Source organism: Streptomyces sp. NPDC002926 (genome assembly GCF_053591755.1).
Map to the genome: position 1 here is coordinate 590945 of NZ_JBSFUK010000001.1, position 115343 is coordinate 706287.

A 115343-nucleotide genomic window follows, 5' to 3' on the forward strand; every position below is an offset into this window, starting at 1 on the left:
TGCGCGGCGCCCACCAGGTGGAGTCGCTGGTCGCCAATCTGATCTCGGTGAACCGCCGCTACAAGGCACACGCGGGTCTGCGCGTCACCGACGTGTAGGCGTCGCCGGACACGGCGGGGCATGGGGGACACTGGTCGGGACGCACAGCATCCCGACAGGAGCCGTACCCCATGCCCCGCCTCGCTCTGTACTCCCTCATCGTCTGCACCCTCGCCGTGGTCGCGGCCGTGGTGTCCTTCGTGCGGGGCAGCTCGCTCGGGATCGTGTGGGTGCTCGTCGCCGGGCTCGCCTCGAACATGGCCTGGTACTACCTGCGCCGGGCGAGGGCCGGGCGCGCGGCCACCGACTAGCGCGCCGGCGGACCGGGCCGCAGGCCGACGGGCCTACTGGCTGACGATCGAGGCGCAGACCGGGTTCCGCTCGCTCCAGAAGCGGTAGAAGTCCTGACCGCAGTACGTCTCCGCCTGGCCGACACCCAGCCCCCGCAGGATCGCGTCGATCGCGTCGAAGAACGCGTGATTCACCTCGGGGATGAACAGGATGCCGAAGACGGCGAGCAGCCCGAAGGGCGCGTACGGCTCGACCTGGCGACGGATCTTGTACGAGAGCCAAGGCTCGATCACGCCGTAGCCGTCGAGGCCCGGCACCGGCAGGAAGTTCAGGATCGCGGCGGTGACCTGCAGCAGCGCGAGGAACGCGAGCGCGAAGCGGAAGACCAGCGGCACCCCGTCCAGTGCGCCCAGCCAGAACGGCGCGGTGCAGACGACCGCGAACAGCGCGTTCGTCAGGGGGCCGGCCGCCGAGATCGCACTGTGCTTCCAACGCCCCTTGATCCGGCCACGCTCGATGAAGACCGCGCCGCCCGGGAGGCCGATACCACCCATAATCACGAACAGTACGGGCAGCACGATGCTCAGCAACGCGTGCGTGTATTTGAGCGGGTTGAGGGTCAGGTAGCCCTTCGCGCCGATGGTGATGTCACCGCCGTGCAGCGCGGTGCGGGCGTGTGCGTACTCGTGCAGACAGAGCGAGACGACCCACGCCGAGGTGACGAAGAGGAAGACGGCCAGACCGGGGCTCGACGCGAAGTCCGTCCACACCGCCCAGCCCGTCACCGCCATCACGGCGACGATCCCGAGGAAGACGGGACTGATCCGCCGGTCGCTGTGGCGGGAGGTGGCGGTGGTCATGGGCGCGGCTCCTGGGGATGTGGCGGGCATGCGGACCGACCGTACCGGTGGCCTGGGGAGAACGACCCACGCATGCATCCGGGTTCCTGCTGCGCGGACATTGCTGCGCAGCGGTGACAATGGGCGGGTGCATTATCGGGTTCTCGGTACCACTCAGGCACTTCACGACGACGGCACGCCCGTCGCGCTCGGTGGCGCGCGGCTGCGTGCGCTGCTGGCCGTGCTGGCGTTGCGGCCCGGGCGTACAGTCCCGGTCGGCCTCCTGGTCGACGAGGTGTGGGACGGCGACCCGCCGGCCGACGCGGTGGGCGCGGTGCAGGCGCTCGTCGGGCGGCTGCGGCGGGCGCTGGGGCACGCGGCGGTGGCTTCGGCGGAGGGCGGCGGCTACCGGCTGTGCGCGCACGGCGAGGACGTGGACCTGCACCGTTTCGACCGGCTCGCGGGGGAGGGGGCGCGGGCGCTGGAGGAGGGCGACGCGGTGAAGGCGGCGACGCTGCTCGACGACGCGCTCGCTCTCTGGCAGGGGCCGGTCCTCGCCGACCTGCCGGACCGCTCGGCGCAGGCGGCGCGTTGGGAGGCCCGTCGGCTGGACGCCCGCCGCTCGCGGCTGGCGGCCGCGCTCGCACTGGGCAGGGCGGAGGAGGCGCTGCCCGAGCTGGTCGCGCTGTGCGAGGCCCGTCCGATGGACGAGCCGCTGCAGGCGCTGCGGATCCGGGCACTGCGGGACGCCGGCCGCGCCGCCGAGGCGCTCGCGGCGTACGAGGGGGTGCGCGCGGATCTCGCGGACAGCCTCGGCGCGGACCCGGGCAATGAACTGCGGGCGCTGCACGCGGAGTTGCTGCGACCGGATCTTTCCGCAGCCGCGGCAGGGACGTCCTCGGGGCGCGGTCCCTCCCCGGCGCCGCCCCTTCCGGGAACCGGAGCCGCGACCGCCCCGCTCCGGACGCGTCCCGGGACCCCGCCGCTCGGCGAGGACGCGTCCTCCGGCACGGCGGTCGAGCGGGGGCGGACCCGTCCCGGCAATCTGCGTGCCCGGCTCACCTCGTTCGTCGGGCGCGAGGCCGATATCGACACCATCCACGGAGACCTCGGCCGCGCCCGCCTCGTCACCCTGCTCGGGCCCGGCGGTGCCGGGAAGACCCGGCTCTCGCAGGAGGCCGCCGAACGGGTCGCGGCCGATGCGCAGAGCCCGTGGCCGGACGGGGTCTGGCTCGCCGAACTCGCGCCCGTGGACGACCCGGAGAACGTCCCCGAGGCCGTCCTCACCGCGCTCGGCGCTCGCGAGACCGTGCTGCGTGGCGCCGGCGCGGAGGAGATGCGGGCCGCCGAGAGATACGCCGACGACGCCCTCGTACGGCTGGCAGAGCACTGCTCTCGTCGCCGCATGCTGCTGCTCCTCGACAACTGCGAGCACGTCGTCGGAGCCGCCGCCACCCTGGCCGAGCGGCTGCTGGAGACCTGCCCCGGTCTCACCGTCCTGGCCACCAGCCGGGAACCACTGGGCGTACCGGGCGAGTTGGTGCGACCGGTGGACCCGCTGCCCGACCCGATGGCGCTGCGGCTGCTTGCCGAGCGGGGCGCGGCCGCCAGGCCCGGTTTCCGTATCGACGCCGACGACGCCACCGCCGCCGCGGCCGCCGAGATCTGCCGCCGCCTCGACGGACTCCCGCTCGCGATCGAACTCGCCGCCGCCCGGCTGCGGATGCTCACCCCGCGCCAGATCGCCGACCGCCTGGACGACCGCTTCCGTCTGCTGACCAGCGGCAGCCGCACCGTACTGCCGCGTCAGCAGACACTCCGTGCCGTCGTCGACTGGTCCTGGGACCTCCTGGAGGACCCCGAACGCGCCGTCCTGCGGCGGCTGTCGGTCTTCGCGGGCGGCAGCGACCTCCCGGCCGCCGAGGCCGTGTGCGCGGACCCGGGCGGGCTCGACGTCGCCGACGCCCTCGGCTCACTCATCGACAAGTCCCTCGTCGTCGCCGCCCCCGCCCCCGACGGCGAGATGCGCTACCGGCTTCTGGAGACCGTCGGCGAGTACGCCGCCGAACGCCTCGACGAGGTCGGCGAGCGCCCCGCCGTCGAGCGGCAACACCTCGTTCACTACCGGGAGTTCGCCCGCAGAACCGACCCCCTCCTGCGCGGCCACGGGCAGCGCGCCGCCGTCGACCGCTTCCAGCTCGAGTACGAGAACCTGCGCTCCGCGCTCCGCCGCGCCGTCGCCGCCCGCGACGAGCACGAGGCGCTCTGCCTCACCCTCTGCCTGTCCTGGTACTGGCAGATGCGGGACCTGCGCACCGAGGGCCGGCACTGGGCCACGGCCGCGGGCGAGCTCGGCCCCGACCCCTTCGAGCAGCCCGTCGAGCCCGCCCCGCCGATCACCGAACGGTTCACGGACGCGCCACCGCCCATGTCGTCCGAGCTGCTTCAGGAGGCCCGGCGCGGCGCGGCGATGATCCGGATGATCTTCATGGACTACGACATGGACGAATGGACCTCGCCCCAGAAGCTGGACCGGCTGCGCGCGGTCACCCAGGTCTACCGGCCGGGGCTGCCGCAGACCTGCCGGCCTCCGGGCTCGCTCTGGTTCTTCGCCGTTCTGCTGACCGGGGACGGAGATCAGCTCAAAGCCATGCTCGAGGAGACCATCGAGGCCTGCCGCGGGTACGGATACGAGTGGGAGCTCGCCGCAACCCTCCAGGCACGGGCCAATGTCCTCGCCAACCGGAGCGACTTGGCGGCCGAGGCGTCCCGCGACGCGGAAGAGGCCCTGGAGATCTTCATCCGGCTCGGCGATCTCTGGGGCGCGGCAGAGGCCCTGTCCGCGCGTGGTGAGGCGCGGGAGCGCATCGGCGCCTACCCGCTCGCGGCAGAGGACTTCACGGCCGCCATCGGGTACGCGGAGCAGATCGGGGCGCAGGCCCAGACGGCGGTGCTGCGCTCCCGCCTCGCCGGCGTCCTGATGGAAATGGGGGAGGGCGAGCGGGGCGAGGCACTCGTCCGCGAGGTGCTGGCCGACCACGGGGCCGCGAACAACGAGTCGTCGGCCGTGGCCCGGATGTTCCTCGCCCTGTGGCTGGGCCGCAACGGTCGCGTCCAGGAGGCCCGCGCGGAGATCGAGCTGCTGATGGTGCAGTTCCGTTCCAGAACCCTCGCGATCTTCGAGGGTATGGTGACCGGTTTCCTCGGCTGGCTGGACCTGCTCGACTGCGAGTACGAGCTGGCGCTGGAGAGGGCGCGCTTCGCGCTGGCCAGGGCGCAGGACCCGCTGACCCTGATGGTCGCTCCGCAGATGCGCTCGATTCATATGGTGACAGTGGCCCAGGCACTGGCCCTGGGCCGGCCGGAGCGCGCGCGTGACGCGGCCCGGATCATCGGGGCGTCCGACGCCCTGGTGCCGCCCGGCCATTTCGCGCCCCGGCACGAGCGGGAGACCCGGGCCGACGCCGAGGCGGCCGTGCGCGCCGTCCTCGGGGACGCGGCGTACGAGTCCGCCTATGCCGAAGGCGGCCGCCTCACCGTCGATGAGGCAGCCGCCCTCGTGTGACGCCATGTCGGGGTCAGGTCTTCTTGCGGAATTTGGCGACCGCGAGCGGCGCCGTGACCACGGTGATCAGCGCCGCCCAGCCGAGCGTCATCCACACGGAGTGGGCGACCGGACCGCCATTGATCAGGCTCCGGGCCGCGTCGGCGAGGTTGGACAGCGGGTTGTAGTCGGTGAAGCTCTGCAGCCAGCCGGGCATCGTGGTCGGCGGTGCGAAGATCGACGAGCCGAACTGCAGCGGCATCAGTACGAGCATGGCCACTCCTTGGACGGCCTGGGCCGTCTTCATGGTGAGACCGAGCAGAATGAAGATCCACATCAGCGAGGCGCCGAAGACCATGGACAGGCCGACCGCCGCGAGCAGTTCGAGGACCGAGGTGTGGATCTCCAGGCCGAGCAGGAAGCCCATGCCGAGCAGAATGGTCGTGGCCACCAGCATCCGGCCGACCTCGACCACGATCTTCGCGATGAGGACGGAGGAGCGGGCGATCGGCATGGACCGGAAACGGTCCATCACGCCCTTCTTGAAGTCGTCGTTGACGCCGGTGCCCACGGCCATGGCGATGTTCATGCCCTGCATCGCCATCAGGCCCGGGATCACGTAGTTGACGTACTCCTGCTGGTTGCCCTTGCCGGAGATCGCACCGCCGAAGACGTACACGAACAGCAGCGTGAAGACGATCGGCATCAGTACGGCGTCGAACATCGACTCCGGGTCCTGCTTGATCTGCAGTGCGTTGCGGCGCACCAGCGCGCCGATGTGCCGGAGATTGGCCCGCAGGCCGATCCTGCCCTCGCCGGCCGGCGCGCTCTTCACCGGGGCGGGCGCGGGCGACTGGGCGGTGGTGGTGGCAGTCGCCGTACTCATGCGGCGGCCTCCTCGGGAATCGTGTCGGAGCCCGCTGACATCGGGGCCTTCTCGCCGGTGATGGCCAGGAACACTTCGTCCAGGCTGGGCAGATGCGTGCCGATGTGCGCGATACCGAAGCCGCGCGTGCCCAGCAGTCCGACCACCGCGGTCAGTTGCTCATCGCTGAGGATCGGTACGTACAGCAGGCCGTCGTCGGGCACGACCGTCGCACCGGCGATCCCGTCGAGTCCCGACTCGCCCAGCGCACGGGCCATCGCGGGCAGCTGCGCCGGATCGCTCGGCCGGATCTGCAGGGTGCGGCCGCCGACCTTCGCCTTGAGCTCGTCCACCTTGCCGTTGGCGATGACCCGCCCGCGGTCGATGACGGTGAGCTCGCTCGCGAGCTGCTCGGCCTCTTCCATGTACTGGGTGGTGAGCAGCACGGTCGCCCCCTCCGCGACCATCCGCTGCACCTCGTCCCAGACCTCGTTACGGGTACGGGGGTCGAGGCCCGTCGTCGGCTCGTCCAGATAGAGCACGGCCGGCTGCCCGATCATCGAGGCGGCCAGGTCGAGCCGGCGGCGCATACCGCCGGAGTACTGCAGTGCCGGCCGCTTCGCGGCCTCGGTGAGCGAGAAGCGCTCCAGCATCTCGTCGGCGCGCCTGCGGGCGTCCTTGCGGGACAGATCGAGCAGCCGCCCGATCATGTAGAGGTTCTCCCAGCCGGAGAGCTTCTCGTCGACGGAGGCGTACTGGCCGGTGAGGCCGATGGTGCGGCGCAGCTGCCGCGGCTGCTTCACCACGTCGAAGCCGGCGACCGTGGCGTGGCCGGCGTCGGGGGCGACGAGCGTGGAGAGGCAGCGTACGAGAGTGGTCTTGCCGGCGCCGTTGGGGCCGAGGACACCGAGCACGGTGCCTTCGCGCACGTCCAGGTCCACGCCGTCCAGCGCTTTGGTCTCGCCGTAGTGCTTGACCAGCCCCCGCACCTCGACGGCGTTGCCCGTGCCGCCGTCTGGGTTCTTGTCGATTCGCGTCATGCCGTCAACGGTGCCCGGCCTCGCCGACAAGCCGCCGACAAGCCGCCGACGAGCGGCCGACGAGCCACCGACACATGGTCGACAAGCCCGCGATGCCTCAGAGGAGGCAGGCCGGAGCCGCGAGCCCGTACGGGGGCACTGGGGGACTCATGCCGACAGCCCGCCGACGGGGGATGATCGGCGGGCTGTCGTCTGTACCGGAGGTGGTCAGTGGAAGGTGTGCTCCTCCTGCGGGAACGCCCCGCCGACGACATCCTCGGCGAACTCGCGGGCGGCGTCGCCGAGCGTCCGGCGGAGGTCGGCGTACTGCTTGGTGAAGCGCGGCACCTTCCCGCCCGTAAGGCCCGCCATGTCGGTCCAGACGAGGACCTGAGCGTCCGTGTCGGGTCCCGCGCCGATGCCGATGGTCGGGATGTGCAGACTGCGGGTGACCTCGGCGGCCAGCTCGGCCGGTACGAGTTCCAGGACTACCGCGAAGGCGCCCGCGTCCTGTGCCGCCTTGGCGTCACGGAGCAGCCGGTGCGCGTCCTCGTCGGCGCGACCCTGCACCCGGTAGCCCATGGTGTTGACGGACTGCGGAGTCAGGCCGAGGTGCGACATGACCGGGATACCGGCCTGGACCAGCAGCTCGGTCTGGGCGAGTGAGCGTTCGCCGCCCTCGAGCTTGACCGCGCCGACGCCCGCGTCCTTGACCAGCCGGGTGGCGTTGCGCAGGGCCTGGACGGGCCCTTCCTGGTACGAACCGAACGGGAGGTCGCCGACGACGAGGGCGCGCTTGGTGCCCCGTACGACGGCGGCGGAGAGCAGGGTCATCTCGTCCATCGTGACGGGCACGGTGGTCTCGTAGCCGAGATGGCAGTTGCCCATGGAGTCGCCGACGAGCACGACCGGGATACCGGCCTCGTCGAAGACGGACGCGATCATCGCGTCGTAGGCGGTGAGCATGGGCCACTTCTCACCGCGCTCCTTGGCGGCGGCGATGTCGTGGACGGTGATACGGCGAGTGCCCTTGCCGCCGTACAGCGCCTTGCTGCTGTCGGAGGGCTTCGGGGCAGCCTGAAGCGTCATGGCTCAACGGCTCCTTCGTCATCTCGAGGCGCCCTGACGGCGTCCCCGGATCCCCTACATGGTGGCACCTCGTGCCGCTCCGGCGGAAGAGGACCCGTCCGTTCGGTACTGTGTTTCCTATACGAGACGGTCTCGTATCGGAATAGGTTCAGGCTGAGGTACATGTCGACAGCGTCCGCCGCACCTGCCGTACCCCGCATACCCGATGCCGTCCACCGCCGCCGCTGGGCGATCCTCACGGTCCTGATGTTCAGCCTGCTCATCGTCGTGCTGGACAACTCGATTCTGAATGTGGCCGTCAAGACGATCGCCGGTCCCGAGCCCACCGGCATCGGGGCCACCCAGAGCCAGCTGGAGTGGGCGATCAACTCCTACACGCTCGTCTTCGCCGGACTTCTCTTCACCGCGGGTCTCCTCGGGGACCGCATCGGCCGCAAGAAGGTGCTGCTCTTCGGCGTCGCCGTCTTCGGCATCGGCTCGGCCTTCGCGGCGTTCTCCGGCTCGCCCGACGAGCTCATCGCGTACCGCGCGGTGATGGGCTTCGGCGGGGCCTTCGTGATGCCGGCGACCCTCGCCGTAGTGATGGACGTGTTCGAGCGCCACGAGCAGCCCAGGGCCATCGGCATCTGGGCGGGCAGCGTCGGCGTCGGCATGGCCATCGGCCCGATCACCGGCGGGCTGCTCATCGAGCACTTCTGGTGGGGCTCGATCTTCCTGATCAACGTGCCGGTCGTGGTCGTCGCGCTGATCGCGATGGCGCTGCTCCTGCCGGACTCCCGAGACCCGAACCCCGGGCGTATGGACCCGCTCGGCGTAGTGCTGTCCGTCATCGGGCTGATCCTGCTGGTGTACGGAATCATCCGCGGCGGCGAGCTGGCGGACTTCTCGGCGCCGTCGGTGCTGCTGCCGATGCTGGGCGGTCTGGTGGTACTCGTCTGCTTCGTACTCCACGAGTGGCGCAGCGACCATCCGGCCATCGACATCACCTACTTCAAGAGGCCGGCCTTCGCGGCGGCGGTCACCGCGATCGCGCTGGTCTTCTTCGCGCTGACGGGCGTGACCTTCTTCTCCGCGTTCTATCTGCAGAGCGTGCGCGGCTACGGCCCGCTGGAAGCGGGCCTGCTCATTCTGCCGATGGCCGTGGCGCAGATGGTCGTAGCACTGCGCGCACGGCTGATCGTCGGCCGGTTCGGGGCGCGGAAGGTGTGCACGGTCGGCATGCTGCTGGTCGCCATGGTGCTGAGCGCTTTCGTGATGTTCGATGTCTCGACCCCGCTGTGGGGGATCGAAGTGGTCCTCCTGGTGCAGGGCACGGCGATGGCGCTCATCACGCCGCCGGTGACGGTCTCGGTGATGCAGTCGCTGCCCCGTGAGAAGGCGGGATCCGGCTCGGCGGTCAGCAACACCTTCCGCCAGGTCGGTGGGGCACTGGGTGTCGCGGTGCTCGGTTCGCTGCTGTCCACGCAGTACCGGGGGGCGATCGAGGGGCACCTCTCGGCAGTCCCGGGCAGCGCCCGCCATGCCGCGGCCGAATCGATCGAGGCGACGCTCGCGGCCGCGGAGAGACTCGGCCCGGCCGGAAAGGCGCTGATCATCCCGGCGAACGAGGCGTTCCTGCACGCGATGCATCTGACGGCGCTGGTCTCGACGGGTGTGGCGCTGATCGGCGCGCTGGTGGTGGCGGTCTTCCTGCCGGACGGAGAACCCGAGCCGGAACGGGAGAGCCCCGAAGGCGCTCCGGGGCGGGCGCTGCCCGTCAGCGGACGATGACGATGGCGATGGCGATGGCGATGGCGATGGCGATGGCGATGGCGAGACGGGCGATGACGATGACGAGACGGGCGATGACGATGACGATGACGAGGGCGGACCGGACGTGCCGGTGAGCGACCACCAGGACAACCGCGGCCGCACTGCCGGTCCCGCCGCCCGCCGCGAGAGCCCGACCCGCGGCGCGGGGCCCGCCGCAGCGGCACCGGCTTCCGGGGTGGCCCCGGTGCCGGGCGTCTCCGGCGGTGCGTCCGCCGCCGTGTCCGGGCCCGGGTCGGCCTCCTCCGCCGCGGGGCGGCGCGGACGGCCCCGCAGCGAGGCCGCCGAGCGCTCGATCGTCGAGGCGGTCGTGCACCTTCTCGAAGACGGCGTACCCCTCTCGGAACTCTCCATCGAGCGGATAGCCCGCACCGCCGGAGTCGGCAAGGCCACCATCTACCGCCGCTGGGAGGGCAAGGAGGCCCTCTTCGTCGATGTCGTCCGCTCGATGGAACCGGTGGACCCGCCGCTGCCCGGCGCCTCGGTCCGCGACGATCTCGTCGCGATGCTCGAGATGATGCGGCAGCGCGGGCTCGCCAAACGCTCCTCGGCCCTGCTGCACAACGTCTTCGCGCAGATGCAGAGTTATCCCAAACTGTGGGACATGTACCACCGCACTTCGGTACTCCCGCGTCGGCAGCGAATGGATGAAGTGCTGCGGCGCGGGATCGCGAACGGCGAAATCCGGGCCGACGTCGACTTCGATCTGCTCGGCGATCTCTTCGTCGGCCCGATGCTGGTAAGGACCGTGCTGCGGCCGGACGGAACCCCCGGCGAGGGGGCCGCGGAACGGATCGTCGACGCCGTGCTGGACGGTGTGCGCCCACCCCTCTGAACAGCCTTTCCGCGCTGCTTTTCCCGCGATGGGAAGTGTGCGTGTTCTGTCACAGCGTCCCTGCCCGGCCCGTAAGCCGGAACCCCGCGTGCCGCCTTGTCGTCATCGAGGCAGTACGGCCGTCCGGCGACGGCAGGAAAACGCCCGTCATCGCCTAGGGTCAACGGCGAGGGCGGCGTGACGGCAAGGCAGTGAGGACGGCTCCATGGCGCAGGCGGAAATGACGGAAACCGGGAACGGCGGCCCGGCGAACCGGCCTACCGGATCCCGGGTCCGGAGCCTGCTCGACCGCTGGCGCGGCGATCCCGGCATCTGGCGGCGCGGTATCGTCCTCGCGGCCGTTGCCGTACTGCTCGCCCTGCTGATGAGCCTGCACGCGCAGATCCCGAACCGGATCGGCAACCTGGGCAGCCTCACCGAGACGTTTCTCCCGTGGCTGGGGATCTTCATCCCCGTCATCCTCGTCGTGGCGCTGATGCGGCGCTCGGCCACCGCGCTGATCGCGCTGCTGGTGCCGGCCGTCATCTGGCTCAATCTCTTCGGCGGGCTGCACACCGACAAGTCGGGCGGCGGCGGCGATCTGACCGTCGCCACGCACAACGTCAACGCCGACAACCCGGACCCCCAGGGCACGGCCAAGGATGTCGCAGCCTCGGGCGCGGACGTACTCGCGCTGCAGGAGCTGCCGGCCGGTCAGGTCTCCACGTATGAAGAGGCCTTGGCCGGGACGTACAAGTACCACTCGGTGCAGGGCACGGTCGGGCTGTGGAGCAAGTACCCGATGAGCGACACCCAGCCCGTGAACATCCGGCTGGGCTGGACCCGCGCCATGCGCTCCACGGTGACGACGCCCGTAGGTGAGGTCGAGGTGTACGTGGCCCATATGCCGTCCGTACGCGTCAAGCTCAACTCCGGGTTCACCGCCAACCAGCGGGACAACAGCGCGGACGCGCTCGGTGAGGCGATCGCCCACGAGCAGCACAGCAGGGTCGTGCTGCTCGGTGACCTCAACGGCACGATGAACGACCGCTCGCTGAACGCCGTCACCTCGCAGATGCGCTCCACCCAGGGCGCGGCGGGCAATGGCTTCGGCTTCAGCTGGCCCGCGGCGTTCCCGATGGCGCGCATTGACCAGATCATGGTGAAGGGCATCGAGCCGGTCTCCTCCTGGACCCTGCCTCGAACCGACAGTGACCACTTGCCGATCGCAGCGCGCATCAAGATGTGACCGCCCCGAATTCCGGCCTCACCGGCTTTGCGGCGCGAGGGTCCGGGGGCGCGGCCCCCGGCTATGTGACGGCAACCACCTGTTCATCCGTGGGAACAATCGGCGTGCGAGTATTTGTTTCGAAGGAGAACTAACCCCGGAAGGGCACTCATGCCACTCGCGCTGCTCGCGCTCGCCGTATCCGCCTTCGGTATCGGCACCACCGAGTTCGTGATGATGGGCCTGCTGCCCAATGTCGCGGACGATCTCAACACCACCGTCCCCACGGCGGGTTACCTCGTTTCCGCGTACGCGATCGGCGTCGTGATCGGCGCACCGCTGCTCACCGCCCTCGGCTCCCGCATCCCGCGCAAGCGGATGCTCCTGCTGCTGATGGCGCTCTTCGTCGTCGGCAACCTCGCCTCGGCGCTCGCGCCCGGCTTCGGCTGGCTGATCGCCGGTCGCGTGCTCGCCGGGCTGCCGCACGGCGCGTTCTTCGGGGTCGGCGCGGTCGTCGCCGCGCGGCTCGTCGCGGACGGGCGGCAGGCGCGGGCCGTGGCAATGATGTTCCTCGGTCTCACGGTCGCCAATATCGTCGGCGTACCCGCGGCCACCCTGCTCGGCCAGCATCTCGGCTGGCGGGCCACCTTCCTGGTTGTCACCGTGATCGGCCTGGTCGCGATGGCCGCTCTCGCCCGCCTCGTTCCGTACGTACCCGTCGACGCGCACCAGAGCGTGGGCCGCGAGCTGCGCGCACTGGGCAACCGGCAGGTGCTGCTCGGACTGCTCACCGCGGTCTTCGGCTTCGCCGGCGTGTTCGCGGTGTACTCCTACCTCGCCTCGATGACGACCGAGGTGATGGGCTTCGGCGAGTCCTCGGTGACACTGGTGCTCGCTCTCTTCGGCATCGGTATGACGCTCGGCGCGCTGGCCGCGGGACCGCTGACCGACCGGGCGCTGCGTCCCACGCTGTACGGGTCGCTGACCGCCCTCGCGCTCGTGCTGGTCGCCTTCCGCTTCACCATGCACATCCAGTGGGCTGCCCTGGTCACGGTGGTGGTGCTGGGCGCGGTCGGCTTCATGACCACCACACCGCTGCAGATGCTGGTCATGAAGAAGGCGCAGGACGCGCCGACGCTCGCCTCCGCCTCGAACCACTCGGCGTTCAACCTCGCCAACGCGGGCGGCGCCTGGCTCGGCGGCGCGGCCATCGCGGCGGGCTGGGGCTGGACCTCACCGGCCGTCGTCGGCGCGGTACTCGCCGCCGCCGGTCTGGCGATCGCTGTGACAGCGGGCCTTCTCGACCGGGGCGGCCGTGGCGGCCGGGAGGGCCGGGCCACGACAGAGGGGGCCTCCCGCGTGATCGCCGCAGGAAGCCCCCGTACCGCGGAGCCGGAACTCAGCCGCTCGTCGTCTCCCGCCAGCGGTTCGTGATCGGCAGCCGCCGGTCCTTGCCGAAGCCCTTCGCCGAGATCTTGGTGCCCGGCGGGTACTGGCGCCGCTTGTACTCCGCCGTGTCCACCATCCGCAGCGTCTTCGCCACCAGCTCCTCGTCGAAGCCGGCCGCGACGATCGCGTCCTTGCCCTGGTCCCGGTCGACGTACAGCTCCAGGATCCGGTCCAGTACGTCGTAGTCCGGCAGCGAGTCGGTGTCGACCTGGCCGGGGCGCAGCTCCGCGCTCGGCGGCTTGGTGATGGAGGCCTCCGGGATCGGCGGGGTCTGGCCGCGCTCCTGCGCCGCCCGGTTCCGCCACTTCGCGAGCCGGAAGACCGTCGTCTTGTAGACGTCCTTGATCGGCCCGTACGCGCCGACCGAATCGCCGTACAGCGTCGAATAGCCGACCGCCAGCTCGGACTTGTTGCCCGGTGCGAGCACGATGTGGCCCTCCTGGTTGGAGACGGCCATCAGCATCGTGCCGCGCAGCCGCGACTGGAGGTTCTCCTCGGCGAGACCGGTCAGCTGGAGCGCGCCCATGTACGCGTCGAACATCGGCTCGATCGGTACGGTGCGGAAGTTGAGCCCGGTGCGGCGGGCCAGCTCGGCCGCGTCGCCCTTGGAGTGGTCGGACGAGTACTTCGAGGGCATGGAGATGCCGTAGACGTTCTGCGCGCCGAGCGCGTCGCAGGCGATCGCCGCGACCAGCGCCGAGTCGATACCGCCGGACAGCCCGATCAGTACCGACCGGAAGCCGTTCTTGGCCGTGTACGCCCGCAGGCCGACGACCAGCGCGGAGTACACCTCCTCGTCGTCGTCGAGCCGGTCGGCGTAACCGCCGGCGAGCTCCGCCTCGTACGCCGGCAGCGGCTCCTCGGAAAGCACGACGTGCTCGATCCGCAGCCCGTCGTCGACCACACCCGCGGGTATGGCACCCGCGGCCGGCAGCTCCAGATCGAGGACTACGCTGCCCTCCGCGAACTGCGGGGCGCGGGCGACGACTTCGCCGTCCGCGTCGACGACGATCGAGTCGCCGTCGAAGACCAGCTCGTCCTGCCCGCCGATCATGGCGAGATACGCGGTGGTGCAGCCGGCCTCCTGGGCGCGCTTGCGCACCAGCTCGAGCCGGGTGTCGTCCTTGTTCTGCTCGTACGGTGAGGCGTTGACGGAGATCAGCAGCCCGGCCCCGGCGGACCGGGTGGCCGGGACGCGGCCGCCGTCCTGCCAGAGGTCCTCGCAGATCGCGAGCGCCACATCGATGCCGTGCACGCGGATCACCGGCATGGTGTCGCCGGGCACGAAGTAGCGGAACTCGTCGAAGACGCCGTAGTTGGGCAGATGGTGTTTGGCGAAGCTGAGCACGACCTCACCGCGGTGCAGCACGGCGGCCGCGTTCTGCGGCGACCCGGCGGGCTGGCCGTAGCGGGGCTGGGCCCGCTCGGAACGGTCGAGGTAGCCGAGGATGACCGGCAGCTCACCGAAGCCTTCGTCGTCCAGGCGTGCGGCGAGCGCGCGAAGGGCGGCTCGGGACGCTTCGACGAAGGACGACCGCAGGGCCAGGTCCTCGACGGGATAGCCGGTCAGCACCATCTCGGGGAAGGCGACGAGATGCGCCCCCTGCTCGGCGGAGTGCCGGGTCCAGTGCACGACCGCCTCGGCATTGCCGGCGAGATCACCGACGGTCGAGTCGATCTGATTCAGAGCGAGGCGTAGTTGAGGCACGCGGACCAGTGTAATCGTCTCTCTGACGCGATGTCCTGTCGTGTGGTGAGTGCCACCCCGGGCCCCGCAGCGAGGGTGCCCGGGGGCCGATCCCCGGCGCGCCCGGCCCCCCGGGGAGGGGGTCGGGGACGGGCCCGGGGGAGGGCGCCCGGGGAAGGACCCGCCCCTCGCTCCAGGGCTACGCGCGGTAGGCGACGGTCGTCATCATCCCGGACTCCGAGTGGTAGATGTTGTGGCAGTGCAGCATCCACAGGCCCGGATTGTCGGCGTCGAAATCCACGGTCACCTTGCGGTGCGGCAGAACCGCTGCCGTGTCCTTGCGGGCGCCGGCACCGTTGATGCCCGCCAGGGCGAAGGTGTGGCCGTGCAGATGGATGGGATGCCACATGTCCGTGGCGTTGATGAACACCATGCGGACCCGCTCGCCGGATCGAACGGCATAGAGCCGGTCCGGGGAATAGGGCTTGTCGTCGAAGGCCCAGTCGTACTTCTCCATGCCTCCGGTCAGCTTGATCCGCATGATGCGGTCCGGCTTGCGCCGGGGCAGTGCCACCGACTCGTCGGGTTCGAGGTGGGCGGCCGACTTCAGCACCGCCCCGTCCAGCTCCGCCGGACGCACGGACGGCGCGGGGCGCGCCCCGCCGCCGGTGCGCAGGACGGCCATCGACGAGGCCTTCTTGCCCTCGGCGAGCGCGGTGAGCGGAAAGACCCCGTCCTTGGCGGTGACCATCACGTCGTACCGCTCGCCCATGCCCACCAGCAGGGCTTCGGTCCTGGTGGGCTGGACGGGGAAGCCGTCGGTGTGGGTGACCGTCAGCGTGTGGCCGCCGAGCGCCACCCGGAAGGCCGTCTCACCGCCGGCGTTGATGATGCGCAGCCGGATGCGGTCGCCGGGCTTGGCGGTGAACTGCGCTGGGTCGTCCGCCGTGCGCCCGTTGATCAGGTAGTGCGGGTAGGCGACATCGCCCGCCTCGCCGCCGAGCAGCCGGCTTGTGCCCTTCCTGACCCGCGACGGGCCTTGCGCCTTCCCGGTCGGGGACACCATGGACGGCATGTCCGCGCCCGAGTGCCCGGCCCTGCCGTGGTTCAGCTCCGCCAGGACCGCGTCCGGTGTGGAGCCGTCGACCCCGTCCACCCAGTCGTCCAGAAGGACGACCCACTCCTTGTCGTACGACAGCGGCTCCTTCGGGTCCTCCACGATCAGCGGAGCGTACATACCGCGGTCCAGCTGCACACCCGAGTGCGGATGGAACCAGTACGTGCCCGGGTGGGCGACCACGAAGCGGTACGTGAACTCCGCACCGGGGCGGATCGGCTGCTGTGTCACACCCGGCACCCCGTCCATGTCATTGCGCATCGAGATGCCGTGACAGTGCAGCGAGGTGTCCTGCGGCAGGTTGTTGGCGAGGGAGAGTGAGAGGGTCTCGCCGGCCGTGACACGCACCTCTTTGCCCGGCAGCCGGTCCCCGTACGCCCACGACCTGACCGTCCGGCCACCGCCCAGCTCCAGCCGGGTGGCCGTGGCGGTCAGCTTGAAGGTGCGGACGGTCCCGGAGCCTCGTTCCTTCTCCCGACTCAGGACCTCCGCGCCATTGGCGGTGACATAGCCCTCCGGGGCTTCGGGGGCGACGTAGCCCTGCCGCGTCGGCGTCGGAGCGCTGCCCCCGTGGTTCATCGGTCCGTGGCCGGTGCCCGACGAGTCGGAGCAGGCGGCCAGAACTCCCGCACCGGCGGCGGCGATTGCTGCGCCGAGCACGGCACGGCGAGTTTGGTGAGCGCGCATGACTGAGTGCACCTCGTGGTGTGTGGTGATGTGGCAGATGGTCGCGTCTGCTGCTTCTGGTACACCGCTCGGAGCGCGGAGGTTCCCAGGCAGCCGGGCGGACTTCTAGATCCGCAGCACCGACAGCCTGGCGAGGAGGGTCTTGCGGGGAGGCGGGTTGGGCCGCAGCGCACGCAGTATCCGGGCGTGCCACGCAGCGAGCAGAGCGACGCGGTCGGTCCGCAACAGCCCCGCGGTCAGCAGGACGAGGGTGAAGGTGTCCAGCACGGCGAGGCACAGGGTCATCAGATCCACACCTATGCCCGGGAATGCCGGTCCGGCATTCGGCAGGGCCACGGGGACGGCGGTCTGGTGGCGTCCGGCGGGCGTCACGCCCACCGCCGGGGACGAGGCGGTGTGCCCCACCGCCGAGGTGGCGACCGTGTGCTCCCGCGCACCACCGCCCTGCCCCGGCATCGGGCGCCCCACGGTGTGCATCGTGGCGATTCCGAACAGCAGCGCCACGAACAGCAGTAGCTGTCCGAACCGCCCACGTCGACCGATCGCCATGGCCGCACCCTACCCCCACCCGGTATACGTCAACATGCGACCCGCCCTCTCCCCCTCGACTATTAGCCCATAATGTCCGGAAATCGTCCGGTGGTTATGTCCATAAGTGTCCTGGTCGTCCTGGCGGGAGTGCTCGCCACCGTCCGGACCTTGCCGCCGTCGCCTCCCTCCATGGGGGCCACGGGGGTCTGGCCCACCGGGGCCTGGCAACGGCTCCACATGCCCTTCGTGGCAGGCTGGCCATCGGTGCCCGCGCTGTCCCCGGTGCGGGAGGGGGCGAAGGAGCGACCGTGACCTTTGTACGGGTGGGAGGCGTACCGCACCATGTGGTCGTCGAAGGCAGCGGCCCGGTCTGCGTACTGAGCGCGGGTCTCGCCATGAGCTGGTTCGACTGGGACCCGGTCGTGCCGCTGCTCGCACCGCACCGCACCGTCGTCCGATTCGACCGGCCCGGACACGGGCTTAGCGGCCCGGCCGCCGTGCCGCCGTCCGCCGCCGGTGAGGCTCATCGCATCGCGGGCATCCTTGACGCGCTCGTCCTGGACGGGCCCGGCCAGGACGGACCCGCCACCGTCGTGGGGCACTCGATCGCCGGGTTCCACGCCGAGGCTTTCGCCCGCCTCCACCCCGCCCGTACCGCAGCCGTTGTCCTCGTCGACTCCAGTGTCGAGGAGCACGCGCGCGTGCCGGCCGCGCCCGCGCTGCGTACCGCCGCAGCCCGCACGCTCGGCACCGTGCTCAGCGCCGCCGGAGTGCCCGCCGCCCTCGGACCGCTGACCCGCCGCGCCACGGTCCGCCTCTCCCGCACCGGCGGCGGCGACCCGGCCCCCGCCGCTCTCGTACGCCGCTGCTACGCCACCTCCCGGGTGCTGCACGGCGGCCTGCTGGAGAACACGCACTACCGGGCCGTGGCCGCCGAACTCCTCGCCCTTCGCGGGCGCCACGCCCTGCCGGACGTCCCGGTCACCGTCCTCGCCGCGACGGACAACGTGACAGCCGGTGGGGCGCGCTGGGTGGAGCGGCAGCGCGCACTGGCCCAGCAACTGGGCGCCCGCTTCGAGGCGGTCGGACCGGCGGGCCATCTGCTGATGCTGGACCGCCCGGACGCGGTGGCCCGGGCCGTACTGGACGGCTACGGTCCGCGTGTACGCGACCTCTGCAGGTCGAACGGGTGATAGGGGGGATGCTCAGGCATGGCACGGCCGGCCCCGCGTAGTGAGGGCCATGAGCGCCGGGCAGCGCCTGCGGCGTATGACGCCACACCCACGTGGGCACACAGCGCGGCCGGGATCCCGACCGGTTGGTTCCGCCGGCGCGGCCGAGGCGGTCCTCGAGATCCCCGTCGAGACCGTCACAGCGCCCGATGCCGTCCGTCCGCCCCGGATCGCCCGGCGGCTGCCCGGGACGGACGGCTGAGCACGGCCTGCCGAGCGCGGGCCGGGCCCCAAGTCTCGGCCCCGGCCCCAAGTCTCGGCCCGAGACCCTCAGGTACGGACTTCGGCACCCCTCTTGTGCAGCAGATCGACCATCAGTCCGACCTCCGAGCGCTGGGCGTCCACCATGCCCTGGGCGAGATTCCGCTCCGTATCCACGGTGCAGAGCTTCACACAGCCCTCGGCCATCGAGATGCCGCCGTTGTGGTGGATGATCATCAGCTGGAGATATTCGATCTCGGCCTGCTTGCCGCCGGCCTTGCCGAGCCGCCCCAGGTCCGTGTTGGTCGCCATGCCCGGCATCAGCGAGCCGTCCTTGGCCTGATGCCCGGAGTGCGCCGCGTGAGCGCCCTTCATGTCCGGCATCATCCACGCCATCGGCTCGCTGTCCGTGAAGACCTTCGGCAGTCCCCACAGATCCAGCCAGCCCAGCATCATCCCGCGCTGGTTGGCCTGGGTGTTGGCGATGTCGTACGCGAGGCGGCGCACCTCGTCGTCCTTCGTACGGTCCCGGACGATGAAGGACATCTCCACCGCCTGCTGATGATGGACCGACATATCGCGCGCGAATCCGGCGTCCGCTGAAGTGGCCGCCGGAGTACGGGAGTTGGCACCGTCATTGCCGCTGCCGCCCGCGGAGGCCACCGTGGCGGCCCCCGCGAAGAGCAGCGCGAGCACGACCGCCGTGACGGCCGCCCAGTGCGTACGGGTCATACGGGTCACTTGGCGCCCAGACCGTTGGTGCATGCCGCGCCCGGCTCGGGCGTCTGCGCGCCCTGGACGTACTTGGTGAAGAACTTGTTCACGCGCGGGTCGTCGGCGCTGTCCACGGTGACCTGCTTGCCCCAGGCGCTGAGCATGATCGCACCGGACTGGTCCTTGACCGGGCTCATCAGCGTGTAAGGGGTCTTCTTGACCTTCTCGCCGAGCTTGGTCACATCGGCCGCGGGAGCCTTGTCGTTGTACGTCACCCAGACCGCGCCGTGCTCCAGCGAGTGCACGGCGTTCATGTCCGGGATCGCCTCCTTGTAGACGTCACCGTTGCAGTTCATCCACACCTGGTTGTGGTCGCCGCCGACCGGCGGCTTCATCGGGTAGGTGACCGTCTTGGTGACATGGGTGCGGCCGAGCTTCTTCGCGTCCCAGGACTTCTCACCGGTGATCGGAGACTTGGCCTCGGCGACCTTCTGCTCCTTCTTGTCCGACTCCTTGTTGAGCGCGAAGACGCCGAAGCCGACGAGACCGGCGACGACGACAGCGCTGACGCTGATCGTGATGATGCGGTTGCGGCGCTCGCGGGCCTGCTCGGCGCGGCGCATCTCTTCTATCCGGGTCCGTCGGTCGCTGTTGCGGGAAGCCATGGTGGTGTCGTCCTTCGTGAAGTCTGCGGTGATCAAGGGGCTGGGGGCGGGCGGGGCTGTTACGTCCGCAGCACTTGAAGGACGTGAAGGTCCGGGGCGCGCGGGAGCGCCCCGGACCGGGGCAGCCGGCCGGTGGGAGCCGGCAGGTCGAGATGCGGGGGCTGTGCGCCGGCCTCCAGCGGGGCGGCCGGCGGCGGCGCGGTGAGCACGGCCGGGCCGGCCAGCGGCAGCAGACCGCAGGCGCCGTCGTCGTACGGGCAGGTGTACGCGGTCGGGACGTCCGGCAGGGCAGTGTGGTGGGGGGCCGACGGGCTCAGACAGATGAAGAGCGCGCTGAGGAGCGTCGTCACGGCACTCAGCAGTGCCATGGGACGCGCGGTGCGCGCGATGTGGTTGAGCCGTGAACCCCCCATGGCCGCAGATGGTAGTGGGCAGCGGCGCTCCGCACCTCATACGGGGCTGGTAAACAGCCATCCCCACCCGCCGGGAAGGAGCGAAGGGAGTCTCGGGGTCGTCCGGGGCCACGTCCTGACCCACAATGGGCTCGGACCCACAATGGGGCTGAGCCGATACAGCGGACATCGGCGCGCGGCCAGTGGACGGGTCCGCAACGCGCCTGAAACTCTTCGATGGCATGCTCGTGCGGAGCAGGCGGCTTGACCAGCAAGGATGGGTGAAAATGGATAAGCAGCAGGAATTCGTGCTCCGTACGCTCGAGGAGCGCGACATCCGCTTCGTGCGCCTGTGGTTCACCGATGTGCTCGGCTTCCTGAAGTCGGTCGCGGTGGCTCCCGCCGAGCTCGAGCAGGCCTTTGACGAGGGCATCGGCTTCGACGGCTCCGCGATCGAGGGTTTCGCGCGGGTCTACGAGTCCGACATGATCGCCAAGCCGGATCCGAGCACCTTCCAGATCCTGCCGTGGCGCGCCGAGGCCCCCGGCACGGCGCGGATGTTCTGCGACATCCTGATGCCGGACGGTTCCCCGTCCTTCGCCGACCCCCGCTACGTACTGAAGCGCATCCTCGCCAAGACCTCCGACCTGGGCTTCACCTTCTACACCCACCCGGAGATCGAGTTCTTCCTGCTGAAGAACAAGCCGCTGGACGGCAGCCGCCCCACCCCCGCCGACAACTCCGGCTACTTCGACCACACCCCGCAGAACGTGGGCATGGACTTCCGCCGGCAGGCGATCACCATGCTCGAGTCCATGGGCATCTCGGTGGAGTTCAGCCACCACGAGGGCGCGCCGGGCCAGCAGGAGATCGACCTGCGGTACGCGGACGCGCTGTCCACCGCGGACAACATCATGACCTTCCGCCTGGTCATGAAGCAGGTCGCGCTGGAGCAGGGCGTGCAGGCGACCTTCATGCCGAAGCCGTTCAGCGAGTACCCGGGCTCGGGCATGCACACCCACCTCTCTCTCTTCGAGGGCGACCGGAACGCCTTCTACGAGTCCGGCTCGGAGTACCAGCTCTCCAAGGTCGGCCGCTCCTTCATCGCGGGCCTGCTCAGGCACGCGGCGGAGATCTCGGCCGTGACCAACCAGTGGGTGAATTCCTACAAGCGCATCTGGGGCGGCTCGGCCCGCAGCGCGGGCGCGGGCGGCGAGGCTCCGTCGTACATCTGCTGGGGCCACAACAACCGCTCGGCGCTGATCCGCGTCCCGATGTACAAGCCGGGCAAGACCGGCTCGGCCCGGGTGGAGGTCCGCTCGATCGACTCGGGCGCGAACCCGTATCTGACGTACGCGGTCCTGCTGGCTGCGGGCCTCAAGGGCATCGAGGAGGGCTACGAACTCCCGGCCGGCGCGGACGACGACGTGTGGGCGCTCTCCGACGCGGAGCGCCGGGCGATGGGCATCGAGCCGCTGCCGCAGAACCTCGGCGAGGCGATCACGCTGATGGAGCGCAGCGAGCTGGTCGCCGAGACGCTGGGCGAGCATGTTTTCGACTTCTTCCTGCGCAACAAGAAGCAGGAGTGGGAGGAGTACCGCTCCGAGGTCACGGCCTTCGAGCTGCGCAAGAACCTGCCGGTGCTGTAGCCGCAGGTCAGCGGCGCTCAGCCGACAGCTCAACGATCCGGGCCGGAGGCGTACTGCCGCCGGCCCGGAGCCGTCTCATTCGCTCTGGCCGTCGGTGGGCCGTACGACGTGTGAGATGCACGGCCCATCTCCCTGGCGCGGGGGGCCGCGGCCCTCTCCTGTGTCGGGGACGCAGGGCGCCGGGTGCCGGTGGCTCGAGGGGGCTCCCCATCGAGGTCCGCCGGACACGTTCCTAGCCCCGGGTCGCGCGGAACGCGCCGAGAGCGGCGAGCGTGAAGCCGTCCCGCAGCTCTCCCGCGCGGATCGCCTTCGCGATGTCGTCCGGGCTCCACCACCGCGCGTCGGCGACCTCGCCGCCGCCGGCCGAGTCGGGGCGCAGCGGGGCGTCGGCCGGAACAGTGACCTCGACGACGGCAACCTCGCTCTCCAGCATGCCGGAGTCGACGTCCAGGTACGCCACTACAGCCGCTGCGGACCCCGCCAGTCCCGCTTCCTCAACCAGTTCGCGCAGCGCGTCCGAGACGGGATCGGTCTCGCCGAAGCCGCGCGGCAGTTCCCAGGCCCACCGGCTGACGGTGGGTCGCCACTGGCGGACCATCAGTATGTCGTCACCTCGTCGGGCCAGCACCACGACTCCGGGACGGCTGCCGCCGACGCGGATGCGGTGCCGGACGGCCTCGGCGCCGGACGGCAGGCGGTAGGTGTCGAGGTACACCTCGCACCACCGCCCGCCGTCAGCGTCGGTGTAGGCCTTGCGGGTGTGCGTGCGCGGTGCCCGGGTGTCCATCAGAGAGTCCTTGCCGGCGCCTCGGGGAGCTCCATCACGTCATACCGCCCCCGGTAGTCGGTCAGGCGGGGCAGCCCGGCGGCCACGGCCGCGACGACGACCGGCGCCAGTGCCCCGCCCGCGCCGGCCGCGAGTGCCGCAGGCGCCCCCTCCCCGAACATATCGGCGGCCAGGCTCAGTCCGCCGCCCGCGGCCATCTGGGCGGTGATCCCGCGCGCGGCCCGTACGACCCGCTGGATCCGGGTGACCGGCACCGCGTCCACGCCACCGGCCGGCGGCTCCTTCGTACGACCCCCGAGCAGGTCGCCCACCTCCTGCAGCGCGGCGAGGTCGTGCCGCTGCCACCAGGTGGCGAGAGCGTCGGCAGCGTCGTCGGTGAAACGCCGCCACTGCTCCCCGCTCATCAGGCCGAGCCGCAGTTCGAACCAGGTCGGGTAGGTCACGACCGGTGTCCGCTCCGCCTGCACCGCTGCCTCCCGGCGGCGGACGCCGCGCCGGGGTGCGGCCAGCCCGAGCAGGCAGCCCTCGCCCGCCGCGATGGCTCGGTAGTACGTCTCGTCGAAGGACTCGCGCAGCGTCTGCGCGTCCGCCCGCGCCGCGGGGTCGGCGGAGCGCAGCAGGGGGGCAAGGCTCTCGTACAGGCGGCTACGGTTGGGCCGGCCGTGTACGTCGAAGTCCCCACCGGTCCAGGCGGCGAGCACCGCCCGGCCCTGGTCGCCGGCCACGTCCTCGGGCCGCGGCGGGGGCCGCACCGCGTACGCGGTCTCGAAGTCGGCCGGTACCAGGGGACTGACCTCCAGGAGGCCGCCCTCGGCGGCCTCCAGCCAGTCACCCCAACGGGCGACCGTGCGCCGCCGCAGCGGAGGGTCGAGGACACCGGTCGCTGCCAGCAGCCGGTCCGCCATGACGGCCGGCCCCTCTGCGGCGAGGGCCGCGACCGCGGCCTCGCCGTCCGCGCGGGCGGCCAACTCCCGCTGGAGTCCGAGGCATTGTTCGTCGGGGATCGGGAGGGAAGAGAAGAGGAAACCGCTCGAGAGCATCGCGATCAGCTGCCCGGCCAGGTCCGCGCCCTGGGAGTTCACCCGGATCGGCAGCATCGCGCCGCCACCGATCGTCCGGATCGCCAACTCGTCGAGGAGTGCTGCGGGCCGGAGCACGGCGAAGGCGGCGCCGTCGAGCAGTTGCGGATACGACAGGAACAGGGAGCCGCCCTGGATGACCTCCCAGCGCAGCCGCCCGAGTAACTCTGCCCGCCCGAGCGCGGTCAGCCGCTCCACCGGGGCGGCGGCCCCGGGCGCGTGGGTGCTGAGCGTGGCCCGCTGCCGTACGCTGTCCCACCCTGTGCTGAGCACCGCAGTCATGTGCCCGCCCCTTCCTCGGCCCCGGTACGGGGCCAGTCCAGCATGTGCCCGTGGGCGGGACAAGAGAGGGCGTGGATCTTGATACGTAGGCGGTCGGTCCCCAAGACGGCCACGAGCGCCTTGCCGATCAATCCGCGTGCGAATCCGGCTTGCGGAGCGGAGTTGTGCCGGGGGCTTGATCACAGCGGCCGGCACATGGTGGTCGTCGGGACCGGGTGACTGCAGAACCCTCTCGAGCGGGGCAGCCGGCCCCGGGCCGGCGGCTGTGTGCCGCCCGGCCCGGGGCCGGATCACCGGACCTCTAGCACGGGATGACGTGCCAGACCGGGGCCCAGTTGTAGTTGCCGTTGTTGGCGTACGCGCCGGGCGTTGTGTAGATGGTGTTGTAGCCGCGGTCCAGGAACCTGGCCCTGGTGCCCGGGGTCTGGTTGTTGCTCCAGGATCCGGGGCCGTTCCAGTTCGAAAGGTCGTACGTCTGGCACTTCCACAGGTTGAACTGGGTGCCGGTGAAGCTGGTGCCGGTCCACATGCAGAAGTTCTCGTACGGACAGGCTGCCTTCGGGCCCGCCGCGCCGGACAGATCGCGGGCGTAGCGCTCTCCGGGAACGGCGACGACGATCTCGCCCCTGCCCGCCAGTTCGATCTTGTTGGCGGCGACCTGCTTGCCGCCCGCCGTGGTGAGGTAGCCGTCCACCGTGGTCTGAAGTTGTTTCGCCTGGGCGCCGGTCAGTCCCGCATGCTTCGCCTGGGCCGCGAATTCCTGGTGGCTGGTACCGCTTGCGGCGGAGGCCGTGCCCGTGAGTCCGATCATCGCTGCGGCGATCAGTGTCATCACCGCGACCACCGGCGCGGTCAGCTTGCGTAACGCCATGTGTGACTCCCCCTACTCGTTGTCGAGCTGCTTGCCCGCGCTCTTGCGGCGGGCATGCCAACGAGTCTCTCGGGGGACCGGCGCGGCGGACAACCGTTTTCTATGTGGATGTCCAGAAGACGCCACTCATACTATTGATCACCCAACGGGTCGGAATATGGCCTTGTGTTGGCGTGACGCTCCGGTGCTCCGGCCGCGGCGGCGCGGCACATCGCCCAGCTGTCCCGGCGGCCGCCCGTGCCGCGGCCTCGGTGGCGTCGTAGCCCGGCCGGCCGCTCACCGGATGCCACCCGGCCCGGAAAGCGGCAGGGTGGCTCCATCAGGACTCTCCCGCACAGACGAGGACCGCCCATGTCCGTGACCGATCACCGGCGTCTCGGCGTCGCCGCCGGGGCCGTGCTCCTGACTGCCGCGGTCACGGGCTGCTCCGGCCTCGGCCGCAACGCGGTGGGCACCATCTCCTACAGCACGGAGAAGAACGCCCTTGTGACGGTGTCGAATCCCCTGGTCACGGGTTGCCACCGGCTGGGGCCAGCCGGTGCGGTCAGGGTCATCAACAACACCATGCTGGACTTGATCCTTTACCCGGGCGAGAACTGCTCCGGCGGTACGTCGACGTATGTGGCGACCACGTTGTCCGACAACATCGCCCCCGTGGCCAAGCCGTGGCGGAGCTACTCCGTTGTCCACTGAGGCGCCACGGGTGCCGAGTCGGCGAGAGCTGCCGAAATACGGCGACGAGGGAAGTACGGGCCGTGCCGCATTGTTGATAGATACACCTACATCCGTATCGAGGAGCCATGGTGCACTCAAACGCTGAACAGCCCGCCGATGTCGTCGCCCGGCTGCGTGCCACCTTCCGCAGCGGGCGTACCAAGCCGCTCTCCTGGCGCAGGGAGCAGCTGACCGGCCTGCGGACCATGCTGACCGAGCGCAGTCAGGAGTTCGTCGCCGCGCTCCGTGCGGACCTGGGCAAGAGCGAGCGCGAGGTGTTCCGTACCGAGATCGGCTCCACCGTGGGCGAGATCGACCACACCCTGGAACACCTGGAGGAGTGGCTGCGGCCCGAGCCCGCCGAGGTTCCCGAACGTCTCCGTACGGCGACCGCGTGGACGGTGCGTGACCCGTTGGGTGTCGTACTGGTCATCGCGCCGTGGAACTATCCGGCGCACCTGCTGCTCGCGCCGGTGGTCGGTGCGCTCGCCGCCGGCAACTGCGTCGTCGCCAAGCCGAGCGAGCTGGCACCGGCCACCTCCCGGGTCCTCGGCGAGCTGCTGCCGCAGTTCGTCGACACCGACGCGCTGGCCGTGGTGGAAGGTGCCGTTCCGGAGACCACCGCCCTGCTGGAGCAGCACTTCGACCACATCTTCTACACCGGCAACGGAACCGTGGGCCGCATCGTGATGCGCGCGGCCGCCGAGCACCTCACCCCGGTGACTCTGGAACTCGGCGGGAAGTCGCCCGCGTTCGTCGACCAGGGAACGGACCTGCAGACAGTGGCCTCCCGGCTCGTGGCCACGAAGTTCCTCAACGCGGGGCAGACCTGCGTAGCCCCGGACTATGTGCTCACCGACCCGGTGACCGCGAGCAAGCTCGAGGACGCCCTGGAGACGGCGGTGCAGCAGGCGTACGGCGACGATCCGGCCGCCTCGCCCGAATACGGCCGGATCGTCGACGCACGGCACTTCGACCGGCTGACCGGCCTCCTCGGCTCGGGCCGTCCGGTCGTCGGGGGCGAGCACGACCGCGCGAGCCGCTACTTCGCCCCGACCGTACTGGCGGGAGTGGCGCCGGACTCCCCGGTCATGTCCGAGGAGATCTTCGGCCCGATCCTGCCGATCGTGGAGGTCGCCGGCCTCGACGAGGCCATCGCGTTCATCAACGAGCGGGACAAGCCGCTGGCGCTGTACGCGTTCACGGAATCAACCACGACCCGCGACCGGCTGCTGGCGGAGACCTCCTCGGGCGGCGTCGGGTTCGGCCTCCCGCTGGCGCATCTCACGGTGTCCGACCTGCCTTTCGGAGGTGTCGGCGAGAGCGGCATGGGCAACTACCACGGCCGCTACTCGCTGGAGACCTTCAGCCACCGAAAGGCCGTGCTGGACATGCCGCTCGGCTGAATCGCCCGGCGCCCGACCGGAGTTCGGCCGCTGCCCGCGCCGCGCGGAGACCCGGCCGCCCGAGTCAGCGTTCGGAGAGTGGTGCCGGGGCCTCCTGGACCACCCAGCCGTTGCCGTCCGGGTCCTTGAAGAACATGAACGAGTTCCATTCCTCGCCCGGGCCGTCCTCCCAGCCACCTCGGCCCACGTGCTGGATCGCGCTGACGGGCACGGACCGTTCGGTCAACGCCGCGTGGGCCGCGGCGATGTCCGTCACGCACAGTTGGAGGCCCTGGAGCGAGCCCGGGGTCATGGCCTGCTGGCCCGGGCGGTCGGGCATACCGCTGCTCAGCGCGATCGAGCAGCGGGAGCCCGGCGGGGTCAGCTGGATGATGCGGATACCGGGGGCCACCTCCTGGTCGAGGTCGACCTTGAAGCCGCAGCCGTCCTCGTAGAACGTCTTCGACCGGTCGAGATCGGAGGACGGGACCATGATCACTTCAAGCGTCAGTTCCATCGGTGGTGTTCCCCTCGCCGAGATCGGTTGAGTGAAGATCGATTGAGTTCACTGGGCGAACTGCCAGCGGGTCTGGCCGAACGGGTCGCCCTTGCTGAAGCCGAACGCCGTGCGCGGCGTGACCCGGAAGACCAGCGCCGGGCCGCCGTCGCCGACGAAGGCGCCGTCGCGGACGTCGAACTTCCAGTCCTCGCCGTACTTGTCGACATACACCGCGGCCACCGCGCGCAGTCGCGTCTCGTCGCTCACCCGCACCGCCCGGCCCTCGACCACCAAGTCGTAGCCCTCGCTCAGGACGTTGGCGCCGGTGGTGAGGACGACCTCCTGATTGTGGCGGAGGTTCTTGGCTTTGCGCTCGTCCGCGCCGGTGCAGAAATGCAGCCCGCCGTCGTGCCACACGGCGATCAGCGGGGTGACGTGCGGACGGCCGTCGGGCCGCACGGTCGACAGCCAGAAAATCTCGGCGGCGCTCAGGCGCTCGACCGCCCGGGACCAGTCGGCGGTGGTGGCCCTCTCGTCGCTGTACCGGGCGTCCAGCTCGGCCTGGGGTTCGTCGTCGGGGGCGTTCCCGGGGCTGTTCGGCGGGTCGTTCTCGGGCATGGCGCAGTCCTCTCGCATTCGGGGTCACCGAATGTGTAGACCGCGCCCGGCGCCTGTATTCATCGGTCAGCCGACCGGGGTCCAGGAAGCCAGCGAACCGCGGGCGTCCGCCTGTGCCCAGTACAGGCGCCCGTCGAGGCCCACCGCGGCCAGACCCGAGCCCTTCGCCCCGCCCGGTACGCCCGCCGGCGCGCCCGCGAACAGCGAACCGGCCGCGTGCCACCGGGCCCGCCCGGTCCGCGCCGACCTGCCTGCCGCGCCCGCCTCGCCGGTTCCCGCGACGGCCGGTGCGAGCAGCGCCGTGCCGGGTGTCCCGGTCCTGGAGCGGACCGCGAGCAGGGTGTTGTCCGGGCCCGAGACGCCGACCGGACCGAAGCCCGCCGGGCCACCCAGCTCCGTCACCGGTGAGACGCCGGTGCCGGAGAACCGGACCGTGCGGACGTCGCCCGAGCCGGGCTTGCGGAACCAGAGCCGTACGCCGTCGCCGTCACGGCCCGCGCTCAGCGTGAGTGTCGTCGGCGGCAATCCGGTCGCGGCCGGGCCGGTCAGCGGCGCGCCGGGCGCCGGCTGGATGAAGGAGACGACCGAGCGAGCCGTGCCGACGAAGACGTACTGGCGGCCCTTCGCGTCCGTCGCGGCGACCGGGTCGCCATGCACATCCCGGCCGCCCCGCGCCTGCCACGGCGTCCAGGAGCCGTCCGGCCGCTGGGCGGTGGAGCTGAGCGAGTGGCTGCCGTCGCGCAGATGGACCGTCATCAGGCCGGCGCGGTCCACGGTCACCGCCGGGGCGCTGATGTCGGAGGTCCCGGAGACGTCGTCGCGCTCGGGGGTGCCCAGCGAGCGCCACGGTCCGAACGCGCCGTCCGGCGTGCGCTGCACGGCCGTGACGACATCCCTGCGATAGTCCTCCGGGCCGTCGCCGAGCGTCGTACGGGTACCGAACACGGCGATCCGCCCGTCAGGCAGCTTCACCGAGGTCACTCCGCTGTCGATGCCCTCGCCCGCCAGCAGCCTCGGACCGCTCCACGCGCCCTTCGCACCGGCGGACCCGGCCGCCCTGTGCCAGACCGCCAGCCGTGTGTCGAGCACCGAGAACGCCCACAGCCCGCCGTCGCTGCCCGGCTGCACCCAGGACGTGGACTCGCCGCGCGTGTAGCGGACGGACTGCGCCCAGCCGTGCCCTCCGGGGCGGGCGGCCACCTTGCGGTCGCCGCAGCCGGCCTCGTCTCCGCAGTGGTTCTCGCCGTCCATCCAGGCGTACGTCTTCAGCGCGCGCAGCTTGGCCGCGGCGGTGGCGGGGTCGAGGGTGCGCGGCAGCCGGCTGGTGAAGTAGCCCAGGTAGTTCTGGACGCTGAAGGCGGGACGGCCGGTCGAGCTCGCGTATCGCGTGAGCGCGGCCTGCGCGAACCGCGCGCCGTACATGTGGTCCTGGTGGTCGGTGACCTTGCCCGAGGCGCCGGTCCGGCCCGGCGTCGGGTCCTGCATCCGGACGTGGGTCGGGCGGAACCGCTCGAGGAGGCCGGCGACCGTGTCGACGACCTGCTCCTTGGTGTACGAGAAGCCCCTGCTGACCGGGCTGGAGGAGGCGAGCTGCGAGCCGAGCGTGTCCACCCGGCCGTCCCACAGACCGTGCAGGCTCTTCGGCCGGTCGCCGGCTATAGACCCGGCCTCGTGCAGCTGCACCCACACCAGGTTGACCTCGGGCCGCGCCTTGAGAGTGTCGAGCTCGGCCGCGCCGCCGCCCGCGGTGGGGATCGTGATGCGCTGCCAGGGGCTGGTGCGGTTGCCGGTGGCCATCTCCGCGTAGGCCGCGCGAATGCCGTTCTGCCGGGCCTCCGCGTACCGGCCCTTGTCGGCGGCGGGCAGCTCGGCGAGCGCGTCCGCGGACAGCGGGCCGCCGCCCGGAGCGGTCCTGGACGCGTTCACGCCGTCCGCCTCGCCCGCCGTGAGGTACACCGACGTCAGAGCGCCGCCGGAGCCGACCGACTGGCTGGTGTCCGGGTTCATGAAGAACAGATCGTCGTCCGGATGGGCGACGATCTGCATCACGGAAGCGCCCGCGGGACGTGCCGCCGGGATGACGTTCTCATGGGCGTCGGAGGTGGCTTCCCCGGAGCCGGAGAGGCAGGCGATGCCGACGAGCGGACCCAGGATCAAGGTCGCCGTCAGGCCACGACGGGACAGCGGGGCGAAGCGGCGGGACCCGGACGACAGCATGCGGTTGTGCCTTCGGTTTTCAAGGGATCAATAGGTCCTGACCAGCAGTGACCGAGAGAGATCAGCGGTGGTCGGCGGTGGTCGGCCAAGAAGACGGAAGAATCGAGCAAGCGGTTCATTCGCTCCAAAGGCCGAACAACATGGCGTAGGTCACGCCATCCGCGACTGTTCGGTGGCTCACCGCCCGTCCGCGCGGTGGCTCACCGCCCGTGCGCACGGCGGCTCACGCGTCATCCGCGCGGCGGCTCACCGGAAACGTCCGGAAGGGTCCGCCGATCAGCGGGGTCTCCCGCGCGTCCCTGCGGCTACGCTCGAATCCGGACCTTGATCGGCCGGTACGGGACCGCAGCGCCCGGCCGGAACAGGGCAAGCAGGGCAGGCAAGCAGGACGGGAGACGGCGGAATGACGGTGCCGGGGCGCAGGAGCAGTAACTTCACCCGACTGCTGCGGCACGGCTTCACCGATCCCTCCGCCGCCGAACGTCTCCTCGACCTCCCCGACATGTCCTCCGCGCGGACGGACCCGGTGCTGCTCGACGCGCTCGGGGCCACCGCCGACCCCGACCTCGCGCTCCGTGGCCTCGTACGGCTGGTGGAGGCGCAGGACCCGGCCGAGCGCCAGAGCCTCCTCGACACCCTCATCACCGCGAAACCGCTGCGTGACCGGTTGCTCGGAGTACTCGGCGCCTCCGAGGCGCTCGGCGACCACCTGGCCCGCCACCCGCGCGACTGGCAGGCCCTCGTGACGTACGAGGCGACCGATCTGCACCCGGGCGTCGCCGACTTCGAACGCGGCCTCGCCGACGCCACCGACCCGGTCACCCTGCGGGTCGCCTACCGGCGGTGCCTGCTGGCCATAGCCGCCCGAGATGTGTGCGGTACGACCGATATCGCCGAGACCGCCGCCGAACTGGCAGACCTGGCGACGGCCACACTGCGGGCGGCCCTCGCCATCGCACGCGGCGCCGCGCCCGCCGACGCGGTGCAGTGCCGGCTCGCCGTCGTCGCCATGGGCAAGTGCGGCGGCCATGAACTCAACTACGTCTCCGACGTGGACGTCATCTTCGTCGGTGAACCGGTGGAGGGCGCCGACGAGAGCAAGGCCGTCCAGGCCGCGACCCGGCTGGCCTCCCACCTGATGCGGATCTGCTCCGAGACGACGGTCGAGGGCACCATCTGGCCGGTCGACGCCAATCTGCGGCCCGAGGGGCGCAATGGCCCGCTGGTCCGTACGCTCTCCAGCCATCTCGCGTACTACCAGCGCTGGGCCAAGACCTGGGAGTTCCAGGCCCTGCTCAAGGCCCGTCCGGTCGCCGGTGACCTCGCGCTCGGCGAGGACTACATCGAAGCCGTCTCACCGCTGGTGTGGCAGGCCGCGGAACGCGAGAACTTCGTCGCCGACGTGCAGAAGATGCGCCGCCGCGTCGTCGACAACATCCCGGTCGCCGAGGTGGAGCGCGAGCTCAAGCTCGGCCCCGGAGGTCTGCGGGACGTCGAGTTCGCCGTACAGCTGCTGCAGCTGGTGCACGGGCGCAGCGACGCGACGCTGCACAGCGGCACCACACTCGAGGCCCTGCGGGCGCTGGCGCACGGTGGATACGTGGGCCGGGCCGACGCCGCGCAGCTGGACCTGGCGTACCGCTTCCTGCGCGCCATGGAGCACCACATCCAGCTGTACCGGCTGCGGCGTACGCATCTGGTGCCGGAGGACGCGGCCGATCTGCGCCGCCTCGGGCGTTCGCTCGGGCTGCGTACGGACCCGGTCGGCGAGCTCAACAAGGAGTGGAAGCGCCACGCGTCGGTGGTGCGACGGCTGCACGAGAAGCTCTTCTACCGGCCGCTGCTCGATGCCGTCGCCCAGCTCACCCCCGGCGAGACACGGCTCAGCCCGAAGGCCGCGCGGCAGCGGCTGGAGGCGCTGGGTTACGCCGATCCCGGCGCCGCCCTGCGCCATCTGGAGGCCCTGTCGTCGGGCGTGACCCGCAAGGCCGCGATCCAGCGCACGCTGCTGCCGGTGCTGCTCGGCTGGTTCGCCGACTCGGCCGACCCGGACGCCGGTCTGCTCGGCTTCCGCAAGGTGTCCGACGCGCTCGGCAAGACACCCTGGTATCTGCGGCTGCTGCGCGACGAGGGCGCGGCCGCGGAGAATCTGGCGCGGGTGCTGTCCGCCGGGCGGCTCGCCCCGGACCTGCTGCTGCGAGCCCCGGAGGCGGTGGCCCTGCTGGGCGACCCGGAGGGCCTCGTGCCGCGCGGCAGGGACGCGCTCGAACAGGAGGTTCTGGCTGCCGTCGGACGCGCGGACACGGCGGAGGCCGCGGTCGCCGCGGTCCGTGGCGTACGCCGCCGGGAGCTGTTCCGCACCGCCGCGGCGGATCTGATCGGCTCGTACGGCACCGAGGACAACCCGGCCGAGGCGGACCCGGGCGAGCTCGTGGACCGGGTCGGGAACGCGGTCACGGACCTGAACGCCGCGACGGTCTCGGGCGCGCTGAGGGCCGCCGTACGCGCGCAGTGGGGCGACACGCTGCCGACGCGGTTCGCGGTCATCGGCATGGGCCGCTTCGGCGGCCGTGAGCAGAGCTACGGTTCCGACGCTGATGTGCTCTTCGTCCACGAGCCGCGTGAGGGCGTGGACGAGCAGGAGGCGTCGCGGGCCGCGAACGCGGTCGTCGTGGAGATGCGCAGGCTGCTTCAGCTGCCCACCACGGACCCGCCGCTGCTGATCGACGCGGATCTGCGTCCCGAGGGCAAGAGCGGCCCCGTGGTCCGCACGCTCGCCTCCTACGAGGCCTACTACCGGCGCTGGTCGCTGGTGTGGGAGAGCCAGGCGCTGCTGCGGGCGGAGCCGATGGCCGGCGACGCGGACCTGGGCAGGCGCTTCCTCGATCTGATCGACCCGCTGCGCTATCCGGTGGAGGGCCTCGGTGACGACGCGGTCCGCGAGATCCGCCGGCTGAAGGCCCGGATGGAGTCCGAACGCCTCCCACGCGGCGCGGATCCCACGCTCCACACCAAGCTGGGCCGCGGCGGGCTGAGCGATGTGGAATGGACGGTCCAGCTGTTCCAGATGCGCCACGGCTGGGCGGAACCGGGCCTGCGGACGACCCGCACCCGCGAGGCGCTGGCGGCCACGCACGCGGCGGGCCTCATCTCCACGGAGGACGCGCAGATCCTGGACGAGGCCTGGGTGCTGGCGACCCGGGTGCGCAACGGCGTGATGCTGGTACGCGGCCGGGCAGGTGACACCTTCCCGTCGGACAGCCGCGAACTGGGCGCGGTGGGCCGGTACTTGGGATACGGCCCGGGGCGTGTCGGCGACATGCTGGACGACTACCGCCGGATCACGCGCAGAGCGCGCGCCGTGGTGGAGGAGCTGTTCTACGGCGCGTAGCGGCACGCGGGCAGCGGGCGCAGCCGGGTCCGCGCGACGGCGTCAGGAGGTCAGGACAGCTGCCCGCGGCTGAACCGGGGGAGCGGCCGGCCGGTGCCGTCGCTCTTCACCACCAGCCGCGGCAGCCGATGCGGCAGCGTCCGGTACCAGGCGTACGAGACGGTGAAGCCGAACGCCAGACACATCATGCCGCCCACCGCGTCCAGCCAGAAATGGTTCGCCGTGGCCACGATGACGACCAGGGTCGCCGTCGGGTAGAGGATGCCGAGGATCTTCGCCCAGGGCGCCGAGGCAACGGCGAGAATGATGAGACCGCACCAGAGCGACCAGCCGATGTGCATCGACGGCATCGCCGCGTACTGGTTCGACATGTTCTTGAGGTTGCCCGAGGCCATGGAACCCCAGGTGTGGTGGACCAGGACCGTGTCGACGAAGTCGTGGCCGTTCATCAACCGGGGCGGTGCGAGCGGGTACAGGTAATAACCGACCAAAGCCACACCTGTCGTGGCGAAAAGGGCGGAACGGGCAGCCGCGTATCGGCCCGGATGCCAACGGTAGAGCCATACCAGCACGCCGATCGTCACAATGAAGTGCAAGGTGGCGTAGTAGTAGTTCATCGAAACGATCAGCCATGTCACCGAATTCACGGCGTGGTTGACCGTCTGCTCCACGGCGATGCCCAGCCATTGCTCGGCGTCCCAGATCCAGTCGGCGTTGCGCAGTGCCTGCGTCTTCTGCTCCGGCACAGCGTTGCGGACCAGCGAATATGTCCAGTAACTGACCGCGATCAGCAGGACTTCGAACCAGATCCGCGGGCGGCGGGGCGACCGTAGCCTGTGCAGCCGGATGCGCGCGGGCGCGTCGACGGCCTCGTCCACCGTGGGTGACGGAGCAGCCGTCCGGCTTTCCATGGTCTTCACGGTCGTTTCACCCATAGGACGAGAGTCTGCCAGATGCCGTCCTCCGACCGATCATCCCCCGGTTGGGTTGCCGACGTATCCGCCACCCCTTGAGGACGACTCACGTACGCCCGGCGGCTCCGGGTCCCGAAGCCGTTGAACCGCGAACCACCAGTTCGGGCATGAAGACGAACTCGCTGTGCGGGGCGGGGGTGCCGCCGATCTCCTCCAGGAGGGTGCGGACGGCCGCCTGACCCATGGCCTGCACCGGCTGCCGGATGGTGGTCAACGGCGGGTCCGTGAACGCTATGAGCGGAGAGTCGTCGAAGCCCACCACGGATACGTCCCGCGGCACCTTCAGACCCAGCCCACGGGCCGCCCGGATCGCGCCGAGCGCCATCATGTCGCTCGCGCAGACCACGGCGGTGCAGCCGAGCCCGATCAAGGCGCTTGCCGCGGCCTGCCCGCCTTCCAGCGTGTAGAGGGAGTGCTGTATGAGCTCTTCGGACTCCTCGGGGGCGAGGCCGAGTTGAGTCTGCATCGCCTGCTGGAAGCCCTCGATCTTCCGCAGCACGGGAACGAAGCGCTTCGGGCCGACCGCCAGGCCGATCCGGGTGTGGCCGAGCGAGGCGAGATGGGTCACCGCGAGGTGCATCGCGGCCCGGTCGTCGGGCGAGACGAAGGGGGCCTTCACCTTGGACGAGAAGCCGCCCAGCAGGACATAGGGGACACCCTGCCCGCGCAGCTGGTCGTAGCGCTGCATATCGGCCGTGGTGTCGGCGTGCAGGCCCGAGACGAAGATGATTCCGGAGACCCCGCGGTCCACCAGCATTTCGGTGAGCTCGTCCTCGGTGGAGCCGCCCGGGGTCTGGGTGGCCAGGACCGGGGTGTAGCCCTGCCGGGTCAGTGCCTGGCCGATGACCTGGGCGAGTGCCGGGAAGATCGGGTTGTCCAGCTCCGGCGTTATGAGGCCGACCAGGCCGGCGCTGCGCTGCCGCAGGCGCACGGGGCGCTCATATCCGAGCACGTCGAGCGCGGCGAGTACGGATTCGCGGGTTGCCGCGGCCACACCGGGCTTGCCGTTGAGCACGCGGCTGACTGTGGCTTCGCTGACCCCCGCCTGGGCTGCGATGTCGGCAAGCCGTGCGGTCACAGGATTGGACTGTACCGGTCGCACGTCAGATTGCCCACCACGCACAGCAATCAGCCGGAATACGGGCTGTGCCACCCGTCGGCCCCAAGGTCGCGGAGGAGAGCAGCAGGCGCCCCGGCAGGGGCAGTTCGATCACCGATCCGGTGGTGTTGAGGGTGCAGACCAGGCCCGGGCGGGACAGGGCGAGCAGCCCTTCGGGGCCCGGCAGCCACCGCATCGGGCCGCCCGGCAGCTCACGGCGGAGCGCCAGCGCCGAGCGGTAGAGCTCGAGCGTCGAGTGCGGGTCGCCGGTCTGGGCCGCCACGGACAGCTCCCGCCAGCTGTCCGGCTGGGGCAACCAGCTGGATCCGGGGCCGAACCCGTACGGCGGCTCCTCGCCGGACCAGGGGATCGGTACGCGGCAGCCGTCGCGGAAGCCGTCCTGCCCCGCCGCGCGGAAGAAGGCGGGGTCCTGGCGCACCTCGCTCGGCAGATCGGTGACCTCGGGCAGTCCGAGCTCCTCGCCCTGGTAGATGTACGTCGAACCGGGCAGCGCGAGCATGAGCAGCGCGGCCGCGCGGGCCCGGCGCAGCCCCTGCTTCCCGCCGCCGTAGCGGGTGGTGTGGCGGACCACGTCGTGGTTGGAGAGCACCCAGGTGGTGGTGGCCCCCACCGATGCGGTGGCGGCCAGTGACTCGTCGATCACGCCGCGCATCGCCCCGGGATCCCAAGGGCACCGCAGGAACTGGAAGTTGAAGGCCTGGTGCAGCTCGTCGGGGCGTACGTACAGCGCGAGCCGGTCCGGGCTGGGGGCCCAGGCCTCGGCGACGCCGATCCGGTCGCCGGGGTAGGAGTCGAGGAGCCTGCGCCAGGAGCGGTGGATCTCGTGCACCCCGTCCTGGTCGAAGAAGGGCAGCTTCTGGGCGCCGATCAGCCTGGCCTGTTCCTTGTGGCCGATGTCCGGCAGGCCGGCCGCCTTGACCATGCCGTGCGCGACATCGATACGGAAGCCGTCGACGCCGAGGTCCAGCCAGAAGCGCAGCACCGACTCGAACTCCTGGTGCACCTCCTCGTTGTCCCAGTTGAGGTCGGGCTGCTCGGGTGCGAAGAGGTGGAGGAACCACGCACCGTCCGGAGTGCGGGTCCAGGCGGGGCCGCCGAAGACCGACTCCCAGTCGTTCGGCGGCAGCTCGCCGGCGGCGCCCTTGCCGGGCCGGAAGTGGTAGCGCTCGCGGGCCGCGCCCCCGTCGTGGTCCGCGAGCGCGGCCCGGAACCACGGGTGCTGGTCCGACGTGTGGTTCGGGACGATGTCCACGATCACCTTCAGGCCCAGCCCGTGGGCGGTGCGGACGAGATCGTCGGCGTCGGCGAGATCCCCGAAGAGCGGGTCCACCGCCCGGTAGTCGGCGACGTCGTAGCCGCCGTCGGCCTGTGGCGAGGCGTAGAAGGGCGTAATCCATACGGCGTCGATGCCCAGCTCCGCGAGATGAGGCAGACGCCGGGTGGCCCCGGGCAGATCTCCGACGCCGTCACCGTCACTGTCGGCGAAGGAGCGCACGTACACCTGGTAGATGACGGCATCGCGCCACCAGCCGTCACCCTCCGTGGAAGAGCTTGCAGGGCGCGGCCCCTCGGCTGCCGCGGGGCCGAGCAGGCCGACGGCGGAAGCGGGCTCGTGGGTCATGAAAGGTCCCTCTCGTACGGTCCGGGAGCAGGGGAGGACGTACAACTAACGAGGTCAACGTGGGTGCGGGCATGTGGTGACGGTGCTCGGGGGACAAAAATAACAGCCTTGCAAGAGCTTGCGCGGAGTGTCGCAGGGCTCTGCCCCGGGCGCCCTGGCGCAGCGGAAACAGCCGCCGTCAAGCGATGTAATGGCAACTCTCAGGACACGCGGATGTAACGATCCCCCGCTCTTGCAGAAAATTGCCGCAAGGTCTTTCCGCTCTCTTTCATCCTTGTTACGTTCCTGCCGAACCCGGCGCCGCGAGGGAGCGGTCGGCAGGGGGCCTGGTCGCCTCCGCCATCTCGGGCATCTCTGAAGGAGTTCACATGAGGCGTGGCATAGCGGCCACCGCGCTGGTAGCGGCACTGGCACTGGCAGCGACGGCATGCGGCGGGGACGACGGCGGCGACAAGGCCGCCGGCCCGGTCACCCTCACCTGGTGGGACACGTCGAACGCGACCAACGAGGCGCCGACGTACAAGGCGATGATCGCCGAGTTCGAAAAGGCGAACAAGGACATCAAGGTCAAGTACGTCAACGTCCCGTTCGACCAGGCGCAGAACAAGTTCCAGACCGCGGCCGGCAGCAAGGGTGCTCCCGACATCATCCGCGCCGAGGTCGGCTGGACCGCCTCCTGGGCCAAGTCGCAGTTCCTGGCCCCGCTCGACGGCACGGACGCGCTCAAGAACACCGGGGACATCACTCCCTCGCTCCTCAAGCAGGCTCAGTACCAGGGCAAGACCTACGGTGCCCCCTTCGTCACCGACTCCCTCGGCCTGATGTGGAACAAGGAAGTCCTGAAGAAGGCCGGCTACGACAAGGCGCCGGCCACCTGGGACGAGGTGAAGACCGTCGCCAAGGCGGTCAAGGAGAAGGCCGGCGTCGACGGCTTCACCCTCCGCGCCGACGCCTACTTCGAGCTGCCGTTCCTCTTCGGCGAGGGCACCGACATGGTCGACGCCGCCGGCAAGAAGATCACGGTCAACTCGCCCGAGGCCGTCAAGGCCGTGGACACGAGCAAGGCCCTGCTCGCCGCGCCGGGCGTCTCCAAGCTCGATGTGACCGCCGACTCCTACGCCCACATGATGGACGCGTTCAACACCGGCAAGGTCGCGATGATCGTCCAGGGCCCGTGGGAGTTGACGAACATCTACAAGGGCGCGGCCTTCAAGGACAAGGCCAACCTGGGCATCTCCAACGTCCCGGCCACCGGCTCCGGCAAGGCCGGCGCCCCGACGGGCGGTCACAACCTCTCCGTGTACGCCGGCTCCGACAAGGCGCACCAGGCCGCGGCCCAGAAGTTCGTCGGCTTCATGACCTCGGGTGAGACCCAGGCCAAGATCGCGCTGAAGAACGGCACGCTGCCGACCCGCACCTCCGCCTACACCGCCGAGGTCAAGGCCACCCCCGGCATCACCGAGTTCCAGGCGATCCTCGCCGGCTCCGCCCGGCCGCGCCCCGAGCTGCCCGAGTACAGCTCGCTCTTCGCCGACCTCGGCACCAACCTCACCGCGATCCTTCAGGGCAAGGTGAGCACCCAGAAGGGCCTGGACGCCACCGCCGAGTCCTACAAGAAGCTGCTCAAGGACTTTTCCTAAGGCGACCGCCGGCCGTCCGTACCGCCCCCGAACAGGGGTGGGCCGGACGGCCGCCCGTGGTGGTACGGCCGGATCCCGGCCGTACCACCACGCCGTACACCCGCTCAAGAATCTGTCGTAAAGGTGTCGAAGATGACCGTCGCCGTCGAGGGCGGAAGCCGAAAGACCCAGCGTGGCGCCGGGCCGCGCCGCGGGCCGATGAGCCGTATCAGGCAGTCGTACAACCGGAATTGGTACGCCTGGGCGATGGTGGCCCCGGTGGTCGCGGTCATCGGCGTGCTGGTGCTCTACCCCCTGGTGCGCGGCATCTATCTGTCGCTGACCGATGCCAACAGCAACAACGTCGGCCGGACGATCGGCGTCAACGAGATCCCCGACAGCTTCTCGTGGGTGGGTCTCGACAACTATGCGGAGATCCTCTCCGGTGGCGACCATCAGTTCTGGCCCCACTTCATATGGACCATCGTCTGGACCGCCATCTGTGTGGTGCTGCACTACGGGATCGGCATGGGCCTCGCCCTGCTGCTCAATCGCAAGATCCGCGGCCGCACCTTCTACCGGATGGTCCTCATCCTGCCGTGGGCGGTGCCGACCTTTGTCACCGTCTTCGCCTGGCGGCTGATCCTCGCCGACGACGGCGGTGTCCTCAACATGGCTCTGGAATGGGCGCATCTGCCCACGCCGGCCTGGCTCAGTGAGCCCTTCTGGCAGAAGACCGCCGCCATCATGGTCAACACCTGGGTCGGCGTCCCCTTCATGATGGTCTCTCTGCTCGGCGGTCTGCAGTCGATCCCGCCCGAGCTCTACGAGGCCGCCGAGGTGGACGGCGCCACCCCCTGGCAGCGCTTCCGCCATGTGACCGTTCCCGGCCTGCGCTCGGTGAGCAGCACGGTCGTCCTGCTCGGCGTCATCTGGACCTTCAACCAGTTCGTCGTCATCTTCCTGCTGTTCGGCAACACCTCGGGCACGGACGCCCAGATTCTCGTCACCTGGGCATACCGCCTCGGCTTCGGACAGGACCCGCGCGACTACGCCGGCTCCGCCGCGTACGGCGTCATCATCCTGTCGATGCTCATCGTCTTCGCCTCCTTCTACCGGCGATGGCTGGCCCGCAATGAGAAGGCCGTCTGACGGCCCGCCCAGGGCAACCGGGCAATCAGCACCAGCCATGACGAAAGAGAGGGCCAACCCCATGAGCACCACAGCAGATGTCCGGGTCGCGGGAGCGGCCGAGTCGGCCACCGCCGGCCCGCCCCGCAAGCGGGCGACGGGCAGGCGCCAGTTGAAGCGCGGAGAGCGCCCCCGTTCCGCGTCCCTGCTGATCCACGGCGCGCTGATCATCGCGAGCTTCATCGCGGCATTCCCGATCGGCTGGATCGCCTGGATCTCGCTCGGCCCGGACAAGACCGACTTCCTGCACCCCGGCGACATCGCTGACAAGATCAGCTTCGAGAACTACACGACGGTCCTGAACGACACCTCGTTCCTCCAGTGGTTCGTCAACTCGCTGATCGTCGCGCTCGGTACGTGCGTGCTGGGTGTCTTCATCGCTGCCAGCTCCGGCTACGCCGTCTCCCGGATGCGTTTCCCCGGACACCGCCAGCTCATGTGGACCTTCCTGGTCACCCAGATGTTCCCGGTCGCCATCCTGATGGTGCCGCTCTACAACATCCTGGCCAACCTGGGCCTGCTCGACACCTACTGGGCCCTGATCCTGGTCTACTGCACCACGGCCATCCCGTACTGCGCCTGGCTGCTCAAGGGGTACTTCGACACCATCCCGGCGGAGATCGACGAAGCCGGCCGGATCGACGGTCTCACTCCGTTCGGCACCTTCTACCGGCTGATCCTGCCGCTCGCCCGGCCGGGCATCGCGGTGGCGGCGTTCTACACCTTCCTCACCGCCTGGGCGGAGGTCGCCTACGCGTCGGTCTTCATGCTGAGCGAGGGCAAGTACACCCTCGCCATCGGCCTGACCACGTTCATCAGCGAGCACGACACCCAGTGGGACCTGATGGCCGCGACCTCCGTGCTCATCGCCATCCCCGCGTCGCTGTTCTTCTACCTGGTCCAGCGTCATCTGGTCACCGGCCTCACCGCCGGTGCCGCCAAATCCTGACCCGTACGAACCTCGGCACCCGGCCCGGCCGGCCGGGTGCCCCGGTCTTGCCCCGAATCGCTGCACCGAGCCTCAGAGGGATCGAGAATGACCCAGTACCTGGCTGACGCCCATCACACCGACCTGCCCGCGGCTTCCGCGGACTGGTGGAGAGACGCCGTCATCTACCAGGTGTACCCGCGCAGCTTCGCCGACGGCAACGGCGACGGCATGGGCGACCTTCCGGGCATCCGCAGCAGACTGCCGTACCTCAGGGAACTCGGCGTCGACGCCGTGTGGCTGAGCCCCTTCTACGCCTCCCCGCAGGCCGACGCCGGCTACGACGTCGCCGACTACCGGGCCATCGACCCGATGTTCGGCACGCTGCTGGACGCCGACGCGCTGATCCGGGACGCGCACGACCTCGGGCTGCGCATCATCGTCGACCTGGTGCCCAATCACTCGTCGGACGCCCACGAATGGTTCAAGCGCGCTCTGGAGGAGGGTCCGGGTTCCGCGCTGCGTGACCGCTACCACTTCCGTCCCGGCAAGGGGGATGACGGCGAACTCCCGCCCAATGACTGGGAGTCCATCTTCGGCGGCTCCGCGTGGACTCGTACCGGGAACCCCGACGGCACCCCCGGCGACTGGTATCTGCACCTCTTCGCCCCCGAGCAGCCCGACTTCAACTGGGAACACCCGGCCGTCGCGGACGAGTTCCGCTCGATCCTGCGCTTCTGGCTCGACATGGGCGTCGACGGCTTCCGGATCGACGTCGCCCACGGCCTGGTCAAGGCACCGGGTTTGCCCGACATCGGCGGCAGCGACCAGCTGAAACTGCTGGGCAGCGATGTCATGCCCTTCTTCGATCAGGACGGCGTGCACGAGATCTACCGCGCCTGGCGCAAGATCCTCGACGAGTACCCGGGCGATCGCATCGCCGTGGCCGAGGCATGGACCCCCACCGTCGAGCGCACCGCCAACTACGTGCGCCCCGACGAGCTGCACCAGGCCTTCAACTTCCAGTACCTGGGAACCCATTGGGTCGCGGACGAGCTGCGCCGGGTGATCGACGAGTCGCTGGACGCCATGCGGCCCGTCGGCGCCCCGGCCACCTGGGTGCTCTCCAACCACGATGTGACCCGCCACGCCACCCGTTTCGCGGGCCCGCCGGCGGGGACCCAGATCCGTGAGGCCGGCGACCGCGAGCTGGGACTGCGACGCGCCCGCGCCGCCACCCTGCTGATGCTGGCGCTGCCCGGATCCGCCTATCTCTACCAGGGCGAGGAGCTCGGTCTTCCCGACGTCACCGACCTGCCCGACGAGGTCCGGCAGGACCCGGCCTTCGGACGCACGGAGGGCCAGGACGGCTTCCGCGACGGCTGCCGGGTGCCGATCCCGTGGACCACCGAGGGCTCGTCGTACGGCTTCGGCACGGGCGGCAGCTGGCTGCCCCAGCCGGACAGCTGGGCCGGGCTCAGCGTCGAGGCGCAGACCGGTGACCCGGACTCGACCCTGGAGCTGTACCGCAGTGCCCTCGCGGCCCGCCGCGCGCACCCCGCGCTGGGCACGGGCGACGCGGTCGAGTGGCTGGCGGCGCCCGAGGGCGTGCTCGCCTTCCGCCGGGAAGGCGGCTTCGTCTGCACCGTCAACACGACGGGCACGGCCGTACGGATACCGGCACCCGGCCGCGTACTGCTGGCCAGCAGCGCTGTCCGGACGGCCGAGGGCGAGGCCGAGCTGCCCGCGGACACCGCTGTGTGGTGGACGGTGTGACGATTCCCCCGGCGCGGGGCGGCGTCGTCCAGACCGGCACCGCCCCGCGGCTCGCGGACATCGCGGCTCAGGCCTCCGTCAGCGAGGCGACCGCGAGCCGGGTGATGAACGGCAAACCGGGCGTGGCGAGCGGTACCCGTCAGCGGGTGCTCGCGGCGCTCGACGTGCTCGGATACGAGAGGCCCGTACGGCTGCGGCAGCGCAGTGCGGGTCTCATCGGCCTGCTGACCCCCGAGCTCACCAACCCGATCTTCCCCGCGTTCGCCCAGGCCGTCGAACAGGTCCTGGCCGGGCACGGCTACACCCCGGTGCTCTGCACCCAGCTGCCGGGCGGCGCGACCGAGGACGAGCTGGTCGAACAGCTCCAGGAGAGCGGCGTCAACGGCATCGTCTTTCTGTCCGGACAGCACTCCGACACCTCGGCCGATCACACGCGGTACGCCGAACTCGTCGCCCGGGGAGTTCCGTTCGTCCTCATCAACGGGTACAGCGAGCACATCAGCGCGCCCTGCGTCTCCTGCGACGACCGGTCGGCGATGCGTATGGCTGTGCACCATCTGGCGGAGCTGGGGCACGAGAGGATCGGTCTGGCGATCGGTCCGGGCCGCTATGTGCCGGCCCGCCGCAAGACCGAAGGCTTCCTGGACGGTCTCGCCTCCATCCTGGGCTACACGGAGGCCGCTGCCGAACAACTGGTCCAGCGCTCCTTGTTCAGTGTCGAGGGCGGCCATGCGGCGGCCGGCGCGCTGCTGGACAAGGAGTGCACCGCCATCGTCTGCGGCAGCGACATGATGGCGCTCGGCGTCGTCCGTGCGGCCCGGGAGCGCGGCCTCGATGTGCCGTACGACCTCTCGGTGGTCGGGTTCGACGACTCGCAGCTGGTGGCGTTCACGGATCCGCCGCTGACGACGATCCGCCAACCGGTGAAGGCGATGGCGGCCGCGGCGGTCGGCGCGCTGCTGGAGGAGCTGCAGGGAAGTCCGGTACAGAGCACGGAGTATGTGTTCCAGCCGGAACTGGTGGTCCGGGGCACCACCGCGCAGGCGCGCCGGTAGACGCGTAGGCCGGTGGGCGCGCAAGCCGGTAGAAGCGCACGCCGCGGTGGAACCCGTAAGCAAGTGGACCCGTAGGCCGGTGGGCGCGTAACCGGACCGGCCGGCCGAGCGCGTGGGGACCGGAGTTGCCGGGCCCCCGGCCGGCCGGCCCGGAGCCATGGCTGAAAGTAGCACCCCTGCAAGTCTTGCGTAAGGTCTTGCAGTTGGGAAACGGCAAGATTTCCGCAGTGCGACGAGAGTGTGTCCGAAGGGTTGACCCCGGACCAGGAGGCTCGTACGGTCGCGACCGCAATAACTTTCTGCTGCCTTGCAGCAAGAACTCTCAAAGGCCTTACGGGCACGGCGCGTTGCCGGACAAGGCTGCACCGTCACCCGCACCTCCCCCCATGCAGGAGGAAAAATGGCCGGCAAACCTCTGGCCGCGGCGCTCGCCCTTGTGGCGGGCGCCGCGGTGAGTGTGGTTGCCCCGACGGGCGCCGCGCAGGCGACCCCGCCGGGGGACAAGGACGTCACGGCTGTCCTTTTCGAGTGGAATTTCGCGTCGGTCGCGAAGGCGTGCACCGACACCCTGGGCCCGGCCGGCTACGGCTATGCCCAGGTCTCTCCGCCCCAGGAGCACATTCAGGGCGGGCAGTGGTGGACCTCGTACCAGCCCGTCAGCTACAGGATCGCCGGGCGGCTCGGCGACCGCACCGCGTTCCGGAGCATGGTGAGCACCTGCCACGCGGCGGGTGTGAAGGTCGTCGTCGACAGCGTGATCAACCACATGGCGTCCGCGTCCGGTACCGGTACCGGCGGCTCCTCGTACGACAAGTACACCTACCCGGGCACCTACTCCGGCGCCGACATGGACGACTGCCGGTCGGACATCACCAACTACGGCGACCGCGCCAACGTCCAGAACTGTGAACTCGTCGGACTCGCCGATCTGGACACCGGCGAGGAATACGTGCGCGGCCGTATCGCCGCGTATCTGAACGACCTGCTCTCCCTGGGCGTCGACGGCTTCCGTATCGACGCCGCGAAGCACATGCCGGCCGCTGACCTCGCCAGCATCAAGTCCAGGCTCGGCAATCCCGGCGTGTACTGGAAGCAGGAAGCGATCTACGGGGCGGGCGAGCCGGTCTCGCCCGGCGAGTACCTGGGGAACGGCGACGTCCAGGAGTTCCGGTACGCCCGTGACCTCAAGCGCGTCTTCAACAACGAGAACCTCGCCTATCTGAAGAACTACGGCGAGGGATGGGGGTACATGGAGTCCGGCAGGTCCGGGACCTTCGTGGACAACCACGACACCGAGCGCGGCGGCGACACCCTCAATTACAAGGACGGCGCCAACTACACCCTCGCGAATGTCTTCATGCTGGCGTGGCCGTACGGATCGCCGGACGTTCACTCCGGCTACGAGTGGTCGGACAAGGACGCGGGACCGCCCAACGGCGGGACGGTGAACGCCTGCTGGCAGGACGGCTGGAAGTGCCAGCACGCCTGGCCCGAGATCAAGTCCATGGTCGCCTTCCGCAACACGGCGCGCGGTCAGGGCGTCGTCAACTGGTGGGACAACGGCGGGGACCAGATCGCGTTCGGGCGGGGTTCGAAGGCGTACGTCGCCATCAACCACGAGTCGTCGTCACTCACCCGCACGTTCCAGACGTCGCTGCCCGCGGGTGGTTACTGCGATGTGCAGTCGGGCCGTCCGGTGACGGTCAGCGCCTCGGGCCAGTTCACGGCAACGCTGTCCCCGAACACGGCGGTGGCACTCCACGCGGGAGCCCGCGGCTGCGGCTAGCCCTTGCCGGTGCTCCTGTTGGGGCTCTGCCCCAAGCCCCGCTCCTCAATCGCCGGAGGGGCTGCACTGCAGCCCCTCCGGCGATTGAGGACACGCCCCCTACGCCCTTCCCAAGGAGAACCAACCGGTGACCACCACCCCCCGCGTCAGCGCGGCCGGCACCGCCATAGGCGCCGCCGCCGCGCTCCTCGCGACGCTCATAACCGCCGGGCCGGCCGCCGGCGCGCCAAGACCCCCCGCCCCGCCCTCGGACAGGGCGCTCGCCGCGCAGCCCGCGCGGCATGATCTGACGCGGGAGCAGTTCTACTTCGTCCTGCCCGACCGGTTCGCCAACGGCGATACGGCCAACGACCGTGGCGGGCTCACCGGTTCGCGACTGGAGACCGGGTACGACCCCACCGACAAGGGCTTCTACCAGGGCGGCGACCTCAAGGGCCTGACGAGCAGACTCGACTACATCAAGGGCCTCGGCACCACCGCCATCTGGATGGCGCCCATCTTCAAGAACCGGCCCGTCCAGGGCACCGGCAAGGACGCGTCCGCCGCGTACCACGGGTACTGGATCACCGACTTCACCCAGGTCGACCCGCACTTCGGCACCAACGCCGACCTCGAGAAGCTGATCGACAAGGCCCACGCCAAGGGCATGAAGGTCTTCTTCGACGTCATCACCAACCACACCGCAGACACCGTCGACTACGCCGAGAAGATGTACGGCTACCGCCCCAAGGGCGCCTATCCGTATCTGGACAGCAGCGGCCGCCCGTTCGACGACCGGGCGGGGATCGGGAAGGTCGACGCAGGCTCCTTCCCGTACACGCCCAGGACCACCGGGAAGAAGGTGCCCGCCTGGCTCAACGACCCGACGATGTACCACAACCGCGGCGACTCGACCTTCGCGGGCGAGAGCGCCGAGTACGGCGACTTCTCCGGCCTCGACGACCTGTGGACCGAGCGTCCCGAGGTCGTCAGGGGCATGGAGGAGATCTACGAGAAGTGGGTCCGCGACTTCGACATCGACGGCTTCCGCATCGACACCGTCAAGCACGTCGACATGGACTTCTGGACCCAGTGGGCCACGGCGCTCGACGCCTACGCCGCCAAGCGCGGCCGGGACGACTTCTTCATGTTCGGCGAGGTCTTCGCCGGGGACACGGCGATCACCTCGCCGTACGTCACGCGCGGCCGACTCGACGCCACACTGGACTTCCCCTTCCAGGGGGCGGCCCGCGCCTACGCCTCGCAGGGCGCGTCCGCCGACCAGCTCGCCGGCGTCTTCGGGAACGACTACCGCTACACCAGCGACAAGGCCAACGCCTATGAGCAGGTGACCTTCCTCGGCAACCATGACATGGGCCGTATCGGCACCTTCCTCAAGCAGGACAATCCGAAGGCGGACGACGCCGAGCTGCTGAAGCGGGCGCGGCTCGCCAACGAGCTGATGTTCCTGTCCCGCGGCAATCCGGTGATCTACTACGGCGACGAGCAGGGCTTCACCGGCGCGGGCGGCGACAAGGACGCCCGCCAGAGCCTCTTCGCCTCGAAAACCGCTGACTATCTGGACGACGACCAGCTCGGCACGGACCGTACACACGCATCCGACGCGTACGACACCTCGCACCCCCTCTACCGGTCGATCGCCGCGCTGTCGAAGCTCACCAAAGAGCATCCGGCGCTGCGCGACGGTGTCCAGACGGAGCGGTACGCCAAGGACTCGGTGTACGCCTTCTCCCGCACCGACGCCAAGGCGCGCACCGGTTCCATCGAGTATCTCGTCGCCGTCAACAACGCGGACACCGCGAAGACCGTGATCATCCCGGCAGACGCCACGGACTTCCGTACGCTGTACGGCGGCTCGGGCGCGGTGCACGCCGCCGACGGGAAGATCACCGTCACCGTGCCGGCGCTGTCCTCCGTCGTGCTCCGGGCCACGAAGCCGCTCGCCGGGCCCGCCGCCAGGCCCACGCTCACTCTCAAGGCGCCGGCCGCCGGCGCCACCGGCACCGTCGAGATATCCGCCGACGTGAACGGCGGAGGCCTCAACCGCGTCGTCTTCGCCGCCCAGGCCGGCAATGGCAAGTGGCGCACCCTCGGCTCGGCCGACCACGCCCCGTACAAGGTCACTCAGTACCTCGATACGGCGGCCGGAACCCCCCTGCGCTACAAGGCGGTTGTGGTGGACAGCGCGGGCCGTACCGCCAGTGACCGGGCGGAGACCACCGCCGGCCAGGCACCGCCGCCGGAGAAGCCGGTGGCCGTCGAACGCGACTACGCGGTCGTCCACTACCAGCGGCCCGACGGCGACTACGACGGCTGGCAGCTCAGCACCGGCACCCGGCGGACCGCCTTCACCGGCCGTGACGCGTACGGCGCCTTCGCCTGGATCAAGCTCGCCGAGGGCGCCACGACCGTCCCGTACACCGTCGAGAAGAACGGCACCGCGGACGGCCCGCAGCGCACCGTCGAACTGGTCCGCACCGGCCAGGTCTGGATCGCGCAGGGCAAGGAAGGCCAGTCGGACACCGCGCCCGACGGCGCCTACCCGCCGCAGGACAGGACGAAGGCCGTCCTCCACTACAACCGCGCCGACGGCGACTACGACGGCTGGGGTCTGCACACCTGGACCGGCGCCGCATCGCCCACCGACTGGTCCAAGCCGCTCCAGCCGGTGAGGAAGGACGCGTACGGAGTCACCTTCGAGGTGCCGCTCGCCGCCGGCGCGACCTCGCTCAGCTACATCCTCCACAAGGGCGACCAGAAGGACCTGCCGACCGACCAGTCCCTGGACCTCGCGACGTACACGAACGAGGTCTGGCTGCTCGCCGGGCAGCCGAAGTATCTGCTGCCGCAGACCGGCGGCGCGCCCTCGCTCGACCTCGCCAGGGCCGAGGCCCAGTGGATCGACCGGGACACCGTCGTCTGGAAGGTGAAGGCGACCGATGCCACCAGCCAGCAGCTGGTGTACGCGGCGGACGGCGGTATCACCGTCAAGGACGGCGCACTGTCCGACGAGGGCCGGTGGCTGCGTCTCACCTCCGCCACCCTGACCGACGCGCAGAAGGCGAAGTACCCGCACCTCAGGGACTATCCGGCGTTCACCGTCGACACGCGCGACCGGGACCGGGTCCGGCAGTCGCTGCGCGGCCAGCTCATCGCCACCCAGCGCGCGGCCAACGGGGCGCTGCTCGCCGCCACCGGCGTCCAGACGGCAGGGATCCTCGACGACCTGTACGCGGGCAGGGCCACCAAGGCCGCCCTCGGACCGGTCCTCGACCGCGGCCGCCCCACCCTCTCCCTCTGGGCTCCCACCGCCCACTCCGTCTCGCTCGAACTCGACGGCCGGACGGTCGCCATGCGACGGGACGAGGCGAGCGGCGTCTGGTCCGTCACCGGCTCCAAGGGCTGGACCGGGAAGCAGTACAGATACGCGGTGAAGGTCTGGGCGCCCAGCGTCCAGAAGCTCGTCACCAACAAGGTCACCGACCCGTACTCCACCGCTCTGACCACCGACTCGGCGAGCAGCCTCGTCATCGACCTCGCCGACCCGAAGCTCGCCCCGGCGGGCTGGACAGGTCTCAGGAAGCCGGCCGCGACACCGCTGCGCGACGCGCAGATCCAGGAGCTCCACATCCGCGACTTCTCGGTCGCGGACCGCACATCGAAGCACCCGGGACAGTATCTGGCCTTCACCGACCGTGACTCGCAGGGCATGAAGCAGCTGCGCGCGCTCGCCGCCTCCGGTACCTCCTACGTCCACCTCCTGCCCGCCTTCGACATCGGCACCATCCCGGAGAAGAAGTCCGACCAGTCCGTGCCCGACTGCGATATCAAGGTGTACGCCCCGGACTCCGACGAGCAGCAGGCGTGCGTCGCGAAGGCCGCCGCGAAGGACGCGTACAACTGGGGCTACGACCCGCTGCACTACACCGTCCCGGAGGGCTCGTACGCCTCCGATCCGGAAGGCACCCGGCGTACGGTCGAGTTCCGGCAGATGGTGCAGTCCCTGAACTCCAGCGGCCTGCGCACCGTCATGGACGTCGTCTACAACCACACCGTGGCGAGCGGACAGGCCGACAAGTCAGTGCTCGACAAGATCGTGCCGGGCTACTATCAGCGGCTGCTCGCCGACGGCACCGTCGCCACCTCCACCTGCTGTGCGAACACCGCCCCCGAGAACGCCATGATGGGCAAGCTCGTCGTCGACTCGGTCGTCACCTGGGCCAAGGAGTACAAGGTCGACGGCTTCCGCTTCGACCTGATGGGCCACCACCCGAAGGCCAATATCCTCGCGGTGCGCGCTGCGCTCGACGCGCTGACGCCCGCGCGCGACGGCGTGGACGGAAAGAAGATCATCCTCTACGGCGAGGGCTGGAACTTCGGGGAGATCGCGGACGACGCCCGCTTCGTCCAGGCCACCCAGAAGAACATGGCGGGCACGGGGGTGGCGACCTTCTCCGACCGGGCCCGTGACGCGGTGCGCGGCGGCGGGCCCTTCGACGAGGACCCGCGGGTGCAGGGCTTCGCCTCCGGTCTCTACACCGACCCCAACTCCTCGGCCGCGAACGGAACTCCGGCCGAGCAGAAGGCCCGGCTGCTGCACTACCAGGACCTGATCAAGGTGGGTCTGACGGGCAATCTCGCCGCCTACGCCTTCACCGACAGTTCCGGCCGGAGCGTCAAGGGCTCCGAGGTCGACTACAACGGCGCCCCGGCCGGGTACGCCGCCGCTCCCGGCGACGCCCTCGCCTACGCGGACGCCCACGACAACGAGTCGCTGTACGACGCCCTCGCCTTCAAGCTCCCGCCCGCCACGTCACCGGCGGACCGGGCCCGTATGCAGGTACTGGCGATGGCGACCGCGGCTCTCTCCCAGGGACCGGCGCTCTCACAGGCCGGGGCCGACCTGCTCCGTTCCAAGTCGCTGGACCGCAATTCGTACGACAGCGGTGACTGGTTCAACGCGATCCACTGGGACTGCCGGGACGGCAACGGCTTCGGCCGCGGGCTGCCGCCGGAGGCCGACAACAAGACCAAGTGGCCCTATGCGAAACCGCTGTTGACGGCCGCCTCACTGACGGTGGGATGCCCGCAGGTCAACGGCGCGTCAGCCGCCTACCGGGACCTCCTCACCATCCGCCGTACCGAGAAGGTCTTCGGTCTGAGCACGGCGGGTGAGGTGCAGTCCGCGGTTTCCTTCCCGCTCTCCGGCAGGGACGAGACCCCGGGGGTGATCACGATGAGGGCCGGCGATCTGGTCGTGGTCTTCAACGCCACGCCGGAGCGGCAGACGCAGCGGGTCACGGCACTGGCCGGGAAGGCGTACGCGCTCCACCCGGTGCAGCTCGCGGGCGCGGACACTATCACCAAGTCGGCTTCCTACGAAGGGAGTTCGGGCAGCTTCACCGTACCGGCGCGTAGCGTCGCCGTCTTCACCCACAGTTGACCGCAGCGCGTTAGCGTGGTGGGCCGACTACGGAGCGGGGTTTCCCCCGTCCGAGGAGATGCGCGACATGAGCGAAGCCGACGGCGCCACTGTGCTGGTCGTCGACGACCTCGAGGCCAATCGCTACGCCATGGGCGCGGTACTGCGCCGGGCGGGTCACCGGGTGGTGCCCACCGCGAGCGCCGGCGACGCCCTGATCGAGCTCGATACGAGACTCAGGTCGGGTGCGTTGCCGGACGCCGCGCTGGTCGACATCGGCCTGCCCGACATGAACGGCTTCGAGCTCTGCCGCCGGATCAAGGCTCATCCGGTGATCGCCGCGATGCCCGTGGTGCACTTCAGCGCCGCGGCGATCACCCCGCGCGACCGCAGCCGCGGACTGGACGCGGGCGCCGACGCCTACTTGACGATCCCGGTCGAACCGGAGGAGATCGAAGCGGTGATCAGGGCCGCGCTGCGCGGGGCCCGCTCCCGCCACGACGCCGAGGCGCAGGCGAGCCGGCTGACCCGGCTCGCCGCCGCGATCACGGAGGTGCACTGCGCGCACGGCCCGCAGGAACTGGCTGATCTCGCCGCCGTCGCCACCGCCCGGCTCACCGCCGGCCCGGCGGCGGCCTTTGTCTTCGGCCCCGGGGACGCGCTGTACGCGGGCAGCCTGCGCAGCGACTTCCCGCCGGACTCCGGCGCCCGCACGGCCGTGGCCCAGTTGCTGCAGCGGTGCATGGCGGGCCGCTCGGGCGTACATCCCGTGACAGCGCCCGCGCCGCTGTGGCCGCCGGGATTCCTCGTCCCCGAAGTCAGCGGCGGCGCCGCCCTGTTGCTGGCCCGCAGCCGGGCGGACCAGCCGCCGGTCTGCCTGGCCCGCCCGGCCCGCGCCGCCGGCGACCCGGACACGGCACACCTGCTCGGCCGGCTCGCCCAAGCCACGGCCCTCACCGCCGAGACGCTGCGCACCACCGCCGAGGAACGCCATGTCGCGCTGACCCTGCAGCGCAGCTTCCTGCCCCAGCGACCGCCGGCGCTGCCCGGTGCCGACCTGGCTCTGCGCTATGTGCCCGCCTCCCGGAACGCCGAGATCGGCGGTGACTTCTATGTCGCCCTCTCCACCCCCGCCGGACTGCTGGTCGGGGTCGGCGACGTCGTCGGCCACTCACTGGACGCGGCGACCGTGATGGTCGAACTGCGACATGCCCTGCGCGCGTACGCGACCGACGAGAGCGACCCGGCCGTTCTGCTGCGCCGCCTCGACCGGATGCTCCAGCGTTACCACCCGGAGGCCACGGCCACCGTCTGCCTGGCTCTGATCGACCCGCACACCGGCCGCGCCCGGATCGCGAACGCCGGCCATATCCGCCCGCTGGTCGTCACGGCGGACGGCGAGGCGTCCTACCTGGCGGTCTCCGGCCCACTGCTCGGTCTCGAGCTGGACCATCCGCATCCGGCAGAGGCCCAACTGGCCCACGGTGACCGGCTGTTGATGGTCACCGACGGACTGATCGAGACCCGCGGCACGGACCTCACGGTCTCCCTCGAACGACTCCGCCGCGCCGCGGCGCACGCGCCGCAGGGGGTCGCCGAGCTCTGCGACGCCCTGCTGGACTGCTTCGGCACCCGCGAGGACGACGTCGCGCTGCTGGCCCTTCAGCTGACCGGCTCCAGCTGACCGGTCTCGATCGACCGGCTTCAGCTCACCAGCTTCTCCAGCAGGACCACTCCGTAGCGGCTGCCGTCCTTCCCCACCTTGCCCGGCTCCTCACCGGCGACGCGGTAGCCGGCAGCCTCGTAGTACGTCCGCAGCCCGGGATTGTTCGACAGACAGTCCAGCCGTACGAACTCCCGCCCGGTATCGGCGATCCGCTGCTCCGCGTGCGCGAGCAGCAGCCGGCCGAACCCGGCCGGGGCCGTATCCCGGTCGATCATCAGCCGGTGTACGTACCCGGCCACGGGAGGCTGGATTCCCCAGGCGGCCTGGTCCTCCCACCACAGTTCGTACGCCCCGATCGTTACGCCGTCCCCGGTCTCCGCGATCCAGACCTCCCCCTCCTTCATCCAGTGTCCGAAGTGATCGGCGTCCTTGTCGCCGGGCTTCCACTGGGCGATGCCGTTGAGCTGCATCCAGCGGGCGGCCCCGTCGAAGAGAGCGACAAGGGTTTCCACATCGGGGTGGGCGGCGAGCCGACAGATGATCTTCATCCCCGCATTATTGACGGGATCACGGAGGTCTGCCTGCGTAAGGGGGGTGTCCGGAATCCACCGGCCCACCGAAGCGGGCCGAGGGCGTAGCGCCCGTCGTCGCCGCCGAGGCGCGCGACCTGAAAGGGCCCTACCGCAGACGCTGAGCGGGCACCTCGGGGAGCGAGGGCGTCAGCGTCATGAGCCGGCCGACCAGATCGCCGAACGGGCCGTCGGCCGGCTCGTCCACGAGGACGCGGATCAGGATGTCCGCCATCTCTTCGTCGTACGCCGCACTCACCGCACACAGCGCCGCGAAGTCGTGCACCAGCTGCAATTCCAGCTCACCGCGCGGAATGCGCCGTCCGTCCAGCCAGATCAGCGCAGTCGACTCGGCGAGCGACACCCAGGACCGTACGACCAACTCCAGGCGCGGTGAGGGCGTATCGATCCCCAGATGGGTCAGGATCTGCTCGTACGCGGCCTGCCGCACCTCATCGATCATCGCGTTCGTCGCCGACAACGCATTCCTTGAGCAGGCTCCGCCCGCGGGGACCGCTGGACCGCCCCGCATCAGCGCCGAGAACCCGGCCCCGTGGTCTTCCACGAAGTCGAAGAACCGTCCCATGACCCGCAGCAGCCGCGCGCCGAGAGGCCCCTCGGGCGGCTCCCTGAACCGCCCGGCCAGCTCGTCGGCGGCCCGCTGCAGCGCGGCCTCGTACAGGCTCTGTTTGCCCGGGAAGTAGTGGTAGACGAGCGGCCGCGAGATACCGGCGGCCGCGGCTATCTCGTCGATCGACACATCGTCGGGCGAGCGGTGGCTGAACAGCTCCAGAGCCACCCGGATCAGCTGCTGCCTGCGCTCTTCGACGTCCATCCTGCGGCGTACCCCGGTCGTCATGCGAACACCCTAACGGGCGGCGAACACATGTCGGGCAGATGGTCGGTGCGGCCCGAGTGGTCCGGACCGGCATCGAGGGCGCCGGGGCCGCCCGCCGGCGGGAGCCGCTCAGTGCAGCGCGCCCACCCGACTGCCGTCCTCCAGGCGGCCGTTCAGCTCCGCCCGTGCCCCCTCCTTCGCCGGTACCGCGAGCAGATGCCCCTTTGCGCTGCCGTCCACCCCGCCCGAGGTCGCCAGCGAAGCGAACTGTTCGCTTCCCGCCGCGAGTACGAACCAGTGCCCGGCCCGCGACTTCCACAGCACACCCGCCAGCACTCGCGGATCCCGCACTCCGCAGGACGGCGTGTCCTCGGCCCGCGCCGCGATCGCGCCCGGCGCACCCGCCCGGGCCCCCGGCGCCTGGAACTGGGCCATGACCCGGCTCCCCGTACCCCGCCAGGTCTCCGCACGCGTGCACAGCCAGGCCGCCGTGCCGTTCGACTCGGGCAGCGACTGCTGCGCGTACTGCCACGAGTTGACGCTGCGCACACCGTGCACGCGCACCCCGGACAGCAGACAGCCCGTACGGGCCCACGCGGCGCGGGCTCCCTGACCGGTGACGTCCTTCGGGGCGGACGGCGGCCCCGAGGTGAGCCGGGCGGGGGTCAGTTCACCGAGGTCCGTCAGCAGCCGGTCGGCCGTGTCGTCGCGCAGCTCGAGCACGTCCCAGGACCGGCAGTCCCGTGCCTGCGCCGGGCTCGGCAGCGGACCGGTCACGCCGTCGGTGCCCCGCTGGAGGGGACGCGGACTGCCCGCCGGGTCGAGCAGATCGCGTACGGACGTCTTCTGCACCCACGGAGCCGTCAGATAGCGGACGGTGCCGTCGGTACGGCCTGCCACGAGCGCGCCCGATGAGGCGGCGTCGGCGCCGTCCGTCCGCGCGAAGTCGAGCGCCACACCGCCGGTTCCGTCCTTCGGCTCGGCATAGCGGACCACCCGCAGGCCGTCGTGGAGCAGCACCACACGCGCCTGGTCGACCTCGCCCGCGTACAGCAGTTGCGGCGAGCCCATCGGCGGTCCCGGCGGTGTGCCGGGTGTCGCCGAGACCTGGACCGCGTTGCCGGGCCTGGCCCAGACCACGAGCGCGCGGCGCAGCAGCGCCTCGTCATCGGTGAGACCGCCGCGGGCCGGCCAGACGGAGAAGTCCGTACGGGACGAGCGCTGCCACGCGGTGGCGGGGACCCGGGTCAGCAGTGCCGGGTCCAGGGCGGACTCGGCCGCGGGGTTACGCGCGTACGGGGGCGCGGCCGCACCGTCCCTGCCCCAGCCGTCGCCCGGCAGTCCGAGCAGTGCGCCGCACACCGCGAGGGCCGCGGCCGCCACCACGGCCGCCTTGACATGCTGGCGGCGGCGCATCAGATCGGTGGGGCGCGCCTGCAGAGAACACGGGTCGAACTCGGAGGACTCGAGCAGAGCGGCGGCGCCCTTTCCACCGGTGTCCGTTCCCTCGGCGCCCCTGCTCTCCGTGCCTCCTCCCTCAGGGCCCACTCCCGCGGCAGGGTCCAAGCCGTCCGCCTCGGCCAGCGCGGCCTGCGGATCACCGACCCCGGCCGCACCGAGGGCCTGCTGTACATCGGCGTCGGACAGCCCTTCCAGACCGCGCAGTACATAAGCCGCCCTCGCGGGCCCCGAAAGCGCGGAGAGCCACTGGTCCAGGGCGAGTTCATCGGCACCGCCCGAGCGCGGGAAGACCCGCAGACCCCACACGTGCGGCAGCAGCGGCGGGAGCTGCGCACGCTTCGGCCAGGCCAGCCGCCGCAGCGGGAGTCCGGCGTCCAGGGCTTGGCGCAGCACCCTTCCCCGCACATAGGCATATCCGGGGTCGGCGTCGCCCGGCGCCCGCCGGGAGGCGGGGATCGCGGTGTCCATGGTGTCTGTGGCGCCCGCGGGAGCGGTGCGGCCGCGCGGCAGCGAGCGCTGCGCGAGGGCGTGCGCGGTCAGTACGCGGCGGTTGCGGCCGAGTGACGGGGGCAGTACGAGATACGCGATCCGTACGAGCCGGGGGTAGTGCTCGACAAGGGCCGCCTCGGCCTGTTCGACCTCGACACGGCCGGCGGTGGGGGAGGGGGCGGGAGCGGGAGGGGTGACGACATCCTGTGGGCGCACGTTCAGCAGAACGAGCGAATCGTCTTACGGTCACCAGGCCCGGGAACTCAGCCGGTCGCTGTCAGTCGCTCCCGGATGCGGTCGACCGCCTGCCGCGGGACGCCGAGCCCTTCGCGTACGTACCTCTCCATCGTGCCGTGGCGGGCAGCGACCTCGTCCAGTGCCGCCGCCAGATACTCCGGGAAGACACCGATGACCGCGAGGGCGATCTCCGGGTCGCCGCCCTGCGCGGTGAAACCCTCCACCAGCGACGCGAAAGCCTGCCGTACCGCCGGATTGACGGAGAGGTACTCCGCCTCGACGGTCTCCGGGGTCGCGCCGAGGAGGGTGAGCAGGATCGTCGTCGCCCAGCCGGTGCGGTCCTTGCCCGCCGTGCAGTGGAAGAGCAGCGGCCCCGCGTCTTCCTCGGCCAGTTCGCCGAGGAAGGCGCCGTAGGCGTGCCGCGCGGAGTCGCTGCTGACGAAGGCGCGGTAGGTGCGTGCGAAGAGCTCCTGCGCACGGCCGCCGCCCAACTCCCGCTCGGCGAAGGCCGGATCGCTCAGCACCTGCTTGAGCCGCGCCGCGGCCGGCATCCGGCCGAAGGCCACCTGGTCGGCGAAGACGTCGGCGAGCAGAAGCCGCCCGCCCGCGGGGACGCGGTCGGGGCGGGAACGGCGCTCGGCCTCGGTGCGGAAGTCGACGACCGTACGGATCCCCAGCGCGGCGACGACCGGATCGGCGGCGGCGTCGAACCGGTCGAGCATCCCCGAGCGGAAGGCGAGGCCGGGGCGTACGGAACCGCCGCCGGCCAGCGCGATGGAGCCGAGGTCGCGAAGATTGGCGACGGTGTGGGCGGGGATCGCGGTCATCGCGGGAAGGCTCCCTGACTGATCGTGCGGGTCGATATCTACCGAATGGCCATGCTCTGTGCGGAACGGTAGTCGACGGTCGGGCCACCGGCGCGGCACCGGCTGTGCCGGTGCCGCGCCGGCGGATCACCCCGCGGTGACCGACCATCCGCTGAAGTGCACCGTGCCCCTGACCCCGCTGCCCCCGCCGGCCGCGCTCATGAACAGCCCCACGTCCTGGACCGCGGCGGACCCCGGCACGGAGACGGTGGCGACCGTGCGCCACGTGGCACCGCCGTCCGTGGAGCAGGCGCCGGTGAAGGAGGCCCCGGCGTCGCGGGTGAGCCGCAGCAGCACCGGAGCCTTGATACCGGTGATGCGCCGGTATGTGTCCAGGGTGCCGTCGGCGTTGCTGTCGTACGAGAGCACGATGCCCTGGCCGGGAGTCGCGGCCAGATTCAGGAATCCGGTGTCTTGCGGCTTCGCCAGACTGTTGCGTACGACAATGCCGGCCCGCGCCCAACTGCTGGTGTTCTCCTGGGAGTCCACCCGCAGGACCACGCTCGCGCCTGCCGTGAGCGCGCCTTCACGGTAGGCGGTGCCGAACTGCGTGGTGCCCCTCCACAGGTCGTCGCCCCCGCCATTGATCGCGAAACGGTCGCCGACCTGCCCGAAGACTGCCGCATTGCCGGTGTAGGTGCGCCACCCGGGATCCAACGACGCCGCCAGGTGCAGCTTGCCCTTCTGCGTGACGGCCACCCGCTCCTCGCCACGCGGTCCGTACTGCGTGCGCAGCTCGTAGTCCATGGCGACCAGCGGCTCCGTGAGCGGTTCGGGGGGCGCCGTCACCCGCCAGGAGACCGTGCCGGTGCCGCCGGCGGGCACGCTCTTCAGGAAGGTCGCGCCCTGCGGCTCGGCGGCCGGGCCGGTCAGGGCGAGGTCGACGCGGCCGGTGGAGCGCAGCCCGTTGAAGTTGCGGAAGGCCGCGGCGACGGTGCCCGTGCTGCCGGGGGTGAAGGCCGGCGGGTCCGCGCTGACGGACACGAAGCCCTGGTACGGGGCGGTGGCGAGCGTGTCGTACACGCGCTGGGCGGTGCGGTACGCGTCGCCCGTCTCCCGCACCGGATAGGCGCGCCGGTCCTTCGTCCACGCCTCCTCCGCCGGATACCAGTCGAAGGACCTGGGGGCACGGCCCTCGGCCATCGCCGCGGCCTGCTCCTCCAGATACGTCTCCCACTGCCGCACATGGACGTCGTTGATCAGCCCGTGCCAGTCGCGGTTGGCGTAGTTGCTCAGCTGGTTGGCGGCGGCCCGGTCCGCCCAGGTGGTGATCAGCACACGGGCGGTGCGCTCCAGCTCCACCGCCTCGGCCGGACCGGTGGCCAGCCGCTTGGCATCCTCCAGCCAGGGACCGAGCAGGAACGAGCGATGGCAGCCGGCCAGGGTGTCGCTCAGCCGCATCAGCTTCAGCCAGAGCGCGGACAGGGCACGGAAGGTGTCCACGTCCTTGTCCAGCCAGGCGGCGCGCAGCGGTAGCTGGAGCGTGCGCGAGCGGTTGGCGAGCGCCTGGCGGGCCAGATCGGTCACGTCGTGGCGGTACGCGTCACAGTCGCGCAGCGAAAGTCGTACGTCCAGCAGCGCGGCGAAGGCCCGGTCGAACCCGGCCGGGTCGAAGGCGGTGCCGATGGAGGAGGTCATGCTGGGCCGACGGCAGAACAGTGAGTCGTACGGGCGGCCGTCGGTGCTGGTCAACTTGTACGCGGTCGCGGCGAGCGCGGCGAAGGCCGTGCGCGCGGAGCGGTCCTCGCCGCCGTAGCGGATGTCGGCGTACTGCGCGAACCACGCGTCGCGGTCGATCTGTTCCTCGCGCCAGGCGAGCTCGCTGAACAGCTCCAGGGCCGCGGGATCGCGCTCGGCCGCCTCCGGCATGTACGCGGTGCCGGCCAGCGCGCTGCCCGGCTTGTCCCGCCAGGCGGTGAACTTCGCGGTCCACCGGTCGGTGTTCGCGCCGATCGTCGTACGGCCGCCGAAGTTGGGGATGGTGCCGAAGGCGTACGGCGCGCCGCCCCACTCCGTCTCCCGGTCGGTGACCGTGTCCAGGTCGGAGAGGCCGTCGACGATCAGCACCCGGTCGGTATCGATCGCCTCGAGCAGCGCGGGCCGCGGATTGGACTGCCAGCCGAGGATCACCCAGGTCGCGCCGGGACGGGCGGTCCGCAGCGACTTCTCGACGGCACGGGCGGCGTCGGCCACCGGGACGTCCCCGGCGGTGCCGCCCTCGTGCAGCAGATCCATCTTGAAGTGGCCGGCCTCGCCGAAGAGTTCCGACTGGTGCCGGTAGAAGGCAGCGGCGACGTCGCTGAAGCTCGTGGTGCGGGGGTCGAGCCAGTCGGGGCGGCGCCTGCCGTTCCAGGTGCCCTGCGGGATGACGCGGGCGCCGGGGTTGCGGGCGACGAAGCCGTCCGGGACCGTTCCGAAGTAGCCGGGCAGGACGGGGTGCATACCGAGTTCACGCATCCGGTCGGCGATCTGTCGGCCGAGGCCGGCGCGTCTCTCGATGAGTGCGGGGCTGAGCGGGCCGCCGTACTCGCTCATGTTCTGCAGCAGCCACCACGGCTGGTGGGAGGGCGCGGGGAGCCAGGTGCGGGCCTCCGCGTCCGTGTACCCGAAGTCCTGCAGGAGCCGGTGGTAGACGGCCTCCTGGCCGGGGGTCACCAGGACCTCGTTGCAGCCGTGCAGGGCGAGGACGTCGAGCAGCCGCTCCCAGCGGGCCCAGTCGGCGTACGGGGCGGTGTAGCCGTCGTGCGTGTCGTTGTACGCGAACCGGTGCGGGACGGTCGCCGAGCGCTCGAGCGCGTCACGGGGCGCGGGCAGCAGTCCGGGCAGATCGAGCTGGCTGCCGGACCAGGAGATGTGCGCCCGGCAGGTGTACTTGAGGTACCAGTGGACTCCGGTGAGCAGCACGGCGGGACTGGTGCCCGCGACCTCGATACGGCCGGTGGAGCCGGTGACGCGGAAGCGCTCGGGGCCTTCGAGAGCCCGTAGCCGGAACTGGCGGGCGTGGCGGGGAAGCAGCCGCTGGAGTGCCGCGTGGGCGGGTGTCGTGGAGAACGCCGGGGCCGGGGCCGGGACGGCGGCTCCGGCGGCGGCCGCGGGCGTGTGCCCGGCTAACGCCGCGCCGATGCCGATCGCTCCTGCGGTGCCCAGCAGAGTCCGTCTCGACAGCTCGTTCATCAGCGCTCCTCCATGTTGCTCGAGTGACAACAGGTGCGTTGGTGTCGCGCAGGTTACCCGGCGTTCGGCTACCCGACAGGAGGGCGAGAGGGCACGATGGCCGGATGAGTACGAGTACGAACACCGGCGCGAGGCGGACGGCCCGGGCAGCACTGGCAGTTTTGGCGCTGACCCTTGCCGCGGCCTGCGGAGCGGGCGATGACGGCGACGGGCGTGGCGGCGGCGACAAGAGTCCCGAACCTCCGAAGACGGCGACGGGCAGCCTTGAGCAGCTGGCGGCGAAGGCCGAGTGCAAACCGAACATCCAGACGGATGCGGCCGAGCTTCGGCAGGCCAACTGCACCACGGGTGACGGAAAGTACGTGCTGGCCACCTTTGCCACCGACCGCGGCCAGCGCGAATGGATCAACGAGGCCAACGACTACGGCGGCACGTATCTCGTCGGCAGGAAGTGGGTCGCGGTCGGCGACGCCAAGGTGGTCACAGCGCTGCGCGGCCGGCTCGGTGGATCGGTGGAGACCGGTTCACAGCACCACTCGGGGAGCAGCGGTGACAGTGGGGAGAGCCAGGGGGGCCACTCGGGGCACCACGGGAGCTGACCACGCAGGTACTTGGCGGGGGGCCGACCACAGCGGAGCGGCCCCCCAGCCAGGGGGGCCGCTCCGTCCGGGTCAGTGGATCACGTGCACTTCTTGCCGCCGTTGATGCAGTTCACCACCTTGTTCATCAGGTTCTCGTCGAAGACGTTGATGAAGTCACCGTGGTCGGTGACCGGCTTGTGCAGCTGCTCCGGGAAGGAGTCGACCGCGAAGCCGGGGCCCGGCGGGACGTCGTACACGATCCGCTGGACCAGCTGCGGGATCGCCTTGAACCCGTTTCCGCAGTTGCCGTTGTTGTCCGCGAAGGCCACGTGGGTGCGGTGATTCGCACTGTCGGTGTTCTGGCCGTCCCAGCAGCTCTGGAACTTGAACGAGCGCACCACCTGGCTGCCCTCGGGGCAGATCGGGTACTTGTCCTTCAGCTGACGGTCCTCGAATCCGGTGCAGCTCCAGGACGCATTCGCGTTCGCATCGCCGTTGGTGAATGCCTTGGCGTCACCGGTGATGATCCGCAGGAAACGAGGCATTGCGGTGACCTTGCTCGCCGGGTTGCCGACGAAATTCAGCGTGACCTGGGACGGAGTCTGGATCTCTCCGATGTTCTGGTCCTTGCCACCACCGTCCGCCTGGGCGTCGTTCTCGTCCTGCCCGTTCTGCAGTCGCAGTACAGGCCAGTAGTACGTGGACTTGTCGCCCTGGTTCTGGCAACTGGTGTCACCGTTTGCGAGATCGTCGTCACTGGCGAATGCGTCGTTGGCCTGGTTGCCGACGTAATCGTGCATATGGTGCGCGCCATTGCTCACACCAGGGGCGACGATGACATTGTCCGGATTGAACTTGCCGTTCTCGTTCTTTCCGCACTCGGTGACGAAGGATCCCCTGGAGCCGCCGCGCTGCTGCTGGGGCTGGGCGACGTTCGGCTGGACCGACTGGATGTCTACGAAGTCGGCCGCCTCAGGGCCGTTGCCCTGTGCACCGCCGTTCCCCTGGCCATCGCCCTGACCCTGGACATTGCCCTGGTCACCGCCCTGACCGTCGTCCTGGCCGCCATTCTGGTCACCATTCTGACCACCGTCCTGGCCGGTGTCACCCTGCCCGGCGCCGTCGTTCCCGTCGGCCTGGCCGCCTGCGTCGCCCTGGCCGTTGTCCTGCCCGTTGGGGTCGTCGGCCTGAAGCGAGCAGTCGGCGAGGTCTTCCATGCCCTGCGGACGCTGGGCATTCCTGCCGATGGCCGTGGCAATCCGGTCGATGCTCGCCCGCCGCTTGTCCCTGAGGGGATTCAGGATGGCGTTCTTGCCGAATTGGGGATCGCTCTCGACCTGCTGCTTCTGATCGGCGAATCTCTTGTACGCGTCGGTGATCTGGCTGTCCATCTTGGCCAGCTCACCGTCGACTTCCTGGCGTGCCTGGGGCGGCACGTCCGGGAGGTCGTTCGCGACTTCGGGGCAGTCGATGGTGGACACCTGCTGCCCCTGCCCGGCTTTCTTGGTCCACTCGGAGCCCTGACCGGAATGGTTTTCGCCCGCGGATGCATACACATTGACCGCGACCAGCCCACCCCCGCCCAGGATCAATGCGGCGGAGGCGACAATCGCCCTGTTCGCCAGCGTCGAGCGTTTTCTCGTTGCGTGTCCCATGGAACTCCTCTGCTTCGTCGCCGGGTGTGGGTTAGGGGGGTCCCGGCTGAGGGAGAAGCGCGTCGTTCCATACGGGTGTGGCTCATGGGGTGTTCAAGCCGCGTGGCTCCGGATCGGGAATTCGTAGAATTCTCCATCAGCAAAACCGTCGTATTGCGCCGAAGTCGGACTCGCCGGGGGATGGCAGGATGGGGCCCATGACCGAGATCCAGACTCCCCGGCTCCTCCTCCGTCGCTGGCGCGAGGACGACCTTGCCCCGATGGCCGAGATCAACGCGGACCCGGAGGTCATGCAGTGGATCGGTGACGGCTCGGTCCGCGATCTCGAGCAGACCGCCGAGGACATCGAGCGATGGGAGGAGGAGTGGGACGAGGAGGGCTTCGGCCTCTTCGCCGTCGAGCTCCTCGCCTCGGGCGAACTGGCGGGCTTCGTGGGCCTGTCCGTCCCTGAGTTCCTGCCGGAGGTGCTGCCCGCGGTGGAGATCGGCTGGCGGCTCGGCCGCCAGTTCTGGGGCCAGGGGTACGCCTCCGAAGCCGCCCATGCCGCACTGGAGTTCGCGCTCCAGGACCGCGGCCTGGACCGCGTGGTCAGCATCACGCGGACCGGCCACGAGGCTTCGGAGAATGTCATCCGCAAGCTCGGCATGGAGCTGGTGCGCCAGACGACGCACCCGCAGTACGGCTTCCTGCTGAGCGTCTATGCGATCGACCTCACGGAGTACGAGGCCTGAGGGCCGCCCCGCGTTTCAGAAGTCCCGTCCGTCCCGCGGGGCTGGGGGTCCCCCCGGACGAAGTCCGGGGGGAGGGACTACTGAAAACGCTGCGGGTCACTGCATCTGGCCACGGTCCAGGTACGCCAGCACCGCCAGCACCCGGCGGTTGTCGTCGTCCGACACCGGCAGATCCAGCTTCCCGAAGATGTTCGAGGTGTGCTTGGCCACCGCCCGCTCCGTGACCACCAGCTGCCCCGCGATCGCGGCATTGGAACGGCCTTGCGCCATCAGCTCCATGACCTCCAGCTCGCGCGGGGTCAGTCCGCCCATCGGCTTGTCCTGCGCCCGCCGCGAGAGCAGCTGCGAGATCACCTGCGGATCCATCGCCGTACCACCGGCAGCCACCCGCCGTACCGCGTCGATGAACTGCTCCGCGTCGAAGACGCGGTCCTTGAGGAGATAGCCGACCCCGCCGATTCCGTCCGCCAGCAGCTCACGCGCGTACAACTGCTCCACATGCTGGGAGAGCACGAGCACCGGCAGCCCGGGTCTGGCCCGCCGCGCCGCCAGGGCGCACTGCAGCCCCTCGTCCGTGTGCGACGGCGGGAGCCGGACATCGACGACGGCGACGTCCGGCTCCAGCTCCGCGAGCGCTTTGGTGAGTTCGGGCCCGCTCTCCACGGCGGCCAGGATCTCGAAGTCGTAAGCCTCGAGCATGCGGACCAGGCCGTCACGCAACAGGAACAGATCTTCGGCCAGGACCACGCGCAAGGGGGGCTCCATCCTCAGGGTTGTCGGCTGCGGTGCCGCTCGCCGGACTGCGGCCGGCCGGCATGCCGTCGCACGTCAATGATCCGCGCCCGCTAGGACAACTCGCAAGGGATCTCCATGGTGACCATGGTGGGACCGCCCGCGGGACTGCTGACGGCCAGAACGCCGTCGAATGTGCCGAGCCGGCGTTCGATACCGCTCAGGCCGGAGCCGGTTCCGATCGTGGCGCCGCCCCTGCCGTTGTCGGTGACCGCGATACGCAGCGAGCCGCCCGAGTGGCTGACGTCGACCCAGAACCGTTCCGCGCCCGAGTGCTTGACCGCGTTGGTGAGCGCCTCGCTGACCGCGAAGTACGCCGCCGACTCGACCGGCGCGTCCACCCGGCCGGACAGCTCCACGTCCACCTCGGTCCTGACCGGCAGCCGCAGCGCCAGGGCCTTGACCGCGTCGCCGAGGCCCCGCTCCGCCAGCACGGGCGGGTGGATGCCGCGGACCAGGTCGCGCAGTTCGGTCAGCGCCTCGGCGGAGGACTTGCGGGCACTGGAGATGAGCTTCTTGGCCTGCGCCGGATCCTTCTCGATGAGCGCCTCGATGGCGCCCAGGTTCATGCCCATGGCGACCAGCCGGGCCTGGGCTCCGTCGTGCAGATCCCGCTCGATACGGCGCAGTTCGGCTGCCGAGGTGTCGAGGGCGTCGTGCCGGGTCTCGGTGAGGCGGTCGATGCGCTGCTCCAGCTCGAGGTCGAGGTTCGGGGCGAGCATGGCGCGGGTGAGCCTGAAATGGGTGCGGATCAGCAGCCCCCCGGCGTTCATGGCGACGGTCAGCCAGACCAGGCCGAGCAGCGCGGCCAGACCGGCCGTGCCCCAGCCGGTGACCGGGACGAACGAGTACCAGTAGGTGCCGCTCGCGCTGACGATCGGCTGCCACAGCCCGGCCAGTAGCAGCAGTCCGAAGATGCCCTCCAGCACCAGCGCAGGAGGGAAGATCGCGACGACGGCCCCCGCCGTCATGTCCACCACCAGCCACTGCATATCGCGCCACGTCGCAGGGTCTTTGAGCATCAGCGTGCAGCGCTCGACCCGGCCGGTGATGCCGGTGCGCATATCGCGGGGGAAGGGGCGGTACGGGAGGGGGATGCGTACCGAGGACCACTGGGCAGCCAGTAGCCGCCGCCTGTTGGCATGAGCCCGCACCAGGTGCAGTACGGCGGGTGTGGTGAGGACACCCACACCGATCGGGACGAGCGTGATGGAGACCACCGCCAGGACGAAGACCGTGACCGAGCCGACCAGCGCCATCAGCGCCAGCGCAAGTCCCTGTGCGCCGGCCAGCACCGCGGCACGTGCCTTCGTCGCGTTCATCGGATTCCCCTCGTTGTCCGTTCCCGGACACCAGTGTGGCCGGTGCCGGTTTGTCACGGCACTGGGCCCGGACACCAACTGGGGGTGTACCTGGCACCACCCCCCTGTACTCGCCTTTCGTCTCCGCGGAAGGGGGTCTTGACGGCTGGGACGGCGGGGCGCGGATTTCTAGCGTCGTACTCGACTCATCCGGCGCTTACCAATGGGGGAGAAACGCCATGCGGCGTAACCTCGCGACACGTATCGGTGTGTGGAGCGCACACCACCGCAAAACGGCGATCATCGGCTGGCTGCTCTTCGTCGTCCTGGCCACGGCCGTCGGCGGGGCGTCGGGCATGGTCGAGATGTCCCAGTCCGAGCAGAACACCGGCGACTCCGCGCGGGCCCAGAAGATCCTCGACGACGCCGGCCTGGTTCAGCCTGCCGGCGAGCTGGTCCTGGTCAGCAGCGGGACGGCCGACGGCTGGAAGGCCGCGGCCGGCGAGCTGGCCGCGGCCATCGAGAAGACGGGCGAGGCACAGAAGATCGAGGCTCCGCTCGCCTCCAAGAACGGCAGGGAAGCGCTGATCCGCTTCCAGATCAAGGGCGACTCGAAGACGGCGGCGGACCGTGTGCAGCCCGTGCTCGACGCAGTACGGGACACGGACAAGGCTCAACAAGGCGTCGAGATCCATCAGTTCGGGCAGGCCAGCTCGGAGAAGTGGCTGGGCGATCTGCTCGCCGAGGACTTCCAGCAGGCCGAGTTCACCGCCGTACCGCTGGCGCTCGGCATTCTGCTGGTGGCCTTCGGGGCCGTCGTCGCAGCGCTGCTGCCGGTCGTTCTCGCGCTGACCGCGTGCATGGCGGCCTTCGGCCTGCTCTCGCTGGCCAGTCACCAGCTGCACCTCTTCCAGACCACCTACTCCGTGATGTTCCTGATGGGGCTGGCGGTCGGCGTCGACTACTGCCTGTTCTATCTGCGGCGCGAGCGTGACGAGCGGGCCGCGGGGCACGACGCCGAGACCGCGCTGCGCATCGCTGCCGCGACCAGCGGGCGGGCCGTCCTCGTCTCCGGTGTGACCGTGATGCTGGCGATGGCCGGGATGTTCCTCTCCGGGCTGATGCTCTTCAAGGGCTTCGCGCTGGCCACGATCATCGTCGTCTTCATCGCGATGCTCGGCTCGGTGACGGTGCTGCCGGCGCTGCTGTCCTGGCTCGGGGCCCGGATCGACGCGGGACGGATTCCGTTCCTGAACCGGCGCGCCAAGAAGGGCGCGCACGCGAGCGGCGCGGTGGCGGGCGCGGTACTCGGGCCCGTACTGGCCAGGCCGAAGCTGTTCGCGTTCGGCGCGGTCGCCGTGCTGCTGGTGCTCGCGGCGCCCGCGCTGGGCATGAAGACCGAACAGCTAGGGATGGAGAAGCAGTTCGGCTCCGACGCCGCCCTGACCGTCGCGTACAAGAAGATCACCGAGGCATTCCCCGGCGGTCCGGAGCCGGCACGGGTGGTCGTGAAGGCCGACGACATCGACTCCGAGCGGATGCGGGGTGCGCTCGCGCAGTTCGACGCGACGACCGACAAAGTGACGGTGCACAAGGCGCGGAACATCGCGGAGATCGAGGTGGCGCTGGCCGGCAACGGCAGCGACGACCGCTCCAAGAACGCGCTGGCGGACCTGCGCGATAAGCGGGTGCCCGCGGCGTTCGCCGGGACCGGGGCGCAGGTGCATGTGGGCGGCGAGCTGGCGGGGTCCGTCGATTTCAACGACCAGCTGAAGCGCGGCATCGTGCCGGTCTTCGCGTTCATCGCGGCGGTGACGTTCCTGCTGATGCTGTTCTGCTTCCGGTCGTACGTCATCGCGCTGACGTCGATCCTGCTCAACCTGCTCTCGGTAGCGGCCGCGTACGGGGTCATGGTCGCCGTCTTCCAGTACGGCTGGGGGGCGTCGGCGCTCGGTGCGGAGTCGGTGGGCGCCATCGAGGGCTGGCTGCCGCTGTTCGTCCTGGTGGTGCTGTTCGGTCTCTCGATGGACTACCACGTATTCGTGGTGTCGCGGATCCGCGAAGCGCGTGACAGCGGGAGGGACACGCGCGCGGCGATCAGCGAGGGCATCCGCCGCACGGCGGGCGCGGTGACGGGCGCGGCGGCGATCATGGTGGCGGTGTTCGCGGTCTTCGGAACGCTGTCCATGCAGGACATGCAGCAGATGGGCGTGGGCCTGGCGGTGGCGGTGCTGCTGGACGCGACGATCGTACGGATGGTCCTGCTGCCGTCGGTGATGGCGCTGCTGGGCGAGCGGAACTGGCGCACGCCCAGGGGCCTGAGGTGGCTGCCGCAGCTGGAACACGGCGAGTCGGACGTGCCGGCGCCGCAGGGCCGCCGGCCGGCACCGGTGAGCGCGGGCCGCTAGGGGCGTGTGGGAGAAGTCCCTCCTCCTGGACTTCGTCCCGGGGGACCTCCTGCCCAGGGGCAGGTGACGACACCGAAACAGGCCCGCGCCGGGAGGCGCGGGCCTGTCGGGCCGGGTGACGGCGTCCCCCGCCCGTCGGTTGCGGCGGCTTCGCGCCACGGTGCCCGGCGAACCGCTTCGGACGGCGTGACCGTCGCCCGGCGGGACCCGGTCGGGCCGCACCTGCCCGCCGGCGATGCGGGCCTGTGCCTCAACCGCCGTGACAGGCCTGCCCGCAGGCCGATCCGCAGGAGGCCCGCAGGTCGATCCGTAGGCCGACCGTCCGGCGGATCCTCAGCGGATTCCTGCCCCGGCGACGGGCATGCGCGGCCCCGTGCCCGCGGACTTGGCCCCACACGCCGCCGCCCGGACGGTGCGGGACTGTGGCCCGTCCCGCCGGGCCCGCGCCGTCACCTACAGCCCCAGCACCTTCGCCTCGACAGCCGGGTCCAGGCCCAGCACCGGGCGGTCCGGTCGCTGGGGAGGGGTGCCGCCGATGGACTTCAGCCAGGTCCAGGTGTCCGTCACCGTGTCCGCGGGCGGACGGCAACTCAGACCATTCACTTGGTGGATCGCGCGGTGGAGCTCCGGCAGCCGCTCCTGCGGGATCCAGATCGGGAGGTCCGTCCAGGGCTCGATGCCTGCCGCCAGGATCGCCTCCGGGGACGTCCAGCGCAGTTCCGCGTCCGAGCCGGTGGCTCGCGCACACGCCTCCAGCAGTTCGCCGATGGTCGTGTGGCCCTGCTCGCTCACCAGGTTGTACGGGCCGCTCAGGCCCTGTACCGCCGCGTCGAGCATCCACTCCGCGAGGTCGCGTACGTCGATGTACTGCAGCGGGGTGTCCCGCGGACCCGGCGCTAGCACCGGGCCGCCGCGGGCCATCCGCCCCAGCCACCACGGCAGTCGGCCGATGTTCTCCCACGGGCCGATGATCAGCCCCACCCGCACCAGCAGCGAACGCTCCTCGCCGAACGAGTCCAGCACCGCCAGCTCTCCGCCACGCTTGGCCTCCGCGTACGGGACTTCGGCCGCGTCGGGCGAGGCCTCCACCACCGGACCGGTCTCGTCGTTGCCGGCCGCGGGCGGCCAGGCGTACACCGAGCAGCTCGATACATAGACATGGCGACCGACCCGACCCGCCAGCAGCCGGGCCGCGTCCCGTACCACCGACGGCGCGGCCGACCAGGTGTCGACGACCACGTCCCACTCGCCCTCCGCGAGCGCCGCAAGCCCGTCCGGCGCCGTGCGGTCGCCGAGCAACGAGGTGACACCCGCCGGTGCTTCGTGCCGCCCGCGATGGAAGACCGTCACCTCCCAGCCGCGCGCAAGGGCAGACTCGACCACCGCACGGCCCGCGAACTCCGTACCCCCCAGAACCAGAAGTCTCATACCCGCGACTCTGCCTGGCGGGCCGCTCGGGACGAAAGAGATTCCGCTGCCAGGGGAAGTGAACGCAGGCCCCCTCCCGGACCTCGGCCCCGGGATGGCAACATGTGCAGACCATGACAGATGCCCGGTCGCCGATGCGCGCCCTTCGGGCCGCGCTCTTCGCGGCGGTGTCCGTCATTCTGGCCGCCGTCGCGCATGCGCGTATGCCGGCGGATCACATCCCGTTCACCGCGCTGCTCGCCGCCTTCGCCGCGACCGGGACCGCGGGCTGGCTCGCCGGCGGGCGGCGCCGCGGCGTACCGACCATCGGCACCGGCCTGCTCGCCGTACAGGCCACGCTGCATCTGATCTTCTCCGGAGCCGGCGGAGCCACGGCCGAGCAGCATCACCACCATCCGCAGTACGAGCCCGCCACCGCGGTGATGGACGCGGATGCCGGCATGCTCGCCGCCCACCTGATCGCCGCGGCCGTCTGCGCGCTCTGGCTTGCCCGCGGCGAGGCCGCGTTCTTCCGGCTCGCGCACGCCATCGGCACCCTCGCCTTCACTCCACTGCGGCTGCTGCTGACCGCCGTCCGGATGCCCGAAGCCCCGCGGCCCGCGGCGCGCCCACGGCCGTCCCGCAGCCTCCGTCTCCACAGCGTCGTACTCGCCCACACCCTGGTGCGCCGCGGCCCGCCCGCTTTCCCCGTACTTCGCGCCACGGCCCCCGGAGCAGCCGTCTGACCTGGGGCCGGTTCCCCATGTCGACGCCAACTCCCTAGGAACACCATGGCCATTGACGCCCCCGCGCAGAACACCGAGAATCCACCGGAGACCGGACCGGGATCCACCTGGAGCTCACTGCGCCCCCTCGTCCTCCGGCTCCACTTCTATGCCGGCCTGCTCATCGCGCCGCTGCTCCTGATCGCCGCCGCCAGCGGACTGCTCTACGCGCTCTCCTTCCAGGCCGAGAAGATTCTCTACAGCCATGAGCTCGAGGTACCGGTCGGCGACCGCACCCTCCCGCTCGGCACCCAGGTCGAAGCCGCCCGCAAGGCCCAGCCCGAGGGCACGGTGACCGCCGTCTGGCCCTCGTACGAGGACGGCGCGACCACTCGCGTCCTGATGACCACCCCCGGCATCGAGGAAGGCAAGTCCCTCGCCGTCTTCGTGAATCCGTACACCGCAGAGGTACGGGGCGAGCTGACCTCCTACGGCGGTTCGGGCGCCCTCCCGCTGCGCACCTGGCTCGACCAGCTCCACCGCGATCTGCACCTGGGCGACCTCGGCCGCAACTACAGCGAAATGGCCGCCAGCTGGCTCTGGGTCGTCGCTCTCGGCGGACTGCTGCTCTGGCTCGGCCGCAGGCGTACGACGAAGCGCGCCCTGTTCGTCCCCCAGCGCGGCGCCAAGGGCCGCCGCAGGACCCTCTCCTGGCACGGTTCGGTCGGACTGTGGGCCGTGACCGGGCTCGTACTGCTCTCCGCCACCGGACTGACCTGGTCGCGCTACGCGGGCGAGAACATCGGCGCCGTCCAGGACCAGCTCGGCGGCGCCACGCCCACCGTCTCCGCGACCCTCGAGGGAGCCGGCGGCACGGGCGGCGGACACGAGGGCCACGGCGGCGGCCACGGCGGCGCGCACCAGGGCGCGGACGTCGGCATCGACAGGGCCGTCGCCTCCGCACGCGCCGCGGGAGTCGACACGAAGATCACGGTGACTCTCCCGGAGGAGGGCAACGGCTATGTCGTCAAGGAGAGGGACACCCAGTTCCCCGTCCATCTCGACTCGGTCGCTGTAGACCCGTCCAACGGCAAGGTCATCGACGAACTGCGCTTCGCCGACTACCCGCTTCTCGCCAAACTGACCCGCTTCGGCATCGATGCCCACACCGGTGTCTTCCTCGGCCTCGCCAACCAGCTGGCCCTGGCCGCGCTCGCGCTCGCCCTCATCCTGCTGATCGTGTGGGGCTACCGGATGTGGTGGCTGCGCAGGCCGACGAAGGAGCGCAGGCTGAGCGCCGGCCGGCCGATGCCGCGCGGAGCATGGCGCAAGGTGCCGTTGCCCGCGCTGCTGCCGATAGCCGCGGCCACCGGGCTGATCGGCTGGTTCGTACCGATGCTCGGCGTCAGCCTGCTGCTGTTCCTGGCCCTCGACATCACGCTGGCCGCCGTGACCCGGTTCCGCGGGCGGACCGGCTAGGGGCGGCCCCGCGGGCGGACGGCGCTGCTTCTCGAACACGCCCCGGACACAACGGAGCCCCGCCTGCCGTCGGGCAGGCGGGGCTCCGTGCGGACTGCTCAGGGCGCGTACTTGTAGCCGACCCGCCGTACGGTCTGGATCGTACGGCGGTGCTCGGCGCCCAGCTTGCGCCGCAGCCGGGCCACATGGACGTCGACGGTCCGGCCGTCGCCCACATGCCCGTAACCCCAGACGGTGGTCACCAACTGGTCGCGGGTGTGCACCCGGTGCGGATGCGCCACCAGGTGCGCGAGCAGCTCGAACTCGAGGTAGGTCAGATCCAGCGCCTGCCCGTCCACCAGGGCGGTGCGCCGGACGCTGTCGATGGACACCGGTCCGGCGCCCTCCTGGGCCTGGGCCGGCGCGGCGGACGGTGCCAGAGCGGACGGCGCCAGGGCGGCCGGCGGCTGCTGATCGGCCGGTACGAGAACGAGGTAGCCGATCATCGGCGGCTGATCCGGCAGTGTGGGCAGAGTGTGCTGGGGCGCGGGCAGCCACGTGGCACCCGGCGGAAGGAAGTCCACCACCTGCCCGGTGGTCACGACCTCGTCCCGGTCGACGGCACGCAGCCGGTGCCGGCCCGGGCTGATCGGATTCTGGTTGACGGCGGTCGCAGCGGGGACGGCGGAGACGGCGGAGATGGAACGGGAGTTCGCCATGAGAGGTCAGCTCTTTCGCGCGGAGGAGTCGTCGAGTCGATAAGACGGACGTACGTCGTGCGCGCTGGCCGAAGACCGGGATGAGCGGCTTTAGAGGGCCTGCGCGTTCACCGCGCGGCAACACACCCGGTCGAAGTCATGGTGCTGCCGGGAAGGCCAGAACGGCTCAAGGTCGCTGCGACCTGTCGCGAAGTGCTGGAAGCTGGCCATGTCCCCATTGAAGCAGATGTCGTCCGGCGGCAGCAGTGGCCTTCCGCACGTTGATACGGACGTTGATACGGACGTTGGCACGGCCCTGACGGTCACCTGGCGCGGTCCACGCCGAAGGGCGCCCACTCGCGAAAGGGCGCCGGCATGCCGAAGGGCGCCCGCCGGCGGGACCGGCGGACGCCCTCGTGTGTGCGGCACGGCAGCGCGATCAGACCTGGCCGGCCTTCTCCAGCGCGGCGCAGCAGGTGTCGACGATCAGCCGCGTCACCACGTACGGGTCGACGTTGGCGTTCGGGCGGCGGTCCTCGATGTAGCCCTTGCCGTCCTGCTCGACCTGCCACGGGATACGGACCGAGGCGCCACGGTCGGAGACGCCGTAGCTGTACTCGTTCCACGGGGCCGTCTCGTGCAGACCGGTGAGGCGGTCGTCGATGCCCGCACCGTAGTTCTTGACGTGGTCGAGCGGCTTGGAGCCCTCGCCCAGCGACTCGCAGGCGGTGATGATCGCGTCGTAGCCCTCGCGCATCGCCTTGGTGGAGAAGTTGGTGTGCGCGCCCGCGCCGTTCCAGTCGCCCTTCACCGGCTTCGGGTCGAGCGTCGCGGAGACCTCGAAGTCCTCGGCGGTGCGGTACAGCAGCCAGCGCGCGATCCACAGCTGGTCGGATACCTCCAGCGGAGCCAGCGGTCCGACCTGGAACTCCCACTGGCCGGGCATGACCTCGGCGTTGATACCGGAGATGCCGAGGCCCGCCTTGAGGCAGTTCTCCAGGTGGGCCTCGACGACGTCACGGCCGAAGATCTCGTCGGCGCCGACACCGCAGTAGTAGCCGCCCTGCGCGGCCGGGAAGCCGGCCTCGGGGAAGCCCAGCGGGCGGGAGCCCTTGAAGAAGGTGTACTCCTGCTCGATACCGAAGATCGGCTCCTGGGCGGCGAACTTCTCCGAGACCTCGGCGAGCGCCGCGCGGGTGTTGGAGGCGTGCGGTGTCATGTCCGTGTTGAGGACCTCACACATCACCAGGACGTCGTCGCCGCCGCGGATCGGGTCCGGACAGGAGAAGACCGGCTTGAGCACGCGGTCGGACGCGTGCCCCTTGGCCTGGTTGGTGCTGGACCCGTCGAAGCCCCAGATGGGCAGCTCCGCCCCGTCCGTCAGTATCTTCGTCTTCGAGCGAAGCTTGGCGGTCGGCTCGGTGCCGTCGATCCAGATGTACTCAGCCTTGAACGTCACGGGGCCTCATCCTTTGCGGGTGCAGCGGTATGCCGCGCAGCTTCGCAATCCGGGATTTCCCGACCGTTGCCCATGTGTGAACCCCACGTTACGCCGCGCCGATGGCCGGTCGCGTCCGTCGGTGAGCGAGCTCGGCCTCGGCCGCGAGCGTGCGTCCGCACTCGCCGAGCAGGGACTCCGGGCCCGCGGTACGGATCCGGCGGAGAGCCGGGAGGCCGCGTCGTATACGGGGTTCAGCCCGACACTCGCCCCGACGGGGCCGGGAAGACATAGGCCTGTTCGGGACGTCGCGGGCGATTTTCCGCACGGGGCACACTGGGCGGTATGACGAAGCCCGCGAAGCAGCTGCGTATCGGACTCCTGGGTACCGGACCCTGGGCGGAGCGCACCCAGGCCCCCGCGCTCGCCGCCCATCCGGATGTCGAGCTCGCCGGCGTGTGGGGGAGGCGGCCCGAGGCGGCCGCCGCGCTCGCCGCCGCCCATGACACGGCGGCGTACTCGGGCGACAACGGAATCGACGCGCTCTTCGCCGCCTGCGACGCGGTGGCCTTCGCGCTGCCGCCGGACGTCCAGGCGCCGCTCGCGGCCCGGGCGGCCGTGGCCGGCTGCCACCTGTTGCTGGACAAGCCGGTCGCGACGACGGTGGCCGGAGCGCGTGAGGTGGCGGAGGCGGCGGAGCCGGCCGGGGTCGCGTCGGTGGTGTTCTGTACTTTGCGCCACGCCGCCGAAACCGCGCCCTGGATCGCCGAACAGGCGGCGGTGGACGGCTGGTTCACAGCCCATGCGCGGTGGCTCGGTTCGGTGTTCGGGTCCGCCGAGGACAGCCCGTACGCGGCTTCGCCCTGGCGGCGCGAGAAGGGCGGGCTGTGGGACGTGGGCCCGCACGTGCTGTCCGTACTGCTGCCGGTGCTCGGCGATGTGACGGAGGTGACCGCGGCTCGTGGCCCGGTCGACACCGCGCATCTGGTGCTGCGGCACGTGTCCGGGGCGTCGAGCACGGCGACGCTTGGCCTGAGCGCGCCGGTGAAGGCCTCGGGGGTGAGCATCGAACTCGTCGGTGACCAGGGGACGGCGGTGCTCCCGGCCTGGGGCGACGCGGTCGGCTCGTTCCATGCGGCCGTCGACGCGCTGCTGGAGTCGGCGCGGACGGGGCGGCCACACGACTGCGACGTACGGTTCGGGCTGCGGGTCACCGAGATCCTGGCGGAGGCGGAGGCGGAGCTTCTGCGGCGTGGTTAGAGCCGCGGCTCAGGTGGTGAGCGCGGTGGCCGGGACGGTGCCGTACGCAGGAGACGGCACCGTCCCGGAATCCGTCGGTGTCAGCCGACGCGCTCGATCCGCGCCTTGCGGATGAGGAACTTGCCGGGCTCGCGGACCTGCTCGAAGGCCGCGTTGTTCAGCAGGGCGCAGCTGCCGGAGGCGGAGGCGACCTTGACGGTCGTCGACTTGTTGTTGTCGAGGTTGGTCACCTTGAGGGTGGTGCCGACCGGGAACTGGTTGCTGGAGGCGGCGGGGGCGCCGCCCTCACCGGAGAGCGTCACGGTCGAGCCGGCGCAGACGACCTCGCCGGCGTTGCCCTGGTCGCCGCCTGCCTGGTCGCCGCCTGCCTGGTCGCCGCCTGCCTGGTCGCCGCCCGCCTGGTTGCCGGCGCCCTGGTCGCCGCCCGCCTGGTTCCCGGCTCCCTGGTCGCCTGCCTGGTCGCCTGCGGGGGGCTGCTCCGCGGCCGGGGGCGCGGCGGGCTGCTCCGCGGCCTCGCCACCACCCGCACCCGCGCCCACCTCACAACCGGAAGCGGCCTGCTGCACCTTGATCTGCTCGATGACGGCCTGCCGGTTGGCGATCCGTGCCTCGGACTGGGCATCCGGATTGGCACGCTGGTCGGCGATGAACTTCTCGTTGTTCTGGAGGGCGGTGACCAGTCCGTCGCAGGCCACCGACGCCTGACTGGTGCCGGTCATGACAATTGCCGTACCGCCCGCGAGGGCGGCGGCGCCGACGAGCAGAGCGATCTTCTTCTTCCCGCTGAGGGTCTTCTTGCGCGACACGTGGGGCTCCTGTCGGGTCGGGTCCGTGTGCCGTTACGTACGAGTAGCAATTCCGTTCTTCTCAGCGGTCTCACCTACAACTTCCTTAACTTTCCTTAAGGTTGTTGCTGCTCATCGGGTGGTAGCGCCCGGCACAGCGCGTCCAGCGCCGCGGCGTAGATGTGCTCCGGCGGCGTCGCGTAACCGACGACCAGTCCGTCCCGCCCGTCCGCGGGAAAGTCGGCGTGCCGGTAGTCGGCGAGCCCCTCGACGGCGAGCCCCTGCCAGGCCGCCGCCTTGACCACCGCACGCTCGGACCCCGCCGGAAGTGCGAGTACGGCGTGCAGCCCCGCCGCGATCCCGGTCACCCGCACCTGCGGCGCCCGCTCGGCCAGGACCGACACCAACCGGTCGCGCCGGCGCCGGTGGCGCTGCCGCATCTTGCGCACATGGCGGTCGTACGCCCCCGAGGTGATGAAGTCCGCGAGAGTGAGCTGCTCCGTGGCGCTCGACCACTGCTCGCGCTCACCCTTCGCCGCCACCACCTCCTCCATCAGGTGCTCGGGCAACACCATCCAGCCGATGCGGAGGGAGGGGGAGAGGCTCTTGCTCACCGACCCCATCAGCACCACCCGGTCGGGATCGAGGCTCTGCACCGCCCCCACCGGCCGGCGGTCGTAGCGGAACTCGCCGTCGTAGTCGTCCTCCAGGACCAGCCCACCCGCCGACCGCGCCCAGTCCACGACGGCGGCGCGCCGCGCCGGATGCAGCGGCCCGCCGGTCGGGAACTGGTGCGCGGGAGTCAGCAGAACGGCGTCCACCGTGCCCAACTCGCTTGTGCGGGCGCCGTTTTCATCGACGGGCAGGGGAGTGGTGCGTACGCCGCCTTCGGCCAGCAGCCTGCGGTGGAAGGGCAGCCCGTACGACTCCACGGCCCACCGGCCGCCCGCGACCGCCGCCATCAGCCGCAGCGCATGTGCGGTCCCGGAGCAGACGACGATCCGCCGCGGATCGGTCCGCACCCCACGCACCCGGGCCAGATACCCGGCCAGCGCCTCCCGCAACTCGGCCCGTCCACGCGGATCGCCGGGCCCGAAGGCATCGTGCGGCGCGGCGGTCAGCGCCCGCCGCGCCGAGGCGAGCCAAGCACCGCGCGGAAAGACGGAGGGGTCGGGCTGCCCCTGTACGAGGTCGTACACCGGCCGGACGGTCCTGGCCGCGGTGCGCTGCCCGGGTATGGCAGCGCCCCTTCTCCTGCCCTGCGGCGGAGAGGCCAGATGCGCCACCCGGGTCCCGGAACCCTGGCGCGCGGTGAGCCACCCCTCGGCGACCAGCTCGGCGTACGCGTCGGCGACGGTGTTACGGGCGATCCCGAGGTCGGCGGCGAGGGAACGGTAGGGCGGCAGCTTCGTGTCAGGGGCCAGCCGCCCGCTCCGGACGCCTTCGCGCAGGGCTCGCATCAGAGCGGCGCGCCGACTGCCCGGACCCGTCAGCTCCAGATGCAGATCCGCACCCAGTATCTCCGCCGAATTGACCCATGAATCTGCCACTGAAATGCACCCCGTAGCCGGTCGCTCGAGCTCCTAGATTCGTACACATGACGACGACAGAGATCAACCCGGCCACCGGCCGCACCACCGCCCGCGTCAACTTCGCGAAGCTGGCCCCGAAAGCCTTCCGCGCCGTGATCGGCCTGGATGCAGCGGCCCGCGAAGGCCTGGACCCGACGCTGGTCGAACTGGTCCAGGTCCGCTCCTCGCAGCTCAACCACTGCGCGTACTGCCTGCACATGCACACCACCGACGCGCGCAAGGCGGGCGAGAGCGAGGAGCGCCTGCACATGACCGCCCTCTGGCGGGAGGCGAAGCACTTCTTCACGGAGAAGGAGCAGGCGGCACTCGCCCTGACCGAGGCGGTCACCCTGGTCGCGGACGGCGGAGTGCCCGACGCGGTGTACGCGCATGCGGCGGCGCACTTCGAGGAGCAGGAGCTGGCTCACCTGCTCGCCCTGATCCTCACCATCAACACCTGGAACCGGATCGCGCTGGCCACGGGCAAGGTGCCGGGCACGGACGAGCGCTGAGGGCCGGTGGGCGGTGAGTCCGGAGAGAGGTGAGTCAGGCGAGCGGTGAGCCCGGTGGGCGCGAGCCAGCCGGAACCACCCGAGGCGGAGCCCGTGCCCCGGCGGGCTCCACCCACCGCCCCCGGCTCGAGGCTCCCGCCGGGCCGGATCACCGGATCGGGGACTTCCCGGGCGGCTGACGAGGCAGGCGAAGGGGACGTGCAGGTCTGGTGCCCATTAGGTTGAGCGGGACGCAAGCCGGCCCACCCACCCACCAGGCAGCCCAGGACCATGACAGAGCGACCACCTCACGGCTCGGCCCGTCCCGGCGGGCGGACGGCCCGCACCCGCGCGGCCGTGCTGGCCGCCGCCTTCGAAGAGCTGGACGCGCACGGGTTCGGCGCGCTCACCCTGGACAAGCTCGCGCAGCGCTCCGGAGTCCACGTCTCGACCATCCGCCGGCGCTGGCGCACCGTCGAAGGTGTCATCGGCGATCTGCTGGCCCAGCACAGCACAACCATCCCGACCCCCGACACGGGTGACTTCCGGCAGGACCTGCACCAACTGGCCCAGGTGATCGCCGACTTCCACGCCACCCCGCGCAACCGCAACCTCATCGAGGGAATCGTCGCTGCGGCCGCCCACGACCCACAGGTCGCACAGATCGTCCATGACGCGTTCGCGGGCCGCACCGAGCACGTCACCCAGCTCGTGCGGCGCGCGATCGACCGCGGCGAGCTCTCCCCGGACACCGACGCCACAGACGTCATCGCCGCGCTGAGCGCACCCTTCTACTACCGGCTCCTCATCAACCGCCGCCCCATCGACGCCCGCCTCGTCCACGCCGGCGCCGAAGCCGCCTACCATGCCGCCCGAGCCGGAGTCTTCAGCGTCAGGTCGACCCCGGCGCCCTAGGAGCGGCCGAGCGCGCCCCTTACCGCCTCGTCCGTACGCGCCACGACGGCCGTTCCGTCCTCAGCCGTGATGATCGGCCGCTGGATCAGCATGGGGTGCTGCGCGAGCGCCGCGATCCACCGCTCCCGCGAACCGTCGTCGCGCGCCCAGTCCTTGAGCCCCAGCTCCTTCGCCGCAGCCTCCTGGGTCCGCGTGATGTCCCACGGCTCGAGCCCGAGCCGCCCGAGGACAGCCCGGATCTCCTCCGCGCTCGGCACGTCCTCCAGATAGCGCCGGACGGTGTACGTGGCGCCCTCCTCGTCGAGAAGGTCGATGGCGCTGCGGCACTTGGAACAGGCCGGATTGATCCAGATCTCCATGCCCCCACAGTACTGGCTCGGCCCCCTCTCAAACACCGTCTGGCCAGCGGCGATTGTCAGTGGCGGGCAGTAGAATGGACAGTAGTTCGGGATGGTCCCGCCACCGTGCCAGGAGGTTGCCGATGGCCGTTGCCACACTCACGACGAAGCCCGTGTACAAGCCGCTGAAGAAGAAGGCACTGCCGGCCGGACAGCCGCGCGAGTGGTATGTGTCGCACAATCGCCGACTGAAGGCCATGCGCCTGGCGATCGCCCTGCTCGACTCCGGCGTCTATCACCCGGCGACCGCCGACAACCGCAAGATACATGCGACGGCGGAGCGCATCGGGGTCCACCCGCCGTCCGACACGACGTGCCGGATGGTGCGGGCACTGATCCGCTACGGCCGCTGAACAGACCGAACAAGCGCAAATGACCGAACAACTGAACATCTGAACAACGGCGTCCCGCTGCCGTCGCCCGAGGTGACGGCAGCGGGACGCCCGTGTCCATGGGAGCCGTCACAGGCCGGACGTCCCGATGTGACGCATGGGGCACGTGCGCCGCCTGTCCTCAACGGGTCCCGACCGACCGCAGGTTCCTCGTAACAACCCGCGTGGCGAGGGGTGCAGTTGGCGCAGATTGGGGCATTCTGGACCCATTCGGTTCGAGCCGCCCCGGGGGGAGACATGTCTCATCCGCACCGCGTCTTTCGACGATTCCTCGCCTTCTTGGCCGCCGGCGTACTCGGCGCCGGCACCTCGCTCACCGTCGCCCCGGCCGCCGCCGCCGAACCGGCGACGTCGGTCCCCTATCCCGTGGGAGCGAGCGCAACCCGCTACTCGGGACTGGCCTTCGACACCTGCACAGCACCGCCGCTGTCCGTCATCCAGGCGTGGAGCGCATCCCCGTACCGGGCTGTGGGTGTGTACATCGGCGGCATAAGCCGCACCTGCGCCCAACCGGCACTGACCGCGTCGTGGGTGGCGTCCGTGTCGGCGCTCAACTGGCGTCTGCTGCCCATCTACAAGGGTCTGCAACCGCCTTGCGGCGGTAAACCCACCGACGCCAAGATCAGCCGGGCCGCCGCGACCGCCAGGGGCCAGGGCACCGCGGCGGCCGCCGACGCCGTCGCCGCGGCGAAGGCGCTCGGCATGCAGCCCGGCAGCGCCGTCTACAACGACATCGAGAACTACACGCAGACCGACGCCACATGCCGGACCGGGGTGCTGGCGTTCGTCTCCGCCTGGACGAAGGAACTGCACCGGCTCGGCTATGTGTCGGGCGTCTACATGAACCTCAACCTCGGCGCGAAGCAGCTCTCCGACGTCTTCACCTCCACCTCCTACGCCCGTCCCGACGCGCTGTGGATCGCCCGCTTCGACGAGGTCGACTCGCTGAAGGGCTGGACCGACATCGCCGACTCCAACTGGGCGGTCCACCAGCGGGCCAAGCAGTTCAAGGGCGACCACGACGAGACCTACGGCGGCGTCACTCTCAACATCGACACCGACCGGCTCGACGCGCCGGTCGCCACCGTGGCGTACACCCACACGGCGACGAGCTCCACCGCGCTGCACGCCCGCACCGGCCCCTCGACGGGCTACCCGGTCTCCACGTCGTACGCGCCCGGGTCCGCCCTCAAGGTGGTGTGCCAGGCGCCCGGTTCCGCCGTCGGCACCACCGCCGTATGGGACAAGCTCTCGGACGGAACCTACGTCACCGACTACTACGTCAGCACCCCGTCCAACACCGGCTACAGTGCCCCGCTGCCGCGCTGCACGTACCCCTACCAGACCACCGCGACCGGCGGCCTCGCCGAGCACACGGGCGCCGGCACCTCCTCCGCCGTCCGTGGCACGTCGCCCAACGGCTCCCTGGCGTGGGTGGTCTGCCAGCAGGCAGGCTCGGCGGTCGGCACCACCAAGATCTGGGACCGGCTGGACAACGGCCGCTACGTCTCGGACTACTACGTGGCCACACCCAGCAATACGACCTACAGCAAGCCCGCTCCGCCCTGCTGACCCGCGCGCCCGGGGCGATCGCTCAGACGGCCGCCCGGGCCGCCCACGTCGCCAGTGCCGCATCGCCGACGCTCAGCGTCCCGTGCCGCAGTACGGCCGCCTTCATGCCGAAGCTGACCTTGTTCTCGTACTCCGGCTCCCGCCGGTACGTCGCGAGCGTACGGATCGGCTCGGGACCGGCGCGGAGCCCTGTGAGCTGGTCGACCATGGGGACACTGCAGCGCATCGCCCGGACTGCATAGGCGAGCCGGACGGTCCCGATCTCCAGCCGTCGCATCCCGTCCTCGGCGTGCGGCTCCGCGCAGCCGTCGAGGACGATGTTCGGCCGGAAGCGGTCCATCGGCACCGGAGCGGCGCCACGCTCCGCGATCCGCGCGTTCAGCCCGTCCAACGACGCCTGGGACGCCACCAGCACCGCATGCGCGTCCGCGAACCCGACCTTGCCCGGCGTCTCGCCCCAGCCGTCCCGGTCGAAGTCCGAAGGCACCCGCACCAGCCGGGACTTCGCCCCCAGCACCTCGGAGAACCACTCCGCGGCGGCGCCCCCCTGATCCGCGCCCTGCCCGATGGCCCGCCCGAACATCCTCACCGGCCGCCGCTCGCCGTCCGGGTCGGCCTCCAGCAGTACGCTCTCGACCCCGTCGGCGGACAGCCGCAGTGACGCACCCCCGTCGGCGATCCGGGGCCGGATCGCGGCCATGGCAGGCAGCGTGCGCTGACTGCGGAACGAACCGTCGGCGGCGTCGACGACCATGAAGGTGCGGTCGTGCTCGAGCCCCGTCTCGCCGACCCGGGCGGAGCCAACTTCCGTACCGGCACAGCCCTTCACCGGGTAGTACGTCAGATTCTGCACAGTGATCCCCATGCCGGTCGATCGTACGTGCGTCCGGCGGCTTCCGGCGAGACGATCACCCTGACGGGCCGCGCATGTGAGGGAGGAGGCGCAGGCCGTTGCACCGGTCCCGAGGCGGCGCCGTCCCCGGCCGGTCGCCGCCTCGCGACCCGGCGGGTCAGATCCGGGCGCCGAGGCGCGCCTTCGCGGTCGGCCACTCCTCCGCGAGGAGCGAGAAGTAGACGGTGTCCCGCCACGTACCGTCCGGGCGCCGGCGGTGGCGGCGCAGCACACCCTCGCGCTGGGCCCCCAGACGCGCGATGGCGGCCTGCGACCGTTGGTTCATATGGTCGGTCTTCAACTGGACACGCCCCATGCCCAGATCCTCGAAGGCGTGCGTCAGCAACAGCAGTTTCGCCTCGGTGTTGACCTCCGTGCGCCAGGACGCGCGCCCGTACCAGGTCCAGCCGATCTCCAGACGCTCGTTCTCCGCGTCGATGTCCATGAACGTGGTCCAGCCGACCGCCCGGCCGGTAGCGCGACGGATGACGGCGAACGGTATGTAGGTGCCGTGCTCCGCGGCTTCAAGCAGTTCACCGAGCTTGAAACCGAGTTCGTCCCGCGTACGCGGCGTCGGCCCGCCCTGCCAGCGCCAGACCTCGTCGTCCTTGCCGCCCGCGGCGAAGAGGTCGCCGAGGTGCTCCATCGTCAACGGTTCGAGGCGCACATGGCGGCCGGTCAGGGTCACGGACACAGGTGTCTTGGCAGGCATGGCTCGAACGGTAGCTTCTTTCTGCACTAGCGGCAATCGTATTTTGCACTAGTGCAATGCCATTTCCCTCGGTGGGCGATCAGTGGACGACCGGTGGACGCACGGGCTGTGTCGGCCCTGCCGATTAGGCTTGTCGCGGGCCCCGAAGCGATCAAGTACGCACTCCGAAGTGGGTGGTTGGCCGGGGCGGACGAGCAGGCGGAAGGGGTGGGGCATGGGGAAGTTACGGAGACCGGGGGCGTACGTCTGCGGGATCGACGCGGCGATGGATGTGGTCGGCGGGAAGTGGAAGGTACTGATCCTCTGGGCGCTCAACCAGCAGACATGCCGCTTCGGGGAACTGCGCAGACTGGTGCCGGGCGTGACCGAGAAGGTCCTCTCCTCCCATCTGCGGGAGTTGGAGGCGGACGGCATCGTGCATCGCGTGGTCCATGCCGAGGTGCCGCCTCGCGTCGAGTACTCACTGACCTCGCTCGGCGTCTCGCTCAATGACGCGCTGGCGCCGCTGGGCGCCTGGGGGCGGGAGAACATACTCGCGGTCGCGGTGGACACCCACCCGCCGCAGTCCTTGGCGCGCCCCGCTGAGAACCGGTGACTTGAGGGCGGAGTGAGTACGCCCCATCCACACAGTGTGACGTGTCACAGACAATGCGGCGGTGCTGTGGGAACTTCAACTGTGGTACTCCCCTGTGGAGTTGCTGAAGAGCCGAGCGTGAGGACCTGACGGCGCGCGGACCGCATCGGTCGCCCCCGCTGGGGCGTCGGAGGCGGAGACGCGCGGCGGACGGCGGCATCCGGCTCGAAACGGTCTGCCCGCACGTGGAGAGGATCGAATGAGCACCCTGGAAGCCATGACGCTCGACCAGGTGGTCGACACGGCTCGCTATCCCCTGCCGGAAATCGAGAGCGCCGAGGGACGGGCCGTGGTTGCCCGTGCCCAGCGCGAATTGTCGACTCTCGGCTGCACCGTGCTGCCGGACTTCATCCGTCCGTCGCTCCGAGATGTCCTGCAACAGGAGTGCTCGGCCATCGCCCCCCGGGCGCACTTCGACGTCGAAACGGTCAACGTCTACAACATCGCGGTGGACTCGGCCCTGCCGGAGGACCACCCGGGCCGGACGAGCTTCGAGCGGGGCAACGCGTTCGTGGCGCGAGACCGCATCCCCGCGGACTCCCTCATCAGCCTGCTCTATTCCCACCCGGTGTTCCAGCGCTTCGTCGCCCGCTGCTTCGGACTGCCGCACCTGCACGAGCTGGCGGACCCGCTCTCCGGACTGGTTCTCAACGTTGTCGCGCCGGGCATGGAGCACCCCTGGCACTTCGACACCAACGAGTTCACCGTGAGCATGCTCACCCGGCAGGCGCAGGCCGGCGGCGTCTTCGAGTACTGCCCGAACATCAGGTCCGCGCACGACGAGAGATTCGACGACGTCCGGGACGTACTGGACGGCCGGGGCGAGCGGTTGACCAGGCGCCTCTCCCTGCAACCTGGTGACCTGCAGCTTTTCAAGGGCCGCTACTCGCTGCACCGGGTGAGCCCCGTGCGGGGCGAGGTCGCGCGCCACTCCGCGATATTCGCGTACAGCGAGCGCCCCGGCGTCATCGGAAGCGTGGCACGGACCCGGCAGCTCTTCGGCCGGGTGCTGCCCGAGCACCTGGAGGCCGAGGGCCGGGCCGTCCGGGGCGACCGACTGCTGGATTAGCGAGCGGCGAGGACGTGCAGTCGCCGCAGGCCGTTTTCCCACGCTGAGATCCACCGAGGAGTAAGCCCTGTGCGTTTCGACGCGACCGGAAAAGTCTCGCTCGACCACATCTACACCCAGCCCGATCCGCGCAGCTATTTCAGCGTGCTGCGCCCGCTCGGCTATTGCGTTCCACAACTGGCCAAGCCCTACTTCGCAAAGCTCATCAAGGAGTACCGGGAGTCCCAGCACGTCGCGGTGCCGAAAGTGCTGGACATAGGCTGCTCGTACGGAATCAACGCCGCCCTGCAGAAGTACGACGCGACGATGGACGAGCTGTACGCGCGCTACTGCGGCGCGGACGGCGACGCCGACGCACTGGGCGACGCGGGGACCGAGTCGGTGGGCGGCGTGGAGACCGGGGCCGTGACTCGTGCGGCCCTGCTGGCGCGAGACCGGGAGCTGTCCCGGTCTCGCCAACCCGCCCACGGCATCCGCTTCGTCGGCCTGGACACCTCGGGCAGCGCGTTGTCCTACGCGCTCGAGGCCGGGTTCCTCGACGACGCGGTGCACGCGGACCTGGAAGCGCACGAGCCGACACCGCGGCAGCGCGCCCAGTTCGCCGGGACGGACCTGGTGATATCGACGGGCTGCCTCGGCTATGTCACCGAGCGGACACTCATGCGCGTCGTCCGGGCGCAGGGCGACCGCCTGCCCTGGATGGCGCACTTCGTGCTGCGGATGTTCCCGTTCGACCCCGTCGAGAGCGCGCTGGCCGGACTGGGATACCGGACAATCCGTGTCGAAGGGGTTTTCAAGCAACGGCGGTTCGCCTCCCCGCAGGAGCAGACGCTCGTGCTGGACAGAATGTCGGCCGCCGGGGTGGATGCGCAGGGCCTGGAGGCGGAAGGCTGGCTCTACGCACAGCTCTACCTCTCCCGCCCGTACGGCACATCAGGCACTCCGAGCGGGGGCCTCGCCGTCCGCGAGGAATCCACCGCCCCCACGATCTGAATCGAGAGCAGATTTGAACAGTCAGGGAATGGCAGACATCGCGACCTTCGCTCAGGAGGACAGCCTGCCGCGCATTCCGCTGCCTACGCTGGAAGCGAGCTGCGAGAGGTTTCTCGCCTGGTGCGCTCCGCTGCTGACCGCCGACGAGCTGGCGGCGACCGAAGCGGAGGTCGCCGCCTTCCTCCGCCCCGACGGCCCCGGCCGGGCGCTGCACGCGGCGCTGGAGGAGTACGACGCCACCAAGGGCGTGCACAGCTGGCTCGACACCTTCTGGCCGTACCGCTACCTGGGCCGCCGCGACCGGATCGCGCTCAACGCCAACTTCTTCTTCCTCTTCAAGGATTCGGGCCAGGCGCAGGTGGAGCGGGCAGCCGGGCTCATCGCCGGGGCCGTCAACTACAAGCGGAAGCTCGATCAGGGGCTCATTGTGCCGGTGGCGCAGCGCGGGCGGCCCCAGTCGATGGTGCAGAACAAGTTCCTGTTCTCCGCCACCCGGATTCCCGGCGCGCAGCAGGACACCGTCCGCAGCCCCTACACCGAGGAGTGGCCAGGCCCGTCCGAGGCACGGCACATCGTGGTGTTCTTCCGGGGCGGCATGTTCAAGCTGGACGTATTCGGTCCGGACGGTGTCCCCCACAGCCTGGACGACCTCGAGGCGGGGCTGCTGGCCGTGATGAAGGCCGGCGCCGAGCCGGCCGCCGCGGACACCTCGGTGGGCCACCTCACCACCATGGCGCGCGCGGAGTGGGCGGCCGCCCGGGAGTCGCTCCTCGCCTGTCACCCCCGCAACGCCGAAGCACTGGACGATGTCGAGACCGCGCTGTTCTGCGTCGCACTGGAGGACTTCGCACCCGCGGACACCCAGGAGACCTGCGACCAGTTGCTGTACGGCGACCGCGGCAACCGCTGGTTCGACAAGGCCGTCTCCTTCATCGTCTTCGCCGACGGCCGGGCGGGCATCAACGTCGAGCACTGCGAGCTGGACGGGACCACCATCCTCAGCTTCACCGACGCCTTGCTCAGCACCCCGGCCGAGGAACAGTCCCGGCAGTCCGGAGCCCGTCCGCAGGGTCTGCCGGCGCTGACGCCGGTCGTGTTCGAGCTGGACGACGCCCTGCGGGCCCAGGTGCGCTCCGCCGCCGACGCCTTCGCCGCGTACGGGGCGGCCACCGCGACCCGCACGGTGTCGTTCGAGGACTTCGGCAGCAAGGCGGCCAAGGCGCTTCGGGTCTCTCCGGACGCGTTTGTTCAGGTCGCCTACCAGCTCGCCCATCAGCGGGCCAAGGGGCACCTGGGCGCCACATACGAGTCGATCGCCACGAGGCAGTACCGGCGCGGGCGGACGGAGGCGATGCGCGTCGTCACCCCGGAGGCGCAGGAGTTCGTGGCGGCGATGGACGACCCGGCGGCGGACGCGCAGACCCGGCGCGCCGCGTTCCGGGCCGCCGCCGAGAAGCATGTGGCACGCGCGAAGGAGTCCCAGAACGGGCAGGCGCCCGAGCAGCACCTGTGGGAGCTGGAGCTGATCCAGCGCCGGCGCGGGGCGGAGCTGGGCGTGACGGAGCAGCCTGCGCTGTACCGGACGCCGGGCTGGCTCACGATGCGGGACGACTACCTGAGTACGAGCTCCGCGCCGTCCGAGAACATCCAGTACTTCGGTTTCGGCTCGACCAGCAGCCGCTGCATCGGCGTGGCCTATGTGCTGCTGCCCGAGAGGTTCAACATCTATCTGAGCACACCGCTGGCGGTGGCCGACCAGATGCGGACGTTCGCGGACCGGCTGCGGGAGGCGGTGGGCGAACTGCGCGCACTGCTGGCGTCCGAGCGGTCCGAGGACTGATCCGCGGCGACCCGTCTGTCGCACCGGCAGAGAGCCGAAACGGCCGCCACTCCACGTCGGGGGTGGCGGTACCCTCGCTCGGTAGGAGGCCTGATTCCACCGGTGGGAAAGGCCGTCGACCGCGCCTTCCACAGCGGGAAGAGCACGGCCGACGGCCTACATACGGCCCGGTCGGAGTGGTGACCCGCTCCGACCGGGGGTCTTCCTAGATGTCGAAGTAGAGGTGGGAAGGGTTCCTGACCTGCTGCGACGTGCTACTGACTGGCCTGGGGATAGCGCATCCGAGGACAGAGGCGATGCGTTATCCCCAGGCCAGCGCCTCCCCGCGTCAGCAGATGCGGCGGCATGAGTCGCCCCACCGGTCATTTCGAAGGGGCACAGACGACTCGGGTCGCGGCCGCGCTGGCCGCAGGTCGCACACGCCCTCTGACGCCGGCCGTGCCGGTGGCAAGCATGCGGTGAGCGTCATTCGCCGACCAGATCCAGCCGCCGTCTCAGATATGTCGGAGGGCGGACCTGGCTCTCTGTCACACTTCACTGCTGGCATGCACTGCATTTGAATCGGGGGTGGCGAAGTGGCACAGAGCCGGAAGGGCTACTACCGAGCGGCGCATTATGTGAGGCCGTCGAGCGTCTCCGGTCGAGCTAAGAAGCCTGCCCTGTGGGTGATCGCTGTTGGCGTGCTTCTTCTGATCGCCGCTTGGAACACTCTCTTCGGAGATGAGGACAGCAAGTCGACGCCTAGTCCGCAACGAAGGGCGCATTCAGAGACGGCATCTCCGTCCCGCTAGTCCCGCAGACTCCTGGGCACGCCTGGCTCAGGCGTTGCGGCGGCCCCTGCGGCGGACCACTCTGGCCCACACGGACACCTTGCGGCTGTCATGGGTCCGGCCACGATCCGCCGCCGGATCCGCGGTCTCGGTGGTTGTGGGCGCCTCCGCTCGAAGGCGATCCCAGGATTGTCTCCAGCCGTCGACCTGCTCGTCCGGTACACCGCAGGCGGTCAGATAGATCCCCGTCGTCTTCCATGTCTTCGGCAGGTCCTTGCGATTGAGGAGACTGCTGACTGTTCCGGCGGCGATCTCTCCGCCGGATCGGAGACTGACGGCGGCGTGCGTGAGTCCACTTACTACGCGTACCTGGCCCAATGCGAAGAAATAGCCTTGAACGGTACGGATGGCTACCGGGTCCGGCCACAACCGGCGCTCGGCCGGGCTGTCGCTCGTGTCACTCGCCAGTGGAATTCGGCTGAAGGCCGGATTCCTGCCGAGCGCCAGTCGCCCATTGCTGTTTCGTCCTCGTCCTTGCGGGACAGGCCGGCCTTTGGCAGTGAGAGCTGTCCGCAACTGCCGGAACACGGAGTCCAGGTCCAGTTTCTCGGGGCCACCCGCAATTCCCATGGCCAAGATGCTGAGCAGTTCTCCCGTGAATGCCGTGTGGGTCTCCCCAGGCGGAGCAAGCGCCTGACGAGTCTCCGAGGCTGCGGCCAGCAGGTAGGTCCCTTCCACGTCGGCCTGAGCAGCCAGATCTGAGGGCCCCATCATTCCGAGGGCGAGGCCGCCGTAGCAGCAGTCGAGTACGACGACAGTCCGCTCTGCATGCCCCTCCAGAAGTGCTCTGCGGAGCCAGTTGTACGGCAATCCCGTATCCACCCGCTGCTGCCGGGACTGAGGCAGCCCCAAGTAGAGCTCCCCATCCGGGTCGACCAGCCCGTGACCCGCGTAGTACACGAGTAACGAGTCCCGGGCCGTCGCGGTGGCGTCCCGTACGGAGTCCATCGCGGTTTCCGCGCTCGCCGGGTTCGCGACGACGCCGCAGTTGTCCGGTCGCAGATTCCAGGACGTGGGTCCGCGGAGTGCCTCCGCAAGGGAGTTGAGGTTGTTGGACACGGCAGGGAGGTCCTCGAGGAAGTCGTACGCGCTCGTCCCGATCAACACCGCCCGCGAGGCTCCAGGATCCGGCAATATGCTCAACGTCCCGTGCCTTCCCCGCCTTCGCCTTGCTCCTCTTGGAGGAGGCGGATGATCCGGGCGATCTGTTCCTCGCTGCAATCGGTCAGGGCATCGGCAAGGTCGTCACGCCGAACCCTGAGACGCGGGTCTCGTGGACGTGTCCGTTTCCACGCGACGAGTGCTAGCACGAAGTTCGCGGCGTTCCATCCGTTGTCCGTGATCAACTGCAAGACGTCGGCAGCCGTCCCCATCTGGCCTTCCTGAGGCGGCTCCTCGCGTATCTCCAGCACGGCGGAACGCCTGATGTCAGGGTCGCTCCGCAGCCAGCCGAGCAGCGAACGGAGTTCGCTGTCCGCCGACTCGACATGAACCTCAACACGCATGCCATCCCCCTCGTCATCGCACATCGGCGCATAGCCGTCCCGACCATCGTCGGGTAAGTCGGCCCAGAAGGGGTTGTGTTCGCCCAACCTCCTGGCTGCGCAAGGGGGCCAGAGGAGGGCTATGCAGCAGTCCGATTGCGGTGGCCGATCGCCTTGCGGGCCTTCTCGACGGCCCCGTCACACGGTGCACGTAGCGGCGCAGCGGGAAGGCGGGATCCTCATGGCCGAGTAGATCGGCGAGTGTGTAGACGTCCGGCCTCGGACCGGAAGTCCGGGCCTGGTGCCCCCGTCGATAGGTCCTCGGAATATGGCTGGCCCACACCACAGGGTGCGGGCCAGCACCGTTTCAGCATGCTCCTGCTGCCTACGCGGCGTCAGCATCCTCTCGCGTCTCCCGAAGGCGGGCGGCCCACTCTCGGACCACAGTCAGGTGGTCCGGTTGGAGGCCGGCGTGCGGGTCGGGCTGCACGAGCAGCGTCGGATGGCCGCGGGCGGTGCGTTCGGCGGCCCAGGCATGGTCGAGGGCAGTGAAGTCGTCGTCGATCCAGACGACGGGGTTTCTGCCGATCCAAGGGTCGACATGGTCGCGTTTCCAGAGGTAGCCGTTGGGGTGGCTGGTGGTGATCTGGGGGCGGGGGAGGTCGAGGTAGGGGAAGTCGGGCAGGCCAAGGAGGGGACCGATGATCGTGGTCGCGTTCTTGCGCCAACTCGTGCACCACACGGGGGTGATGAGGCCGCTGGTCAGGAGGGCGGTGAGGACGCCGCCGTGGTTCGGGTCGAGCCAGACGGGGACAGGGTCGTTGGGGTGCCGACCGGTGGGCAGGACGGTGTGGCGGACGTGGGTGGGCGGTGTGCTGCCGTCAGCAGCCGGGAACGGTATGAGGACGCCGTCGATGTCCAGCAGCAGGTAGGGCAGGGTCATCGTTGCCTCCGGGGCTTTTGCGGGCGGTGATCAGCAGGGTTGTCGGCCACGGGTCGCGGCGCGGGTGGCGAAGCTCCAGGGCTGACGTGATGCGCAGGCCGGTCCGGGCGAGGTGGGCGCCCCAGCGGTGGGCGTCGAACTCCCATCGTGCGATGGGTAGTCGGGTGTGGTCGGGCATGGTGACGTAGTCCTCGCGCGGACGATCGTCAGCGGATGGATGTCTTCCGGCCCGCGCCGGGTGCGGGAGGGAGAAAGCCAGGACACCGCCCGGCTTCAGGCGGCGCGAAATGGCGGCGAGCAGGAGCTCGGGGTCTACGAGGCCGATGGCGCCGAAGACGGAGTAGATCGCGTCGAAGGTCTGGCCGGTGACCTGCAGGTGGTGCAGTGCGTTGCCGGCGGCGAACGTGGCGTCGTCGATGTGTCCGTAGTGGGAGCGGGCACGGCGTATCTGGAGTCCGACCAGATCCACGCCGGTGACGCGGGCCTGATGGCCTTTCGCGAGGTGGGCTACGTTATGGCCGGGGCCGCAGCCCAGCTCCAGGATGCGCTTGCGGCGGAGGTCCGGGCCGAGAATCTCGGCGCCGGGACCGAGGCCGGGTGGGTGCTCCATTCCATCCGCGTCGGTGCGGTGAGCGCGTGGGCGGGAGCAGCGGCTATGCGCTGGGCAGCGTGGGCGTACCAAGGGGAGACCTGGGCGAGCACCTAGACCTCCAGGAGCTGGACCACGTCGTTCAGGTGGCGGCGGACGACGGGGATGTACGCGGGGTCCGCGGCCGGGTCGTTGATCCAGCGAATGGCCTGCTCCATGAACCACTCCACTGCCCACATGCGGTGCCAGCCCAAGGCCCATGCCTCGGCGGCCAGGTCACCCCGGGCGGCGAGCGCGTCCTCGTGGCCGCCTGCGGTGACGTACTGCTCCAGGAACACCCGCAGTCGCACAGGACTCGGCCTGTCGGTGGTGCCGTGGTAGGAGGCGAGGTCGATCAGGCCGGGGCCGGTGAAGGCGCGGGCGAAGTCGAGGAGGTGCCAGCCGTTCTCCCCGATGTGGATGCTCGTGGGGTGGAATTCGGAGTGGACCCAGCCGAACGGGTCGAGCGTCGCCCCCTGGACGCGAGCCCCGGCCGCAGCGGAGATCTTGCCCAGGGCGGTCTCGATGTCGTCGCAGTCCGTCCACCGGTCGGCCTTCCGCAGCCGCTGGAGGTGATCGAGGGCTCGGCCGGGCAGGGCCGCGAGGCCCGCGCTGTCGAGGAGGGGCAGGCCGCCTGCCGGGCGGGCGGCGTGGAGCATAACGGCAGCGGCGACGCCGTCGAGGTCGTCGGCATCCCGTACAGGGGTGCCGAGGTCGTCCATGAGCATCCCGAGCCACTTGTCCTGCATGGCGGTGGCGTGCAGCTCGGGGACCGGCAGCCCGCGCTGGTGTGCAACCCGCAGGGCCTGTGCCTCGCAGTCGAACGGCTCCTTGGCGTACTTGAAGACGGCCGTGGTGCCGTCGGGGAAGGTGACGCGTTCGGCGCCGGACATGTCCCAGACGCGGATCTCGGCACGTTCGGGGAGGGGCTTGCCGACGAGCGTGCACAAGTCGTCCAGCAGGGCGGCGGTCATGCTCTGGTCCATGGGGGTCTCCAGGGGGCTGGTGGGTTCCGGGGTGGGCGAGTGGGTCAGCCCGCCCCGGAGCCGTACTGGGGTTGGGGTTACTCGGCCGCGGTCACGCGGTGGGCGTAGACCTGCTCGATCCACCCCGCCTTGAACTCGGCCAGGTCGTCACGGAAGTTGGCCATCGAGGCACCGTAGGGCGCGACGACCCCGCCGGACTGGTCCGGCACGGACTGGCAGCCGTGCACGAGCCGGCCGCCGAGGGCGGCATGGGCCTTGATGGACTCGATCCGGCGGTGCTCGTTGAACCAGCCGCCGTGGTAAACCTCGTCCAGCATTCCGCCCATCTCGTCGTCCAGGTCGAAGACGACGGAGGTGGCGGCAGGGAAGAACCAGCACGGGCCGACGTTGGAAATGTGGCCGTCCAGCTCGACCTTGTTGAGTGCCATCAGCGTGGCCGCTTCGCGCAGCATGCGCAGGTGGCTGGCGGTGACCTGCGGGAGGCCGAGCGATTCGAGGTGCTCCTTGCGGAAGAGGTACGAGTAGACCCCGTACGCCGTTGCCAGCACACGGGCGGCGTCCGACGTGGACTCGCTGTTGTCCTTGATGAAGTCGAGTGCGAGCTGCTCGACCGAGCTCTCGGTCGTCTCGTCCACGTCGAGGAGCTGGGCCTTGACCAGGTCCCAGTCGGCGACGAGCCAGGTGTTGGACTCGAAGCGGAAGAAGTACTCGGCCGGGTCGATGGTGATGCGCCGGCCGTCCACGTGGATGCCGGGCAGGCGGCTCCAGCGCTGGTCGAAGGCGTCGGGCAGTTCGACAGTGATGGTCGCGGTGTCGATGGTGGTCACTGTTTCTCCGTCTCTGATCGGCCAGGCCGGGGCATAGGAATGCCCGAGCCCGGTAGGGCGTACGGAACTTGGGGCCGCCCGGCCCAAGAGTGGGGCGGCTGTCGACAAGTGAACAGCCCGCTACGCAGAGTGGGTACGGTGTGACCGAGACCAAGCGGTATACGCGGTTTACAGCTCCGGGACGGAGGATCGTGCCAGCGCCGACCGACCCCAACTCCCGCCTGCGCGAAGCCATTGCCACCGCCGGATGCACGTACGAGGCGCTCGCCAGGGACGTACGCCGCATCGCCGCCGAGAACGGCGAACTGCTCCAGACCAACAAGTCGGCCATCTCCCACTGGGCGAACGGAACTCGTGCTCCGTCCGGCCAGGCAGGCCAGTACCTCGCTGAAGCCCTCTCCCGACGGCTGGGCCGCGTCGTCACCCAGACCGACATCGGCCTCCAGTCACGGGACACCGAACACCCAGCCGACGACGACCCGGTCACTACGGTCACCGACCTCGGCCGCGCGGACGTCGAACGCCGACGCTTCCTAGCCATCGCTGCCTTCACCACGGCCGGCGTGGCGATGCCACTACTGCACGACGACGAAGCCACCTCCCGCATGCTCCGCGCCCGCACCGCCCGCTCCCTCGTCGGCGGCGAGGACATCGACGTCGTACGGCAGATCACGGCGGCCTTCAGCGCCGCCGACGAACGCCTTGGCGGCGGGCACGGCCTGACCACGGTCACCGCGTACCTCGCCGATACCGCAGCACCCATGCTCCGCGGACGCTTCCCCTCCGAATCCTTACGCCACGCCGCCTTCGGTGCCGTCGCCGAACTCGCCTACCTCGCAGGCTGGAAACACCATGACCTCGGCCACGAAGGCGCCGCCCAGCGCTATTACCAAGTCGGCTACCAACTCGCCTGCGAAGCCGACCCGCACGGCCACGCCGCCTGGATGATGCGTGCCCTCGCCCACCAGGCCCTCAGCCTCAAACAGCCCCACCACTGTGTCGGCCTCGTGGAAGGTGCCCTCACCCGTGGCGTCGGCCACATCGACGGCCAGACCGAAGCCCTCCTTCACATCACCCACGCCCGCGCCTACGCAGCCGTCGGCGAGAACCCAGCCGCCGCACGCGCCCTCCTCGCCGCCGAAGACGCCCTCCTACGCGACGATGAACCCCAGCCCAGCTTCTCCCGCGTCAGCGGCCCCGCCGCCGGCACCGTGGCCAGCCACACAGCCCGCACCCTGACCGACCTCGCCGACCACATCGGCACTGAACAACAGCACCGCGATGCCCTCACCCGCTGGGACCCGGAGAAGTACAAGCGCGTCCACTCCCTCACCCACGCCGACCTCGGCGACAGCCTCGCCGCCCAGGCCCGCGCCGACGAAGCGGTCGCCGCCTGGACCCAGGCACTGGTCCTCATGGAGGGCATGACCTCCGACCGCACCCGCAAGGCAATCTCCTCGATCCGCTCCACCCTCGCGGTCTACCAGCGCCGCCGGGTCCCCGGCGCCGCCGATCTCGCCCGCCGCGCCCGCGAGGCCCTCGCCTAACATGCCCAACAACCCGCCCGACGAAGGGAAAACCGTGGCCCAGCCCACCGACGACCGCCCCCCAGCCCTCAAGCCGGCGCTCGACTCGATGACCCTGCTGGTCGCCGCCGTCATCGTCCACGACAAGGCCACCAACCGCGTCGTGCTCCTCCAGCGCAGCGAGAACGCCAAGTTCGCCCAGGGCATGTGGGACCTGCCCGTCGGCAAGAGCGAACCGGGTGAGCCCATCACCGAAACCGCGGTCCGCGAGCTCTACGAGGAGACCGGCCTCACCGTGAAGCCCGAGTCCCTCAAGGTCGCCCACATCATCCACGGCGCCTGGGGGGTCGAAGCCCCCAACGGCTTCCTCACCGTCGTCTTCGCCGCCCACGAATGGACGGGCGAACCCGAAAACCGCGAACCGCGCAAGCACTCCCAGGTCCGCTGGATGGACGCCGGCGCCATCCCCAAGTCCTTCGTGGACACCACTGCCAGTGCGCTCCGCCATTACCTGGACGGGGACGCCCAGGTTTCGCTCGACGGTTGGCTGTAGGGGTAACAAACACAGCTTCTGCGATTTTCACAGCACGTATAGGACGCGCCTCACCAGAGTTGACACGGGAGCGGCCAGCGGGCGGTCCATGTAGGCGCAGTGGTCCGCGATCAGTCCGCAGGACAGTCGTAAACGACCGTCGGGACCGTCGCAGGCCAACGGGGAAATGCCAGGTCAGATCCATGGTTGGCGCTCCGCCGCAGGTCAGCTCGACCACAATGCGGGCGACGGCTCGGAACGCGTGGTCGGCGCCACGACTGAGGGCCGCCAGCGGCTCGAACGAGAACACCAACGGCCTGCTTCGGCAGTACTTCCCGAAGGGAACCGACCTCGCCACCCACACCCGCGACCACCTTGATGCCGTCGCCGCCGAACTCAACGGCCGCCCACGCAAAACGCTCGGCTGGGAGACTCCAGCCGAGCGCCTGCATAAACTGCTCGCGGCCTGATCAAACCGACCACGTGTTGCGACGATCCCTAGAAACCGCCCCTTCGCGGCGGCGGCCCTCTGTGTTGCTGGCACTGGGTCAGGGAATCGACCGAGCGGTGCACACGCGGTGCACAAGGGGGAAACCCGGAAGCAACGAGAACTGAGAAGAGTTTTCGCAGGTCACAGCCTGTTTCCAGGGCTTCAGACCAGGTCGCCCGACCCTGCCTCTTAGATGTCGAAGAACTGACCGAGCAGATTTCTGACCTCGGCTTCCGCCACGGCCAGCCTCGCCGACCTGCGGGGGAGCGGTCGTCGACTGTCGTCCTTGGTCGGCCATGAGCGGCCTTCGACGGCCCAACTGACCGACCGGGGGCCGATGAGTAGTCAGGTGCTTAGAGGTCGTTTCATCCTGCTGTTTCATCCCTGCATGCCGCTTTGATGTGCTGATGTCGGGTCTCGCCAGGAGATGGTGTTCTCTCCGGTGAGACGGCGAGCCATCAGGTCGGTCATCGCGAGGTGGATCATGGCTTCGGAACGGTGTGGGTGGGTTTCGTAGTCGCGGGCCAGGCGGCGGTGGAGCATGAGCCAGCCGTAGGTCCGCTCCACCGCCCACCGTTTCGGGATCGGGGTAAATCCCCTGCTCCCAGGGGTGCGTTGGACAATTTCGAGGTCGATGCCGAGGGTCGCGGCGTGCTCGACGAAGTGCTTGCGGTAGCCACCGTCGACCCAGACCTTGCGCAGGCCGGGGTGGTCGTCCGCAAGGCCATTGATGGCGCTTTCGTAGGCGGCGCACGCCAGGAAGGAGGCAGAGTGGACGATGCCGCCTGAGTCTGGCTAGAGACATCGGCGAGGAGAACCTCGGCTCCCTCTCGACACAGGCCTGCTGACCGCCGTGGGTATGGAAAGGCAATGGACATGATGCAGCTGTGGACGGCAATCATCGCTGCGGCTAGCGCATTGCTTGGCGCTTGGATCGCTCAGTTCCTCACGCTCAAGAGCGTTCGTGAGCAGGTGGCAGCTCAGGTGGCGGCGCAGCAGTCAGACCAGAAAGCTGAGCACCGGCTGTGGTTGCGTGAACAGCGCGCATCAGCCTATGAGGAGTTTCTTGATCGCACCCATGAGGCAGCCGGGTTTCTCAGGGATTTTGAGAAGCTGCGGGAGCGGGATCCCAACGCGGCACGTGCCGCGTACTCCGAAGCTGAAGGCGCTTTGGGGCGCGTGGAGCGGTCCCAGGCCAAGGTTGCCACGCTGGGGCCTGAGGTCGTCAGGTTCGCGGCGCACCACGTCCATGTAGCGCTGGGGATCTGGAGACATGGGCATGAACTTGAGACGGTCATTGACGATGCGGGTTGGGAGGACCCTGAGCCTGACTCTCGGCGCATTGCGGAGCGGGCTAACGAAAAGGCGATATCACTGTTCACGTCAGCGTACGTGGAAGCGATCCAAGCGGTCTTGGCTGACGACGGCACTGATCCGGAACGGACTCGCCGTCTGCGCGACAGGATCGGGCGGGAGGTCGAGGCAGCAAACGAGATGCTCTGCGAGCACATGGCTCCTCTACGGCAAGAGTTCGTTCTGCCGCCCCCGCACATGGAGTAGGACGGGTCGGGGGCAGTGGAGGAGCAATGCGAAGGCCGTCGGTCGTGGCTTCCAGGAGGGAAGAGCACGGCCGACGGCCCACAGACGGCCCAGGCAAGCGGAAACCCGCTCTGACCTGCGGCGTTCTTAGATGTCGAAGTACAGCTCGAACTCGTGCGGGTGCGGCCGCAGCTGGATCGGCGCGATCTCGTGCGTCCGCTTGTAGTCGATCCACGTCTCGATCAGGTCCGACGTGAAGACCCCGCCGGCCTGCAGGTACTCGTTGTCCGCCTCCAGCGCTTCCAGCACCGCCGGGAGCGAGGTCGGGACCTGCGGGACGCCCGCGTGCTCGTCCGGGGCCAGCTCGTAGAGGTCCTTGTCGATCGGCTCGGCCGGCTCGATCTTGTTCTTCACACCGTCGAGGCCCGCGAGCAGAAGCGCCGAGAACGCCAGGTACGGGTTCGACGACGGGTCCGGGGCGCGGAACTCGACGCGCTTGGCCTTCGGGTTCGAGCCCGTGATCGGGATACGCATCGCAGCGGAGCGGTTGCGCTGCGAGTAGACCAGGTTGACCGGGGCCTCGAAGCCGGGGACCAGGCGGTGGTACGAGTTCACCGTCGGGTTGGTGAACGCCAGCAGCGACGGCGCGTGCTTCAGGATGCCGCCGATGTAGTAGCGGGCGGTGTCCGACAGGCCCGCGTAACCCTGCTCGTCGTAGAACAGCGGGACGCCGCCCTGCCACAGGGACTGGTGGACGTGCATGCCCGAGCCGTTGTCGCCGAAGATCGGCTTCGGCATGAAGGTCGCGGTCTTGCCGTTGCGCCACGCGACGTTCTTCACGATGTACTTGAAGAGCATCAGGTCGTCGGCCGCGGCGAGCAGCGTGTTGAACTTGTAGTTGATCTCGGCCTGGCCGGCGGTACCCACCTCGTGGTGCTGGCGCTCGACCTGGAGGCCCGAGGCCTCCAGCTCCAGGGAGATCTCGGCGCGCAGGTCGGCGAAGTGGTCGACCGGCGGGGCCGGGAAGTAGCCGCCCTTGTAGCGGACCTTGTAGCCGCGGTTGTCCTCGATCGCACCGGTGTTCCAGGCGCCGGCCTCGGAATCGATGTGATAAAAGGCCTCGTTCGCCTTGGTCTCGAAGCGGACGCTGTCGAAGACGTAGAACTCGGCCTCGGGGCCGAAGTACGCGGTGTCCGCGATGCCGGTGGAGGCGAGGTACGCCTCGGCCTTCTTGGCGATGTTGCGCGGGTCGCGGCTGTACTGCTCGCCCGTGATCGGGTCGTGGATGAAGAAGTTGATGTTGACCGTCTTGTCGCGCCGGAAGGGGTCGACACGGGCGGTCGACAGGTCCGCGCGGAGCGCCATGTCGGACTCGTGGATGGCCTGGAATCCGCGGATCGACGAGCCGTCGAAAGCCAGCTCCTCGGCCGGGTCGAACGCCTTTGCCGGGATGGTGAAGTGCTGCATCACACCAGGCAGGTCGCAGAACCGGACATCGACGAACTTCACGTCTTCGTCGGCGATGAACTTCTTCGCGTCGTCGGCGTTCTGGAACATCCAACTCCTCCTACTCCCGACCCGGGAGGGGCGGGGTTGCAGCTCGGTCGTGCGGCCAGTGCGGTGGCACACGCTGGACCCGACGATAGGCAGACGGGATTTCTCCAGCATGACCCATTTGTTTCGCCGAAGTTAACCGGACCGGGGTCGGTGCCGCGTCTCGGCCCCGCCCGCAGGTGGGTGAAACCGGGCGCAGTACCGTGTACGGGTGGACAACAGGCAAGCAATCGGATCGTGGCTCTCGGGGCCCCGCGCGGCGGCCGAGGACATGGGCGCCGACTTCGGTCACCGGGGCGAGCGGCTCGGCCTGCCGGAGGCGGGGCCGGGCTCCATCGCCCCCCTCGGGCGGCGGTTCGGCGCCGTCTTCGTCGACTGGGGGCTCTGCCTCCTGATCGCATACGGGCTGTTCGCGAATGGTGACCGACAGGCCGTCGGAAACTGGGCGCTCAGCATCTTCCTCGTACTCAGTGTGCTGACCGTGGGCTCGGTCGGGTTCACCCCCGGCAAGCGGATCTTCGGTCTGCGCGTCGTCGCCGAAGGCGGCGGCCGGCTCGGGATCGTCCGGGTTCTCGTGCGGAGCCTGCTGCTCTGCGTCGCGATCCCGGCGCTCATCTGGGACCGCGACGGGCGCGGGCTGCACGACCGCCTCGCCCGCGCCGTACAGGTGCGGATCTAGAGGAGAGCGAGAAGGCGGGACGGACGGGCAACACGAGCGGCGAGACGCGGCGAGAGACAGCGACACGCGGCGAGACGCAGAGAGAGGCGGCCCCGGACGTGTACGTCCCGGGCCGCCTCTGTGTCTGTCGTGGGTCAGCGCTGCTTTCCGCCGCGCGGCATCCGCGTGCCCTTCGGCATCGGACCCTTCGGCAGCGGCATATTGCTCATCAGGTCGCCCATCGCCCGCAGCCGGTCGTTGGCCGCCGTGACCTGCGGTCCGCTGAGCACCCGCGGCAGCTTCAGCATCGTGGTGCGCACCTTCTTCAGCGGCACCTGGCCCTCGCCGTCGCCGACGATGATGTCGTGCACCGGTACGTCCAGGACGATGCGCGCCATCTTCTTCTTCTCGGCTGCCAGCAGCGTTTTCAACCGGTTGGGGTTGCCTTCCGCCACCAGGACGATGCCTGCCTTGCCGACCGCCCGGTGCACCACGTCCTGGCTGCGGTTCATCGCCACCGCCGGGGTCGTGCTCCAGCCGCGTCCCACGTTCTGCAGCACCGCGGCCGCCGCGCCCGGCTGGCCCTCCATCTGCCCGAAGGCCGCTCGCTCGGCACGGCGTCCGAAGACGATCGCCATCGCGAGGAAGGCCAGCAGGAAGCCAAGGATGCCCAGATAAACGGGGTGGTCGATCAAGAAGCCGATCGCGAGGAAGACACCGAAGGTGACGATTCCCACAGCCGCTAGGACAAGACCGATCTTGGAATCGGCCTTTCGGGTCATCTTGTACGTCAGAGCGATCTGCTTCAGTCGCCCAGTGTTCGCAGCAGCGTCAGTGCTGTCGGAGTTTGCCTTCCTCGCCATGTCTGGAAGTTTACGTGGCCTAGGAAGTGCGTCCGGCCACACCCTCCAGTACATGCTGCGCCTCGACCCTGTCCTTGGCCCGGCGCCGGTCTTCGAGGACCGCCGTCCATGCGTTCCGGCGGGCAGTGCGCTGTCCGCCGCCCAGGAGCAGCGACTCCATGGCGCGCAGAGCATCGGTGACGGACGGAATGGCGGTAGCGCGTACGGGACGTACCGGCGCGGCCTGCATGGTTGAGGTCCCCCTAAGGGTGAGCGTCGACGATGAGTGGAAGCGCTGCAGTGCGGTGCGGTGCACTGCAGCGCCGTGAGCGGTGAGTGCTGTGCGTAGACCCAATGTCACTGACTGGTGTTACCAGTGCATGACCGAGCGGTCAAACACCGATGAAACCTTTTTGCGCCATCCGCAAACGCTGACGCGGCCCATACACCGCCCCGACCTGCGGGGAGGGCATGCGCCGCGTCAACCGTTGATTACTCAGTGGTAATTGCTTGTGCCTGAATTCACACAGTCTGCGGGGTGGCCACGGCACCCCGCCGCTCCATCGCCTGCTGGTACAGCCGGCCCGCTCGGTACGAGGAACGGACCAGCGGCCCCGACATCACACCGGAGAAGCCGATCTCCTCGGCCTCCTCCTTGAGCTCCACGAACTCGTGCGGCTTCACCCAGCGCTCGACCGGGTGGTGGCGTACCGAAGGACGCAGATACTGCGTGATCGTGATCAGCTCGCAGCCGGCGTCGTACAGGTGCTGCAGTGCCTCGCTGACCTCTTCGCGCTCCTCGCCCATGCCCAGGATGAGGTTCGACTTGGTGACCAGGCCCGCCTCGCGGGCACGTGTGATCACCTCGAGCGAGCGCTCGTAACGGAAACCGGGGCGGATCCGCTTGAAGATCCGCGGCACGGTCTCGACGTTGTGCGCGAGCACCTCGGGGCGCGAGGAGAAGACCTCGGCAAGCTGCTCCGGCACCGCGTTGAAGTCGGGGATGAGGAGCTCGACCTTCGTACGGCCCGCCTCGCGCTCCGACGTCATCGTGTGGATCCGGCGCACCGTCTCCGCGTACAGCCAGGCGCCGCCGTCCTCCAGGTCGTCGCGCGCGACGCCGGTGATCGTGGCGTAGTTCAGGTCCATCGTGACGACCGACTCGCCCACGCGGCGCGGCTCGTCGAGATCGAGCGCGGCGGGCTTACCGGTGTCGATCTGGCAGAAGTCGCAGCGCCGGGTGCACTGGTCGCCGCCGATGAGGAAGGTCGCCTCGCGGTCTTCCCAGCATTCGTAGATGTTCGGACAGCCGGCCTCCTGGCACACCGTGTGCAGACCCTCGCTCTTCACGAGCTTCTGCATCTGGGTGTACTCGGGCCCCATCTTCGCCCGGGTCTTGATCCACTCGGGCTTGCGCTCGATGGGGGTCTGGCTGTTCCGGACCTCAAGGCGCAGCATCTTGCGTCCGTCGGGTGCGACTGCGGACACGTCCGGCTCCCTACGACTTCGATTCTTCGGCGGACACCAGGGTACGCCCGTTATTTGTGTGGCCTTACGTCTGGCCAACCCTTGGCCAGAGGGGCGCATTCCCTAGACGGCTGCCTCGACGTCCCGCGGCCGCAGTTCGGCGTTCTCCAGGACGTCGCGGAGATGTTTCTCGATGACCGGGAGAACCTCGGCGATGGTGATCTCGCGGCCCAGTTCGTACGAGAGCGAGGTCACGCCCGCGTCCCGGATGCCGCACGGCACGATCCTGTCGAACCAGGTGTTGTCCGGGTTCACATTGATCGCGAAGCCGTGCATCGAGACGCCCTTGGCGATACGGATGCCGATCGCGGCGAGCTTGCGGTCCTCGCGGCGCTGGCCGGCGTTGGAGGGGGCGTACTCCGGGCCGTTCAGCCGCGGGTCGAACTCCTCGTCCTGCAGCCGTGGGTCGAAGTCGAGCGAGAGACCGCCGATCGCCGGACGCTGCTCGACCGGGTCGCCGAGGACCCATACGCCGCTGCGTCCCTCGACCCGGCTGGTCTCCAGGCCGAACTCCGCGCAGGTCAGGATCAGCGCGTCCTCGAGCCGGCGCACATGCGCGATGACGTCCACCGGACGCGGCAGTTTCAGGATCGGATAGCCCACCAGCTGGCCGGGGCCGTGCCAGGTGATCTTGCCGCCGCGGTCGACGTCGACGACGGGAGTGCCGTCGAGAGGGCGTTCGCTGTCCGCCGTGCGCCGGCCCGCCGTGTAGACGGGCGGGTGCTCGAGGAGCAGGCAGGTGTCATCGATCTCGTCGGCGAAGCGGGCGGCGTGGACCTCGCGCTGCTTCTGCCACGCCTCCTGGTACTCGACGGCTTCCTCGCCGAACCCCAGTTGGACGAACCGCAGCTCACTCACGGCTGTGCCTCCCTAGAACCTTCACCCTGCACTCATCGCGCCCAGCCACTGTACGGCGGCTCCGGAAACGGCGGCCGGGCAGGTGCCGGGCAGTTCCCGGTCACGCGGCGCCTGTCAGCGACGTCCCCAATCCTCACACGATCGGATGAATGTGGGGCGAAGCTGGCGGGCCGAGCCGTAGGGGCGGCTAAATTCGCGCCGTTCCATGAGGGCTGCTCCCGGCCCGGAAGGCAGGAGACCGCACAGCTGATGACGGAACGACCTCCGCAGCGCATCCCCAACCGACAGCTCGCCGCGCTCATCGCAGAAGCCGGATTCTCCAACGCAGGCCTGGCCCGCAGAGTGGACCAGCTCGGGCTCGAGCACGGCCTGGATCTGCGCTACGACAAGACCTCCGTGACCCGCTGGCTGCGCGGCCAGCAGCCTCGCGGCACGACCCCCGCCCTGATCGCCGAGGTGTTCACACGGCGGCTCGGCCGCCGGCTCTCGGCGCAGGACCTGGGTCTGGACGCCTGTGCGCCCGTCTACGCCGGTCTGGAGTTCGCGGCCACGCCCGAGGAGGCCGTGGACATCGTGAGCGGCCTGTGGCGCAAGGACTCCGGCAGCCACGCGGAGCTGCGGAAGATCGCCTTCACCCCGGCCGGGCTCGTGGTGCCGAGCAGGGACTGGCTGATCGGCCGGGCCGACGAGCGGGTGAGCCGGGCGGACGAGCGGGTGAGCCGGGCGGACGCGGTCCAGAACGGGACCGCCCGTATCCCCGCCCAGGGCAGGATCGCCGTCCCACGGCAGCGCGGCACGGACCGGGGCCCCGGCCAGAAGGTCTCCAGCGGCGACATCGCGGCACTGCGCTCGGTCGGCGAGCTGTTCCGGACCCTCGACCACGCCTACGGCGGCGGGCACGCCAGGCAGGCGCTGGTGCGCTATCTCGAGCACGAGGCCGAGCCGATGCTGCGCGGCACCTACGGGGAGGTGACCGGGCGGCGGCTGTTCGCCGCGGCGGCCGATCTGACCCGGCTGGCGGGCTGGACCTCGTACGACATCGCGGCCCACGGCCTCGCCCAGCGCTACTTCGTCCAGGCGCTGCGGCTCTCCCAGGCGGCGGGCGATCGGGCATACGGCGCGTATGTGCTGGTGACCATGAGCCGGCAGGCGGTCTATCTGGGGCATGGACGCGAAGCGGTGCAGCTGACACGCGTCGCCCAGCAGGGTGTCGGCTCGTCGGCTCCGCCGCTGGTGCAGGCGCTGCTGCATTCCGTCGAGGCGCGCGGGCACGGCGTGCTGGGCGAGGCGCGGGCGTGTACGGCCTCGCTGGTACGGGCCGAGCGGGCGCTGGAGACGGCGCGGCCCGGCGACGATGTGCCGCACTGGGCGCGATTCTTCGACGAGGCGCAGCTCGCCGACGAATTCGGGCACTGCCACCGGGATCTGCAGCAGTACCGGCCGGCGGTGCAGCATGCGGAGCGCTCGCTCCAGCTGCGCGCCCCGGCGTTCGCGCGCAGCCGCCTCTTCTGCCGGGTGGTGCTGGCCTCCGCCCGGCTCGGACTCGGCGAGCTGGACCAGGCATGCGCGCTGGGGGCGGAAGCGGCACTGCAGGTGTCGGAGATGCGGTCGGCGCGGGCGGTGGAGTACGTACGCGAATTCGAGCGGCGGCTCGAGCCGTACCGGGACGCGGCGGCGGTACGGAACTATCGCGACCGGGTCGCCGCGCTGGGCTGAACCCGGGGTCCGGGGCGGGCCCCCGGATTCAGCCCCGGACCGGAACCGGACCGGACCCGGACCCCGACCCCCGTCCGCGATCGCCGGACGGGGCCTGATGTTGCCGGCCTAGGCGACCGCCGAGAGCGCGACCGTTTCGTACCCGGGCTGCTGGAGGCCGAAGTCGCGCAGGATCGCGTCCGCGGCCCGGCGGCCCGAGAAGAGCGCGCCCTGGACCGTACTCGTGTCGCGGTGGTCGCCGCAGACATAGAGGCCGGACAGCAGCCGCACCGGACGGCGCAGATCGTGCGGCGGGGGCATCGCGGGCACCGCCTCCGGGTCGTGGTGGACGGCGAGCAGTTCCCAGTCGTCCGTGGGCGTGCCGTAGAGCGTGGCGAGGTGGGTACGGACGGTGCGGTCCAGATCCGGCGGAGGAGTCCCGAGCACGGTCGACGAGATCAGTACGCGGCCGTGCGGGGCGCGCGACGGATCGACCTCGCTCATCACCGCCGTGTGCGAGACGGGGCCGCCGCGGTCCGCGTCCAGCAGGAGCGCCGGGTCGCTCAGCGGCGGCGCGGGCGCCGTGTGGTGAAGGACCGTCACGGGGTGGAAGGGCGGTACGCGCAGGCCCGGCAGGAGCTCCGCGGCCGCGCGGGCGCCGGTGGCCAGCACCAGGGCACGGCAGCCGATGTCGCCGTACTCCTTGGTCGTGACCCGCGTGATCGAGGCGTCGGTGACCCACACCCCGGTGTGTACGGTGCCGGACGGCAGCGACGCCGCCAGCCGCTCGGGCAGCGCCGCGGCACCGCCTTCGGGGACGCACATCCGGCCGCGCGCGAAGCCGCGCAGCGCCAGATCGGCGCACCGGCTGGAGGTGTCCAGCGCCGGGTCGCAGAGCAGCGCGGAGAGCAGCGGGCGCAGGAAGCCGTGGACCGTACGGGCCGGGAGGCCGCGGGCGCAGAGCGAGTTCGCGGTGGGCCGCTCGGGGCGGGCGAGAAGGCGCTCCACCGGGGTGCCGGCGAGGCGGGCGAGAGATGCGCCGAGCCGGGCCTGGTCGAGCGGCCGGGGGGCGCTCGCGAGGGCGCGCGCCACAGTGAATGCGCCCCCTACGCCCCGCAGGGCGTGGGGGGACCCCCGCCGCGCGCTCCCCCCTTCACCGGTCCGCCGGACCGCTTCGCCGGTCCGCTGGAGCCGCCCTCCGCTGTGCACGAGCACACCGGGCGAGAAGGGCCGCAGGACGACATCGCCGAGCCCCGCCGTGCGACGCAGCTCCGGATACGAGGTGTTGAGCAACTGGCCTATGCGGTCGAGCCGGAAACCGTCGATCTGCTGGGTGGCCATCCGTCCGCCCACATGAGGGGCGGCCTCCAGAACGCTGACCGAGACGCCTGCGCTGGTCAGTTGATGAGCCGCCGAGAGACCGGCGATCCCGGCCCCGACGATGACGACATCCGCATGGTGAGCGCTGCTGAGCACGTGCCCCTCCCCGAGGTCGGCGCGGCTGGTGGGAGGCTCATGCCCCCACCATGCCCCCGGAATACCCGAGTTCGGACCGAGACTAGGGAGCCGTCGCCGTACCGCGAGTCGCGCACGCCGTGGAGCACCGGAGCGCGGGGGCGCACACACGGCGGCCGACCGGCCGCAGGGCGCTACCGCAGCGCCGCGCCGACCGCCTCGTCGATGCCCGGAAAGGCGAACGAGAAGCCCGACTCCAGCAGCCGGGCCGGCAGCACCCGCTGGCTGCTCAGAATGTCCCCGGCCAGCTCGCCCAGCGCGATCCGCAGCGCGGGCGCGGGGACGGCGAACACCGTCGGCCGGTGCAGCGCGCGGCCCATCGCCGCCGTCACCTCGCTGTTGGTGACCGGGTCGGGGGCCGTGAGATTCACCGGCCCCGACAGCGACTCGGTGTCGAGGATGTGCCGCAGCGCCGCGACCTCGTCATGCAGGGCGATGAAGCTCCAGTACTGCCGGCCGTTGCCCAGCCGCCCGCCGAGGCCCGCCTTGAAGAGCGGGAACATCCGGCCCCACGCGCCGCCCTTGCGGGCCACCACAAGACCGGTCCGCGCGAAGGCGGTCCGCACCCCCGCCTCCTCGGCCGGGGCCGCCGCCTCCTCCCACTCCACGCACATCTTCGACAGGAACCCGTCCCCGGGCGGCGCACCCTCGTCCACCGCACGCTCCCCGGTGTCGCCGTAGTAGCCGACGGCGCTCCCGCATACCAGCACCCTCGGAGGTACGTCCAGGGTGGCGACGGCCTCCGCGATCGCCGCCGTGCCGAGCACCCGGCTGTCCCGGATCTCCTTGCGGTACGCATCCGTCCAGCGGCGCGCGCCGACCCCGGCCCCGGCGAGATTCACCACGCCCTCGCAGCCCACCAGGCCGGCCACGTCGACGTACTGCCGGTGCGGGTCCCACTCCACCTCGTCCCCGGCCCGCGCGGGCCGCCGCACCAGGCGCACCACCTCGTGCCCGTCGGTGCGCAGCGAGCGCACGAGTGCCGTACCGATGAGTCCGGTGGAACCGGTGACCGCGATCCGCATGGCCCCCATCCTGCCCCCGCACGGCCCCGTGGCACAGTGACGCCCATGTCCCTGTCGCACATACGCCCCGCACGTCACACCGACGAAGCAGCGCTCGGTGCGCTCGACCGGGACACCTGGTCGCCGCTGCACGCCGTGCAGCCGAGGCCGAAGCCGCCGTACGACCCTTTCTTCGACGCGAACCATCGGCCCGAGGATTTCCTGGTCGCCGAGGACATCGCCGAGGACGGTGACGGCACGATCACCGGCTACATCCGGCTGATCCCGCCCACCCCGCTCGCCTGCAACCGGCATGTGCGGCAGATCCAGGGCCTCGCCGTGGCCGTGAACGCGCGCGGCCGCGGGATCGCACGAGCGCTGCTGCGGGCGTCGTTCGACGAGGCGCGCCGCCAGGGCGCGGTCCGGATGACACTGCGGGTGCTCGGACACAACACACCGGCCCGCACGCTGTACGAGTCGGAGGGCTTCGCGGTCGAGGGCGTACTGCCGGGGGAGTTCTGGCTGGAAGGGCGGTACGTCGACGACGTGATGATGGGCCGCAGCCTCACCCCCTGAGGACCGTTCTCACAGGTTTCCGAAGCGCTCCCAGAGCCGGGGGAAACGTTGCGCCAGAGCCGCGTCGTCGTCGAAGTCGAACGGCGTGCCCAGCGGCTCGGCGGTCTGCGGCGGGATCCCCAGATCCGGTGCCACCACACCGGTGAGCTGCTCGTACGCCTCGTCCGCCGCGTACCCCAGCTCCTCGCCGTCCCCGTCGATGTCCTCGTCGAACTCGTCCAGCAGTTCGGCCAGCGAGTCCGGGTCGTGCAGCGCGCCCTCGAAGATCTCCCGGCCCTGCCCGATCAGCCAGCAGCGGAAGTAGTCGAAGGCGTCGTCGCTGGCACCGGCGAGCAGCACGGCGGCCGCACCCCACAGATCCCAGCGGTACGCGCGGTTGTAGCGGGCCTCGAAGTGCCGGGCGAAGTCCAGCACGGAGTCGGGGTCGAGCTGCAGCAGCCGCTCGACCAGCAGATCGGCATGGTCCTCGGGGTCGCCCTCGGCGGCCTCGCGGGTGCTGTCGATGATCTCCCAGAACTCCGTCTCGTCCATCACGGGACAAGCATCGTGGTTGGCGGGAGGCGGCGCACGCGGAGCCACCGAAATGCTGACTCTTTCGAATGGCGGACAGAGGATGTCGGGTATACGTGCGACGGTCGGCGTATGACGACGGACACACCACTGGCAGGAAAAATCGCACTGGTCGCCGGCGCGACCCGGGGCGCGGGCCGGGCCATCGCCGTACGGCTGGGCGCCGCGGGCGCGACCGTGTATGTGACGGGACGGACCACCCGCGCGCAGGTCAGCGAGGTCGGCCGGGCGACCGAGACCATCGAGGGGACGGCGGAACTGGTCACGGCGGCGGGCGGCGAGGCCGTCGCCGTACCGACGGACCATCTGGAGCCGGAGCAGGTACGGGCGCTGGTCGAGCGGATCGACAGGGATCACGGCCGGCTCGACATCCTGGTCAACGACATCTGGGGCGGCAACCACCTGCTCGACTTCAACACGAAGATGTGGGATGTCGACCTGGACCGTGGGCTGCGGATGCTCGAACTCGGCGCGAAGAGCCACATCATCACCAGCAGCATCGCGCTTCCCCTGATGGTGCGGCAGCCCGGCGGTCTGGTCGTCGAGGTCACCGATGGCACGGCCGAGTGGAACACGCGCTTCCGGGAGAACTTCTACTACGACCTCGCCAAGAACGCCCCGATCCGGATGGCGTTCATCCTCGGCGAGGAACTGAAGAGCGTCGGTGGCACGGCGGTGGCCGTCACCCCGGGCTTCATCCGCTCCGAAGAGATGCTCGACATCATGGGCGTCACGGAGGAGACCTGGCGCGACGCGATCGCGAAGCAGGCGCACTGGGCACTCTCCGAGACGCCGGACTACACCGGCCGGGCCGTCGCGGCGCTCGCCGCGGACCCGGAGCGGGCCCGCTGGAGCGGCCGGTCGCTCGACAGCGGGCAGCTGGCGAAGGTATACGACTTCACGGACACGGACGGCAGCCGGCCGGACGTCTGGGCCTTCATGCTCCAGGAGGCGGCGGGAGCGGAGCCCTCTTTGGCGGATTACAGATAGCGCGGCTACCTGTAGAGCCGGGCCGCCCGCTCCGACGAATCGGCGAACAGCGCACGCAGCTCCGGCGGCTCCAGGAGCTCCACGTCCGGGCCCAGCGCGAACAGCTGCCCGTACGCCACCTCATGGGACTCCACCGGCAGAGTGAGCGTCATCCGGCCCTGCCCGTCCGGCCCTTCCGCCGCCGCCAGCGCCTCGCGGGCCGCCGCCCGGTCCGTGACGTACGGCAGCCGCCGCGCGCCGTCCTCAGTGACCCGGACCACCACCTCGGCGCGGAGGATGGAGCGTACGAACTGGCCCGCTCGCTCCTCCCAGAAGGCGGGCAGGTCGAAGTCCTCGTCGCGGTCGAAGACTTGGCCGTCCATGTCCACCGCCGTGAACCGGTCGATCCGGTACACCCGGAAGGCCGTGCGGGCGCGGGCGCACAGGTACCAGACGCCCGCCTTGAGAACGAGTCCGTACGGCTCCAGTTCTCGTTCCACCTCGGCGTCCCGGCGTCGGTAACGGGCCTTGATACGGCGGTCGTCCCAGACCGCCTCGGCGACCGCGGGCAGCAGCTCCGGCGTCTTCGGCTCCTGGTACCAGCCGGGCGCGTCCAGATGGAACCGCTGCGCCGCCGAATCGGAGGCGTCCTTGAGCGAGGGCAGCAGCGCCGCGGACACCTTCAGACGTGCCGCGGACGCCGCGTCCTCGAGCCCCATCTCCCGCAGCGCGCCCGGGAGCCCGGAGAGGAAGAGGGCCTCGGCCTCACTGCGCCCGAGCCCGGTGAGGCGGGTGCGGTAGCCGCCGACCAGCCGGTAGCCGCCGGCCCGGCCCCGGTCGGCGTAGACCGGGACACCGGCCTCCGACAGTGCGAGGGCGTCCCGGGTGATGGTCCGCTCCGAGACCTGAAGTTCCCGCGCCAGCTCCGGGCCGGTCATCGAGGGCCTGGCCTGGAGAAGCAGCACCATCTTGATCAGCCGGGCAGCGCGCATGCCTCCATCATTGCGCAGCCCGGGCGGGCGGCTCCCGGAGTTCGGTCACTCCGGGCCGGGTGCCCGGACCGGCCGCGACCGCGCACCCCGCGGGCACCAGGTTTGCGCCGTCGCTCCCGGCGCGTCCTCGTCATACGCGACCCCCGGCGGCCGTCGGGCCGCCGGGGGGTCGCCGTGGGGGTGCTCGGGCCTGCTACAGGCCGTAGCGCTCGCGCGCCTCCTTCACGGCCGACGCAGGCACCTCGCCCCGCTTGGCCAGCTGGGCCAGCGCCGCGACCGTGATCGACCGCGCGTCGACGCCGAAGTGGCGGCGGGCCGCGTCACGCGTGTCGGAGAGACCGAAACCGTCCGTGCCGAGCGAGGAGTAGTCCTGCTCGACCCACTGGCTGATCTGGTCCGGGACCTGGCGCATCCAGTCGCTGACCGCGAGCACCGGGCCCGGAGCACCTTCCAGCGCCTGGGTCACGTACGGAATGCGCTGCTCGCCGCGCAGCAGCGCCTCGTCGCACTCCAGCGCGTCACGCCGCAGCTCGCCCCAGGAGGTCGCGGACCAGACATCGGCCGCGACTCCCCAGTCGGCGGTGAGCAGTTCCTGCGCCTCGAGGGCCCAGTGGATCGCCGTGCCGGACGCCAGCAGCTGCAGCCGCGGCGAGTCCGCGGACGTGGCCACGCCCTCCTTGAAGCGGTAGAGACCGCGCAGGATCCCCTCCTCGACACCCTCAGGCATCGGGGGCTGCGGCTTCGGCTCGTTGTAGACCGTCAGGTAGTAGAAGACGTTCTCGTTGTCCTCGGGTGCCTGGCCGTACATCCGGCGCAGACCGTCCTTGACGATGACGGCGATCTCGTACCCGAAGGCCGGGTCGTAGTTGAGCGATGCCGGGTTCGTGGCCGCGATCAGCTGCGAGTGGCCGTCCGCGTGCTGCAGGCCCTCGCCGGTGAGCGTCGTACGGCCGGCTGTCGCGCCGACGATGAAGCCCTTGCCGAGCTGGTCGGCGAGCTGCCACATCTGGTCGGCCGTGCGCTGCCAGCCGAACATCGAGTAGAAGATGTAGAACGGGATCATCGGCTCGCCGTGCGTCGCGTACGACGTGGCGGCGGCGATGAAGTCGGCCATGGCGCCGGCTTCGGTGATCCCCTCGTTGAGGATCTGGCCGTCCTTGGCCTCCTTGTAGTACATCAACTGGTCGCGGTCGACCGGCTCGTACGTCTGGCCCAGCGGGGAGTAGATACCGGCCGAGGGGAAGAGCGACTCCATGCCGAATGTGCGGGCCTCGTCCGGGACGATCGGAACCCAGCGCTTGCCGGTCTCCTTGTCCCGCATCAGGTCCTTCACCAGGCGTACGAAGGCCATGGTGGTGGCCATCTCCTGCTTGCCGGAGCCCTTTTCGAGCGCCTTGAAGCCGCGCTCCTCCGGCTCGGGCAGTGCCACGGCCTGCACCCGGCGGGCCGGGGCCGGGCCGCCGAGTGCCGCGCGGCGCTCGGTCAGATAGCGGACCTCGGGGGAGTCGGCGCCGGGGTGGCCGTAGGGCACCAGACCGTCGGCGAAGGCACTGTCCGGGATCGGGAGCCCGAGCAGATCACGCATGCCCTTGAACTCGTCGGTGGTCAGTTTCTTCATCTGGTGGTTGGCGTTCTTCGACTCGAAGCCCTTGCCGAGCGTGTAGCCCTTCACCGTCTGCGCGAGGATCACGGTCGGCGCGCCCTTGTGCTCGACGGCCGCCCTGTATGCCGCGTACACCTTGCGGGCCTCGTGGCCGCCGCGGGAGGTGTAGAAGCACTCGGCGATCTTCGCGTCGTCGAGCAGCTTCGCCAGCTCGACGAGCGCGGGTTCGGCGCCGAAGAAGTGCTCGCGGATGTACGCCACATCACGCGTCGCATAGGTCTGGAACTGGGCGTCCGGCACCTCGCGCAGCCTGCGTACCAGCGCGCCCGTGGTGTCGAGCCGGAACAGCTCGTCCCAGGCGGAGCCCCACAGTGTCTTGATGACGTTCCAGCCGGCGCCGCGGAACTGGGCCTCCAGCTCCTGCACCACACGGAAGTTGGCACGGACCGGACCGTCGAGGCGCTGCAGGTTGCAGTTGATGACGAAGGTCAGGTTGTCGAGCCGCTCACGGGCCGCGAGGGCGAGGGCGGCGGTCGACTCGGGCTCGTCCATCTCGCCGTCACCGAGGAAGGCCCAGACATGCGAGCCCGCGGTGTCCTTGATGCCGCGGTTGGCCAGATAGCGGTTGAAGCGCGCCTGGTAGATCGCGGAGAGCGGGCCGAGGCCCATGGAGACCGTCGGGAACTCCCACAGCCAGGGCAGCCGGCGCGGGTGCGGGTAGGACGGTAGTCCGTTGCCGCCCGCCTCCTGCCGGAAGTTGTCGAGCTGCTGCTCGGACAGTCGGCCGTCGAGGAAGGCGCGGGCGTAGATGCCGGGCGAGGCGTGGCCCTGGATGTAGAGCTGGTCGCCCGAGCCGTCGCCTTCCTTGCCGCGGAAGAAGTGGTTGAAGCCGGTCTCGTAGAGCCAGGCGGCGGAGGCGAAGGTGGCGATATGCCCGCCGACGCCGAAGCGGGAGCCGCGGGTGACCATGGCGGCCGCGTTCCAGCGGTTCCACGCGGTGATCCGGGCTTCCATCGCCTCGTCGCCGTCGAAAGCGGGCTCGGCGGAGGTGGGGATGGTGTTGACGTAGTCCGTCTCCAGCAGCCGGGGCACGGGGACACCGGCCCTCTCGGCGTGCTGAAGGGTGCGGCGCATCAGATACGCGGCGCGGTGAGGTCCTGCGTGCTCGGTGACGGCGTCGAGGGATGCCGCCCACTCGGCGGTTTCCTCGGTATCACGATCCGGGAGCTGGTCGAGCTCGCTCGGAAGCTTGCCTACGGGATCGGTCATGATCGCCGCCTTCCGGACAGGAGGGGGTGGAGATGAGGAGCCTTGTCTGGCAGGACAGGGCTGGGGGTACCCCCGACGCAGTCAGGGGAGGGTTGGTGAACCCGGCGCCAACTGTAAGTCCCTGATCGATGATCGATCAAAGCTTGTCGGGAAATTGGCATCCAGTGCCGCGAAATGGGGCACAGGGTGTCGCCGTGAAGTGGGGCGTATGGGGCGTTCCGGCGGGGGTGAGTCCCGGGCCCCACGCGCCCGGGACATCAATCCCCGTCCGCGATCGAGGCGCGGGGGCCGGGGCGGTGGCGCGGCCGGGGTGATGGCGCGGTCCGGCGCGGTGGCGCGGCCGGGCCGGTGATGCCGCCGTCGGAGATGCGCGGCGCCCGGTCAGGCGCGCGGAGCGCAGCCCAGGACGTGGGCCTTCACCAGCGGGCCGATCTCCGGGTCCTGGCGCCGGAACGCCTCGACCAGAGCCTGGTGCTCCTCGGCGTACGACTTCTGCACCGTGCCGAGCCACCGGATCGACAGCGCCGTGAACACCTCGATGCCGAGCCCCTCCCAGGTGTGCAGCAGCACGCTGTTCCCGGCGGCCCGCACCAGCTCCCGATGGAAGCCGACGGTGTGCCGCACCTGCGCGGCCGAGTCACCGGCCCGGTCGGCCTCGTACAGCGCGGCCACATGCGGCTCCAGCGCGGAACAGTCCTGGGCCAGCCGTGCGGCCGCCAGTTCGGCGGCGATCTGCTCGAGACCGGCCCGCACCGGATAACTCTCCTCGAGATCGGCGGCGGTGAGATTGCGCACGCGTACGCCCTTGTTGGGCGCGGACTCGATCAGCCGCAGACTCTCCAGCTCGCGCAGCGCCTCGCGCACCGGCGTCTGGGAGACCTCCAGCTCGGTGGCGATCCGCCGCTCGACGATCCGCTCCCCGGGCTTCCAGCGGCCGCTGACGATCCCCTCCACGATGTGCTCGCGGATCTGTTCGCGCAGCGAGTGGATGACGGGCGGGGTCATGAGTGCTCCTCCGGGGCGACAGGCACCCCTGACAATACGGCGGCCGTTGCCGGCAGGCTGCCCAAGGGTGCGCCGGAGCAGGCCTGATGAGTCCTCGCGAGTACGGCAGTGCCCCGCCCGGAGAGTTCCGGACGGGGCACTGTCGTACTGCTGGTGAGCCTTACAGGCCGAGCTCGACCTCGAACTCGCCCGCTTCCAGGATCGCCTTGACGGCCGTCAGGTAGCGGGCCGCGTCGGCGCCGTCCACCAGGCGGTGGTCGTAGGAGAGAGCCAGGTACGTCATGTCACGGATGCCGATGACGGTGCCCTCGGCGGTCTCGATGACCGCCGGGCGCTTGACGGTGGCGCCGATGCCCAGGATGGCGACCTGGTTCGGCGGCACGATGACCGTGTCGAACAGCGCACCGCGCGAGCCGGTGTTGCTGATGGTGAAGGTCGCACCGGAGAGCTCGTCCGGGGTGATCTTGTTGCCGCGGACCTTGCCCGCCAGCTCCGCCGTCTTCTTCGCGACACCGGCGAGGTTGAGGTCGCCGGCACCCTTGATGACCGGCGTCATCAGACCCTTCTCGGAGTCCACCGCGATACCGATGTTCTCGGTGTCGAAGTAGGTGATGGTGCCCTCGTCCTCGTTGATCCGGGCGTTGACGACCGGGTAGGCCTTCAGCGCCTGGGCCGCGGCCTTCACGAAGAACGGCATCGGGGAGAGCTTGACGCCCTCACGAGCGGCGAACGCGTCCTTGGCCTGGTTGCGCAGCTTCATCAGCTTGGTGATGTCGACCTCGACGACCGAGGTCAGCTGGGCCTGCGAGTGCAGCGCCTTCATCATGTTGTCGCCGATGACCTTGCGCATGCGGGTCATCTTGACCGTCTGACCGCGCAGCGGCGACGTCTCGAGGGCCGGGGCCTTCGAGACGGCGGCCGGAGCGGCGGCCGGGGCCGGGGCGGCGGCCTTGGCGGCCTCCGCGGCGGCGACGACATCCTGCTTGCGGATACGGCCACCGACGCCGGTGCCCTTGACCGCGGACAGGTCCACGCCGTTCTCGGCGGCGAGCTTACGGACCAGGGGGGTCACGTATGCGCCGTCGTCACCGGCGGGGGCGGCCGGAGTCACCGGGGCCGGAGCGGCAACCGGGGCCGGGGCCGGGGCGGGCGCCGGAGCGGCGGCCGGAGCCGGTGCCGGAGCAGCAGCGGGGACCGGGGCAGCCGGAGCGGGCGCGGCGGCAGGCGCGGCACCCGGGGCGCCGATCACTGCCAGCTTGGCGCCGACCTCGGCGGTCTCGTCCTCGGCCACCACGATCTCCAGCAGCACACCGGAGGCCGGCGCGGGGATCTCGGTGTCGACCTTGTCCGTGGAGACCTCGAGCAGCGGCTCGTCGGCCTCGACGGACTCGCCGACCTCCTTGAGCCAGCGGGTGACGGTGCCCTCGGTGACGCTCTCGCCGAGCGCGGGAAGGACGACGTCGGTACCGGTGGCGCCGCCCGCGGGGGCGGGGGCCGGAGCAGGCTCGGGGGCCGGAGCGGGCTCGGCCGGAGCGGGAGCCGCGGGGGCCTCCGCGACCGGGGCCGGAGCGGCGGGGGCCTGGGCCACCGCGGTCTCGGTCTCGGCAGCAGCCGGGGCCGCAGCGGCAGCGGGCGCGCCCGTGCCGTCGTCGATGACAGCCAGCTCGGCGCCGACCTCAACGGTTTCGTCCTCGGCGACCTTGATGG

Annotated in this window: 93 protein-coding genes and 4 pseudogenes (2 of these 97 running past the window's edge); 42 read left to right on the forward strand and 55 right to left on the reverse strand. The window is 70.3% G+C overall.

From position 1 onward, the window contains the following. Positions 1-98, forward strand: partial view of an NADPH-dependent F420 reductase gene (gene npdG, locus ACWDZ6_RS02645; protein ID WP_366732193.1) — the 3' portion only. It extends 616 nt beyond the left edge of the window; 98 of the gene's 714 nt are visible here — the last part of the coding sequence; its start codon lies off the left edge, out of view; the stop codon is at positions 96-98. A 72-nt stretch (positions 99-170) separates the two neighbouring features. Then, positions 171-350, forward strand: a complete 180-nt coding sequence (locus ACWDZ6_RS02650; RefSeq protein WP_451501366.1) for a hypothetical protein — start codon at positions 171-173, stop codon at positions 348-350. A 33-nt stretch (positions 351-383) separates the two neighbouring features. Here the strand turns inward: ACWDZ6_RS02650 and ACWDZ6_RS02655 are convergent, their stop codons facing one another. After that, a complete protein-coding gene (locus ACWDZ6_RS02655; protein WP_451501367.1) occupies positions 384-1190 on the reverse strand; it encodes a site-2 protease family protein in 807 nt (268 codons plus the stop codon). A 127-nt stretch (positions 1191-1317) separates the two neighbouring features. On the opposite strand from ACWDZ6_RS02655, the gene ACWDZ6_RS02660 reads away from it, so the two are divergent. Continuing rightward, a complete protein-coding gene (locus ACWDZ6_RS02660; RefSeq protein WP_451501368.1) occupies positions 1318-4734 on the forward strand; it encodes an AfsR/SARP family transcriptional regulator in 3417 nt (1138 codons plus the stop codon). A 13-nt stretch (positions 4735-4747) separates the two neighbouring features. Here the strand turns inward: ACWDZ6_RS02660 and ACWDZ6_RS02665 are convergent, their stop codons facing one another. From ACWDZ6_RS02665 to panB, 3 genes are all read right to left on the reverse strand, one after another. After that, positions 4748-5599, reverse strand: a complete 852-nt coding sequence (locus ACWDZ6_RS02665) for an ABC transporter permease (RefSeq protein WP_366732189.1) — start codon at positions 5597-5599, stop codon at positions 4748-4750. Then, the gene (locus ACWDZ6_RS02670; protein ID WP_451501369.1) at positions 5596-6618 is read right to left on the reverse strand and encodes an ATP-binding cassette domain-containing protein; all 1023 of its coding nucleotides are present in this window, start codon (positions 6616-6618) and stop codon (positions 5596-5598) included. The genes ACWDZ6_RS02665 and ACWDZ6_RS02670 overlap by 4 nt, the downstream gene beginning before the upstream one ends. A gap of 207 nt (positions 6619-6825) precedes the next feature. Then, entirely contained in the window at positions 6826-7686 is an 861-nt protein-coding gene (panB, locus tag ACWDZ6_RS02675; RefSeq protein ID WP_451501370.1) for a 3-methyl-2-oxobutanoate hydroxymethyltransferase, read from the reverse strand. Positions 7687-7848: 162 nt separating this feature from the next. Here panB and ACWDZ6_RS02680 point away from each other — a divergent pair, with 162 nt between their 5' ends. Beyond that, positions 7849-9456, forward strand: a complete 1608-nt coding sequence (locus ACWDZ6_RS02680) for a DHA2 family efflux MFS transporter permease subunit (RefSeq protein ID WP_451501371.1) — start codon at positions 7849-7851, stop codon at positions 9454-9456. Here ACWDZ6_RS02680 and ACWDZ6_RS02685 read toward each other — a convergent pair. Continuing rightward, entirely contained in the window at positions 9443-9580 is a 138-nt protein-coding gene (locus ACWDZ6_RS02685; protein WP_451501372.1) for a hypothetical protein, read from the reverse strand. The two genes, ACWDZ6_RS02680 and ACWDZ6_RS02685, sit on opposite strands and share 14 nt — an antisense overlap. A 135-nt stretch (positions 9581-9715) precedes the next feature. Between ACWDZ6_RS02685 and ACWDZ6_RS02690 the strand changes: the two genes are divergently transcribed. The 3 genes from ACWDZ6_RS02690 (at position 9716) to ACWDZ6_RS02700 (ending at position 12971) form a co-directional block, all read left to right on the forward strand. Beyond that, positions 9716-10330: a TetR/AcrR family transcriptional regulator gene (locus tag ACWDZ6_RS02690; RefSeq protein ID WP_451501474.1), complete on the forward strand. Its 615-nt coding sequence runs from the start codon at positions 9716-9718 to the stop codon at positions 10328-10330. A gap of 205 nt (positions 10331-10535) precedes the next feature. Then, positions 10536-11558: an endonuclease/exonuclease/phosphatase family protein gene (locus ACWDZ6_RS02695; protein WP_451501373.1), complete on the forward strand. Its 1023-nt coding sequence runs from the start codon at positions 10536-10538 to the stop codon at positions 11556-11558. 150 nt (positions 11559-11708) lie between these two features. Further along, a complete protein-coding gene (locus ACWDZ6_RS02700) occupies positions 11709-12971 on the forward strand; it encodes an MFS transporter (RefSeq protein ID WP_451501374.1) in 1263 nt (420 codons plus the stop codon). Here the strand turns inward: ACWDZ6_RS02700 and ACWDZ6_RS02705 are convergent. From ACWDZ6_RS02705 to ACWDZ6_RS02715, 3 genes are all read right to left on the reverse strand, one after another. After that, positions 12937-14694, reverse strand: a complete 1758-nt coding sequence (locus tag ACWDZ6_RS02705; protein WP_451501375.1) for an NAD+ synthase — start codon at positions 14692-14694, stop codon at positions 12937-12939. The genes ACWDZ6_RS02700 and ACWDZ6_RS02705 overlap by 35 nt on opposite strands. A 178-nt stretch (positions 14695-14872) precedes the next feature. Continuing rightward, positions 14873-16477, reverse strand: coding sequence for a multicopper oxidase family protein (locus tag ACWDZ6_RS02710; protein WP_451501376.1), 1605 nt, complete (start codon positions 16475-16477; stop codon positions 14873-14875). Positions 16478-16582: 105 nt separating this feature from the next. Then, positions 16583-17026 carry a DUF6153 family protein gene (locus ACWDZ6_RS02715; RefSeq protein WP_451501377.1) on the reverse strand — a complete coding sequence of 148 codons (444 nt, stop codon included), beginning with the start codon at positions 17024-17026 and terminating at the stop codon, positions 16583-16585. Between the two features lie 290 nt (positions 17027-17316). Between ACWDZ6_RS02715 and ACWDZ6_RS02720 the strand changes: the two genes are divergently transcribed. Next, positions 17317-18201, forward strand: coding sequence for an alpha/beta fold hydrolase (locus ACWDZ6_RS02720; RefSeq protein ID WP_451501378.1), 885 nt, complete (start codon positions 17317-17319; stop codon positions 18199-18201). A gap of 309 nt (positions 18202-18510) precedes the next feature. Here ACWDZ6_RS02720 and ACWDZ6_RS02725 read toward each other — a convergent pair whose 3' ends face one another. The 3 genes from ACWDZ6_RS02725 to ACWDZ6_RS02735 are packed head-to-tail and all read right to left on the reverse strand — an operon-like array spanning position 18511 to position 20233. Continuing rightward, positions 18511-19173 carry a DUF305 domain-containing protein gene (locus tag ACWDZ6_RS02725; RefSeq protein WP_451501379.1) on the reverse strand — a complete coding sequence of 221 codons (663 nt, stop codon included), beginning with the start codon at positions 19171-19173 and terminating at the stop codon, positions 18511-18513. A gap of 5 nt (positions 19174-19178) precedes the next feature. Next, on the reverse strand, positions 19179-19820 hold the full coding sequence (locus ACWDZ6_RS02730; RefSeq protein WP_326649549.1) for a DUF3105 domain-containing protein: 642 nt from the start codon (positions 19818-19820) through the stop codon (positions 19179-19181). Between the two features lie 59 nt (positions 19821-19879). Then, on the reverse strand, positions 19880-20233 hold the full coding sequence (locus ACWDZ6_RS02735) for a hypothetical protein (RefSeq protein ID WP_366732174.1): 354 nt from the start codon (positions 20231-20233) through the stop codon (positions 19880-19882). A 266-nt stretch (positions 20234-20499) separates the two neighbouring features. Here ACWDZ6_RS02735 and ACWDZ6_RS02740 point away from each other — a divergent pair, with 266 nt between their 5' ends. Next, positions 20500-21861: a glutamine synthetase family protein gene (locus tag ACWDZ6_RS02740; RefSeq protein ID WP_451501380.1), complete on the forward strand. Its 1362-nt coding sequence runs from the start codon at positions 20500-20502 to the stop codon at positions 21859-21861. Positions 21862-22093: 232 nt separating this feature from the next. On the opposite strand, the gene ACWDZ6_RS02745 is transcribed toward ACWDZ6_RS02740, so the two are convergent. The 3 genes from ACWDZ6_RS02745 to ACWDZ6_RS02755 all read right to left on the reverse strand — a co-directional run bounded on the left by ACWDZ6_RS02745 (position 22094) and on the right by ACWDZ6_RS02755 (position 24880). Then, a complete protein-coding gene (locus ACWDZ6_RS02745; protein WP_451501381.1) occupies positions 22094-22648 on the reverse strand; it encodes an NUDIX hydrolase in 555 nt (184 codons plus the stop codon). Beyond that, positions 22648-24009: a hypothetical protein gene (locus ACWDZ6_RS02750; protein ID WP_451501382.1), complete on the reverse strand. Its 1362-nt coding sequence runs from the start codon at positions 24007-24009 to the stop codon at positions 22648-22650. Before ACWDZ6_RS02750 ends, ACWDZ6_RS02745 begins: the two co-directional genes overlap by 1 nt. Positions 24010-24310: 301 nt before the next feature. Next, positions 24311-24880 carry a peptidase inhibitor family I36 protein gene (locus tag ACWDZ6_RS02755; RefSeq protein WP_451501383.1) on the reverse strand — a complete coding sequence of 190 codons (570 nt, stop codon included), beginning with the start codon at positions 24878-24880 and terminating at the stop codon, positions 24311-24313. 351 nt (positions 24881-25231) lie between these two features. Between ACWDZ6_RS02755 and ACWDZ6_RS02760 the strand changes: the two genes are divergently transcribed. Both ACWDZ6_RS02760 and ACWDZ6_RS02765 read left to right on the forward strand, forming a co-directional pair. Beyond that, on the forward strand, positions 25232-25573 hold the full coding sequence (locus ACWDZ6_RS02760; RefSeq protein ID WP_451501384.1) for a hypothetical protein: 342 nt from the start codon (positions 25232-25234) through the stop codon (positions 25571-25573). 107 nt (positions 25574-25680) lie between these two features. Then, on the forward strand, positions 25681-27000 hold the full coding sequence (locus ACWDZ6_RS02765; RefSeq protein WP_451501385.1) for an aldehyde dehydrogenase family protein: 1320 nt from the start codon (positions 25681-25683) through the stop codon (positions 26998-27000). Between the two features lie 64 nt (positions 27001-27064). On the opposite strand, the gene ACWDZ6_RS02770 is transcribed toward ACWDZ6_RS02765, so the two are convergent. The 3 genes from ACWDZ6_RS02770 to ACWDZ6_RS02780 form a co-directional block, all read right to left on the reverse strand. Continuing rightward, a complete protein-coding gene (locus ACWDZ6_RS02770) occupies positions 27065-27496 on the reverse strand; it encodes a VOC family protein (RefSeq protein ID WP_451501386.1) in 432 nt (143 codons plus the stop codon). Positions 27497-27544: 48 nt separating this feature from the next. Continuing rightward, positions 27545-28096 carry a pyridoxamine 5'-phosphate oxidase family protein gene (locus ACWDZ6_RS02775; protein ID WP_451501387.1) on the reverse strand — a complete coding sequence of 184 codons (552 nt, stop codon included), beginning with the start codon at positions 28094-28096 and terminating at the stop codon, positions 27545-27547. Between the two features lie 66 nt (positions 28097-28162). Continuing rightward, positions 28163-30313, reverse strand: a complete 2151-nt coding sequence (locus ACWDZ6_RS02780; RefSeq protein ID WP_451501388.1) for a PIG-L family deacetylase — start codon at positions 30311-30313, stop codon at positions 28163-28165. 403 nt (positions 30314-30716) lie between these two features. On the opposite strand from ACWDZ6_RS02780, the gene ACWDZ6_RS02785 reads away from it, so the two are divergent. Then, positions 30717-33704, forward strand: a complete 2988-nt coding sequence (locus ACWDZ6_RS02785) for a bifunctional [glutamine synthetase] adenylyltransferase/[glutamine synthetase]-adenylyl-L-tyrosine phosphorylase (protein WP_451501389.1) — start codon at positions 30717-30719, stop codon at positions 33702-33704. A gap of 50 nt (positions 33705-33754) precedes the next feature. Here ACWDZ6_RS02785 and ACWDZ6_RS02790 read toward each other — a convergent pair whose 3' ends face one another. From ACWDZ6_RS02790 to ACWDZ6_RS02800, 3 genes are all read right to left on the reverse strand, one after another. Continuing rightward, complete coding sequence (locus tag ACWDZ6_RS02790; RefSeq protein WP_451501390.1) at positions 33755-34639, reverse strand: phosphatase PAP2 family protein; 885 nt, start codon at positions 34637-34639, stop codon at positions 33755-33757. Positions 34640-34724: 85 nt separating this feature from the next. Next, positions 34725-35756, reverse strand: coding sequence for a LacI family DNA-binding transcriptional regulator (locus ACWDZ6_RS02795; RefSeq protein ID WP_451501391.1), 1032 nt, complete (start codon positions 35754-35756; stop codon positions 34725-34727). 25 nt (positions 35757-35781) lie between these two features. Further along, positions 35782-37419, reverse strand: coding sequence for a glycoside hydrolase family 13 protein (locus tag ACWDZ6_RS02800; RefSeq protein ID WP_451501392.1), 1638 nt, complete (start codon positions 37417-37419; stop codon positions 35782-35784). A gap of 368 nt (positions 37420-37787) precedes the next feature. Between ACWDZ6_RS02800 and ACWDZ6_RS02805 the strand changes: the two genes are divergently transcribed. The 8 genes and pseudogenes from ACWDZ6_RS02805 to ACWDZ6_RS02840 all read left to right on the forward strand — a co-directional run bounded on the left by ACWDZ6_RS02805 (position 37788) and on the right by ACWDZ6_RS02840 (position 52880). Beyond that, complete coding sequence (locus ACWDZ6_RS02805) at positions 37788-39059, forward strand: extracellular solute-binding protein (protein ID WP_451501393.1); 1272 nt, start codon at positions 37788-37790, stop codon at positions 39057-39059. Between the two features lie 132 nt (positions 39060-39191). Beyond that, a complete protein-coding gene (locus ACWDZ6_RS02810) occupies positions 39192-40190 on the forward strand; it encodes a carbohydrate ABC transporter permease (protein ID WP_451501394.1) in 999 nt (332 codons plus the stop codon). 61 nt (positions 40191-40251) lie between these two features. Then, positions 40252-41178, forward strand: a complete 927-nt coding sequence (locus ACWDZ6_RS02815; protein ID WP_451501395.1) for a sugar ABC transporter permease — start codon at positions 40252-40254, stop codon at positions 41176-41178. A gap of 87 nt (positions 41179-41265) precedes the next feature. Continuing rightward, positions 41266-42933 carry a glycoside hydrolase family 13 protein gene (locus tag ACWDZ6_RS02820; RefSeq protein WP_451501396.1) on the forward strand — a complete coding sequence of 556 codons (1668 nt, stop codon included), beginning with the start codon at positions 41266-41268 and terminating at the stop codon, positions 42931-42933. Beyond that, positions 42918-43988, forward strand: coding sequence for a LacI family DNA-binding transcriptional regulator (locus ACWDZ6_RS02825; RefSeq protein ID WP_451501397.1), 1071 nt, complete (start codon positions 42918-42920; stop codon positions 43986-43988). Before ACWDZ6_RS02820 ends, ACWDZ6_RS02825 begins: the two co-directional genes overlap by 16 nt. 400 nt (positions 43989-44388) lie before the next feature. Further along, positions 44389-45768 (forward strand): annotated as a pseudogene (locus ACWDZ6_RS02830) (alpha-amylase); the annotation flags it as partial. Positions 45769-45940: 172 nt separating this feature from the next. Continuing rightward, positions 45941-51217, forward strand: a complete 5277-nt coding sequence (gene pulA, locus ACWDZ6_RS02835; protein WP_451501475.1) for a pullulanase-type alpha-1,6-glucosidase — start codon at positions 45941-45943, stop codon at positions 51215-51217. 67 nt (positions 51218-51284) lie between these two features. Then, complete coding sequence (locus tag ACWDZ6_RS02840; RefSeq protein WP_451501398.1) at positions 51285-52880, forward strand: SpoIIE family protein phosphatase; 1596 nt, start codon at positions 51285-51287, stop codon at positions 52878-52880. A gap of 20 nt (positions 52881-52900) precedes the next feature. Here ACWDZ6_RS02840 and ACWDZ6_RS02845 read toward each other — a convergent pair whose 3' ends face one another. The 5 genes from ACWDZ6_RS02845 to ACWDZ6_RS02865 form a co-directional block, all read right to left on the reverse strand. After that, positions 52901-53410: a GNAT family N-acetyltransferase gene (locus ACWDZ6_RS02845; protein ID WP_451501399.1), complete on the reverse strand. Its 510-nt coding sequence runs from the start codon at positions 53408-53410 to the stop codon at positions 52901-52903. Between the two features lie 130 nt (positions 53411-53540). Then, positions 53541-54290, reverse strand: a complete 750-nt coding sequence (locus ACWDZ6_RS02850; RefSeq protein WP_366732155.1) for a TetR/AcrR family transcriptional regulator — start codon at positions 54288-54290, stop codon at positions 53541-53543. Between the two features lie 108 nt (positions 54291-54398). Beyond that, positions 54399-56435, reverse strand: a complete 2037-nt coding sequence (locus ACWDZ6_RS02855; protein ID WP_451501400.1) for a hypothetical protein — start codon at positions 56433-56435, stop codon at positions 54399-54401. A gap of 47 nt (positions 56436-56482) precedes the next feature. Then, positions 56483-57283: a tyrosine-protein phosphatase gene (locus ACWDZ6_RS02860; protein ID WP_451501401.1), complete on the reverse strand. Its 801-nt coding sequence runs from the start codon at positions 57281-57283 to the stop codon at positions 56483-56485. 126 nt (positions 57284-57409) lie between these two features. Continuing rightward, positions 57410-60496, reverse strand: coding sequence for an alpha-N-acetylglucosaminidase (locus ACWDZ6_RS02865; protein ID WP_451501402.1), 3087 nt, complete (start codon positions 60494-60496; stop codon positions 57410-57412). Between the two features lie 104 nt (positions 60497-60600). Between ACWDZ6_RS02865 and ACWDZ6_RS02870 the strand changes: the two genes are divergently transcribed. Beyond that, positions 60601-61095, forward strand: a complete 495-nt coding sequence (locus ACWDZ6_RS02870; protein ID WP_451501403.1) for a hypothetical protein — start codon at positions 60601-60603, stop codon at positions 61093-61095. Between the two features lie 80 nt (positions 61096-61175). Here ACWDZ6_RS02870 and ACWDZ6_RS02875 read toward each other — a convergent pair whose 3' ends face one another. Beyond that, positions 61176-62732, reverse strand: coding sequence for a DUF1996 domain-containing protein (locus ACWDZ6_RS02875; protein ID WP_451501404.1), 1557 nt, complete (start codon positions 62730-62732; stop codon positions 61176-61178). 197 nt (positions 62733-62929) lie between these two features. Here ACWDZ6_RS02875 and ACWDZ6_RS02880 point away from each other — a divergent pair, with 197 nt between their 5' ends. Further along, positions 62930-63463, forward strand: coding sequence for a GNAT family N-acetyltransferase (locus ACWDZ6_RS02880; RefSeq protein ID WP_451501405.1), 534 nt, complete (start codon positions 62930-62932; stop codon positions 63461-63463). Positions 63464-63559: 96 nt separating this feature from the next. Here the strand turns inward: ACWDZ6_RS02880 and ACWDZ6_RS02885 are convergent, their stop codons facing one another. Continuing rightward, entirely contained in the window at positions 63560-64216 is a 657-nt protein-coding gene (locus ACWDZ6_RS02885) for a response regulator transcription factor (protein ID WP_366732148.1), read from the reverse strand. 92 nt (positions 64217-64308) lie between these two features. Further along, positions 64309-65577: a sensor histidine kinase gene (locus ACWDZ6_RS02890; RefSeq protein ID WP_451501406.1), complete on the reverse strand. Its 1269-nt coding sequence runs from the start codon at positions 65575-65577 to the stop codon at positions 64309-64311. A 218-nt stretch (positions 65578-65795) separates the two neighbouring features. Between ACWDZ6_RS02890 and ACWDZ6_RS02895 the strand changes: the two genes are divergently transcribed. Beyond that, positions 65796-67964 carry an MMPL family transporter gene (locus ACWDZ6_RS02895; protein ID WP_451501407.1) on the forward strand — a complete coding sequence of 723 codons (2169 nt, stop codon included), beginning with the start codon at positions 65796-65798 and terminating at the stop codon, positions 67962-67964. A gap of 453 nt (positions 67965-68417) precedes the next feature. On the opposite strand, the gene ACWDZ6_RS02900 is transcribed toward ACWDZ6_RS02895, so the two are convergent. Continuing rightward, complete coding sequence (locus ACWDZ6_RS02900) at positions 68418-69392, reverse strand: NAD-dependent epimerase/dehydratase family protein (protein WP_451501408.1); 975 nt, start codon at positions 69390-69392, stop codon at positions 68418-68420. 113 nt (positions 69393-69505) lie between these two features. On the opposite strand from ACWDZ6_RS02900, the gene ACWDZ6_RS02905 reads away from it, so the two are divergent. Continuing rightward, positions 69506-70117, forward strand: a complete 612-nt coding sequence (locus ACWDZ6_RS02905) for a hypothetical protein (RefSeq protein WP_451501409.1) — start codon at positions 69506-69508, stop codon at positions 70115-70117. 45 nt (positions 70118-70162) lie between these two features. Then, the gene (locus ACWDZ6_RS02910) at positions 70163-71575 is read left to right on the forward strand and encodes a PepSY-associated TM helix domain-containing protein (RefSeq protein ID WP_451501410.1); all 1413 of its coding nucleotides are present in this window, start codon (positions 70163-70165) and stop codon (positions 71573-71575) included. A 98-nt stretch (positions 71576-71673) separates the two neighbouring features. Here the strand turns inward: ACWDZ6_RS02910 and ACWDZ6_RS02915 are convergent, their stop codons facing one another. Then, a complete protein-coding gene (locus ACWDZ6_RS02915) occupies positions 71674-72273 on the reverse strand; it encodes a winged helix-turn-helix domain-containing protein (protein WP_451501411.1) in 600 nt (199 codons plus the stop codon). A gap of 418 nt (positions 72274-72691) precedes the next feature. Then, positions 72692-73711 carry a glutamine synthetase gene (glnII, locus tag ACWDZ6_RS02920; protein WP_366732141.1) on the reverse strand — a complete coding sequence of 340 codons (1020 nt, stop codon included), beginning with the start codon at positions 73709-73711 and terminating at the stop codon, positions 72692-72694. 324 nt (positions 73712-74035) lie between these two features. Here glnII and ACWDZ6_RS02925 point away from each other — a divergent pair, with 324 nt between their 5' ends. Next, positions 74036-74950, forward strand: coding sequence for a Gfo/Idh/MocA family protein (locus tag ACWDZ6_RS02925; RefSeq protein WP_451501412.1), 915 nt, complete (start codon positions 74036-74038; stop codon positions 74948-74950). Positions 74951-75030: 80 nt separating this feature from the next. On the opposite strand, the gene ACWDZ6_RS02930 is transcribed toward ACWDZ6_RS02925, so the two are convergent. After that, on the reverse strand, positions 75031-75756 hold the full coding sequence (locus ACWDZ6_RS02930; RefSeq protein ID WP_451501413.1) for a hypothetical protein: 726 nt from the start codon (positions 75754-75756) through the stop codon (positions 75031-75033). A 95-nt stretch (positions 75757-75851) separates the two neighbouring features. Then, on the reverse strand, positions 75852-77285 hold the full coding sequence (pdxR, locus tag ACWDZ6_RS02935) for a MocR-like pyridoxine biosynthesis transcription factor PdxR (protein ID WP_451501414.1): 1434 nt from the start codon (positions 77283-77285) through the stop codon (positions 75852-75854). A 47-nt stretch (positions 77286-77332) separates the two neighbouring features. On the opposite strand from pdxR, the gene ACWDZ6_RS02940 reads away from it, so the two are divergent. Beyond that, complete coding sequence (locus ACWDZ6_RS02940) at positions 77333-77818, forward strand: carboxymuconolactone decarboxylase family protein (RefSeq protein ID WP_451501415.1); 486 nt, start codon at positions 77333-77335, stop codon at positions 77816-77818. Positions 77819-78088: 270 nt separating this feature from the next. Continuing rightward, a complete protein-coding gene (locus tag ACWDZ6_RS02945; protein ID WP_366732136.1) occupies positions 78089-78712 on the forward strand; it encodes a TetR/AcrR family transcriptional regulator C-terminal ligand-binding domain-containing protein in 624 nt (207 codons plus the stop codon). On the opposite strand, the gene ACWDZ6_RS02950 is transcribed toward ACWDZ6_RS02945, so the two are convergent. Then, on the reverse strand, positions 78709-79071 hold the full coding sequence (locus ACWDZ6_RS02950; RefSeq protein WP_366732135.1) for an arsenate reductase family protein: 363 nt from the start codon (positions 79069-79071) through the stop codon (positions 78709-78711). The two genes, ACWDZ6_RS02945 and ACWDZ6_RS02950, sit on opposite strands and share 4 nt — an antisense overlap. A 122-nt stretch (positions 79072-79193) precedes the next feature. Between ACWDZ6_RS02950 and ACWDZ6_RS02955 the strand changes: the two genes are divergently transcribed. Together ACWDZ6_RS02955 and ACWDZ6_RS02960 are read left to right on the forward strand one after the other, a co-directional pair. Then, positions 79194-79463: a hypothetical protein gene (locus ACWDZ6_RS02955; protein WP_326649489.1), complete on the forward strand. Its 270-nt coding sequence runs from the start codon at positions 79194-79196 to the stop codon at positions 79461-79463. Between the two features lie 276 nt (positions 79464-79739). Further along, the gene (locus tag ACWDZ6_RS02960; protein ID WP_451501416.1) at positions 79740-81074 is read left to right on the forward strand and encodes a glycoside hydrolase domain-containing protein; all 1335 of its coding nucleotides are present in this window, start codon (positions 79740-79742) and stop codon (positions 81072-81074) included. Between the two features lie 22 nt (positions 81075-81096). Here ACWDZ6_RS02960 and ACWDZ6_RS02965 read toward each other — a convergent pair whose 3' ends face one another. Further along, the gene (locus ACWDZ6_RS02965; protein WP_451501417.1) at positions 81097-81939 is read right to left on the reverse strand and encodes an MOSC domain-containing protein; all 843 of its coding nucleotides are present in this window, start codon (positions 81937-81939) and stop codon (positions 81097-81099) included. Positions 81940-82084: 145 nt separating this feature from the next. Then, positions 82085-82678: a GNAT family N-acetyltransferase gene (locus tag ACWDZ6_RS02970; protein ID WP_451501418.1), complete on the reverse strand. Its 594-nt coding sequence runs from the start codon at positions 82676-82678 to the stop codon at positions 82085-82087. A gap of 214 nt (positions 82679-82892) precedes the next feature. Here ACWDZ6_RS02970 and ACWDZ6_RS02975 point away from each other — a divergent pair, with 214 nt between their 5' ends. The 4 genes from ACWDZ6_RS02975 (at position 82893) to ACWDZ6_RS02990 (ending at position 87214) form a co-directional block, all read left to right on the forward strand. Further along, complete coding sequence (locus ACWDZ6_RS02975) at positions 82893-83273, forward strand: winged helix-turn-helix transcriptional regulator (protein WP_451501419.1); 381 nt, start codon at positions 82893-82895, stop codon at positions 83271-83273. A gap of 238 nt (positions 83274-83511) precedes the next feature. Next, positions 83512-84381, forward strand: a complete 870-nt coding sequence (locus ACWDZ6_RS02980) for a HalD/BesD family halogenase (protein ID WP_451501420.1) — start codon at positions 83512-83514, stop codon at positions 84379-84381. Between the two features lie 69 nt (positions 84382-84450). Next, a complete protein-coding gene (locus tag ACWDZ6_RS02985) occupies positions 84451-85374 on the forward strand; it encodes a class I SAM-dependent methyltransferase (protein ID WP_451501421.1) in 924 nt (307 codons plus the stop codon). A 28-nt stretch (positions 85375-85402) separates the two neighbouring features. Beyond that, positions 85403-87214, forward strand: coding sequence for a choline/carnitine O-acyltransferase (locus ACWDZ6_RS02990; RefSeq protein ID WP_451501422.1), 1812 nt, complete (start codon positions 85403-85405; stop codon positions 87212-87214). An 818-nt stretch (positions 87215-88032) separates the two neighbouring features. Here the strand turns inward: ACWDZ6_RS02990 and ACWDZ6_RS02995 are convergent. From ACWDZ6_RS02995 to ACWDZ6_RS03020, 6 genes and pseudogenes are all read right to left on the reverse strand, one after another. Next, complete coding sequence (locus ACWDZ6_RS02995) at positions 88033-89151, reverse strand: caspase family protein (RefSeq protein WP_451501423.1); 1119 nt, start codon at positions 89149-89151, stop codon at positions 88033-88035. A 32-nt stretch (positions 89152-89183) separates the two neighbouring features. After that, positions 89184-89636, reverse strand: a complete 453-nt coding sequence (locus ACWDZ6_RS03000) for an effector-associated constant component EACC1 (RefSeq protein WP_451501424.1) — start codon at positions 89634-89636, stop codon at positions 89184-89186. Positions 89637-89913: 277 nt separating this feature from the next. Beyond that, the gene (locus ACWDZ6_RS03005) at positions 89914-90471 is read right to left on the reverse strand and encodes an HAD domain-containing protein (protein ID WP_451501425.1); all 558 of its coding nucleotides are present in this window, start codon (positions 90469-90471) and stop codon (positions 89914-89916) included. A gap of 16 nt (positions 90472-90487) precedes the next feature. Beyond that, positions 90488-91173 (reverse strand): annotated as a pseudogene (locus ACWDZ6_RS03010) (class I SAM-dependent methyltransferase); the annotation flags it as partial. Further along, complete coding sequence (locus ACWDZ6_RS03015; protein WP_451501426.1) at positions 91174-92085, reverse strand: aminoglycoside phosphotransferase family protein; 912 nt, start codon at positions 92083-92085, stop codon at positions 91174-91176. Positions 92086-92162: 77 nt separating this feature from the next. After that, complete coding sequence (locus tag ACWDZ6_RS03020) at positions 92163-92912, reverse strand: hypothetical protein (protein ID WP_451501427.1); 750 nt, start codon at positions 92910-92912, stop codon at positions 92163-92165. A gap of 191 nt (positions 92913-93103) precedes the next feature. On the opposite strand from ACWDZ6_RS03020, the gene ACWDZ6_RS03025 reads away from it, so the two are divergent. The 3 genes and pseudogenes from ACWDZ6_RS03025 to ACWDZ6_RS03035 all read left to right on the forward strand — a co-directional run. Further along, the gene (locus ACWDZ6_RS03025; RefSeq protein WP_451501428.1) at positions 93104-94459 is read left to right on the forward strand and encodes a helix-turn-helix domain-containing protein; all 1356 of its coding nucleotides are present in this window, start codon (positions 93104-93106) and stop codon (positions 94457-94459) included. Position 94460: 1 nt separating this feature from the next. Then, complete coding sequence (locus tag ACWDZ6_RS03030; protein WP_451501429.1) at positions 94461-94991, forward strand: NUDIX domain-containing protein; 531 nt, start codon at positions 94461-94463, stop codon at positions 94989-94991. Between the two features lie 272 nt (positions 94992-95263). Beyond that, a pseudogene (locus tag ACWDZ6_RS03035) lies at positions 95264-95440 on the forward strand (transposase); the annotation flags it as partial. Positions 95441-95838: 398 nt separating this feature from the next. On the opposite strand, the pseudogene ACWDZ6_RS03040 reads toward ACWDZ6_RS03035, so the two are convergent. Continuing rightward, positions 95839-96240: pseudogene (locus ACWDZ6_RS03040) on the reverse strand (transposase); the annotation flags it as partial. A 90-nt stretch (positions 96241-96330) separates the two neighbouring features. Between ACWDZ6_RS03040 and ACWDZ6_RS03045 the strand changes: the two are divergent. After that, the gene (locus tag ACWDZ6_RS03045; protein ID WP_451501430.1) at positions 96331-97020 is read left to right on the forward strand and encodes a hypothetical protein; all 690 of its coding nucleotides are present in this window, start codon (positions 96331-96333) and stop codon (positions 97018-97020) included. Between the two features lie 126 nt (positions 97021-97146). Here the strand turns inward: ACWDZ6_RS03045 and glnA are convergent, their stop codons facing one another. Then, on the reverse strand, positions 97147-98556 hold the full coding sequence (gene glnA, locus ACWDZ6_RS03050; RefSeq protein ID WP_326649473.1) for a type I glutamate--ammonia ligase: 1410 nt from the start codon (positions 98554-98556) through the stop codon (positions 97147-97149). A 208-nt stretch (positions 98557-98764) separates the two neighbouring features. Here glnA and ACWDZ6_RS03055 point away from each other — a divergent pair, with 208 nt between their 5' ends. Beyond that, entirely contained in the window at positions 98765-99232 is a 468-nt protein-coding gene (locus ACWDZ6_RS03055; RefSeq protein WP_451501431.1) for an RDD family protein, read from the forward strand. 134 nt (positions 99233-99366) lie between these two features. On the opposite strand, the gene ACWDZ6_RS03060 is transcribed toward ACWDZ6_RS03055, so the two are convergent. From ACWDZ6_RS03060 to lipB, 4 genes are all read right to left on the reverse strand, one after another. Next, positions 99367-100074 carry a DUF4191 domain-containing protein gene (locus tag ACWDZ6_RS03060; protein WP_326649471.1) on the reverse strand — a complete coding sequence of 236 codons (708 nt, stop codon included), beginning with the start codon at positions 100072-100074 and terminating at the stop codon, positions 99367-99369. A 19-nt stretch (positions 100075-100093) separates the two neighbouring features. Continuing rightward, a complete protein-coding gene (locus tag ACWDZ6_RS03065) occupies positions 100094-100303 on the reverse strand; it encodes an SCO2195 family GlnR-regulated protein (RefSeq protein ID WP_326649470.1) in 210 nt (69 codons plus the stop codon). A gap of 272 nt (positions 100304-100575) precedes the next feature. After that, on the reverse strand, positions 100576-101541 hold the full coding sequence (lipA, locus tag ACWDZ6_RS03070; RefSeq protein ID WP_389177449.1) for a lipoyl synthase: 966 nt from the start codon (positions 101539-101541) through the stop codon (positions 100576-100578). A 102-nt stretch (positions 101542-101643) separates the two neighbouring features. Continuing rightward, the gene (gene lipB / locus ACWDZ6_RS03075; protein ID WP_451501432.1) at positions 101644-102438 is read right to left on the reverse strand and encodes a lipoyl(octanoyl) transferase LipB; all 795 of its coding nucleotides are present in this window, start codon (positions 102436-102438) and stop codon (positions 101644-101646) included. Between the two features lie 249 nt (positions 102439-102687). Here lipB and ACWDZ6_RS03080 point away from each other — a divergent pair, with 249 nt between their 5' ends. Continuing rightward, positions 102688-104154: a regulator gene (locus ACWDZ6_RS03080; protein WP_389177455.1), complete on the forward strand. Its 1467-nt coding sequence runs from the start codon at positions 102688-102690 to the stop codon at positions 104152-104154. Positions 104155-104262: 108 nt separating this feature from the next. Here the strand turns inward: ACWDZ6_RS03080 and ACWDZ6_RS03085 are convergent, their stop codons facing one another. Beyond that, positions 104263-105609 carry an NAD(P)/FAD-dependent oxidoreductase gene (locus ACWDZ6_RS03085; RefSeq protein ID WP_451501433.1) on the reverse strand — a complete coding sequence of 449 codons (1347 nt, stop codon included), beginning with the start codon at positions 105607-105609 and terminating at the stop codon, positions 104263-104265. A 173-nt stretch (positions 105610-105782) separates the two neighbouring features. After that, positions 105783-106682 (reverse strand): TIGR01777 family oxidoreductase, encoded by a 900-nt coding sequence (locus tag ACWDZ6_RS03090; protein ID WP_351458540.1) that lies wholly within the window; start codon positions 106680-106682, stop codon positions 105783-105785. Between the two features lie 36 nt (positions 106683-106718). Between ACWDZ6_RS03090 and ACWDZ6_RS03095 the strand changes: the two genes are divergently transcribed. Continuing rightward, positions 106719-107228 carry an N-acetyltransferase family protein gene (locus tag ACWDZ6_RS03095; RefSeq protein WP_451501434.1) on the forward strand — a complete coding sequence of 170 codons (510 nt, stop codon included), beginning with the start codon at positions 106719-106721 and terminating at the stop codon, positions 107226-107228. 9 nt (positions 107229-107237) lie between these two features. Here the strand turns inward: ACWDZ6_RS03095 and ACWDZ6_RS03100 are convergent, their stop codons facing one another. Continuing rightward, entirely contained in the window at positions 107238-107759 is a 522-nt protein-coding gene (locus ACWDZ6_RS03100; RefSeq protein WP_451501476.1) for a DUF4240 domain-containing protein, read from the reverse strand. 111 nt (positions 107760-107870) lie between these two features. On the opposite strand from ACWDZ6_RS03100, the gene ACWDZ6_RS03105 reads away from it, so the two are divergent. After that, complete coding sequence (locus ACWDZ6_RS03105; RefSeq protein WP_451501435.1) at positions 107871-108788, forward strand: SDR family oxidoreductase; 918 nt, start codon at positions 107871-107873, stop codon at positions 108786-108788. A gap of 5 nt (positions 108789-108793) precedes the next feature. Here the strand turns inward: ACWDZ6_RS03105 and ACWDZ6_RS03110 are convergent, their stop codons facing one another. From ACWDZ6_RS03110 to sucB, 4 genes are all read right to left on the reverse strand, one after another. Next, a complete protein-coding gene (locus tag ACWDZ6_RS03110) occupies positions 108794-109759 on the reverse strand; it encodes a helix-turn-helix transcriptional regulator (protein WP_451501436.1) in 966 nt (321 codons plus the stop codon). Positions 109760-109952: 193 nt separating this feature from the next. Further along, positions 109953-112631 (reverse strand): pyruvate dehydrogenase (acetyl-transferring), homodimeric type, encoded by a 2679-nt coding sequence (gene aceE / locus ACWDZ6_RS03115; protein ID WP_451501437.1) that lies wholly within the window; start codon positions 112629-112631, stop codon positions 109953-109955. A 381-nt stretch (positions 112632-113012) separates the two neighbouring features. Then, the gene (locus ACWDZ6_RS03120) at positions 113013-113636 is read right to left on the reverse strand and encodes a GntR family transcriptional regulator (RefSeq protein WP_326649454.1); all 624 of its coding nucleotides are present in this window, start codon (positions 113634-113636) and stop codon (positions 113013-113015) included. A 160-nt stretch (positions 113637-113796) separates the two neighbouring features. After that, a protein-coding gene (gene sucB / locus ACWDZ6_RS03125; protein ID WP_451501438.1) for a 2-oxoglutarate dehydrogenase, E2 component, dihydrolipoamide succinyltransferase crosses the window boundary here: on the reverse strand, positions 113797-115343 show its 3' portion. The gene runs 172 nt beyond the window's last position; the window shows 1547 of its 1719 coding nt (coding positions 173-1719); its start codon lies off the right edge, out of view; the stop codon is at positions 113797-113799.

Coding starts and splice junctions, on each gene's coding strand:
- ACWDZ6_RS02650 (WP_451501366.1), top strand. CDS start 171: ATGCCCCGCCTCGCTCTGTACTCCCTCATCGTCTGCACCCTCGCCGTG.
- ACWDZ6_RS02655 (WP_451501367.1), bottom strand. CDS start 1,190: ATGACCACCGCCACCTCCCGCCACAGCGACCGGCGGATCAGTCCCGTC.
- ACWDZ6_RS02665 (WP_366732189.1), bottom strand. CDS start 5,599: ATGAGTACGGCGACTGCCACCACCACCGCCCAGTCGCCCGCGCCCGCC.
- ACWDZ6_RS02670 (WP_451501369.1), bottom strand. CDS start 6,618: ATGACGCGAATCGACAAGAACCCAGACGGCGGCACGGGCAACGCCGTC.
- panB (WP_451501370.1), bottom strand. CDS start 7,686: ATGACGCTTCAGGCTGCCCCGAAGCCCTCCGACAGCAGCAAGGCGCTG.
- ACWDZ6_RS02680 (WP_451501371.1), top strand. CDS start 7,849: ATGTCGACAGCGTCCGCCGCACCTGCCGTACCCCGCATACCCGATGCC.
- ACWDZ6_RS02695 (WP_451501373.1), top strand. CDS start 10,536: ATGGCGCAGGCGGAAATGACGGAAACCGGGAACGGCGGCCCGGCGAAC.
- ACWDZ6_RS02700 (WP_451501374.1), top strand. CDS start 11,709: ATGCCACTCGCGCTGCTCGCGCTCGCCGTATCCGCCTTCGGTATCGGC.
- ACWDZ6_RS02710 (WP_451501376.1), bottom strand. CDS start 16,477: ATGCGCGCTCACCAAACTCGCCGTGCCGTGCTCGGCGCAGCAATCGCC.
- ACWDZ6_RS02715 (WP_451501377.1), bottom strand. CDS start 17,026: ATGGCGATCGGTCGACGTGGGCGGTTCGGACAGCTACTGCTGTTCGTG.
- ACWDZ6_RS02725 (WP_451501379.1), bottom strand. CDS start 19,173: ATGACCCGTACGCACTGGGCGGCCGTCACGGCGGTCGTGCTCGCGCTG.
- ACWDZ6_RS02730 (WP_326649549.1), bottom strand. CDS start 19,820: ATGGCTTCCCGCAACAGCGACCGACGGACCCGGATAGAAGAGATGCGC.
- ACWDZ6_RS02735 (WP_366732174.1), bottom strand. CDS start 20,233: ATGGGGGGTTCACGGCTCAACCACATCGCGCGCACCGCGCGTCCCATG.
- ACWDZ6_RS02740 (WP_451501380.1), top strand. CDS start 20,500: ATGGATAAGCAGCAGGAATTCGTGCTCCGTACGCTCGAGGAGCGCGAC.
- ACWDZ6_RS02745 (WP_451501381.1), bottom strand. CDS start 22,648: ATGGACACCCGGGCACCGCGCACGCACACCCGCAAGGCCTACACCGAC.
- ACWDZ6_RS02750 (WP_451501382.1), bottom strand. CDS start 24,009: ATGACTGCGGTGCTCAGCACAGGGTGGGACAGCGTACGGCAGCGGGCC.
- ACWDZ6_RS02755 (WP_451501383.1), bottom strand. CDS start 24,880: ATGGCGTTACGCAAGCTGACCGCGCCGGTGGTCGCGGTGATGACACTG.
- ACWDZ6_RS02760 (WP_451501384.1), top strand. CDS start 25,232: ATGTCCGTGACCGATCACCGGCGTCTCGGCGTCGCCGCCGGGGCCGTG.
- ACWDZ6_RS02765 (WP_451501385.1), top strand. CDS start 25,681: ATGGTGCACTCAAACGCTGAACAGCCCGCCGATGTCGTCGCCCGGCTG.
- ACWDZ6_RS02770 (WP_451501386.1), bottom strand. CDS start 27,496: ATGGAACTGACGCTTGAAGTGATCATGGTCCCGTCCTCCGATCTCGAC.
- ACWDZ6_RS02775 (WP_451501387.1), bottom strand. CDS start 28,096: ATGCCCGAGAACGACCCGCCGAACAGCCCCGGGAACGCCCCCGACGAC.
- ACWDZ6_RS02780 (WP_451501388.1), bottom strand. CDS start 30,313: ATGCTGTCGTCCGGGTCCCGCCGCTTCGCCCCGCTGTCCCGTCGTGGC.
- ACWDZ6_RS02785 (WP_451501389.1), top strand. CDS start 30,717: ATGACGGTGCCGGGGCGCAGGAGCAGTAACTTCACCCGACTGCTGCGG.
- ACWDZ6_RS02790 (WP_451501390.1), bottom strand. CDS start 34,639: ATGGGTGAAACGACCGTGAAGACCATGGAAAGCCGGACGGCTGCTCCG.
- ACWDZ6_RS02800 (WP_451501392.1), bottom strand. CDS start 37,419: ATGACCCACGAGCCCGCTTCCGCCGTCGGCCTGCTCGGCCCCGCGGCA.
- ACWDZ6_RS02805 (WP_451501393.1), top strand. CDS start 37,788: ATGAGGCGTGGCATAGCGGCCACCGCGCTGGTAGCGGCACTGGCACTG.
- ACWDZ6_RS02810 (WP_451501394.1), top strand. CDS start 39,192: ATGACCGTCGCCGTCGAGGGCGGAAGCCGAAAGACCCAGCGTGGCGCC.
- ACWDZ6_RS02815 (WP_451501395.1), top strand. CDS start 40,252: ATGAGCACCACAGCAGATGTCCGGGTCGCGGGAGCGGCCGAGTCGGCC.
- ACWDZ6_RS02820 (WP_451501396.1), top strand. CDS start 41,266: ATGACCCAGTACCTGGCTGACGCCCATCACACCGACCTGCCCGCGGCT.
- ACWDZ6_RS02840 (WP_451501398.1), top strand. CDS start 51,285: ATGAGCGAAGCCGACGGCGCCACTGTGCTGGTCGTCGACGACCTCGAG.
- ACWDZ6_RS02845 (WP_451501399.1), bottom strand. CDS start 53,410: ATGAAGATCATCTGTCGGCTCGCCGCCCACCCCGATGTGGAAACCCTT.
- ACWDZ6_RS02850 (WP_366732155.1), bottom strand. CDS start 54,290: ATGACGACCGGGGTACGCCGCAGGATGGACGTCGAAGAGCGCAGGCAG.
- ACWDZ6_RS02860 (WP_451501401.1), bottom strand. CDS start 57,283: ATGACCGCGATCCCCGCCCACACCGTCGCCAATCTTCGCGACCTCGGC.
- ACWDZ6_RS02865 (WP_451501402.1), bottom strand. CDS start 60,496: ATGAACGAGCTGTCGAGACGGACTCTGCTGGGCACCGCAGGAGCGATC.
- ACWDZ6_RS02870 (WP_451501403.1), top strand. CDS start 60,601: ATGAGTACGAGTACGAACACCGGCGCGAGGCGGACGGCCCGGGCAGCA.
- ACWDZ6_RS02875 (WP_451501404.1), bottom strand. CDS start 62,732: ATGGGACACGCAACGAGAAAACGCTCGACGCTGGCGAACAGGGCGATT.
- ACWDZ6_RS02880 (WP_451501405.1), top strand. CDS start 62,930: ATGACCGAGATCCAGACTCCCCGGCTCCTCCTCCGTCGCTGGCGCGAG.
- ACWDZ6_RS02890 (WP_451501406.1), bottom strand. CDS start 65,577: ATGAACGCGACGAAGGCACGTGCCGCGGTGCTGGCCGGCGCACAGGGA.
- ACWDZ6_RS02895 (WP_451501407.1), top strand. CDS start 65,796: ATGCGGCGTAACCTCGCGACACGTATCGGTGTGTGGAGCGCACACCAC.
- ACWDZ6_RS02900 (WP_451501408.1), bottom strand. CDS start 69,392: ATGAGACTTCTGGTTCTGGGGGGTACGGAGTTCGCGGGCCGTGCGGTG.
- ACWDZ6_RS02905 (WP_451501409.1), top strand. CDS start 69,506: ATGACAGATGCCCGGTCGCCGATGCGCGCCCTTCGGGCCGCGCTCTTC.
- ACWDZ6_RS02910 (WP_451501410.1), top strand. CDS start 70,163: ATGGCCATTGACGCCCCCGCGCAGAACACCGAGAATCCACCGGAGACC.
- ACWDZ6_RS02915 (WP_451501411.1), bottom strand. CDS start 72,273: ATGGCGAACTCCCGTTCCATCTCCGCCGTCTCCGCCGTCCCCGCTGCG.
- ACWDZ6_RS02925 (WP_451501412.1), top strand. CDS start 74,036: ATGACGAAGCCCGCGAAGCAGCTGCGTATCGGACTCCTGGGTACCGGA.
- ACWDZ6_RS02940 (WP_451501415.1), top strand. CDS start 77,333: ATGACGACGACAGAGATCAACCCGGCCACCGGCCGCACCACCGCCCGC.
- ACWDZ6_RS02945 (WP_366732136.1), top strand. CDS start 78,089: ATGACAGAGCGACCACCTCACGGCTCGGCCCGTCCCGGCGGGCGGACG.
- ACWDZ6_RS02950 (WP_366732135.1), bottom strand. CDS start 79,071: ATGGAGATCTGGATCAATCCGGCCTGTTCCAAGTGCCGCAGCGCCATC.
- ACWDZ6_RS02955 (WP_326649489.1), top strand. CDS start 79,194: ATGGCCGTTGCCACACTCACGACGAAGCCCGTGTACAAGCCGCTGAAG.
- ACWDZ6_RS02960 (WP_451501416.1), top strand. CDS start 79,740: ATGTCTCATCCGCACCGCGTCTTTCGACGATTCCTCGCCTTCTTGGCC.
- ACWDZ6_RS02965 (WP_451501417.1), bottom strand. CDS start 81,939: ATGGGGATCACTGTGCAGAATCTGACGTACTACCCGGTGAAGGGCTGT.
- ACWDZ6_RS02970 (WP_451501418.1), bottom strand. CDS start 82,678: ATGCCTGCCAAGACACCTGTGTCCGTGACCCTGACCGGCCGCCATGTG.
- ACWDZ6_RS02975 (WP_451501419.1), top strand. CDS start 82,893: ATGGGGAAGTTACGGAGACCGGGGGCGTACGTCTGCGGGATCGACGCG.
- ACWDZ6_RS02980 (WP_451501420.1), top strand. CDS start 83,512: ATGAGCACCCTGGAAGCCATGACGCTCGACCAGGTGGTCGACACGGCT.
- ACWDZ6_RS02990 (WP_451501422.1), top strand. CDS start 85,403: ATGGCAGACATCGCGACCTTCGCTCAGGAGGACAGCCTGCCGCGCATT.
- ACWDZ6_RS03005 (WP_451501425.1), bottom strand. CDS start 90,471: ATGACCCTGCCCTACCTGCTGCTGGACATCGACGGCGTCCTCATACCG.
- ACWDZ6_RS03015 (WP_451501426.1), bottom strand. CDS start 92,085: ATGGACCAGAGCATGACCGCCGCCCTGCTGGACGACTTGTGCACGCTC.
- ACWDZ6_RS03030 (WP_451501429.1), top strand. CDS start 94,461: ATGCCCAACAACCCGCCCGACGAAGGGAAAACCGTGGCCCAGCCCACC.
- ACWDZ6_RS03045 (WP_451501430.1), top strand. CDS start 96,331: ATGGACATGATGCAGCTGTGGACGGCAATCATCGCTGCGGCTAGCGCA.
- glnA (WP_326649473.1), bottom strand. CDS start 98,556: ATGTTCCAGAACGCCGACGACGCGAAGAAGTTCATCGCCGACGAAGAC.
- ACWDZ6_RS03060 (WP_326649471.1), bottom strand. CDS start 100,074: ATGGCGAGGAAGGCAAACTCCGACAGCACTGACGCTGCTGCGAACACT.
- ACWDZ6_RS03065 (WP_326649470.1), bottom strand. CDS start 100,303: ATGCAGGCCGCGCCGGTACGTCCCGTACGCGCTACCGCCATTCCGTCC.
- ACWDZ6_RS03080 (WP_389177455.1), top strand. CDS start 102,688: ATGACGGAACGACCTCCGCAGCGCATCCCCAACCGACAGCTCGCCGCG.
- ACWDZ6_RS03090 (WP_351458540.1), bottom strand. CDS start 106,682: ATGGGGGCCATGCGGATCGCGGTCACCGGTTCCACCGGACTCATCGGT.
- ACWDZ6_RS03095 (WP_451501434.1), top strand. CDS start 106,719: ATGTCCCTGTCGCACATACGCCCCGCACGTCACACCGACGAAGCAGCG.
- ACWDZ6_RS03100 (WP_451501476.1), bottom strand. CDS start 107,759: ATGGACGAGACGGAGTTCTGGGAGATCATCGACAGCACCCGCGAGGCC.
- ACWDZ6_RS03105 (WP_451501435.1), top strand. CDS start 107,871: ATGACGACGGACACACCACTGGCAGGAAAAATCGCACTGGTCGCCGGC.
- ACWDZ6_RS03110 (WP_451501436.1), bottom strand. CDS start 109,759: ATGCGCGCTGCCCGGCTGATCAAGATGGTGCTGCTTCTCCAGGCCAGG.
- aceE (WP_451501437.1), bottom strand. CDS start 112,631: ATGACCGATCCCGTAGGCAAGCTTCCGAGCGAGCTCGACCAGCTCCCG.
- ACWDZ6_RS03120 (WP_326649454.1), bottom strand. CDS start 113,636: ATGACCCCGCCCGTCATCCACTCGCTGCGCGAACAGATCCGCGAGCAC.